The sequence below is a fragment of the Halosimplex yunnanense genome (genome assembly GCF_054504345.1).
In genome coordinates this window covers 169,888-270,712 of the sequence record NZ_JBTJEL010000030.1, presented here as the reverse complement: position 1 = coordinate 270,712, position 100,825 = coordinate 169,888, and the positions used below count along the sequence as shown (strand labels likewise).

The 100,825-nt window shown below is 68.3% G+C and carries 93 protein-coding genes, 2 tRNA genes and 1 pseudogene (1 of these 96 cut by a window edge); 43 read left to right on the top strand and 53 right to left on the bottom strand.

Annotated features, from left to right (window positions below):
- Positions 1-912, top strand: a 912-nt coding sequence (locus AB2U09_RS05710) for a PKD domain-containing protein (RefSeq protein ID WP_459191730.1), incomplete at its 5' end; no start/stop codon positions are given.
- Between the two features lie 81 nt (positions 913-993).
- Here the strand turns inward: AB2U09_RS05710 and AB2U09_RS05705 are convergent.
- Together AB2U09_RS05705 and AB2U09_RS05700 are read right to left on the bottom strand one after the other, a co-directional pair.
- Positions 994-2,307, bottom strand: a complete 1,314-nt coding sequence (locus AB2U09_RS05705; RefSeq protein WP_459191729.1) for an MFS transporter — start codon at positions 2,305-2,307, stop codon at positions 994-996.
- A gap of 209 nt (positions 2,308-2,516) precedes the next feature.
- Positions 2,517-4,388, bottom strand: coding sequence for a glycoside hydrolase family 15 protein (locus AB2U09_RS05700; protein WP_459191728.1), 1,872 nt, complete (start codon positions 4,386-4,388; stop codon positions 2,517-2,519).
- A 213-nt stretch (positions 4,389-4,601) separates the two neighbouring features.
- Here AB2U09_RS05700 and AB2U09_RS05695 point away from each other — a divergent pair, with 213 nt between their 5' ends.
- Positions 4,602-4,781, top strand: a complete 180-nt coding sequence (locus tag AB2U09_RS05695; RefSeq protein ID WP_459191727.1) for a hypothetical protein — start codon at positions 4,602-4,604, stop codon at positions 4,779-4,781.
- Between the two features lie 103 nt (positions 4,782-4,884).
- The gene (locus tag AB2U09_RS05690; protein WP_459191726.1) at positions 4,885-5,421 is read left to right on the top strand and encodes a DUF2243 domain-containing protein; all 537 of its coding nucleotides are present in this window, start codon (positions 4,885-4,887) and stop codon (positions 5,419-5,421) included.
- Between the two features lie 264 nt (positions 5,422-5,685).
- On the opposite strand, the gene AB2U09_RS05685 is transcribed toward AB2U09_RS05690, so the two are convergent.
- Positions 5,686-7,299, bottom strand: coding sequence for a cobyric acid synthase (locus AB2U09_RS05685; protein ID WP_459191725.1), 1,614 nt, complete (start codon positions 7,297-7,299; stop codon positions 5,686-5,688).
- Between the two features lie 661 nt (positions 7,300-7,960).
- Here AB2U09_RS05685 and AB2U09_RS05680 point away from each other — a divergent pair.
- From AB2U09_RS05680 to AB2U09_RS05655, 6 genes are all read left to right on the top strand, one after another.
- Complete coding sequence (locus AB2U09_RS05680) at positions 7,961-8,449, top strand: universal stress protein (RefSeq protein ID WP_459191724.1); 489 nt, start codon at positions 7,961-7,963, stop codon at positions 8,447-8,449.
- A 107-nt stretch (positions 8,450-8,556) separates the two neighbouring features.
- Complete coding sequence (locus AB2U09_RS05675; protein WP_459191723.1) at positions 8,557-9,936, top strand: sugar porter family MFS transporter; 1,380 nt, start codon at positions 8,557-8,559, stop codon at positions 9,934-9,936.
- A gap of 117 nt (positions 9,937-10,053) precedes the next feature.
- The gene (locus AB2U09_RS05670) at positions 10,054-10,851 is read left to right on the top strand and encodes a class I SAM-dependent methyltransferase (RefSeq protein WP_459191722.1); all 798 of its coding nucleotides are present in this window, start codon (positions 10,054-10,056) and stop codon (positions 10,849-10,851) included.
- A gap of 47 nt (positions 10,852-10,898) precedes the next feature.
- Complete coding sequence (locus tag AB2U09_RS05665; RefSeq protein ID WP_459191721.1) at positions 10,899-11,750, top strand: ABC transporter ATP-binding protein; 852 nt, start codon at positions 10,899-10,901, stop codon at positions 11,748-11,750.
- Positions 11,747-13,459 (top strand): hypothetical protein, encoded by a 1,713-nt coding sequence (locus AB2U09_RS05660; protein ID WP_459191720.1) that lies wholly within the window; start codon positions 11,747-11,749, stop codon positions 13,457-13,459. The genes AB2U09_RS05665 and AB2U09_RS05660 overlap by 4 nt, the downstream gene beginning before the upstream one ends.
- A gap of 63 nt (positions 13,460-13,522) precedes the next feature.
- A complete protein-coding gene (locus AB2U09_RS05655; protein WP_459191719.1) occupies positions 13,523-14,287 on the top strand; it encodes a proteasome assembly chaperone family protein in 765 nt (254 codons plus the stop codon).
- A 7-nt stretch (positions 14,288-14,294) separates the two neighbouring features.
- On the opposite strand, the gene AB2U09_RS05650 is transcribed toward AB2U09_RS05655, so the two are convergent.
- From AB2U09_RS05650 to AB2U09_RS05605, 10 genes are all read right to left on the bottom strand, one after another.
- Entirely contained in the window at positions 14,295-14,969 is a 675-nt protein-coding gene (locus tag AB2U09_RS05650) for a cob(I)yrinic acid a,c-diamide adenosyltransferase (RefSeq protein WP_459191718.1), read from the bottom strand.
- 78 nt (positions 14,970-15,047) lie between these two features.
- A complete protein-coding gene (locus AB2U09_RS05645; RefSeq protein ID WP_459191717.1) occupies positions 15,048-15,779 on the bottom strand; it encodes an adenosylcobinamide amidohydrolase in 732 nt (243 codons plus the stop codon).
- On the bottom strand, positions 15,766-16,815 hold the full coding sequence (locus tag AB2U09_RS05640) for a threonine-phosphate decarboxylase (protein WP_459191716.1): 1,050 nt from the start codon (positions 16,813-16,815) through the stop codon (positions 15,766-15,768). The genes AB2U09_RS05645 and AB2U09_RS05640 overlap by 14 nt, the downstream gene beginning before the upstream one ends.
- A 99-nt stretch (positions 16,816-16,914) precedes the next feature.
- The gene (locus AB2U09_RS05635) at positions 16,915-17,367 is read right to left on the bottom strand and encodes a DUF7992 family protein (protein ID WP_459191715.1); all 453 of its coding nucleotides are present in this window, start codon (positions 17,365-17,367) and stop codon (positions 16,915-16,917) included.
- A gap of 57 nt (positions 17,368-17,424) precedes the next feature.
- The gene (locus AB2U09_RS05630; protein ID WP_459191734.1) at positions 17,425-17,967 is read right to left on the bottom strand and encodes an NTP transferase domain-containing protein; all 543 of its coding nucleotides are present in this window, start codon (positions 17,965-17,967) and stop codon (positions 17,425-17,427) included.
- Positions 17,967-18,785: an adenosylcobinamide-GDP ribazoletransferase gene (cobS, locus tag AB2U09_RS05625; protein WP_459191714.1), complete on the bottom strand. Its 819-nt coding sequence runs from the start codon at positions 18,783-18,785 to the stop codon at positions 17,967-17,969. The genes AB2U09_RS05630 and cobS overlap by 1 nt, the downstream gene beginning before the upstream one ends.
- Complete coding sequence (cbiB, locus tag AB2U09_RS05620; RefSeq protein ID WP_459191713.1) at positions 18,776-19,720, bottom strand: adenosylcobinamide-phosphate synthase CbiB; 945 nt, start codon at positions 19,718-19,720, stop codon at positions 18,776-18,778. The genes cobS and cbiB overlap by 10 nt, the downstream gene beginning before the upstream one ends.
- Positions 19,717-20,346, bottom strand: coding sequence for an HAD family hydrolase (locus AB2U09_RS05615; RefSeq protein ID WP_459191712.1), 630 nt, complete (start codon positions 20,344-20,346; stop codon positions 19,717-19,719). Before AB2U09_RS05615 ends, cbiB begins: the two co-directional genes overlap by 4 nt.
- 563 nt (positions 20,347-20,909) lie before the next feature.
- Entirely contained in the window at positions 20,910-21,347 is a 438-nt protein-coding gene (locus AB2U09_RS05610) for a hypothetical protein (protein ID WP_459191711.1), read from the bottom strand.
- 84 nt (positions 21,348-21,431) lie between these two features.
- Positions 21,432-21,719: a hypothetical protein gene (locus tag AB2U09_RS05605; protein ID WP_459191710.1), complete on the bottom strand. Its 288-nt coding sequence runs from the start codon at positions 21,717-21,719 to the stop codon at positions 21,432-21,434.
- Between the two features lie 153 nt (positions 21,720-21,872).
- On the opposite strand from AB2U09_RS05605, the gene AB2U09_RS05600 reads away from it, so the two are divergent.
- A complete protein-coding gene (locus AB2U09_RS05600; RefSeq protein WP_459191709.1) occupies positions 21,873-22,655 on the top strand; it encodes a formate/nitrite transporter family protein in 783 nt (260 codons plus the stop codon).
- 243 nt (positions 22,656-22,898) lie between these two features.
- Here AB2U09_RS05600 and AB2U09_RS05595 read toward each other — a convergent pair.
- Positions 22,899-22,972, bottom strand: a tRNA-Tyr gene (locus AB2U09_RS05595).
- Between the two features lie 157 nt (positions 22,973-23,129).
- Between AB2U09_RS05595 and AB2U09_RS05590 the strand changes: the two genes are divergently transcribed.
- From AB2U09_RS05590 to ftsZ, 3 genes are all read left to right on the top strand, one after another.
- The gene (locus AB2U09_RS05590) at positions 23,130-23,726 is read left to right on the top strand and encodes a double zinc ribbon domain-containing protein (protein WP_459191708.1); all 597 of its coding nucleotides are present in this window, start codon (positions 23,130-23,132) and stop codon (positions 23,724-23,726) included.
- A gap of 253 nt (positions 23,727-23,979) precedes the next feature.
- Complete coding sequence (gene cdrS / locus AB2U09_RS05585) at positions 23,980-24,171, top strand: transcriptional regulator CdrS (protein ID WP_459191707.1); 192 nt, start codon at positions 23,980-23,982, stop codon at positions 24,169-24,171.
- Positions 24,172-24,174: 3 nt separating this feature from the next.
- Entirely contained in the window at positions 24,175-25,419 is a 1,245-nt protein-coding gene (gene ftsZ / locus AB2U09_RS05580) for a cell division protein FtsZ (protein WP_459191706.1), read from the top strand.
- A 347-nt stretch (positions 25,420-25,766) separates the two neighbouring features.
- On the opposite strand, the gene ncsA is transcribed toward ftsZ, so the two are convergent.
- The gene (ncsA, locus tag AB2U09_RS05575; RefSeq protein ID WP_459191705.1) at positions 25,767-26,786 is read right to left on the bottom strand and encodes a tRNA 2-thiolation protein NcsA; all 1,020 of its coding nucleotides are present in this window, start codon (positions 26,784-26,786) and stop codon (positions 25,767-25,769) included.
- A gap of 60 nt (positions 26,787-26,846) precedes the next feature.
- Positions 26,847-28,493: a sensor histidine kinase gene (locus AB2U09_RS05570; protein WP_459191704.1), complete on the bottom strand. Its 1,647-nt coding sequence runs from the start codon at positions 28,491-28,493 to the stop codon at positions 26,847-26,849.
- 181 nt (positions 28,494-28,674) lie between these two features.
- Here AB2U09_RS05570 and AB2U09_RS05565 point away from each other — a divergent pair, with 181 nt between their 5' ends.
- Both AB2U09_RS05565 and AB2U09_RS05560 read left to right on the top strand, forming a co-directional pair.
- Positions 28,675-29,328: a DUF7095 family protein gene (locus tag AB2U09_RS05565; protein WP_459191703.1), complete on the top strand. Its 654-nt coding sequence runs from the start codon at positions 28,675-28,677 to the stop codon at positions 29,326-29,328.
- A gap of 148 nt (positions 29,329-29,476) precedes the next feature.
- Complete coding sequence (locus tag AB2U09_RS05560; RefSeq protein WP_459191702.1) at positions 29,477-29,785, top strand: HalOD1 output domain-containing protein; 309 nt, start codon at positions 29,477-29,479, stop codon at positions 29,783-29,785.
- A 247-nt stretch (positions 29,786-30,032) separates the two neighbouring features.
- On the opposite strand, the gene AB2U09_RS05555 is transcribed toward AB2U09_RS05560, so the two are convergent.
- Positions 30,033-31,136 (bottom strand): aminopeptidase, encoded by a 1,104-nt coding sequence (locus AB2U09_RS05555; protein WP_459191701.1) that lies wholly within the window; start codon positions 31,134-31,136, stop codon positions 30,033-30,035.
- Between the two features lie 141 nt (positions 31,137-31,277).
- On the opposite strand from AB2U09_RS05555, the gene cysK reads away from it, so the two are divergent.
- Entirely contained in the window at positions 31,278-32,231 is a 954-nt protein-coding gene (cysK, locus tag AB2U09_RS05550; RefSeq protein ID WP_459191700.1) for a cysteine synthase A, read from the top strand.
- Between the two features lie 497 nt (positions 32,232-32,728).
- Here the strand turns inward: cysK and AB2U09_RS05545 are convergent, their stop codons facing one another.
- On the bottom strand, positions 32,729-33,523 hold the full coding sequence (locus AB2U09_RS05545; protein ID WP_459191699.1) for a class I SAM-dependent methyltransferase: 795 nt from the start codon (positions 33,521-33,523) through the stop codon (positions 32,729-32,731).
- A gap of 395 nt (positions 33,524-33,918) precedes the next feature.
- Complete coding sequence (locus AB2U09_RS05540) at positions 33,919-35,193, bottom strand: DUF6498-containing protein (protein WP_459191698.1); 1,275 nt, start codon at positions 35,191-35,193, stop codon at positions 33,919-33,921.
- A gap of 103 nt (positions 35,194-35,296) precedes the next feature.
- On the opposite strand from AB2U09_RS05540, the gene AB2U09_RS05535 reads away from it, so the two are divergent.
- Both AB2U09_RS05535 and AB2U09_RS05530 read left to right on the top strand, forming a co-directional pair.
- Positions 35,297-36,724, top strand: coding sequence for a hypothetical protein (locus AB2U09_RS05535; RefSeq protein ID WP_459191697.1), 1,428 nt, complete (start codon positions 35,297-35,299; stop codon positions 36,722-36,724).
- Between the two features lie 121 nt (positions 36,725-36,845).
- Entirely contained in the window at positions 36,846-38,264 is a 1,419-nt protein-coding gene (locus AB2U09_RS05530; RefSeq protein ID WP_459191696.1) for a right-handed parallel beta-helix repeat-containing protein, read from the top strand.
- 156 nt (positions 38,265-38,420) lie between these two features.
- On the opposite strand, the gene AB2U09_RS05525 is transcribed toward AB2U09_RS05530, so the two are convergent.
- The 4 genes from AB2U09_RS05525 to AB2U09_RS05510 all read right to left on the bottom strand — a co-directional run bounded on the left by AB2U09_RS05525 (position 38,421) and on the right by AB2U09_RS05510 (position 42,524).
- The gene (locus tag AB2U09_RS05525; RefSeq protein WP_459191695.1) at positions 38,421-39,257 is read right to left on the bottom strand and encodes a deoxyribonuclease IV; all 837 of its coding nucleotides are present in this window, start codon (positions 39,255-39,257) and stop codon (positions 38,421-38,423) included.
- Between the two features lie 908 nt (positions 39,258-40,165).
- Positions 40,166-40,978 carry a lipoate--protein ligase family protein gene (locus AB2U09_RS05520; protein ID WP_459191694.1) on the bottom strand — a complete coding sequence of 271 codons (813 nt, stop codon included), beginning with the start codon at positions 40,976-40,978 and terminating at the stop codon, positions 40,166-40,168.
- A 40-nt stretch (positions 40,979-41,018) separates the two neighbouring features.
- Positions 41,019-41,339: a hypothetical protein gene (locus tag AB2U09_RS05515; protein ID WP_459191693.1), complete on the bottom strand. Its 321-nt coding sequence runs from the start codon at positions 41,337-41,339 to the stop codon at positions 41,019-41,021.
- Positions 41,340-41,858: 519 nt separating this feature from the next.
- Entirely contained in the window at positions 41,859-42,524 is a 666-nt protein-coding gene (locus AB2U09_RS05510; protein ID WP_459191692.1) for a helix-turn-helix domain-containing protein, read from the bottom strand.
- Between the two features lie 86 nt (positions 42,525-42,610).
- Here AB2U09_RS05510 and AB2U09_RS05505 point away from each other — a divergent pair, with 86 nt between their 5' ends.
- Positions 42,611-44,278: an NADH-quinone oxidoreductase subunit D gene (locus AB2U09_RS05505; protein WP_459191691.1), complete on the top strand. Its 1,668-nt coding sequence runs from the start codon at positions 42,611-42,613 to the stop codon at positions 44,276-44,278.
- A 9-nt stretch (positions 44,279-44,287) separates the two neighbouring features.
- Here the strand turns inward: AB2U09_RS05505 and AB2U09_RS05500 are convergent, their stop codons facing one another.
- Positions 44,288-44,707, bottom strand: a complete 420-nt coding sequence (locus AB2U09_RS05500) for a DoxX family protein (protein ID WP_459191690.1) — start codon at positions 44,705-44,707, stop codon at positions 44,288-44,290.
- A 295-nt stretch (positions 44,708-45,002) separates the two neighbouring features.
- Between AB2U09_RS05500 and AB2U09_RS05495 the strand changes: the two genes are divergently transcribed.
- Both AB2U09_RS05495 and AB2U09_RS05490 read left to right on the top strand, forming a co-directional pair.
- Positions 45,003-45,386, top strand: a complete 384-nt coding sequence (locus AB2U09_RS05495; protein ID WP_459191689.1) for a winged helix-turn-helix transcriptional regulator — start codon at positions 45,003-45,005, stop codon at positions 45,384-45,386.
- A gap of 227 nt (positions 45,387-45,613) precedes the next feature.
- Positions 45,614-46,522 carry an RIO1 family regulatory kinase/ATPase domain-containing protein gene (locus AB2U09_RS05490; RefSeq protein WP_459191688.1) on the top strand — a complete coding sequence of 303 codons (909 nt, stop codon included), beginning with the start codon at positions 45,614-45,616 and terminating at the stop codon, positions 46,520-46,522.
- Positions 46,523-46,947: 425 nt separating this feature from the next.
- On the opposite strand, the gene nikR is transcribed toward AB2U09_RS05490, so the two are convergent.
- Positions 46,948-47,376, bottom strand: a complete 429-nt coding sequence (nikR, locus tag AB2U09_RS05485; RefSeq protein WP_459191687.1) for a nickel-responsive transcriptional regulator NikR — start codon at positions 47,374-47,376, stop codon at positions 46,948-46,950.
- Between the two features lie 217 nt (positions 47,377-47,593).
- Between nikR and AB2U09_RS05480 the strand changes: the two genes are divergently transcribed.
- From AB2U09_RS05480 to AB2U09_RS05445, 8 genes are all read left to right on the top strand, one after another.
- Positions 47,594-48,598 carry a HEAT repeat domain-containing protein gene (locus AB2U09_RS05480; RefSeq protein ID WP_459191686.1) on the top strand — a complete coding sequence of 335 codons (1,005 nt, stop codon included), beginning with the start codon at positions 47,594-47,596 and terminating at the stop codon, positions 48,596-48,598.
- A gap of 102 nt (positions 48,599-48,700) precedes the next feature.
- Positions 48,701-49,951, top strand: coding sequence for an ABC transporter substrate-binding protein (locus AB2U09_RS05475; RefSeq protein ID WP_459191685.1), 1,251 nt, complete (start codon positions 48,701-48,703; stop codon positions 49,949-49,951).
- 111 nt (positions 49,952-50,062) lie between these two features.
- Positions 50,063-51,412: an ABC transporter substrate-binding protein gene (locus tag AB2U09_RS05470; RefSeq protein WP_459191684.1), complete on the top strand. Its 1,350-nt coding sequence runs from the start codon at positions 50,063-50,065 to the stop codon at positions 51,410-51,412.
- Positions 51,413-51,529: 117 nt separating this feature from the next.
- A complete protein-coding gene (locus AB2U09_RS05465; protein WP_459191683.1) occupies positions 51,530-52,450 on the top strand; it encodes a DUF7551 domain-containing protein in 921 nt (306 codons plus the stop codon).
- Position 52,451: 1 nt separating this feature from the next.
- Positions 52,452-53,240 carry a DUF7260 family protein gene (locus tag AB2U09_RS05460; protein ID WP_459191682.1) on the top strand — a complete coding sequence of 263 codons (789 nt, stop codon included), beginning with the start codon at positions 52,452-52,454 and terminating at the stop codon, positions 53,238-53,240.
- A gap of 92 nt (positions 53,241-53,332) precedes the next feature.
- Positions 53,333-53,731: a metal-dependent transcriptional regulator gene (locus AB2U09_RS05455; RefSeq protein WP_459191681.1), complete on the top strand. Its 399-nt coding sequence runs from the start codon at positions 53,333-53,335 to the stop codon at positions 53,729-53,731.
- 94 nt (positions 53,732-53,825) lie between these two features.
- Positions 53,826-53,993 (top strand): hypothetical protein, encoded by a 168-nt coding sequence (locus AB2U09_RS05450; RefSeq protein WP_459191680.1) that lies wholly within the window; start codon positions 53,826-53,828, stop codon positions 53,991-53,993.
- Positions 53,990-54,277 carry an amphi-Trp domain-containing protein gene (locus tag AB2U09_RS05445; protein ID WP_459191679.1) on the top strand — a complete coding sequence of 96 codons (288 nt, stop codon included), beginning with the start codon at positions 53,990-53,992 and terminating at the stop codon, positions 54,275-54,277. Before AB2U09_RS05450 ends, AB2U09_RS05445 begins: the two co-directional genes overlap by 4 nt.
- Before the next feature lie 35 nt (positions 54,278-54,312).
- Here the strand turns inward: AB2U09_RS05445 and AB2U09_RS05440 are convergent, their stop codons facing one another.
- A complete protein-coding gene (locus AB2U09_RS05440; protein WP_459191678.1) occupies positions 54,313-54,885 on the bottom strand; it encodes a DoxX family membrane protein in 573 nt (190 codons plus the stop codon).
- A 369-nt stretch (positions 54,886-55,254) separates the two neighbouring features.
- On the opposite strand from AB2U09_RS05440, the gene AB2U09_RS05435 reads away from it, so the two are divergent.
- Both AB2U09_RS05435 and AB2U09_RS05430 read left to right on the top strand, forming a co-directional pair.
- The gene (locus tag AB2U09_RS05435; RefSeq protein WP_459191677.1) at positions 55,255-55,545 is read left to right on the top strand and encodes a DUF211 domain-containing protein; all 291 of its coding nucleotides are present in this window, start codon (positions 55,255-55,257) and stop codon (positions 55,543-55,545) included.
- 6 nt (positions 55,546-55,551) lie between these two features.
- Positions 55,552-56,133 (top strand): VIT1/CCC1 transporter family protein, encoded by a 582-nt coding sequence (locus AB2U09_RS05430; RefSeq protein WP_459191676.1) that lies wholly within the window; start codon positions 55,552-55,554, stop codon positions 56,131-56,133.
- 167 nt (positions 56,134-56,300) lie between these two features.
- Here the strand turns inward: AB2U09_RS05430 and AB2U09_RS05425 are convergent, their stop codons facing one another.
- The 10 genes from AB2U09_RS05425 to AB2U09_RS05380 form a co-directional block, all read right to left on the bottom strand.
- The gene (locus tag AB2U09_RS05425; protein ID WP_459191675.1) at positions 56,301-58,112 is read right to left on the bottom strand and encodes a hypothetical protein; all 1,812 of its coding nucleotides are present in this window, start codon (positions 58,110-58,112) and stop codon (positions 56,301-56,303) included.
- 164 nt (positions 58,113-58,276) lie between these two features.
- On the bottom strand, positions 58,277-59,857 hold the full coding sequence (locus AB2U09_RS05420; RefSeq protein ID WP_459191674.1) for a cellulase family glycosylhydrolase: 1,581 nt from the start codon (positions 59,855-59,857) through the stop codon (positions 58,277-58,279).
- Positions 59,858-59,925: 68 nt separating this feature from the next.
- Positions 59,926-62,307, bottom strand: coding sequence for an endo-1,4-beta-xylanase (locus AB2U09_RS05415; protein ID WP_459191673.1), 2,382 nt, complete (start codon positions 62,305-62,307; stop codon positions 59,926-59,928).
- 47 nt (positions 62,308-62,354) lie between these two features.
- Positions 62,355-63,848, bottom strand: a complete 1,494-nt coding sequence (locus AB2U09_RS05410; RefSeq protein WP_459191672.1) for a sialate O-acetylesterase — start codon at positions 63,846-63,848, stop codon at positions 62,355-62,357.
- Between the two features lie 77 nt (positions 63,849-63,925).
- Positions 63,926-66,910 (bottom strand): fibronectin type III domain-containing protein, encoded by a 2,985-nt coding sequence (locus AB2U09_RS05405; protein ID WP_459191671.1) that lies wholly within the window; start codon positions 66,908-66,910, stop codon positions 63,926-63,928.
- Between the two features lie 53 nt (positions 66,911-66,963).
- A complete protein-coding gene (locus tag AB2U09_RS05400) occupies positions 66,964-68,436 on the bottom strand; it encodes a GH12 family glycosyl hydrolase domain-containing protein (RefSeq protein WP_459191670.1) in 1,473 nt (490 codons plus the stop codon).
- A complete protein-coding gene (locus AB2U09_RS05395; RefSeq protein WP_459191669.1) occupies positions 68,433-68,648 on the bottom strand; it encodes a hypothetical protein in 216 nt (71 codons plus the stop codon). Before AB2U09_RS05395 ends, AB2U09_RS05400 begins: the two co-directional genes overlap by 4 nt.
- A 195-nt stretch (positions 68,649-68,843) precedes the next feature.
- Positions 68,844-70,847 carry a glycoside hydrolase family 5 protein gene (locus tag AB2U09_RS05390; RefSeq protein WP_459191668.1) on the bottom strand — a complete coding sequence of 668 codons (2,004 nt, stop codon included), beginning with the start codon at positions 70,845-70,847 and terminating at the stop codon, positions 68,844-68,846.
- Positions 70,848-70,877: 30 nt separating this feature from the next.
- Entirely contained in the window at positions 70,878-72,767 is a 1,890-nt protein-coding gene (locus tag AB2U09_RS05385; protein ID WP_459191667.1) for a cellulase family glycosylhydrolase, read from the bottom strand.
- Positions 72,768-73,196: 429 nt separating this feature from the next.
- Positions 73,197-74,270, bottom strand: coding sequence for a TrmB family transcriptional regulator (locus AB2U09_RS05380; protein WP_459191666.1), 1,074 nt, complete (start codon positions 74,268-74,270; stop codon positions 73,197-73,199).
- A gap of 235 nt (positions 74,271-74,505) precedes the next feature.
- Here AB2U09_RS05380 and AB2U09_RS05375 point away from each other — a divergent pair, with 235 nt between their 5' ends.
- On the top strand, positions 74,506-75,096 hold the full coding sequence (locus tag AB2U09_RS05375; protein WP_459191665.1) for a 50S ribosomal protein L15e: 591 nt from the start codon (positions 74,506-74,508) through the stop codon (positions 75,094-75,096).
- Between the two features lie 149 nt (positions 75,097-75,245).
- Here the strand turns inward: AB2U09_RS05375 and AB2U09_RS05370 are convergent, their stop codons facing one another.
- The 4 genes from AB2U09_RS05370 to AB2U09_RS05355 all read right to left on the bottom strand — a co-directional run bounded on the left by AB2U09_RS05370 (position 75,246) and on the right by AB2U09_RS05355 (position 78,754).
- Positions 75,246-76,226 (bottom strand): phytoene/squalene synthase family protein, encoded by a 981-nt coding sequence (locus tag AB2U09_RS05370; RefSeq protein ID WP_459191664.1) that lies wholly within the window; start codon positions 76,224-76,226, stop codon positions 75,246-75,248.
- 239 nt (positions 76,227-76,465) lie between these two features.
- Positions 76,466-76,702: a DUF8015 family protein gene (locus AB2U09_RS05365; protein WP_459191663.1), complete on the bottom strand. Its 237-nt coding sequence runs from the start codon at positions 76,700-76,702 to the stop codon at positions 76,466-76,468.
- A 353-nt stretch (positions 76,703-77,055) separates the two neighbouring features.
- On the bottom strand, positions 77,056-78,372 hold the full coding sequence (locus AB2U09_RS05360; RefSeq protein ID WP_459191662.1) for an RNB domain-containing ribonuclease: 1,317 nt from the start codon (positions 78,370-78,372) through the stop codon (positions 77,056-77,058).
- Positions 78,373-78,460: 88 nt separating this feature from the next.
- Positions 78,461-78,754, bottom strand: a complete 294-nt coding sequence (locus tag AB2U09_RS05355; protein ID WP_459191661.1) for a DUF7562 family protein — start codon at positions 78,752-78,754, stop codon at positions 78,461-78,463.
- A 765-nt stretch (positions 78,755-79,519) separates the two neighbouring features.
- Between AB2U09_RS05355 and AB2U09_RS05350 the strand changes: the two genes are divergently transcribed.
- From AB2U09_RS05350 to AB2U09_RS05335, 4 genes are all read left to right on the top strand, one after another.
- On the top strand, positions 79,520-79,975 hold the full coding sequence (locus tag AB2U09_RS05350) for a pyridoxamine 5'-phosphate oxidase family protein (RefSeq protein WP_459191660.1): 456 nt from the start codon (positions 79,520-79,522) through the stop codon (positions 79,973-79,975).
- Between the two features lie 50 nt (positions 79,976-80,025).
- Positions 80,026-80,739 (top strand): ferredoxin--NADP reductase, encoded by a 714-nt coding sequence (locus tag AB2U09_RS05345; RefSeq protein WP_459191659.1) that lies wholly within the window; start codon positions 80,026-80,028, stop codon positions 80,737-80,739.
- A 179-nt stretch (positions 80,740-80,918) separates the two neighbouring features.
- Positions 80,919-82,202, top strand: a complete 1,284-nt coding sequence (locus tag AB2U09_RS05340) for a glycosyltransferase family 2 protein (RefSeq protein ID WP_459191658.1) — start codon at positions 80,919-80,921, stop codon at positions 82,200-82,202.
- Between the two features lie 57 nt (positions 82,203-82,259).
- Positions 82,260-84,449, top strand: a complete 2,190-nt coding sequence (locus AB2U09_RS05335) for a beta-glucosidase (RefSeq protein ID WP_459191657.1) — start codon at positions 82,260-82,262, stop codon at positions 84,447-84,449.
- A 60-nt stretch (positions 84,450-84,509) separates the two neighbouring features.
- On the opposite strand, the gene AB2U09_RS05330 is transcribed toward AB2U09_RS05335, so the two are convergent.
- The 3 genes from AB2U09_RS05330 to AB2U09_RS05320 all read right to left on the bottom strand — a co-directional run bounded on the left by AB2U09_RS05330 (position 84,510) and on the right by AB2U09_RS05320 (position 86,245).
- Positions 84,510-84,582 (bottom strand) — tRNA-Arg (locus tag AB2U09_RS05330).
- A 68-nt stretch (positions 84,583-84,650) separates the two neighbouring features.
- Positions 84,651-85,235: a 2Fe-2S iron-sulfur cluster-binding protein gene (locus AB2U09_RS05325; protein WP_459191656.1), complete on the bottom strand. Its 585-nt coding sequence runs from the start codon at positions 85,233-85,235 to the stop codon at positions 84,651-84,653.
- Positions 85,236-85,330: 95 nt separating this feature from the next.
- On the bottom strand, positions 85,331-86,245 hold the full coding sequence (locus tag AB2U09_RS05320) for an NADP-dependent phosphogluconate dehydrogenase (protein ID WP_459191655.1): 915 nt from the start codon (positions 86,243-86,245) through the stop codon (positions 85,331-85,333).
- Positions 86,246-86,584: 339 nt separating this feature from the next.
- Between AB2U09_RS05320 and AB2U09_RS05315 the strand changes: the two genes are divergently transcribed.
- On the top strand, positions 86,585-87,343 hold the full coding sequence (locus AB2U09_RS05315) for a creatininase family protein (protein ID WP_459191654.1): 759 nt from the start codon (positions 86,585-86,587) through the stop codon (positions 87,341-87,343).
- 174 nt (positions 87,344-87,517) lie between these two features.
- Here AB2U09_RS05315 and AB2U09_RS05310 read toward each other — a convergent pair whose 3' ends face one another.
- From AB2U09_RS05310 to AB2U09_RS05295, 4 genes are all read right to left on the bottom strand, one after another.
- Positions 87,518-88,459, bottom strand: a complete 942-nt coding sequence (locus AB2U09_RS05310) for an ABC transporter ATP-binding protein (protein WP_459191653.1) — start codon at positions 88,457-88,459, stop codon at positions 87,518-87,520.
- Positions 88,456-89,619, bottom strand: a complete 1,164-nt coding sequence (locus AB2U09_RS05305; protein WP_459191652.1) for a FecCD family ABC transporter permease — start codon at positions 89,617-89,619, stop codon at positions 88,456-88,458. The genes AB2U09_RS05310 and AB2U09_RS05305 overlap by 4 nt, the downstream gene beginning before the upstream one ends.
- Before the next feature lie 70 nt (positions 89,620-89,689).
- Positions 89,690-90,649 carry an FAD-dependent oxidoreductase gene (locus AB2U09_RS05300; protein WP_459191651.1) on the bottom strand — a complete coding sequence of 320 codons (960 nt, stop codon included), beginning with the start codon at positions 90,647-90,649 and terminating at the stop codon, positions 89,690-89,692.
- On the bottom strand, positions 90,650-91,858 hold the full coding sequence (locus AB2U09_RS05295) for an ABC transporter substrate-binding protein (protein ID WP_459191650.1): 1,209 nt from the start codon (positions 91,856-91,858) through the stop codon (positions 90,650-90,652). It abuts the gene before it with no gap.
- A 157-nt stretch (positions 91,859-92,015) separates the two neighbouring features.
- Here AB2U09_RS05295 and AB2U09_RS05290 point away from each other — a divergent pair, with 157 nt between their 5' ends.
- Both AB2U09_RS05290 and AB2U09_RS05285 read left to right on the top strand, forming a co-directional pair.
- Complete coding sequence (locus AB2U09_RS05290) at positions 92,016-93,113, top strand: aminopeptidase (RefSeq protein WP_459191649.1); 1,098 nt, start codon at positions 92,016-92,018, stop codon at positions 93,111-93,113.
- 54 nt (positions 93,114-93,167) lie between these two features.
- On the top strand, positions 93,168-93,599 hold the full coding sequence (locus AB2U09_RS05285; protein ID WP_459191648.1) for a dCTP deaminase/dUTPase family protein: 432 nt from the start codon (positions 93,168-93,170) through the stop codon (positions 93,597-93,599).
- Positions 93,600-93,608: 9 nt separating this feature from the next.
- Here the strand turns inward: AB2U09_RS05285 and AB2U09_RS05280 are convergent, their stop codons facing one another.
- Positions 93,609-93,836, bottom strand: a complete 228-nt coding sequence (locus AB2U09_RS05280) for a DUF8066 domain-containing protein (protein ID WP_459191647.1) — start codon at positions 93,834-93,836, stop codon at positions 93,609-93,611.
- 72 nt (positions 93,837-93,908) lie between these two features.
- On the opposite strand from AB2U09_RS05280, the pseudogene AB2U09_RS05275 reads away from it, so the two are divergent.
- From AB2U09_RS05275 to AB2U09_RS05265, 3 genes and pseudogenes are all read left to right on the top strand, one after another.
- A pseudogene (locus AB2U09_RS05275) lies at positions 93,909-94,367 on the top strand (GNAT family N-acetyltransferase); the annotation flags it as partial.
- A 104-nt stretch (positions 94,368-94,471) separates the two neighbouring features.
- Positions 94,472-94,858: a 30S ribosomal protein S6e gene (locus AB2U09_RS05270; RefSeq protein WP_459191646.1), complete on the top strand. Its 387-nt coding sequence runs from the start codon at positions 94,472-94,474 to the stop codon at positions 94,856-94,858.
- 124 nt (positions 94,859-94,982) lie between these two features.
- Complete coding sequence (locus tag AB2U09_RS05265; RefSeq protein ID WP_459191645.1) at positions 94,983-95,459, top strand: hypothetical protein; 477 nt, start codon at positions 94,983-94,985, stop codon at positions 95,457-95,459.
- Positions 95,460-95,514: 55 nt separating this feature from the next.
- Here the strand turns inward: AB2U09_RS05265 and AB2U09_RS05260 are convergent, their stop codons facing one another.
- Positions 95,515-96,687 carry an inorganic phosphate transporter gene (locus AB2U09_RS05260; RefSeq protein ID WP_459191644.1) on the bottom strand — a complete coding sequence of 391 codons (1,173 nt, stop codon included), beginning with the start codon at positions 96,685-96,687 and terminating at the stop codon, positions 95,515-95,517.
- A gap of 142 nt (positions 96,688-96,829) precedes the next feature.
- Between AB2U09_RS05260 and AB2U09_RS05255 the strand changes: the two genes are divergently transcribed.
- Positions 96,830-97,921 (top strand): hypothetical protein, encoded by a 1,092-nt coding sequence (locus AB2U09_RS05255; protein WP_459191643.1) that lies wholly within the window; start codon positions 96,830-96,832, stop codon positions 97,919-97,921.
- A 3-nt stretch (positions 97,922-97,924) separates the two neighbouring features.
- Here the strand turns inward: AB2U09_RS05255 and AB2U09_RS05250 are convergent, their stop codons facing one another.
- The 4 genes from AB2U09_RS05250 to AB2U09_RS05235 form a co-directional block, all read right to left on the bottom strand.
- Positions 97,925-98,626, bottom strand: a complete 702-nt coding sequence (locus AB2U09_RS05250) for a DUF5828 family protein (protein WP_459191642.1) — start codon at positions 98,624-98,626, stop codon at positions 97,925-97,927.
- On the bottom strand, positions 98,626-98,841 hold the full coding sequence (locus tag AB2U09_RS05245; RefSeq protein WP_510172074.1) for a DUF8007 family protein: 216 nt from the start codon (positions 98,839-98,841) through the stop codon (positions 98,626-98,628). The genes AB2U09_RS05250 and AB2U09_RS05245 overlap by 1 nt, the downstream gene beginning before the upstream one ends.
- Positions 98,842-99,463: 622 nt before the next feature.
- Positions 99,464-100,120, bottom strand: a complete 657-nt coding sequence (locus AB2U09_RS05240) for a helix-turn-helix domain-containing protein (protein ID WP_459191640.1) — start codon at positions 100,118-100,120, stop codon at positions 99,464-99,466.
- 206 nt (positions 100,121-100,326) lie between these two features.
- A protein-coding gene (locus tag AB2U09_RS05235; protein ID WP_459191639.1) for an MFS transporter crosses the window boundary here: on the bottom strand, positions 100,327-100,825 show its 3' portion. Its footprint extends 278 nt past the window's final position; the window shows 499 of its 777 coding nt (coding positions 279-777); its start codon lies beyond the right edge, outside the window; it ends in the stop codon at positions 100,327-100,329.

Here is a 100,825-nt window from a genome sequence, read left to right as displayed (position 1 = left end):
TTCGAGGGCGAGAACCTGGTCTACGCGGCGCACATCTACCCGGACAACGGCACGCCCGAGGAGTTCGACGACACCTACGGCGCGCCCGCCGAGGACGTCCCCGTCTTCGTCACCGAGTTCGGCTGGGACCCCTACAGCGACTCCGAGGACGAAGGGACGACCACCGACTGGGGCGAGCCGTTCCGCGACTGGGTGGAGTCCTACGAGAACGTCAGCTGGTCGGCGTGGTGTTTCGACGACACCTGGGCGCCGACGTTCTTCGACTCGCCCGGTCAGGGAACGGGCGACGACTGGTCGCTCCGCGCCGGCGCCGAGGAGGAGGGCGACTACATCCGCCAGTGGCTCGCCGAGACATCCGACAGCACGATCGCTCGCCAGAAGCCGAGCAAGACCGTCGCCACGGAGGGCGACACCGTCCAATTCGAGGGCCACGACACGTCCGGCGACGACGGCTGGGTCACGGGGCTGAAGTGGGACTTCGACGACGGCACGACCGCGGAGGGCTGGTGGGTCTCGCACACGTTCGACGAGCCCGGCCAGTACGACGTCTCGCTCACCGCGACCGACAACGAGGGCGAGACGACGACGCACGCCGTCGTGATCACCGTCAACGAAGTGACGGACAAGATCGCGAAGGCCGACCCCGGCACGGACGAGCCGGCCGTCGACGAGTCCGTCCAGTTCGAAGCCCGCGACTACACCGGCGAGGACCGCTGGATCACGGGTCTCGAATGGGACTTCGGCGACGGCGAGACCGCAGAGGGCTGGTGGGCCTCCCACAGCTACGGCTCGACCGGCACCTACACCGTCGCGCTCACCGCGACCGACAACACCGACCACTCGACCACCCACGAGGTCGAGGTCACCGTCGAAGAAGCCGCTGAAGACGACAGCGACGAGTCCGCTAACTAACTGACCGCCGCTCGCGCGGTCGCGCACTCGGTTCGCTCGCGTTCATTTTTTCGAGACGGTTGCCGCACGAGGAGAGACCGCTCAGTCGCCCGCCGGCGTCGCGTCGGGCGCGACCGAGGGACGGAGCCGGTAGAGCCGTTCGGCGAGCGCGACGGACCCGAGCGCGAGTGCGACGAAGACGACGAAGCCGGTCGCGTACCCCGACGGGCCGTAGACGTCGACGAAGACGCCGAGCACCGGCGGGACGACGAACCCGCCGAACGCGCCGAGGCCGCCGACGAGTCCGGAGGCGCCGCCGACGGCCTCCGGAACGTAGGCGGGGACCAGCTGGAACACCGCGGCGTTGGCGACGCCCACGCCGACCGCGAGCAGGAGCGTCGCCCCGACCGCGACGCCGTAGGTGCGCGTTCCGACGAGCCCGATCGAGGCGGCACCGACGGCGACGAAGCTCGCGACCGCCGTGACCTCGCCGCCGATCCGGTCGCTCAGGTAGCCACCGGGCACCCGGATCAGCGCCGCGGGGAGCGTGAACGCGACGGCCGTCAGCGCGCCGGCCGACTGCACCCCCACGTCGTGGACCGCGGTCCAGTAGGAGGGCAGCCACACCGTCAGCGCGAGGAACCCTCCGAACGAGGTGAAAAACAGCGCCACCAGCGCCCACGTCCGCGGGATGGCCGCCGCGTCGCGGATCGACTCGACGGCGTCCCCGCCCGGGAACAGTTCCTGCCCGTGGTCGGCCGCCCGCTCACGAGCGGTCTCGGCGTCCAGTCCGCGCTCGCGCAACTGGAACGACGGCGGATCGACGGCCAGTAGCGCGTAGGCGACCGTCCCGACGACGAGGAAGGCGAACCACGCGAGGTAGGCGGTCGTGAGTCCGAGCGCCGCCAGCGCCATCGGGAGCACGAGCGTGAACAGCCCCGGCGAGCTGTTGCCCAGTCCGGCGTACACCGCCAGCACCGTCCCCTGTCTGTCCGTCGGGTACCAGTAGGAAGTCTGGGTCGTCCCGACGGAGAAGACGGCGATGCCGCAGCCGCTCAGCGCCCCGCACAGGAATATCAGCGGGTAGAGTTCCATCGTCAGCCCGTCCGGATAGGCGGTCACCAGCAGCGCCGACAGGCCGGCCATCCCGAGGATGGACAGCCCGAGCAGCACCAGGAACGGTTTCTTCGCGCCCACGTCGTCGACCCACGCGCCGAAGGGGATCCGGAGGAGCGACCCGGTCAATTGCGGCGCGCCGACGAGCAGCCCGAGCGCCAGCCCGGACAGCCCCATCGCCGACTCGAACTCCGTGGCGACCGGTCCGTACAGCACGACGCCGGCGAAGCCGACGAAAAATCCCAGCGTCGCCGACGCCAGCCCGCGGCGTGGACTGCCGCGTATCCGACTTTCGTCCATGTCGCCCGAATATCGAAGTCGCGTAAACTTTGTTCCGATCACGTTCGCAATATTCGCTACTGGTAGTGAATTATCGCTACACCCGATCAGATTTAGAACCAATAGGGCGATTATTTAATACTCGCTCCCCGCACGGGACAGGTCACCCGCTTCGTGGTGGCCACAGAGCGCGTCCAGAGGGCCCGCGGACGGGCTGCGGCGTCCGACGGTCACTGAGTCCGCGGAACGGGTCCATCGGCGGCGTTCTCGGCGCCGAGCGGCTCCGGGCCGATCTGTCGGTCGCGCTTGGCGCGGTCGAGGTAGATGGCGCTGTTGATGAGGCCGATGTGGCTGAACGCCTGCGGGAAGTTCCCCAGCAGGGCGCCCGTCTCCGCGGCGATCTCCTCGGCGAGCAGCCCCAGCGGGCTGACGTGTCCGAGCACGCTGTCGAACAGCGCCTCCGCTTCGGCGATCCGGCCGGAGAGGGCGAGCGCGTCGACCAGCCAGAACGAGCAGAGGACGAACGTCCCCTCACCGCCCGGCAGGCCGTCGTCGCTGTGGTAGCGATAGACCAGCCCCTGGTCAGTCGTCAGTTGGTCCCTGATGGCGTCGATAGTCCGCTGGACGCGCGGGTCCTCGGCCGGGAGGAAGCCGACGACGGGGAGGAGCAGCCCCGTCGCGTCGAGGGCCTCGTCGGTCTCGAACGTCTGGACGAAGGTCCCGGTTGCCGCGCTGTACCCGCGGTCGAGGATGGCAGCGCGGACGTCCTCGCGCGTCCGGCGCCACCGGTCGAGCGGACCGTCGAATCCCGTGCGCTCGATGATCTTCACGCCGCGGTCGAGCGCCGCCCAGCACATCACCTTCGAGTGGACGAAGTGGCGGGGCTCGGTCCGGACCTCCCAGATGCCCGAATCGGGCTGGTCCCAGACGGCGGCGACGTGCTCGATGATCTCCCGCAGGGCCGCCCAGTTCGACTCGGTGATGGTCGCGCCGAAGCGGGCGGTCTCGTAGAGCGCGAGGACGAGTTCGCCGTAGACGTCGAGCTGGCGCTGGGCGCCGGCGGCGTTGCCGACGCGGACCGGCGCCGAGCCGCGGTAGCCTTCGAGATGCGAGAGGGTCCGCTCGTCGGCGTCGACGCCGCCGTGGAGCCCGTACAGCGGGCGGATCGACTCGGGGTCGTCGTACACTTTCGAGAGCAGCCACGAGAAGTAGGCCTTCGCCTCGCGGACGTGGCCGAGCTTGTACAGCGCCTGGACGGTGAACGCCGCGTCGCGGATCCAGCTGTAGCGGTAGTCCCAGTTGCGCGTCCCGCCGATCGACTCCGGGAGCGAGGTGGTCGGCGCCGCGGCGATGGCGTCGGTCGGCCGGTGGATCAACAGCTTGAGCGCGAGCGCCGAGCGGTCGACCAGCGCCTGCCAGCGGCCGTCGTCGATCACCGCCGCCTGCTCGCCTCCCTCGCGGAGCCACCGGCGCCACGCATCCACCGTCCGGTCGAGGTGGCGCTCGAAGCGCGGTCGCTCGTGCGGCCCGTCGCGCCCGTACCGAAGCGCGAACCACGCCGTCTCGCCCGCGGTGAGTGTGACGGTCGCCGTCGCGCGCCCGCTCTCGACGGCGAACTCCGTCGGCCCGGAGAGGAACAGTTCGTCCGTCGCGCCGCGGGCGACGACGCCGTGGCCGGTCTGGGCGAACTCAGGGACCTCGCGGGCGTAGTCGAAACGCGGTTCGAACCCGACGGACAGCCGGATCGACCCGTCGGTACACGTCGCCTTCCGGTAGATGACGTCGGGCATCGACCCCTCGTGGCCCGGGCCGAGATAGGGCATGAAATCGACCAGTTGCGCGTCGCCGGTCGCGGTGTGGAAGACGGTCCGCAGGACGTTCGTCCCGTCGACGTAGGTCTGTGCGGCCTGGGAGGAGTCGGTCGGACTCACGGAGAAGTGACCGCCGCGCTCGTGGTCGAGCATCGCGGCGAAGACGCTCGGCGACTCCATGTGGGGAACGCAACACCAGTCGATCGATCCCGACCGGTCGACGAGCGCGCACGTCTCCATGTTGCCGACGACGCCGTACTCGCTCAGCGGTTGATACTGTGGGTCCTGCATCGTGGATCTGGAACTCCGCCGGAACCCGCGTCCGGCCTCGGGCGAGCGCTCACCGGTCGATCCGGCGGCCGGAATCGACGGCCCTCGGAACGGGATCGCTAGGGGACGGAGACGTTTAGCCCCTCGGCCACAGTGGGTCTCGAGTCAGTTCCTGCCACCGAGGCGAATCGGTTCGGCCGAACCCCCATTGCGAACGGGACCGGCAGTGCGACCATGCGAACGCTCCGGACCCTCGCGACCCGTCCAGGCATCGTGTTCGGGGTGATCTGTGGCGCGGTCGGACTCGGCCTGCAAGGCCCGGAAGGCGCCGTGATCTGGCTGCTCGTCGGATTCTTCGTCGGCAAATCGCTCCAGAGTACGCTCTGGACACTCAGCGGCGAGACGACCTCCTGAGACCGAACGGCGGCCCGCTCCGCATCTGCCTCGACGGGGCGAAACGGACCGGCGAATTTTCCGGCCGCGGACGTTTCCGTGCCGCGGCCGAACGCTCAGTGAGATGAACGATCCATCGGTCAGCGAGGACGACCGTCCGCGCTCCGTCCTGCCCCGCCGCGCGCTCCTCGCGGCGGGCGTGTTCGGGTTCGGATTCAGCGGGCTGATCGACGTCCTCGTCCTCCACCACGTCCTCCAGTTGCATCACCTCCTGTCGGGAGTGTACCCGATGGACACGGTGGCGGGCCTGCGCACCAACGTCTTCGCGGACGGCGTGTTCTCGATCGCGATGGTGATCGTGGCGGGCGTCGGCGCCGGCCTCCTCTGGCAGTCCGAGCGGCGAACGCCTCGACCGCTCGCCGTCCGGCCGCTGGCCGGCGCCGCGCTCGTCGGCCTCGGCGCGTTCGACGTCTTCGACGCGGTCGTGGACCACGCGCTCCTCGGACTCCATCAGCCGGTAGGACAGGGCGGCGAACCGCTCTCGCTCGGCGGGCCGTACAACCTCCACTGGATCGCTGTCAGCCTCCTGTTCGTCGCCGCGGGGTACTACGTCTACGCCTCGTCGCCGGCGCGCGCCGAATCGGAACGCCGCACACGATAACCCGTGATCCCTCTCAGTCTCGACGCCATGCATCTCTGCCGCCGGAACGCGTCTCCGTCGCTGCTTCCGCTTTCAGTCGTCGGACCGCTCCACGCCGGGGCGCCATCGATCCCGATTCCACACTGGGTAGTACTGCTCGCCGCCGTCCCCGCGCTCTGGCTGGTCATCGGCGCTGGCGTCCTGGCGGCCGACCGCCTGCTACAGCGCTTGGGCGCCTGAAGAAGCGATCCACCGTCCGCAAGGCTCCGAACTGGCGCTTCGATATCAGCCATCAGTTTCCGTGCCTACGAAGGAATCAATCCCCAGCGCCGCCGCGAACTCGTCGTCGCAGACGCCCGCGACGAGGTCAGCCGCTCGGTCGCAGGGAGACCCGTTCGAGTCGTCAGTCTCCGGTCTTTCGACTCCAGCGCTCGCGAACGTCGCCGCGACGAAGGCCTCCCGTGCGACTTCGTTCTCGAACAGCCCGTGCAGGTACGTCCCCAGCACCCGATCGGTCGCCGCGCCCGCGTCGGCGTCAGGGAACGGTGGTGTGACCTCGGTCGAGTCGTCCGAATCGCCGTCGGGCCCCCTGACGACGGACGTCTCGCCCATGTGGATCTCGTAGCCCGAAGCGTCCCCCTCGGCGCCAGCGAGTGGCCCGGAGCCCTCCAGCCGCCGGGTCACTCGCTCGACTCGCTTGTCCGGGGAGAAGCGCGTCTCGACCGGCAACAGCCCGATACCTTCGAGGGTATCGATATCGTCGGTACTCTCGACGCCGGCGTTGGTGATCCGCTGGCCGAGTAGCTGGTAGCCGCCGCAGAGGCCGACGACCGGGCCGTCGAACGCCCGCAGCCGTTCGCCGAACCCCGCTTCGCGGAGCGCTCGCAGGTCGTCCACCGTGTTTTTCGTTCCCGGGAGGACGACGGCATCCGCGCCGCGGCCGGTGTCCGTTCCCACCGCGTCCGGATCTTCGAGGTCTGCGTCGAGCGGGAGATAGACCACCCGGACGCCCGGTTCGCGCGCCAGCGGTTCGAGGTCGGTGAAGTTGGAGATGCGCGGCAGCCGCGGGACGGCGACTGTCACCGCTCGCTCAGAGGGGACGCCGTCGTCGGCGCCGCGGACCGCGCGCTCGTCCTCCGCGGGGAGGGCGACGCTGTCCTCGGCCGGGAGTCCCGGGTCGTCGTACGGGACGACGCCGAGAATCGGTACGCCGGTGCGCTCCTCGACCTCCTCGATGGCCGGGTCGAGCAGCGACTCGTCGCCACGGAACTTCGTAACGAGCGCGCCCGCGACCCGCTCGCGCACGTCGTCGGGCAAGAGTTCGATCGTTCCGACGAGGCTGGCGAACGCGCCCCCGCGCTCGATGTCGACCACGAGCAGGACGTCGGCGTCGGCGAAGCGGGCGGTCTCGACGTTCGCGAGGTCGCGCTCCCGCAGGTTCGGCTCGGCGATCGAGCCCGCCCCTTCCGCGACGATCACGTCGTGGTCCGCGGCGAGTCGCTCGTGAGCCCGCCGGGCCGTCTCGCGGGCGCGCTCCCAGTGCTCGTCGTAGTACTCGCCGGCGCTGTAGTGGGCGACCGCCTCCCCGTCGAGAACCAGCTGGGACTCGGCGTCGCCGCGGGGCTTGAGCAGGACCGGATTGTGGTCGGTCGTCGGCGCCACGCGCGCCGCTCGCGCCTGGACGTACTGCGACACCCCGATCTCGCCGAACGCCGCGTCCCCCACCTCGTCGCTCACGGCCGCGGCCTTCGGCACCGCGCGGGCGTTGTTGCTCATGTTCTGGCCCTTGAACGGCGCCACGTCGACACCTCGATCCGCCAGCAGGCGACAGAGCCCGGCGGCGACAGTACTCTTGCCGACGTGGCTGGCCGTGCCCGCGACGAGTATCGTCTGCGCCATCGACTGCCCGTACTTCGGCGGCCCACCCGTTCAGTCCTTTCCATCTTTTTCCCGCCCGGGTTTCCTCGCGAGCCGAAGGCTCGCTGCGGGGAACCCGGGCGGCAAAAACATGGGTGAAAAAGGCCGCTCGCGCTTCGCGCGAGCGGTGAACCGGCGCCTGCGGCGCCGGATGCTTACCGCAAGAGAATAACTGCAGTGGCGCGCGCTGTCGCGCGTCTCGTCGCGCGACGTAGCCGTGCGAGGGATGAGCGACCGTAGGGAGTGAATCGGCTGGGGAGGCGTGTGGCTGTCTGCTGTGCGGTCGCCGTCCCTGGCGGACTGAAAGGGCGAGGCGGGCTCGCGTCCACTTCAGTCGCCTGAGCGACCCCTACCCGAGTGTAACGAGGGTATGTCGCTCAGCGACCGCGAGCCCGCCGAGGGCTTTCAATTCTCAGTGTACTCTGCAGTGGCGGTTCCAAGTACTCCTAGCGAGCGTGCCGAGGGATTTCGACGCACAACGGTTCCTGCGGTCGCTGGTACCCGACTCCTGACCACCTCGCTCGGAAGTCCACAGGCGAGCGGCGTACAGATCGGTTAGTGGCGATTACCCAAAAATACAACTACGATAAGAGTAAAAACTTAGCCAGATTTTTGCCGGGGTAGCCGAGATATTCGATCTGGGATGAGTACCGAACAGACAGCGAACGAAGCACCGATCCTTGAGACCGTCGTGCTCGCGGTCGGCAACCGGGACGACGCTCGGGTGGACGCGCTCGTCCGGACCGTCGCACAGGTCGCGACGCCCGGGGCGTCGACGGTGGTGATCGCCCACGTCTTCGACGCCGACTCGTACCGGGAAGCCGTCGAGCGGATACTCGACGCGCCGACCGAGGACATCGAACCCGACGAACTCGCGGCGCGGATGGAGGTCACCGAGGAGGTCGTCGACCGGCTCGAAGCCGAATCGATCGACTGTGTACCGCGGGCCACGACCGGGACACGCGGCGACGGGATCGTCTCGATCGCGGAAGACGTCGGCGCCGACCGCGTGGTCATCGGCGGCCGCGATCGCTCCCCGGCCGGGAAGGCCATCTTCGGCAGCACGGCACAGGAAGTAATGTTGAACGCGCCGTGTCCGGTCACGTTCGTCCGCGACCGGGGTGAAGAATGACCGCCGTCGCACCCGCCACCGGGCGGCGGTCGGTCCGCCGAAACACGGCGTCGAAGCGCCGCGACAGCCGGTCGCGCGAACCAACGGCTCTGAGTCTCCTCCAATAGATGTCCACAGCAACACTTCGGGACGTACTCGGCGGTGACGGTGATCGATTCATCTACGTCGTCTCGGCGATGGCCGCGCTGAACGGGCTCCTGTTCGGCTTCGACACCGGGATCATCTCGGGCGCGTTCCTGTTCATTCAGGACTCGTTCACCATGTCGCCGTTCATCGAGGGGGTCATCGTGAGCGGCGCGATGGCCGGCGCGGCGGCCGGCGCGGCCGTCGGCGGCCAGCTCGCCGACCGACTCGGCCGACGGCGCCTGATCCTCATCGCCGCCGCCGTGTTCTTCCTCGGGTCGTTCACGATGGCGGTCGCGCCGACCGTTCCCGTGCTCGTGGCGGGGCGGCTGATCGACGGCGTCGCGATCGGCTTCGCCTCGATCGTCGGCCCGCTGTACATCTCCGAGATCGCGCCGCCGCGGATCCGCGGCGCGCTCACGTCGCTCAACCAGCTGATGGTGACCACCGGCATCCTGCTCTCGTACTTCGTCAACTTCGCGTTCGCCGACGCGGGCGCGTGGCGCTGGATGCTCGGCGCCGGGATGGTGCCGGCCGTCGTGCTCGCCGTCGGCATCCTGAAGATGCCCGAGAGCCCGCGCTGGCTCCTCGAACGCGGCCGAACCGACGAGGCGCGGGCCGTCCTCCGGCGGACCCGATCGAACGACGTGGACGAGGAAGTCGCGGCCATCGAGGAGACGGTCGAGAAGCAGTCCGACACCGGACTTCGCGACCTGCTCGCGCCGTGGCTCCGCCCGGCGCTGGTCGTCGGGCTGGGACTGGCCGTCTTCCAGCAGATCACCGGTATCAACGCGGTCATCTACTACGCGCCGACGATCCTCGAATCGACCGGCTTCGGCGGCGTCACGTCGATCCTCGCCACCGTCGGCATCGGGACGATCAACGTCGTGATGACCGTCGTCGCCATCGCCCTCGTCGACCGCGTCGGGCGCCGGAAGCTCCTGCTCGTCGGCGTCGGCGGGATGGTCGCCACGCTCGCGGTGCTGGGGACGGTGTTCTACCTTCCCGGGTTCGGGGGCGCGCTCGGGATCGTCGCGACGATCAGCCTGATGCTGTTCGTCTCCTTCTTCGCCATCGGGCTCGGCCCCGTCTTCTGGCTGCTCATCTCGGAGATCTACCCGCTGTCGGTCCGCGGGTCCGCGATGGGCGTCGTCACGGTCGCCAACTGGCTCGCGAACCTCCTCGTGTCGCTGCTGTTCCCCGTGCTGACCGACAACATCGGGACGCCGACGACGTTCTGGCTGTTCGGACTCTGCAGCCTCGTCGGGCTGGTGTTCGTCCACCGCTTCGTCCCCGAGACGAAGGGCCGGACCCTCGAAGCCATCGAGACCGACCTCCGACAGAACGTCTCGCTCACCGACTGATCCGGTCACGTCGGCGGCTTTTTCGTTCGCGAGGGCGCGAATTTCGACGTTCGATCGACTTGCGATCCCGGTAAACGGTCGATTCACTGAAGAGAGTGGGTGAGGTATCCGACGAGAATGTCGGAGGACTACTACGACTCCCTGGCCGACGACTGGAGCGAGTACGCGCAGGTCCCCTGGCGTGAACAGGTGCTCTGGCCCGTGCTCGAATCGCTGCTGCCCGCCCTCGACGGCGTTCGCGTCCTCGACGCGGGCTGCGGCGACGGCCACTACGCCGCGCGACTGGCCGACCGCGGCGCGGACGTCCTCGGCGTCGACGCGAGCGAGGCGATGGTCGAGACGGCGCGAGAGCGACACGGCGACTGTGCGGCGTTCCGCCACGGCGACCTCACCGACGGACTCGACTCCGTCGCCGACGACAGCGTCGACCTCGTGGTCTGCCAGCACGTCCTCTCGCACGTCCCCGACCTCGATGCTGCGGCGGCCGCGTTCGCCCGCGTCCTCCGACCGGGCGGCTCGCTCGTCTGCTCGACGCACCATCCCTTCCACGAGTACCTCGTCGTCCGCGACGAGGAGTACCCCGACACGCGGACCATCGACGACCTCGACGCCCGCCCGGCCGTCCGCGCCGGGTCGCAACCGCCGACCTACGACGAGACCGAACGCTACGAACTCTACTGGAGCGGGGCCGTTCCTGAAGGCGAGGACGACGCCGGAGACCCGGCGACCTTCTACCGGCGGCCGCTCGACGCGCTGACCGATCCGCTGTTCGACGCGGACTTCGCGCTCCGGGGCCTGCGGGAGCCGTCGCTCACCGACCGGCTGGACGACGATCTGATCGACGCGGACTCGCCGCTCGCACGGCGGCCGCCGCGGTCGCTCTGTCTGCGTGCGGATCTGGTCGACAGCCCATGACGGTCCACTTCCCGATCAACTAAGCGTTAGTCGCGTGAACTGTCAATATGGTTCCCGACGACCGTCTCGACGGGCCGGCCATCGAGACGACCGACCTGACGAAGCGCTTCGGCGACGTGCTCGCCGTCGACGGTCTCGACCTGTCGATCGCACAGGGCGAGGTCTACGGCTTCCTCGGCCCGAACGGCTCCGGGAAGACGACGACGATGCGGATGCTGACGACGCTGACCCGGCCGACGAGCGGCGCCGCGCGGGTGATGGGAGTCGACGTGACCGACCGGCGCGAACTCATCTCCGTGGTGGGCTATCTCCCCGAGGAGCCGCCGCTGTTCGACGAGCTGACCGCCCGCGAGCAGTTGCGCCACGTCGCCGCGCTTCACGACCTGCCGCGCGAGCGGAGCAACGAGCGCATCGAGCGCTACCTCGAACGCTTCTCGCTCGCGAACGAAGCCGACCGCCGGCTCGAAGGCTTCTCGACCGGGATGCGCAAGAAGGTGGGCCTGATCGCGACCGTGCTCCACGACCCGCCCGTGCTCTTCCTCGACGAACCGACGAGCGGGCTCGACCCGCGAGCGGCCCGCACCGTCAAGGACCTTATCGCCGAGCTGTCGGGCGGCGAGACGACCGTCTTCCTCTCGACGCACATCCTCCCGGTCGTCGACGAACTCGCCGACACCGTCGGCGTGCTCCACCGCGGCGACCTCGTCGCCGAGGGGGCGCCCGACCGCCTCAAACAGCGCGCCGAGCGCGGCGAGGCGGGCTCGCTGGAGGACGTCTTCCTCGAAGTGACGACCGACCACGCGGCCGAGGACGCCGGGAGCGCGACGGCCGCGAGCGCGACGCCGGGCGAGGACGGCGCCGCTGGAACCGACCCCACCGGGGCTGACTCCCAGCGATGAATCTGGCGCACAGCCTCCGGCTCACCCGGATCGACGTCCGGCGGATGGTCCGCAAGCGCACCGACCCCGACAACCGGCTGTCCTCGATCGTCTCGGTCGGACTGTACGCGCTGCTGACGCTGGCGCTGACCGCCGGTGGCGTCTGGGGCGGGCGCACCGTCGGTCGGGCGCTCGTTACGGGGTCGATCGAGTTCCTCCCGTCGGCGACCGCCGTCGCGGTGCGGGGCTTCGTCGGCGTCGTCTGGGTCATCCTCGCCGTCGTGTTCGCCGTCCGCGCGGTCGGCCAGCGCGGCACCCTCACCAACGCCGAGGGGATCTTGACGACCGTCCCCACCGACGAGGCGTACCTCGGACTCGTCACCAGCGAGGTCGTCTACCTGCTGCTGTGGACGCTGCTGCCCGCGGTCGGCACCGGCGCCGGACTGGCGATCGGTTCGGGCGTCGTCTGGCCCGTGGTCGGCGTCCCGCTCGCGGTCGCGCTCGCCGGCGTCACCGCGGTCACGACCGCCTTCGCGGTCGGACTGGGCGTCCGTCACGTCGTCACGCGCTTCCCCTTCGTCGCCCGGCACAAGACCGGCCTGATCGCGCTCGTCTTCGTCGTCTACATGGCCGCCGTCGTCTCGGGCTCGTTCAACCAGATCGTCGGCGCGCTGTTCGAGCCGATGGCCGCCTCCCCCGTCGGCTGGTACGCCGACCTCGCGCTGTACGGGCTCCCCGGCGTCGCCTTCGAGTCGACCAACGCGCTCGTCGTCGTCGCCGGCTCCGTCGTCTTCGCGGGGGCGGCCGTCGCCGCCGGGACGTGGGTGGCGAATCGCCACTGGTTCGCCGACCCCGCCCTCGCCGGCGAAGCGGACGACGAATCCGCGCCGACGGGGGCCGCAACTGGGGCGAACGCCAGCACGGGGACCGGCGCGGCGGTGGCCGCCGACGACAGGCTCGCCCGCTGGCTCGAAGCCGTCGTCGACCGACCGACCGCGGCGCTGATCACGCTCGCGTGGCGCCGGGCCGCCCGCGCCCCGCTGAAGCTCATGTACGCCGCCTACCCGCTGTTCTTCGGGACCGCCGCGTTCGTCGAGATCTTCCAGACCGGACAGATCCCGGTCTATCTCCCGTACGGGCTGCTCGTGTTCGTCGCGTGGGCCGGCGGTGTCGTCTTCACGCTCAATCCGCTCGGCGACCAGGGGTCGGTGCTCGCGACGACGCTGTTGAGCGAGGTGACCGGCCAGCGCTTCGTCGGCGCGCACGTCCTCGCCGGCCTGCTCGTCGTCGTCCCGGTGGGGACCGTCCTCGTCGCGGCGACGGCCGTCCTGAGCCCGCTCGAACTCCGATCGGCCGCGATACTGGCCGCCCTCGCGCCGGTGTCGATGGTCGTCGCCGCGGCCCTCTCGGTCGGCATCGGGGTGGCCTTCCCCCGCTTCGAGGCCACGAACGTCACCCGCTCGATGGAAGCGGTCGTCCCGAGCCCGTGGGCGTTCCTCCTCTTCAGCGTCCACGTCGTCGCGACGACCCTCTCGGCCCTGTTCGTCGGGCTGGAAGTCGCGCGCGAGGTCGGCGCGCAGTTGCTCTCGATCGTGGCCCCGTTCGGCCTCTCGGTGTCGCCCGGTGCGCTTTACACCGCGAGCGCCGTCGCGCTCGTGGCGCTGGTGCTCCTCCCCGCGCTGTCGTACCGCTACGCCGTCCGCTCGTTCGACGAGTACACCATCGCGTGACGCCGGGGCGACCCGGCCGTTGCGCGCGGAGCCATCTTGGCCCCGGAGTTCGTCTGTGATCGTATGGCACACAGAGTCGAAGCCGCGACCTTCGAGGGGCCCGACGACCTCGACACCGAGGGCACGACGGTGCTGGTCGGGTTGCCCGGACTCGGGCTGGCCGGCGTCATCGCCGTCGAACACGTCACCGACGAACTCGGGCTGGAGTCCCGCGGCCACCTCGCCTCCGAGGAGTTCCCGCACGTCGCGACCTACGCCGAGGGACGGCTCCGCGAGTCCGTCCGGGTGTACGGCGACGGGGACGTGACCGCACTGCTCGCGGACCTGGTTTTCCCGCCGCGCTCGCACGGGGCGCTGGCCGAGGGCGTCGTCGAACACCTGACCGACGGCTGCGAGCAGGTCGTCGTCCCCATCGGCGCGCCGGCGGAGTGGGTCGACGAACACGGTCGGGTCACCGCCGTCACCACGACCGACTCGCTCGACCGGACGCTCCGCGAGGCGGACGTCCCACCGGCACCGGGCGTCGGCGCTATCGGCGGGCCGACGGGTGCCATCGTCAACGCGTGCGCTCGGGAAGGCATTCCGACGGTCGCGCTCGTCGTCCGCGTCGAGCCGTACCGCCCCGACCCCGCGGCAGCGAGCGCGCTCCTCCGGCACGGGGTCGAGTCGGTCGTCGACGCGGCGTTCGACACCACTGCGCTGGAAGCGAGAGAGGACGCGCTCATCGCCGAGATGGACGAGATGGCGCGGCAGATGCAGCGCATCGACGCTCAAGAAGGGTTCGAGCGGCCACCGCCCGAGGACGACGAGCCGAGTATGTTCCAGTAGCGCCGCCTCAGAATTCGGTGCCCTTCCGGGCGCTGTGGCCGGTCTCGATGGGGTGGGCCTCCTTGCCGACTTCCGTCACCAGGTCCGCGAGGTCGGTGACGAACTCCGGTCGCTCGTGGCCGCCGGTCAGGACGAGTTCCAGGTCGTCTGGCTTCGATTCCACGAGTTCGCGCACTTCGTCGGGGTCGACGAGGCCGCGGTTGCCGGCGTAGCCGATCTCGTCGAGGATCAGCATGTGGACGCCCTCGTCGGCGGACGCGTCGGCGTCGAACGGTGTCGACAGATCCGCCTCGCCCGCGGCGTCGACCAGCTCGCGTGCGCGTTCGAGGCCGCCCTTGGCTCGGGCGGCGTGCTCGTCGTCGTCGGTGCCGTCGTGGAAGCGGTGCCAGCCGTAGTGGCCGCTGTTCTCGTAGGAGAATCCCGGCAGGGCGTGGATGGCGTTGTACTCGCCGCGAACGTCTTCGACGGTGGCAGTCCCGCCCTTCATGAACTGGAGCATGTGGACGCGGTAGCCGTGGCCCGCGGCGCGCATGCCCATCCCCATCGCGGCGGTCGTCTTGCCCTTGCCGTCGCCCCACCACACCTGCACGAGGCCGAACTCCTCCGGAGCGGCCGGTTCGATAGCCTGCGGTTCGAGCGGGTCGTCGCCGGACTGGGTCGCGTCGTCGCCGTCGTCGGTCATGCGCGGAGTGTCGGCCCCCGGGACCGTAGCCGCTTCGACACGCCGACGTTCGATGACGGGGGACTCGCCGACTGCCTGCTACTCGCCGATCCGCGAGATGGTCGCCTCGCCCTCGGTGAGGACGCCGTAGTCGGCCGCCGACACGGAGTCGGGGATCTCGTCGTCCGTGTCGGCGTGTTCGTATCGCGCCGCGAGGCTCGCGCGGACGGCGTCGCGGACGCAGACCCGCGCGGCCCGTCCCACGGGCGTCGCGCTGCCGACGAACGCCGCGGGGTCGCCCGAGGGGTCGCACCCGACGATCACCGCGTCCGAAGTCGTCCCGGTGAACCCCGTCCCGGCTAGCACGGTCGCGGTCTTCGCCTCGACGGCCGTCCCGAGCAGCATCGCGAGCGCGCCGTCGTCCAGTGCCCGCGTCGTCCCGACGACGACGTTGACCGTCCCCGGTCGCGGCGGTCCGTCGCCGGAGTCGGCGACCGCTGCCTGCGGCGCCGAATCGTCGTCGTCCATCGGGAGCGCTGCGGGGTTGGAGACGCCCGCAGTGGCGACGGCCTCGACGCCGTCAAGGCGGGCGCGGCGAGCGTGTCGCTGTTCGACGCCGGTCAGCATCGCCGGTCCCGGCGTCTCGAAGCCCGCACGCTCGCAGCGCTCGGCGACGTATTCGGCTAGGTCGGTCCGGTCGAACCCCTCGGGGACGGTGACGTTGTAGGCGGCGTCGGCCGTCTCGTACCCGCCCGAAAACCCCGTCGCGAGCCAGCGCGTACCCGGTCGATGGACGCGCAGCACGTCCGTCGAAATCTCACTCTCGAACATCCAGCGCCTCCAGCAGCCGGTCGTGTTCCCGGGGAAGCCTGACCGCGACGCGGACGTGCGAGTCCAGCCCGCGGAACGAGCGGGCGTCTCGGAGCGCGATGTCCTCCTCGCGCGCGGTCGCCAGCACCTCGTCCACGCGCTCCGGCGACCCGCAGTCGAGCAGAACGAAGGGCGCGGTCGACTCCTCCAGCGGGGCGTGCGGGCGATACACCGCGAAGCGGTCGTCCGCGTCGAAGGCTGACCGCAGTCGCTCCCGCTCGCTCGCCACCCGCTCGCGGGTCGCCGCGACGAACTCGTCGCGGGCGAGACAGTGAGTCCCCACCGCGGCGGCGGGCCAGCCGAGGCCCCACGTGAGCGCGGCCGTCTCGATCCGGTCGCGCAACTCGCCCGTCGCGACGGCGAAGCCCGCGCGCAGCCCCGGCAACCCGAACAGTTTGGTCAGCGAGCGCGCGACGACGACGCCCGGCTCCCCGGCCAGCGACTCGCGGTCGGTGAACCCGAGGAACGCCTCGTCGACGAGCAGAGGCGTCACCGCAGCGCGGCAACGCTCGGCGTACTCCCGGAGCGGCCCCTCCGCGTAGGCGTCGCCGGTCGGGTTGTTCGGGTTGCAGACGATCGCGAGCGCGAACTCCGCGGGGTCGCGGTCGAGAATCTCGTCGTGGTCGACAGCCACGGGTTCGCCGCCCTGGAGTTCGACCTCGCGGGCGTACTCGCCGAAGCTCGGCGCCGGGACGAGCACTCGATCGCCCGGGTCGACGGTGACAGCAACGGCGAGCCGGATGGCGGCGAGACCACCGGGCGTCGGGACCACATCGCTGGTCCCACAGCCCACGTACTCGGCGGCCGCCGCGCGGAACGCCGGGTAGTCCTCGGGCGGGTACGACCGCGCGCCGTCGAGCGCGTCGGCGTAGACCTCGCCGGTCCCTTCGGGAACCTCCGGGTTCACGTTCGCGCTGAAGTCCAGCACGTCGGGGTCGTCGCTGCTCCCGTGAACCACGTCGTTCCCGGCGAGCCGCGCGACGGCCTCCCTGTCCATGCCTCGTGGTCGGCCAGCGCCGGCAAGAATCTGTCTCTCCGGGCCTCGCGTCGGGGCCGCCGACGGCGCCTATCCGCGATCAACGTCCGGTTCGCCGCGCTACTCCCAGGTGTAGCCGAACGCCTCGGACCCGCGGTCGATGTAGCGGTTCTCCAGTACTTCGCTCGTGGTCCGACCGAGTTCGTCCAGTTCCTCGGCGATGTCCTCGGCGTCGGACGCCGAGAGCCGGTCGTTCCACGGGTCCGGCAACTCGTCGGGGACCGGCGGCGCTCGATACCCGACGTCGCCCGCCGACTCGTTCCAGTAGAAGTCCAGATCGGCGATCAATCCCAGCTCGCGGGCCGCCTCGAACTGCTCCTCCGAGAGGTAGGTGTGGTCGGTCCACTCGACGAAGGCGTCCTCCCAGGCGCCCTCGGCGAGGAACTCGGCCAGCGCTTCCCGGCGGCCGTCCTCGCCGCCTCTGTCGACGGGCTCGTCGACGGCGTCGTAGTCGCCCGGGTTCTCCGGCGTGTCGAGCGTCGGCGGGTCGGGTACCTCGGCGTCGAGTGCCATGCCCGACCATTCGGCCGAGAGCGCATTGAGGGTTTTCCCGCCCGAGCACAGACGGCCTCACCGCGAGAGCCGTTCGGCCACCGCGGCGTCCTCGCGGCGGTTGACGTTGACCGCGAGGCGAGCGTCGTCGCGGACGACCGTCGCGTCGGGACCCTCGCCGACGACGTTGACCCCCGCTGGCGCGACTTCCTCACCCTCGTGGCCGAACCGCGTATCGATGCTCACGCCGAGCGCGCTCTTGAGGAACGTCGGCACCGCGACGGTCAACGAACCGCCCTCGTGGGCGTCGAGGACGTCGTCGACGACGGCGCCCTCCAGCAGCGGCAGGTCCGCGGCGACCGTCAACACCGGTCGGTCGACCCGCTTGTCGTCGAGCGCCGCCTGCAGGTCCGCGACGTACCCCTCGCCGGGCGTCTCGATCGTCGGACAGTCGACGTGGGCGGCCGTCTCCGGCGCGTGCGGGGAGACGACGGCGTAGACGCGGTCGACCCGGCTCTCGTCGAGCGCCGCGATCACCTGATCGACCATCGGCTCGCCGTCGACCCGAAACAGGGGCTTCTCGCGGTCGGCGTCGAGCCGCGTGCCCCGCCCGCCGCACATCACCAGGGCGTCCACGGGAACACCTCCGCGAGTCCGACCGGCGCCTCCGCGCCCGCGTGCCAGACGACGAGTCCGGCGTGGAGCGCGACGACGCGTGCGAGTTCGTTCGCGGCGCCGATCACGTCGCCGGTCAGCCCGTCGAGTCGCCGGTCGGCCCACCACAGCAGTCCGAGAGCCATCGCGAGCGCGCTCGCGAGTGCGCCCGTGGCCGCGAACGACGGGAGCGTCAGGGCCGCGGCCGGAACTGCGAGCGCGAGTGGGACGACGAGGCCGCGCGGCGGCGTCTCGTCGGCGACCGCCGCGCCGAAGCCGTCGTGGGCCGCCGAGCCGAGCGCGGCCAGCGTCGCCATCGCGAGCTTCGCGGCGACCTCCGCGGCGACGACGAGACCCGCGGCCGCGGCCAGCGGGAGCGCTGTCAGTCCCGCGCCGGCCAGCGCCAGCCCCGCAACGACGACGGCGAGCGCGAGCGTCCCGCCGACGCCGAGGACCGTGTCGCCCATCACCTCGCGCCGCCGCTCGGCGTCGCCGTGGACGACCGCCGCGTCGCCGAGGTCGGCGACCCCGTCGAAGTGGTTGATCCCCGTCAGCGTGACGACGGCGAGGAGGTACGTCAGCGCGACCGTCACCGCCGGTGCCGGGAGCGCGAGCGCGACGACGACTGGGACGGCGACCAGCGCACCGAGGAGATAGCCGGCGACCGGGAGCGTCCACGGCGCGGTCCGGAACGCTTCCCACGCGCGCTCGTCGCGGCCGACCGGGAGCCGCGAGAGGAAGCCCAGCGCGCCGCGCAGCGCCGTCGGCGCGTCCTTCAGACCCACGCGACCACCCCCACCGCGAGGTACGCCAGGGCGCCGGCGACGCCCGTTCGACGGATCGCCCGCTCGGCGTCGGCGACCGTCGGTAGGGCAGGGCCGCCCGGGAGCTCGTAGACGCCCGGCTTTTCGAGGCGCACGCCCAGCGCGGCGGCGACCGTCCCCATCGGCCACCCCGAGTTCGGGGAGGGGACCGCGTCGAGCCACCGACGCGCGCTCGCCAGCGACCCCGGCGCGAGGAAGGCCGCGGCGAGCAGGAGGGCGCTCGCCCGCGCGGGTAGCCACATCACCGCGTCGTCAAGCCGCGCCGGCGCCCAGCCGACCGGCTTCGATCGGTAGCCCAGCATCGAGTCCATCGTGTTGACCGCCTTTACCCACGCCGCGCCGGTGGCGCCCAGGGCCAGTCCCACGACCGCGGGCTCGATAGCCGGGACGACAGTCGGCCCCAGCCGGGAACCGATGGCGGCGAGGACGGCGAACGCCCCCAGCGGCGCGACCAGCCCGTCGGCGAGGTTCTCGGCGACGCTCTCGACGGCGGCGCTGCGCACCTGGTCCGCCGAGAGCGACGCCGCGTCCCGTCCCGCGAGCGCCCGCAGTCGCTCCCGGGCGGCGTCGAGGTCCGCCTCGCTCGCGGCGGTCACCTCTCGGGCCGCACCGAGCAGCCGCCGGAGGCTCGTCGTGACGAACAGCGCGACGCCGCCGGCGACGGCGCCCGCGAGCGGTCGCTGGAGGCCCGCGACGGCGACGAGCCCGCCGACGGCCAGCGACGCTCCGACGGGGAGCACCGCGGCTGCAAGCGCGCCGACCAGCCGCGGACGTGACCACGAGCGATCGAGCGGCGCGACCAGGCGACCGAACCAGGCGACCGGGTGCAGCCGCGTCGGCGGTTCGCCGACGGCGGCGTCGAGCGCCGCGGCGAGGCCGACGGCGGCCGCCGTCACCGGGATCGTATCCCCTCCAGCTCGGCCGGGAGGTTCCGGAGCGGGACGTCCGCGAGGAGGATCCCTCTCGCACCGACCTCGTTCGCGGCGCCGTCGGTCGCGGGATCGTCGCCGACGTGGACGAGTCGCTCGATCGGCGTATCCAGCGCCTCGGCGACCGCCTCGAACGCCCGCGGGTCCGGCTTGCGCCAGCCCGAATCCACGCTGGCGACGACGGCGTCGAGCCGCTCCGGGTCGATCGTCGACTGGTCGAGAACCCGCTCGACCAGCCCTGTGACACTACAGTTCGATAGCACACCCACCGTTCCGTATCGAGCGGCCGCTTCCACGGCCGCCTCGGCACCCTCGCGCGTCGCCACCGGTCGGTCGAACGCGGCGAGGACCGCGGCTTCGACCGTGGCGTCGTCGGCGTCGACGTCCCGACTCGCCAGCGCCGCGGAGACGTGCTCGGACAGCGGCGTCTCCTGGCCGGGGTCGACGGCGACCTGGGGTTCCCGGTAGGCTCGCGCCCAGTCGCCCGGGATCGTGACCCCGCGCTCACGGAGTTCGTGAGCGACCGCCTCCGCTGGGTCGTCGGGCCGCTCGACGGTGACGAGCGTGCCGAACAGATCAAACGATACCACCACGACCCTCTCATCATCATCAGTCCCCTTCAACGATACGGACTGTTCATCCGAGTTAGGGACTGCTATCCGAGCGGTCGTTACGGATCCCCGTCTCGTCGGGTAGATTCGGCGATAAATGTGAACGCGGGCCGGGTGGCCCCGGTCACATGGGGACGGGCCGAGCGCTCGGCTTCGGGCAGGCCCGGGTCGTCGGGAGGCACGGGGGACGGCCGTCGTCAGCAGTCCGATCCGTCCGTGTCCATCCACTTGGCCCGCCGGATGTCGTATTTCCCACAGGCCGGACAGGTGTGATACTGCACGTCGAACTGCGACTCGCAGTCGACGCAGATGTACGGGTGCGCCTCCGAACGCGACAACCCTGAAGCGCGTTTGGCCCGTTCCAAGACGCCCATCGTGACCAACTGATCACAAGACCGCACCCACTAAAAAGAGCGAGGATAGTTTACATCCGCTGAAAACGCCCGCATCACCCGCTGTCGCCTCGCTCGGCCGGTTCCTCGTCCGATCCACCTCGGAGGCTCACTAGCGGTCCGACCGACGCGCGATGGTCCCCCGATCCGCGCTCACTCCTCGCCGCGATCACGTTGGTCGTCGTGGGCAGACTGACCGCCGCGGTCCTGCCGGTCGCCGTCGTTCTGCTGGTCCCCGCTCCCCTCGGTGACCGGGACGCGGGTCGGTCCGTCGTCGCCACCACGCGGGCGTCGCCGCTCGCCGTCACCACCGACGGGGATCCGGTCGCGCACCTCGCTGGCCAGCGACTCGACGCGGTGGCGCACCGTCGAGGCCTCCTCCTCGAAGCGCTCGACGGTCCGGTCGACGCGGTAGACGCGGTCGCGTGGGATCTGTTTCATCAGATCGTTGCCGTCGTCGTCGGATCCCGAACGGAGCATCCAGTGGTCCCGCGCGTAGACGACCTCCTCGTTGTTAACGGTGACCTCGGTCGTCCCCTCCTCGGGGTCCTCGTAGACGATCGTCGCCTTGCCGAGTTCGATCTCGTCCATGCCACCGTTTCGGGCCCCAGCGGTTTACACTCGGTGGCGGGAAAACGTGCGACCCACCGCGAGAGAATACTGTCGACCCGTGAGCTACGACCCGGCCGGGGGCGTCTCGTCGGTCGAGCCGTCGCCGCCGTCGGCGTCCCCATCGGTCGGTGAGCCGGTGCCTGCGGACGTCGTCCCCACGCCCGGATTCAGGGGTTCGGCGCCCGCGTCGTTCTCGGCGGTCGTCTGCGTTCCGAGACCGGCATCGTCGGTCGTCGGCGTCTCTTCGTCCTGAATCTCGGTCGCGCTCGGGCCGGGCGCGCCACAGCCCGCCGCGACCGCCAGCGTAACGAGCACTGCCGCGCCGAGGACGGCGCGTAGTCGGTGACTCATCGCTCGCCCTACGGCACTCCCCTGAATGGGGAACCGGCGCGCACTCGCAAGCGCGCTTCGGACGAGAGGGGTTCCAGCGTTCCTCCGTTCCGGACAAACACACCGCTCAAACGCCGGCCCGTGGCTTTTCCGCCCGGCAATCCAACGTCCGACGTGTCTCCTCGAACGCCGGACGACATCTTCGATCGCGCGACCGAGGAAGGCGCGCGCCGCCTCGACCAGTCGCTGCTCGAACTCGTGTCGACGAGCTTCATCGCCGGGTTCACCATCGTCTTCGGCGTCGTCGCCCTCGGTATCGTCGAGGGGTACGTCGAACCCGAGTTCGGTCACCTCGGCACGCTCGCCGGCGCGCTCGCGTTCGGGCTCGGCATCGCCTTCCTGGTCGCCGGCCGGACCGAACTGTTCAACGAGAACTTCGCCGACCCGGTCGCGGCCGCCGTCGAACGCGGCGTCTCCGCAGTTCCCGCGCTCGGTCGCCTCTGGGTCGTCACGTTCGCCGTCAACGTCGCTGGCGGCTGCCTCTTCGCGCTGGTCTTCGCCGTTGAAGGCGCGATCCCACCCGAATCGACGGAGGTGTTGCGTACCATCGCCGAGGATATCGCGGCTCGCTCGTCGATAGCCTGGTTCGCCCGCGGCATCGCCGGTGGCACCCTCGTGAGCCTGCTCTCCTTTCTCCTCGTTGCGGTGCGCGGCGACGGGAGCAAACTCGTGCTGGCGTACGCCATCGGCTTCATGCTCGCGCTCGGCCCGTTCGACCACGTCATCGTCTCCGTGATCCACGTCGTCCTCGGGATCTACCTCGGCGCGGCGGTCGGCCTCGGGGAGCTGGGCACGATGACCGCCGTCGTCACCGCCGGTAACCTCGTCGGCGGTATCGGCCTCGTCACCGTCACGCACGTCACGCAGGCGATGGGAACTGACGAGTCCGACGGGTGAGAATCCGCGACCCCGGGCACGGGGGTACGAGCGTCTGCGGACTGTCGCTGTGGAGGGGCGGCCGCAACGCCCATCGCTGCCCGGGACGGATGGACTGGGCGAGACCAGCCTCCGGGCGCTCAGGACTGGTCCGTGAAAACGGTTCTGACCACGCACCGCGCGGGTCCCGGGGACAGGTTCCAAATCAGACGGCTAGTCGAAACGATGCAGCCGCTCTCTGTCGTAGTTCAACGGGAAAGCAAGTCCGCCCTCCCCGATTTGAACGGGGGACAAGTCGATCTACAGTCGACTGCTCTACCAGTCTGAGCTAAGGGCGGGCGCGTCTACAGGTAGCCGCCGTACTGGACTTAACCGTTTTGACTTCTCCCCGGGGTGGGAGAGTCACACAGGCGCAGTTCCCCGACGAACGGCAGACGGGCGTCAGACGCTCGGGAAGATTGAAATACCAGGGGGACAACCACTATCACGAGCCGAATGAGCAAGATCACCTTCCGCGCGGACGACGATCTCATCGAGCAACTCGAGGAGTTCGACGCCTCGAAGAGCGAGATCATGCGGGAGGCCCTGCGGGAGTTCCTCGACGGCGCGTCCGACGCCGGGCCGACGGCGGCGACGGAGTCGGGCCAGCCCGAAGACGCGACCGAGGAGGCCGGATCCATCGACGACCTCATCGCCGAGCGTGTCGACGCCATCGTCGGCGAGCGGCTCGACGCCGCGTTTACACCGGCCCAGCCGCAGGACATCAACGTAAACATCGCTCTCGACGGCGAACACGCCGCCTCGGCGGGCGCGTCGGACGCGTCCGAAAGCGCGGCGACCGACGCGTCTAACGCCGATCGAACTCGTAAGACGAGCGGCGAGACGGACGAAAACGCCATCGAGGCCGAGGACCGCCCGTGTACCCAATGTGGCGAAACCATCGCCTCTGGGCACGTTTACTGCCCGAACTGCGGAGAGAAGGCATCCCACCGGGTCTTCTGTGACTGCGGCGACGAGCTCCGATCGGACTGGGCCTTCTGTCCCGGCTGCGGTCGGCGCACCCCTGCGGCCGACGTGCTCGACCAGACGTGATACGCCGTAAACGCAGACTAAACCCGGTGAAACGGCGTAAACGTTCGAGTGTATGACGCTCGCCGCAACCTTTATATTACCGCAGACAGATGTTCTGTTTGCGTAAGACGGTCGTCTTACACGGGCCGAAGCGCGGACGTGTGACCCGCGCCTTCGGGCGATTACGTCGGATCGAACGCCGATGTCGCCGTGTAAGACGAACGGGCGAGCGCGTCCGCGAGCGCCGTCTTACCCAAGGGGAACGATCAAAAACATGGAGCGTGTGACACTACGGATTCCGAAGCAGCAGATCGAAGAGGTCGAGCGAATGGTCGAAACGGGGGAATACCCCAACCGGAGCGAGGCGATCCGGGCGGCTGTCCGCGAGAAACTAAACGAGCAGGACGGGGGCAAGGAGCGCCCGTCGGAGAAGCGAAAGCGCCGTAACTGGCAGCAGAGGGCCTGATCGATGCAGGATATCGTCAAGGAAGCCCTCGAGCGAGACGAGCAGGAGCAGCAGCAGATGGACGAGACCGAGGCCGACGGATTCGGTGACCCTCGGATCGTCATCGTCGGCTGCGGTGGCGCCGGTAACAACACCGTCAACCGCCTGTACAACATCGGCGTCGACGGGGCCGACACGGTCGCCATCAACACCGACAAGCAGCACCTGCAGATGATCGAGGCCGACACGAAGATCCTCGTCGGCAAGTCGCTGACGAGTGGCCTCGGCGCCGGTGGCGACCCCGAGATGGGCAAGCGCGCCACCGAGATGGCTCAGGGAACCATCGAGGAAGTCCTGGGCGACGCCGACCTGGTCTTCGTCACGGCCGGCATGGGTGGCGGAACCGGTACCGGTGCCGCCCCCGTCGTCTCGAACATCGCCAAAGACCAGGGCGCTATCGTCGTCGGGATGGTCTCGACGCCGTTCAACGTCGAGCGTGCCCGCACGGTCAAGGCCGAGAAGGGTCTCGAGACCCTCCGCAGCGAGGCCGACTCCATCATCGTGCTGGACAACAACCGACTGCTGGACTACGTCCCGAACCTGCCCATCGGCAAGGCGTTCTCGGTGATGGACCAGATCATCGCCGAGACCGTCAAGGGCATCTCCGAGACGATCACCCAGCCCTCGCTCATCAACCTGGACTACGCCGACATGACCGCCATCATGAACCAAGGTGGCGTCGCCGTGATGCTCGTCGGCGAGACTCAGGACAAGAACAAGACCGAGGAGGTCGTCAAAGACGCGATGAACCACCCGCTGCTCGACGTGGACTACCGCGGTGCGACCGGCGGTCTCGTCCACATCACCGGCGGTCCCGACCTCGCACTGAAGGAGGCCGAGGGCATCGCGCAGAACATCACCGAGCGCCTCGACGCGAGCGCGAACGTCATCTGGGGCGCGCGCATCGAAGAGGAGTACAAGGGCAAGGTGCGGGTCATGGCCATCATGACCGGCGTCAAGTCCGCCCAGGTCCTCGGTCCGACGACGCAGAAGCAGGCCGACAAGTCGCGGCAGGCGCTCGACGACGTGGACGAGTCCACGTTCGACGCCAGCCAGAACGTCGATACGGAGTTCGGCAACGAAGCCGGCGGTAGCGATCGCGGCGGTGCGGGCGGCAGCTCCGGCGGCGAACCCGGCTACGGCCACACGGACGGCGGCCGGGACAGCCTCGAGAAGAACAACGGTCTGGACGTCATCCGTCCGGACTGACGGCTCCCGGGTCGACCGACCCCACTGGAGACCCCTCCACCGTTTCCAGGGAGTACACGAACCCGTCCGGGACGGCCCCGGGGGGATCGCTCGACCCATCTTCTCTCTCGTTTTCACCCGCCGAGTGACGACGCCGTCTGACTCGTCGGACGACCCACTCGATGGGCCGCTGTCACGGCGCCACCACCGGCTCGCCAGACGGTGTCTGACGGGTCGACTCTGCCGTCAGCTGGCGTCTGACCTGGTGATCCTGCCGTCGACCGGCGGCTGATCGAGCGACGCCGCTGTCAGTCGCGTCTCACAGACCCGTCGTATCACTCAGCAGAAGATTCCGGTTCGTACACCGGTCAGGCCGCTTCGAGCGCGTCGAGCAGGTCGCACTTCCGGCAGACGTCCCGGCCGGTCGGCGCGCCGCAGATCTCGCACTCGCCGTACTCGTCGGGCTCGGCCGCGCCGAAGGCGCTGGCGGCGAGCGCGGCGAGCTTCTCGTAGCCGGCGATGATCGAGTGGCGTGTACCCGGATGGTGCTCTTCCATCCCGAGGAGTAACTCCTGGATCTCGCCGCGGTAGGCCTCCTCGGCGTGGGGGCACTCGGTGATATGGGCGGGCAGGTCCCGCAGGTGCGCGTAGAGCGCGACCTCCTTCTCGGGGACGTCCCGGAGCGGCTTCGCCCGCGGGACGTGGTGGTCCTGCGGGTGGCGCGGTCGTTCAGTCGGATCGACGGGCGGGTCGACCGGATTTCCGTCGCGGTCTTCCTCCGGAAACGGTCCGAGCGAGGCGTCGTAGTGGCTGGCCATCTGCTGGACGTCGCCCTCGAAGAAGTTCATGAGCGCCGTCTGGGCCTCGTCGTCGAGGTTGTGGCCCGTGAAGAGCTTGTCCGCGCCGAGCTCCTCGGCGTAGCGTTCGAGGGCGTCGCGGCGGAACACGCCGCAGTAGGCGCAGGCGGCCATCCCCTCGGGGTCGTCCGCGACGACGTCGTCCATCTGCACGCCGTACTCCTCGGCGTAGGAGACGACCTCGTGGCGCAGGTCGAGGTCGGCCGTCAACTGCTCGCAGGCGTCGAGCGACTCGTCGCGGTACCCCTCGATGCCCTCGTGGATCGAGAGGGCGACGAGTTCGATGCGGGGGTCCTCGGCGAAGGTGTCGTGGAGCACCTGCGTGAGGACGACCGAGTCCTTCCCGCCGGACAGCCCGATCACCCACGTCTCGGGGTCGTCGGGGGTCGCCGAGCGGGGGATCAGGTTGTCCTCGCGGACGCGCCGGCGGACGCGGGTCTCCACGGTCCGACGGAAGTGCTCCTCGCAGAGGTGCAGGCCCGAGTAGGCGGCGTGCATGACCGCCTCGTCGCCGCACTTGTCGCAGTCCATCGGGCGGACGTACCGGAGCGAACGGGGAGAGCGTTTCGTTCCCGGCCGAGCGCGGGCGAGTTATTCCCCGGCAGCGGCTGCGTCCTCGTCGGACGGCTCGCAGGGGACCGTCACGGTCACGGTCGTCCCGTCGTCGACGGTGACCGCGACCTCGCCGTCGGCCCAGTGGACGAGCCAGTTGACCAGCCACAGGCCCAGGCCGGCGCCGTGGCGGGTCGGCGTCTCGACGAACCGCTCGGTCAGTACGCGCCGCTCGACGGCCGGCATTCCCGGTCCGTCGTCGGAGACGGTGAACCGCACCGACTCGCCCGTGAGCGTTGCGTCGATCCGGACGGTCGGCGCCGCGGCGTCGTTGTGTGCGATGGCGTTGCGCGCGAGTTCGTCGAGGACGACCAGTACGACGTCTCCGTTGGGCAGAACCGCAGACTCCTCGGGCCGGTCGGTCTCGATGAGCGCCTCGGGGAACTCCTCGGCGAGCGTCGTCGCGACTTCCTCGACCACGGCGTCGAGCGAGCGGCGCACCGTCTCCTCGGGCCTGGAGCCGAGCGACCCCTCGATGGCCCGTGCGTGGTCCGCCAGATCGAGTAGCGACTCGCCGCGGCGGCGGATGCGGTCGGCCTCGACCGCCGTCGTCTCGTCGTCGGTCCGTTCGGCGATGCGGTCGGCGTTGCCGACGACGACCGTCATCGCGTTGCGGAGGTTGTGCCTGAGCACCCGGTTGAGGACGATCACCTCCGTCCGACGCTGGGCGAGCGTCTCGCTCAGGTCGTTGAACTGCCCCTCGAGTTCGGACCACTCGGTCGCGCCGGTGAGCACGACGGTCGAACCGTAGTCGCCGTCGACGAGCGCGCCGACGCCGCGGTGCAGCCGTTCGATGTTCCCGACGAACTCGCGGTAGAGCCACGCGCCGAAGACGGCGATCGAGAGCAAGACCAGCCCGAACGCGCCCGCCTGCGCCAGCGTCACCCTCCATAGCTGGGACTCGAAGGCCGCCTGTGTCGTCGTCGCCGAGACGACCCAGCCGGTCTCGGCGACGGTCTCGTTGACGCCGATCACGCCCGTGTCCCCGTCAGCGGTCGGCCCCGCCGCGTAGACGGTCGACCCGTTGGCGACGATGCGGACCCCCTGATCCGGCCCGGCGTTCGCTCGGACGATCCCCGCCAGGTCTCCCGCTTCGAGGTGGAACGCGGCGTTGAACGTCCCGACGACCACCTCGCCCTCGTACACCGGCGTGCTCACCGTGATGACGAGGTTCCCCGTGTCGGCCCTGACGGGGTCGCTGACGTACGTCTCCCCCGCCATCGCCCGCCTGAAGTACGTCCGGTCCCCGAAGTAGTTGCCGACGATGCGGTCCCGGTCCACCGGGGAGAGCCCGTCCGAGTACAGGGCCATCATCGTCCCGTTGGCCGCGATAACCGACGCTCCGTTGAAGTCGGTCATCTGGGCGAACGACTCGACCTGGGCCTGCTGGCGGACCGACCCGTGGTCCGCAACCCCCGGTGATTCGACCCACAGCCGGACCTGCCGCTGCTTCTCGACGAGCACGGCGTCCAGCTGCGACGCGACCGACTCCGAGGATTGGGCCAGTTCGTCGCGCTCGTGATTGGCGACTGCGTCGCGGTAGAGGACGAACCCCGCCAGGGTCGTCGCCGACAGGACCAGCGCGAGCACGCCGAGCGCGACCGCGAACCGAGTCCGGAGTCGCATCGCGCATAATTGACCGAGCGCTGCCTTAAACCTCCGTGCCCGTTCTCGATCGATGAATCGTCCGCTCGCTCGTTTCGCTCTCGGGGACCACACCGTCTCGTACTCGCGGGCCCACCGCCTCGCTCTCGTCGAGCGCCCCGTCGAGAAACCGTTTTCCCCCTCCGAGGGCTACCGTTCCCCGATGACTGACCTCCCTCGCGACGAGGCCGTCGCTCGCGTCGAAGATCTCGTCGCCACCGTCGAGGACGACCGCATGCCCGTCCCCGTCCGCGAGATCTGGGTCTTCGGTGACGTGGCGCTCGGTCTCGACCCCGTCGAACGGCTCGACGTCTACCTCACCAAGGACATCCTGATCGGCGGCGACGACAGCGAGACCGACCCCGACGACCTCGCGCTCGGCGTCGACGGTATCGGCGAGACCGTCCGCGCCGACTGGGCCGCCGAATACACCGAGCACGTCCGGACCAACTCGAACGGCTACGCCGCGCCGGAGAAGTGCCTCGCCGCCCACCTCGTCGACGACAACGAACCGGTCCACCTCGAAGTGTGCAACGCCTCTTTCGACGACAACGTCACCCAGCGGCTGGAGGGCGCGCTCGCCCGCGAGAACTACGAGAACATCCTCGACCCGCGCGGGGCCTGCCTCTGGGTCGACGGTCGCCGGAGCGAAGACGCCTTCCAGAAGCTCCGCGACGGGGAGTTCGTCCTCCCGACGCTCTCGGGCGCGCTGGAGATGCTCGGCGCAGACCCCGACGTCGCCGAGGAAGCCGCCGAAGCGGTCCGCCGCTACCGCGAGCGACAGGACGGTGCCACCGTCCGCGGCGACGTGGTCTGACGGGCCTTCTGGTCGAACGGTTTGCCCCATTTTATGTAATGGTCGAAAATGAACGTTCGGCGTATCGGACGGCTTGAGACCGGTTTGACGACCTTCAGGCAGTGAATAACAACGTAGTATCCCAGTAATTGGCAAGTAGGTCGAACGTATGAGTCAAGCAACTCGACGTACGGACGCGACAGAACAGGGGTACGTGACGAGGGAGATTCCGAACGATCGCCAGCCGAGTCAGGTCGTCGTGGAGACGGTAGCGTCGGTCGAGGAAGTCGAACCGATCGACCTCTCGACGCAGCTGTACGACAGCGTCGATCCGGAAGCGTTGAACTCCCTGTCGGCCGGAGCGAACGACGGGAACGAGTCGCTGCGGATCACGTTCAACTTCGACGGCTACGAGGTCGCCGTCGTCGACGGAAACAGGGTCGTCGTCCGCGGGGGAGCCGACGACCGACCCCGCTGAACGTCGCACCTGGTGACCGGTCCTAATCGAGCGTCGCGAACGAATCGTCCCGGCCGAACCGGCCGGGTGAACAGTCCTCATCCGTCCGCTTTTGACGAACCGATCCGGTTAGATCCACTCTCTCCGGTCAGTTCTGGATCCCTCGGTCAGTTTCGGATCGCGCCGACCGGAGCGGCGTCGAATCGAACCGACCCGACCCGGCCGTCGCGCGGTCGACTCGAACCGGCGGGAACCCCCGACTGCCGTCTTACTCCTCGAAGCCGTCTTCGAACCGGAAAGTCCCGTCGCGCTGGACGACCTCGCCGTCGACCTCGATCCGCGAGTCCTCGCTCATGTCGACGATCATGTCCATGTGCATCGCCGAGTCGTTGCCCTCGCGATCGTCGCGGTCCTCGGGGACGTTCTCCTCGATGGTCCGCCCCAGCGCCATGTGGACGGTGTCGCCCATCTTCTCGTCGAACAGCATGTTGTAGGTGAACCGGTCGATGTCGCGGTTCATCCCGATACCGAGTTCGCCCAGCCGCTTCGCACCGGGGTCGGTCTCAAGGACCGCCGCGAGGACGTCCTCGTTCTTCGCTGCCGCGAACTCCACGACCTCGCCCTCCTCGAAGACGAGTCGGACGTCCTCGACTTCCCGGCCCTGTGCCATCAGGGGCATGTCGAACAGGACCTCGCCCTCGACGGAGTCGGGGACGGGCGCGGTGAACACCTCGCCGCCGGGGAGGTTCTTCTCGGCGTAGTCGTTCGCCGGCACCATCCCCTCGACGGACATGGTCACGTCGGTCGTGTCGCCGGAGACGATCCGGACCTCCTCGGCGCCGTCCAAGATTTCGACCATGTTAGCCTGGAACTCCCGCTGGGCGTCCCAGTCCTTGGTGACGGCGTCGTAGACGAAGTCGGCGTAGGCCTCCGTGCTCATCTCGGCGTCCTGGGCGTTGCCCGGCGCCGGGTACTGCGTGCCGACCCAGCGCTTGCCCATGATCTCGTCCTGGATCGGCTTCATGATCTTCCCGTAGGCTGCGTTCTTCTCGGGCGGTACGTCCCCGGTCTCGTGGGTGTTGCTCGACGCACGGATCGTGATGGCGACGTCGATCGCCTCGGCCATGGCCTGGAGCGCGGCCGGCGGCTCGTCGTAGTCCTCGGGGTCCATCGCTCGCATGAACGACCGCTGGGCGCGACTGCTCGTGATGCGCGTGAAGCTGTTGGCACCGATCTCGCCGATCCGCTGCTCCAGCGCGACGACCAGGTCCTCGGCCTCGGACGACGCCGTGATCAGTACCTCGTCGCTGGCCTCGATCCCGACCGAGTGGTCGACGATGACGTCCGCGTGGTCCTCGACTCGTGGGTCCATATCCCGCGAGTCGGTCGGCGGACCATTAACGGTTCCCCGAACGGTCGTTCTGTAACTGACTCGTCAGTTCCGACAGCGGGTGTCAACACCCCCGATGTTGAGGGGGGGCACCCATTCCTCGCGAGCGCCTACACCGGCACGATGGACATTGCAGACGACATCGCTGCGGAGATCGGCGACACACCGCTCGTGCGGCTGGACTCGTTCGCCGACAACCTCGCGGGCAAGGTCGAGTCGTTCAACCCCGCGGGCTCGGTGAAAGACCGCATCGGCGCCGCGATGCTCGACCGCGCCGAGCGCATGGGCCACCTCGACGACGACCCCGTGGTCGTCGAGGCGACCAGCGGCAACACCGGCATCGGTCTCGCGACGGCCTGCGCCGCCCGCGGGTACGACCTCGTGCTCACGATGCCCGAGTCGATGAGCGAGGAACGGCGTGCCCTGCTGTCGGCGCTGGGCGCCGAGATCGTCCTCACACCCGCCGACGGCGGGATGGACGGCGCCATCCAGGCCGCCGAGACCATCGCCGATGAGCGCGACGGCGTCCTCGCCCGCCAGTTCGAGAACATCGCCAACCCCGAGGCCCACCGCTCGACGACCGGCCCCGAGATCTACCGCGACACCGACGGCGAGGTCGACGCCTTCGTCGCCGGCGTCGGCACCGGCGGCACGATCACCGGCGTCTCCGAGTACTTCGCGGAAGAGCAGGGCGCTGACGTGGACTCGATCGCCGTCGAACCCGCCGAATCGCCGGTCCTCTCGGGCGGCGACGCCGGATCGCACTCGATCCAGGGCATCGGCGCGGGGTTCATCCCCGAGATCCTCCGGACCGACCTCGTCGACGAGGTCCGCACCGTCGAGCACGAAACAGCCGTCCAGACCACCCGGAAGCTCGCCCGCGAGGAGGGCATCCTCGCCGGCGTCTCCGCCGGGGCCGCCCTCGCCGCCGCGACCGAAGTCGCCCGCGAACGCCCCGACGACCTCGTGGTCGTCGTCCTCCCCGACACCGGCGAGCGCTACCTCTCGACCGACCTCTTCGAACCCGCGAACGTCACCTACTGGGAGTCGAACGAACCCGCCCCCGCCGACGACTGAGACTCGGAAAATCTCTTTTTGGCGCGCGCTGTCGAGCGTGTCCGAGCATTGCGAGGACCGCTCGACGACATCGTGCGAGGTCTTCGGGAGCTTCGCTCTCTCGTCATGCCAAAAATCTACGATTTTGAGCAGCTTGTCAGCGCGTGCTTTGACAATGGATGAGTAACACAGGAGCGGAGCGAGTGAATCGGCTGGGGAGGTGTGTGGCTGTCTGCGGCGCTGTGCGGTGCAGTGCGGTGCGGTTCCTGGCGTCCTCGTGAGTGCAGCGAACGAGGGCTCAAGAGAGCGTGCTCTCCTGGTGGACTGAACGGGCGAGGCGGGCCTCGCGTTTATCCAGTCGCCTGAGCGACCCCGACCCGAAGCGGCCGCAGGCCGCGAGGGTATGTCGCGCAGCGACCGCGAGCGCGCCGAGGGCGTTCAACCCCCAGCGGTCCCTGCGGTCGAAGTCACTTCGATCGAATCGAAAACGACCACCCGGAGCGCTCAGAGAGCCACACCTACACCCGACCGACAGTGACGAAGAACGGCACCGTCTCCCTGCGCACGTACGCTTTCTCGCCCATCTGGTCGACCACGTCGCGGCCCATCGAACGCCACGCCGAGCGCAGGTCGTCGTACTCGCCCGCGGACGTCTCTCCCGAGAGGATGGTCTCGCGGTCGTCGGCCAGCCCCTCGCCGGTGAGCTTCCGGCGGGCCGCCTCGACGGCCGCCTCCGAGTAGGGCGGCGAGACGACCCGCTCGTGGTCGTACTGCCGCGTCGAGACGACGTCGAGGCCGGCCTCCTCGAATACGTCCCGGGCCCCGGCGCCCAGCGTCACGTCCGTCTCGACGCCGTCGAGAAATCGCTCGCGCGCCCGGCGGGCCAGCGGCGGCTCCGCGTCGACGGTCGAATCCACCGTCACGGCGCCGTTGTCCGGCTCGACGGCCGCGACCAGCTCCGAGGACGCTCGCGCGAACTCCCGGACCGCCCCGACGGGGTCGGGCAGGTTGATCAGCAGCGCCTGACAGACCACCAGGTCGAAGGCGTCCTCGACGAACGGCAGTCGCGTCGCGTCGGCGCGCACGACCGGCGCGAACTCGCTCGCGACCGACAGCAACTCGGGGTCCACGTCGGCGCCGACGACGTCCGCGCCGCTCTCATCGGCGAGGACGCGAGTTAGTTCGCCGGTGCCGCAACCCACGTCGAGGACGCGCTCGCGGCCGTCGAGTTCGAGGTCGGCGAGCGCCTCGCGGGAGTCGGCCCACATCCCCTCGCGCGTGGTCTCCAGGTAGTCGGCGCTGAACTGTCGCACTGAGGCGTGTGTGCGTCCTCCGGCGGCAAATGCCCGTCGGTCCTCCGGAGTGGACTGATTTCGATGATCGGTAGCAGGGGAGACTACCGCAGGGAACACTGGGAGTTGAACGCCCTCGGCACGCTCGCGGTCGCTGAGCGACATACCCTCACGGCCTGCGGCCGCTTCGGGTAGGGGTCGCTCAGGCGACTGAATAAACGCGAGCGCGTCTCGCCCGTTCAGTCCACCAGGAACCGCGCCCGCCCCGCACAGCACCGCGGACAGCCACACGCCTCCCCAACCGATTCGATCTATCGCTGCGCTCCCTCGCTCATCCCTCGCGCGGCTTCGTCGCGGCACGGAGGCCGCGACAGCGCGCGCCACCGTACTTCGAGAAGCCCACTACGAGCGGCGAGTCAGTCGTCCGGACTCGCCGACTCTACGTCACGTTCGTAGATCCAGCCGGCACCGAGCGGGTCGGCGAAGGCTCTCGGATCGTCGACGTGGGCGGCCACCAGCGGTCCGCGTGCGTCGTTGTGCTCGACGTCCTCCGGATCGGGGACCGTGAACTGCACCGTCGGATCGTCGTCATCGCGGTCGAACTCGATAGTAGCGGTCTCGAACGCACGGTCGACGAGGTCGGTCTCGACGGAGACCCCGGACACGTCCGCCCGTTCGATCCGCTCCTGCGGTTCGTCGAGCAGGGTGTCGTAGGCGACGAGGACGCCGTCGTAACAGCGGTACTCCAGCGTGCCGTACCGGAGATAGCGAGTGATCGCCCGGACTGTCCCGAACGCGAGCGCGACGGCGAGCGGAACGACCACCAGCGGCGGTTCGAAGACGACGAACGCCGCGACGACGACGTAGCAGAACGCGATGGGGCTCGTCAGCGTGTAGCGGACGCCGCGGTACAGCGCGTCGGCGACGGCGACCGACCGCGGGGGACGGGCGCGGACGACCGGCTCGCCGTCGGGTTCGGCGACCGGTTCCGGCTCGATCTCGGTCTCCTTGCTGCCGTACAGCCGGTAAAAGATGCCCCGTTTGTCCGGGTCGCGCTCGACCTGTATCGTCCGGAGGTCGTAGCCGAGCTTCCCGGCGAGGACCAGCGCGAGTACCGCACCGCTGTCGAGGCCGACCGATCCGACGGCGAGCATGAGCGTCCCCACACCGAAGACGTACTTGAACGGGACCAGCACCACGGACCGCGGAGAGTGGGTGCGGTATCCTCCGCGCTGGAAGTAGTCGGTCGCGGTTTCGACACCCCGGGCGGCGAACACGCCGACGCCCCCCAGTAACAGCTGACCGGTGGTTTCGGTAGTGATGGTCGGGTCCGAGAGTCCGAAGACGAAGAACGCGGCACCGAGCTCTATCGGGGCCAGAATGGTAACGAGGACGGCGAGCGTCGGGAGATTCCGCAGGTAGACGGGTGGAAGGGGCCCCCGGAGGTCGATCGCGCCGCGCTTGGCCTGGAGCGGGCCCACCAGCCGCTGGTCGCTCATCAGGTTGTTCGGGCGTTTGGTCGCGAAGGGAACCTTCACCGCCGACCACCACAGCACGGCCGCGAGTTCGAGGACGAACACGCCGAGGAGGACGGTCGTCGACCACCCGAGCGCCAGGACGCCCACGGGGGCGACCGCGTTCGCCGCGACCACCGCGAGCGGTCCCGGGCGGCCGACTGCGGGAACTCGCATATCCGAGTGTCGACGGTCGCTCAGTTGAGAGCCACGGTTCTCCGATTGACGCCGCTTCTGGGGGTAGGCATATGAACCCCGGGCGAATAGCGGGGACAAACCGATGCCAGCGGACGAGCCGGAGTTCGACACCGGGGTGGCGCTGTACGAGCGGATCCGCGAGCGCCTGGGGTGGTACCCGACCGCCGACGTGGACGTACTCGTCGTCGGCGGGGGGATCCAGAGCCTGCTGCTCCTGGACAGACTCACCGAGCGCGGATACGCGACCGCGCTCGTCTCGAACTCGCCGCTGGGTGCCGGGCAGTCGTTCGACTGGCCGGGGACGCTCCCGAAGGGCTACCTCGACCCCGACCCCGAGCAGCGGCGGGCGGTCGACGACCGGTGGCTTCCGTTCGCCGAGGAGCGGCAAGTCCCCGTCGCCGGCGGCGAGTGGTACGTCTGCTCGACGGACCACCCCTACCGGTACCTCCCCGACCAGTGGGACGAGGGCGGCTACGAGTACGACGAACGAGGGATCGAGGGCCTGCCGGAGATCTACCGCGACGGCACCATCTTCGCCAAGGGGAGCGGCGAGCACGTCACTGCCGTCGACGAGTACACGGTCGACCGCGAGGCGCTCGTCCGCACGCTCGCCGACGACCACGGGGAACGCATCGTCGTCGGCGACGTCACCGAGTTCGCGTTCGACGAGGGCAGACAGGGTAGTGGCGACGCCGGAGGTGCTCCCGCGCTGGACGCCCTCACTGTCGAGACCCATCAGGACCTGACCGTCACGTTCGACCCGGAGTACGTCGTCGCCGCGACGGGAACGGGAACCCACGGGTTCGTCGAATCGCTGGTCGGCGCCAAGGCGTTCGAGGCTACCGGCGGCGACCCCGAACGCGTCCGCAAGTCGATCGCGCCGGTCACCTACCGGAACGTCCTCGTGCTCGCGGTGCGCGGCCCCGCGACCGAACTCCCGGCGGTCAGCGCCTACCTGCCCCACCGCGGGATGTCGGTCGTCGCCCGCCGCCACCGCTATCGCGACGAGAACTACGTCACGTGGTACGTGACGAACGACACCGCGACTGCCGAGGTCGAGCCCGCCGACGCCACCGACGACGCGACGGGAACGCTCGACCCCGAACAGGTCGAGGTCGGCTACAACAAGCTGTTCGAACTCGCGCCGCCGATCAAGGACCGCGCCGCGAACGGTGCCAATATCGAGTTCTACGCCTACGCTACGCTCGAACAGCGAGTCGACGGCGAGTCGACCCGGCACCTCGCGACGCCGCTCGACGGCCTCGCCAACGTCGGCGTCGCGCTCCCCTCGGGCGCCCCGGGCGTCTGGGCGACGACCGACGAGACAGTGGAGTACGTCTCCGACGCCGTCGACCCCAACGGCCCCCCCGACGGGGTCCCGACCGGGGGCACTCCTCCCGTCGGCAAACTCGCCGACGACCGCCCCGGCGCCCGGTGGCTCGACTGGAAAGCGCTGGGCGTACGCTACCCCCGCGTGCAGAATCGGCCCGACGCGGTCGAACGGAGCTGAACTGGTGGCCGCGCCGACTCGGACCGAACTCGATCTTTCGTTCGCTCCACCAGCTGTCGACTCAACGCCGAATTTTAGCTTTCGGTAGCGCCTTTCGCCGGGGGGCCGTCGCACCGATCGAATGACAGTTCGACTCGCCACGCGATGGGGCGCCGTCTGTGCAGTCGTAGTGCTCACGCTCGCCGCGACGGCGGCCGGCGTCGATGCCGGCCCCACCGCCGAAGCGGACCAGAATTCACTGGACGACCCTGCGGCAGCAAGCGAAGTGCTGATCGTCGACGCCGACGGGAGCGCCGACTACGCCGCCGTTCAAGCCGCGGTCGACGCCGCCGAACCCGGTGACACGGTCCGGGTCCGGCCAGGGACCTACCGCGAGAGCGTCACCGTCGACAAGAACCTGACGCTCGTCGCACCGCGGGGCGCTACCCTCGACGGATCGGACCAGAAAGAAGACTCGGAAGGGATCGTCATCGGCGACACTGCCGCGCCTGTCATCGACGGATTCGACGTCGTCGGATACCACATCGGCGTCTACGCGAAGAGTACGGACGGCGACTGGACCCTTCGGAACGCGACCGTCCGAGACGCGCAGTTCCTCTCCATCGTCGCGTCGGGTGCGACCGGTGACTGGCACCTCCGGAACGTGACGGTCCGAGATCTGCGCCTGGGCAAGGGGATCTCGGCCTCCGATACCTCCGGCGACTGGCGGTTGACGGACGTCACCGTCCGGAACGTCACCCTGAGTCAGGGCATCGAAGCGTCGGGGGCGACCGGCGACTGGACGGCCGTGAACGTCACCGTCGCGAACGTCGACACCGTCGCCATCGACGTGTCGTACTCCAGCGGCGACTGGCGGATCGCGAACAGCACCGTCCGCGACACTACCCTCGGAATCGGCGCTATCGAAGCGAACGGCGACTGGACGGTCTGGCGGTCGACCTTCGCGAACATCTCAGTGTCCGAGCGGATCGACTTCCAACGGCCGGCCTTCGAAGAGGGCATGGCCATCCACACCGCCCGAACGAACGGCACCTGGACGGTCCGCGGGAACCGGTTCGTCGACACCGAGGCCGGCGGCGTCCTCGCCCCGGACGCCGACCCGGCCGGTGACGCCGCGCAAAACTGGTGGGACGACGGTGGCCCCGCCACCGACGACTGCTCCGGGAACGTCGACTGCAGCGACCCGCTCGCGACCTGGCCGCCCGAGTCGCCCCTCGCGCCGCCGTCGACGCCCACGCCCACTGTCTCCCCCTCGACGGACGCCGCCGACACGACCACGGCGAACGCCGAAACCTCGGTCAGCGATGGCAACGCCGCGACGGAGAACGACGGAGCCACGACGACGGATGGATCGCGGACGAGCGCGACAGAAACAGGCGTCTCGAAGACGCCGGAAGTCGATTCCGAGAGCGGCGCAATCGATCCCGGCACCGCGGTCGAGACAACCGCGAGCAACGGCCCACTTTCGACCGTTCTCACCGTCGTCGGAGTCGCGCTCGCCGGTCTTCTCGCCGGCCGTCGGACCCGCTCCCGCCGGTGACTGACCGGCTGATCGAACCCCTGGGGACCCCTTCGATTTCGAGGAGTCGAGCGGTCACAGAGAGAAAGGGAACGACCGTCGCCGATACCGGCGACTCGCAGGCTCACGGGTCACTTGTTCCCCGCTCACATTCCCGAGACGCTCCGTTCCTTTCGGTCACTCCGCGTCTCGCAGCTCGCGCACGCGCTCGACGTTCCACGCGAAACTCTTGCCGTCCTCGGTCGGCGTCTCCAGCACGAGCGGCACGTCGAGCAGGTCCTCGTGGTTGAGCAGGGTGTGCATGCCGTTCTCGCCGATGAGGCCCTCACCGACGTGGGCGTGTTCGTCCTTGTTCGTCCCGCACTCGTGTTTCGAGTCGTTGAGGTGGATGCACTCCAGGTGCTCCAGCCCGACGACCTCGTCGAACTCCGCGACCGTCTCCTCGACGCCCTCCGGCGTCGAGAGGTCGTAGCCCGCCGCGAACATGTGGGCGGTGTCGAGACAGACGTCCAGGTCCTGCGCGGAGCGGTCGAGCACTTCCGCGAGGTGCTCGAAGTCGCCACCGAGTTTCGTTCCCGAGCCCGCGTCGGACTCCACGAGGACGGTCACGCCCTCGGGGATGTCCAGTTCGTCCAGCGCGCTCGCGGCGTTGTCGAGGCCGCCGTCGACGCCCGCGCCCGTGTGCGCGCCGAGGTGGACGTTGACGTACTCGACGCCGAGCTTGTCGGCGGCGTCGACTTCCTTCTGCATGGAGTCGATCGACTTCTCGCGCAGGTCCTCTTTCGGCGTGCAGAGGTTCACGAGGTACGACGAGTGGATGACCCACGGCCCCAGATCGTGCTCCTCGACGAGGTCGCGGAACTCCGCGGCCTCCTCGTCGTCGATGTTCGGGTCCTGCCAGACCTGCGGCGAGTGGGTGAAGATCTGCCCGCAGTTGCCGCCGATGTCCAGCTGTTCGTCGACGGCGTTCGGGACGCCGCCCGCGATCGATGTGTGTGCGCCGATCCGGATCATGGCAGACCCCTAGATACGGATCGGGAAAGTCGTATCGAAGCGATCCGCGAACGTCCGGTATCCGTCTGGAGACTGACTCGGAAGTGCGGTGGCGCGCGCTGTCGCGCGTCTCGTCGCGCGACGGCATCGTGCGAGGTATTCGCGAACCTGTGAGCGAAGTGGTTCGAGAGAGCTTCGCTCTCTCGTCATGCCAAAAATCTCCGATTTTTGAGCAGCTTGTCAGAGCGTGCTCTGACAGTGGATGAGCGAGTGAGCGCTGCGAACAGGTGAATCGGCTGGAGGGTCGTGGCTATCTGCAGTGCTGTGCGGTGTGGTCGGAGTGCGGTCCTGGTGGACTGAACGGGCGAGGCGGGCTCGCGTGCAGTTCAGTCGTCTGAGCGGGCCCTATCCGCGCGGGCGGTGCCGAGAGCGCGGATATCCCGCCTCAGCGACCGCGAGCCCGCCGAGGGCTTTCGACGCCTGTTGTCCGCTACGATACTGTTTCCAACTAGCGAGCGCGTCGAGGGCTTTCAACGCTCAGTATTTCCTGCGGTAGCGTTCACTACAACTGCCAGCGCGCCGAGGACTTTCGATGCCTACTGTCGATAGCGGTTCGAACAGTTTCCGTCGAACGAAAAATACCAACTCGGTCACTCACCACGATCGCTAGCGAACTCGCGCCAGTGATGGAGCCCCCAGACGGTGATGCCGGTGCAGATCAGCGCTACGGCCGCAAAATACACGATGAGCTGCGAGGCAACTAGCTCGCTGGGATTCCGGACCGCGCAGGTCGGAATCGGTGCGGAGACGGGCTGTCCCGCGACGACGAACCGCGCCGCCTGGAGACCGACGAGACAGAGTACGGCGTTGGCGGCGTAGCGCCACGGATTCGGACGCCAGTCGCTCGCGGTCCGCGCCCGAGGCCGAGGTCAGTCTGTTGGGTCGTCGCCGTCGCGCGTCCACTCCTTTCGTTGGTACTTCGCGCGTGCGCGCTCGCGAGCCCGCGAGAGCTCCGAATCGGTCCACGTTCCCTCGTGGGAATCGGCCCACTCACGCAGCGACTCGGTGAGTTCGGCGACGGCGTCCCCGCGGTCGATGCCGGACTGCTCGCGGACGCTCGTCACGCGCTCGTCGAAGTCGGTCGGCGACGCGTCCGGGTCGGCGAAACAGGCGAGGTGGCGGTCGGTCGTCCGCTCGAAGGTGATCGAACCGTGCTGGACGACGGCGTCCCGCTGTCGGTACTGTGCGTTGCCCGATATCTTTCGCCCGTCGCTCGCCACCACGTCGTGGGCCGGGTGCAGCGCCCGCAGGTAACACGCCGGCGAGTAGATCGCGGGCCGCTCCTCCGCGGCGAACCCCGCGTCGACGCCCATCCCCTCGAAGGCATCCAGCAGCGGCTGGCAGAGCAGTTCGTATGAGTCCATGAGGTCGCCGGGAAGTTCCTCGGCGGGCGCGATGATCGAATAGGAGACGTCGCCGCGTTCGTCGTGGTAGATGGCGCCGCCTCCGGTGGGACGGCGGGTGACCGTGATCCCCTCGCGCTCGCAGAACTCCCAGTCGATGGTCGCCGGGTCCTGATGATAGCCGAGCGAGAGCGTGCTGGGCTCCCACCGGTAGACCCGCAGCGTCCGGATCCCCTCCTCGGCCGCGGACTCGGCGGCGACTTCGTCCAGCGCCATGTTCATCGGCCCCGGTCGCGACTCCTCGGTGATCAGCCGCCACTCCCGGTCGGCCAGGTCCATGGACGGGCTTGGTGCAGTGTCAGGAAAGGGATTGCGTTCGTTACTCCGAGCGGCGGCGGGCGACCACGACGAGCGCGACGATTCCGGCGACGAGGAACGGGCCACCGACCAGCGGGCTCGCCAGTCGGGAGACGGCGAACGCGACGAACTGGCCGGCGTACGGCTGGACCACCTCGAACCCGAACAGCCGAGCCCACTTGGCGGCTCCCGGCCGGACGACCGGGAATAGCTCACGTGCGACCGGCAGGTACAGCAGGAAGGTGACGACCAGCGCTGCGAATAGTCTCCCGAGTGCCCGCGCGTACGCGCGAACGACCCAATCTCGACCGCCGTGAACCGCGCTCGGCGTCGCTCGGTCCATCGATCGAGAGTTGTCACCCGGAGTTGATAAATTCCGGTCCGCCGAGAAGCCGTAGTTCGGTAGCAACCAGACAGGGAGCGATGCGGTGGCGCGCGCTGTCGCGGGTTTCATCCCGCGACAGCACCGTGCGAGGGATGAGCACCGCACGCCGCAGGCGAGCGGAGCGCAATCGGCTGGGGAAGGTGTGGTTGTCTGCGGTGCCGTGCGGGGTGGTGCTGTGTAGTTGCGGTTGCTGTCCCTGGCGTCCTCGTGAGCGAAGCGAACGAGGGCTCAGGAGAGCAAGCTCTCCTGGTGGACTGAAAGGGCGAGGCGCGCTCGCGTACGGTGTAGTCGTCTGAGCGACCCCTACCCGAGTGTAACGAGGGTATGTCGCTCAGCGACCGCGAGCGCGCCGAGGGCTTTCAACGCTTGCTGTCGGTAACAACCGAGTCGATTGCTAGCGAGCGCGCCGAGGGCTTTCAACGCTTGCGGTGCTCCGCAATAGCGACTCAAACAGCTTTCCACTCCCGGTTACTCGATTCAGAACGGTCCGGTCGAGACGACGTTCTGCATGACCGACCGCTCGGCGCGGCGCAGCAGTTCGGCCGCAGTCCCCGGCGCGCAGTCGAGTCGCTCCCCGACCTCCTCGACGCTCCCTTCGCGGGGCGTCTCGTAGTAACCACACTCGACTGCGGCGACGACGGCCTCGAACTGCCGGTCGGTCAGGTCGCTCCCCGCGTCGAGTCGGCGGGCATCGTACTCGCCGATCTCCAGCACTTCGACCTCCATGCCCTCGGGCGTCTCCTCGACGGCGGCCTGGATCGTCTCCGCCGGCCCGACCGCGGTCAGCCGGACCGTCCCGTCGGCGCGGTACTCGATGGGCATCACCCCGACCAGGCCCGGCTGGGTGAACGCGCCGACGAACTCCTGGCTGTGCTCGGGGATGTCCTCGCGCACGTAGAGGTAGAACGTATCGTCGGGACACCGTGATATTTCGTACTCGTTCACGCTCTCGACGGACTGCAATACCGGTTCGTAAGGGTCGGGATCGCCGTCGACGTGGAACAGAAACGCCGATCCGCCCTCTTCGACCGGGGTGAACTGGAGCAGTCGCGAGACCGAGTACCCCTCCTGTTCGACGACGTACTGATGCATCGGATGGCGTACCGACGGTTCCTGGTGGACCGCGGCCCGCAGATAACGCATGGACCGACGGGTTCCGACCGACGAAACATAAATCCAGCCCACTGGTGAGGCCCAACGGCGAATGTGTGACCGGGCCAACTCCGCGTATGGCCCAGCAGGAACAAGTGGTGGCGGAGACAGACGAACCGGCTGGAGCGTCACTGCTCGACGCCGCTCTCGCCGTCGTTCCCGACGACGCAGTGACCGACACCGAAGAACACCTGAACGCTCCCGCGCTGGTCGTCCGGGCCGACCGCGTGCAGGCCGTCCTCACCCCGCTGCGCAACGAGCTGGGGTTCGACCACTGCGCCTGCGTCACCGGCCAGGCCTACGGCGACCGCTACGAGTCGATCTATCACCTGCGCTCGTACGACGACCCGACGCACGAACTCTCGGTGGTCGTCCCCGTCCCCGCGGACCGGCCGGTCAGCGAGAGCGCTGCGCCGGTCTATCCGACCGCCGACTGGCACGAGCGGGAAGCCTACGACCTGGTCGGCATCGAGTACGACGACCACCCGGACCTGCGGCGGATCCTCTTGCCCGAGACGTGGCAGGGCCACCCGCTCGGTACGGACTTCAGCGGCGAGGAGCCGCAGATCGTCACCTTCCGCGAGCACGAGAACCCGCTCGCCGACGACGAACGCACCGGCGACACGATGTTCGTCAACCTCGGTCCCCACCACCCCGCGACCCACGGCGTCCTCCACCTCGGCGTCACCCTCGACGGTGAGCACGTCGCCGACGTGACCCCCGATCTCGGCTACATCCACCGCTGCGAGGAGCAGATGTGCCAGCAGAGCACTTACCGCCACCAGATCATGCCCTACCCCGACCGGTGGGACTGGAGCGGTGCCGGCCTCTGCAACGAGTGGGCCTACGCCCGCGTCGCCGAGGACCTGGCGGACGTCGACGTGCCGGAGTACGCACAGGTCATCCGGACGATGAGCGCCGAACTCTCTCGGATGCTCGGACACTTCCTCGCCGTCGCTACCTACGCGCTGGACGTGATCGGTGAGTTCACCGCCGCGTTCATGTACGGCATCCGCGACCGCGAGATCGTCCAGGGCATCCTCGAAGACCTCACGGGCCAGCGCCTGATGTTCAACTACTTCCGGGTCGGCGGCGTCGCGTGGGACCTGCCCGATCCGCGCGAAGCGTTCTTCGAGACGATCCGGGAGTTCGTCGACGGCCTCCCCGCCAAACTCGCCGAGTACCACGACCTGCTGACCGGCAACGAGATCTTCCAGCTCCGGACCGTCGATACGGGGGAGCTGTCCCCCGAGACCGCGAAGGAGTACGGGTGTACCGGGCCGGTCGCCCGGGGGTCAGGTGTCGACTACGACCTGCGCAGGGACGACCCCTACGGGTACTACCCCGAACTCGACTGGGAGGTCGTCACCGAAGACGGCTGCGACAACTACGCGCGCGTGCTCGTGCGCCTGCGCGAGATAGAACAGTCGGCCCGCATCATCGAGCAGTGCGTCGACCTCCTGGAGAACTGGCCCGAGGACGAACGGACGGTGCAGGCGAACGTCCCGCGGACGCTCCGCCCGGACCCCGACACCGAGATCTACCGGGCCGTCGAGTCCGCCAAAGGGGAACTCGGGATCTACATCCGCTCGGACGGGACGGACACGCCGGCCCGGTTCAAGATCCGCGGCCCCTCCTTTTCGCACCTCGCCGTCCTGCCGGAGATCGCTCGCGGGGAGTTCGTCCCCGATCTCATCGCCACCGTCGGCAGCCTCGACCCCATCATGGGCGACGTGGACCGGTGATCCGTCCCTTCAGAAGAGACCGACGCCGATCGCGTAGGGCCACTCCTGCCCACCGAGGGCCAGGAACGCGAGTGTCCCGCCGGCCAGCGCGACGTTCTTGAGGAACTGCGTCATCTCGGTCTGGGCCTGCTCTTCGGGGACCGCCCAGAAGTCGTGGAAGATCAGCGCCGACGCCAGCAGGAAGACCGCCGCTGCCCCCGCCGCGACGACGGGGACGACCCCCAGGACGATCCCCAGCCCGCTGAAGACGAGCAGGACGCCGGAGGCGACCACCGAAAGCGTCGGTGCGGGGAGTCCCTTCGCCCCGGCGTAGCCGGCCATCCCCTCGACGTCCGTGAAGTGGTTGAGCCCCGTGAACGCGAGCACGCCCCCGAACAGCACGCGCGCGAGCAGGAAGATGACCTCCCCGGCGGCCGTCTCGACGACCATCAGGCCGCCACCTCCGTTCTGGACCGGCCGTTCAGTCGGTCGATCGTAGCGATACCGTTCGAACCGCGTCTCACTGTCATCGATATCCCGTACAGGCCCGCCACAATTATACTTTATCTGACATTGGTGTAACCGGGAGGCGTGGGTGTTACCACCGGCGGTCGGTATCACCAGACAGAGCGACGGCGGGGCGACGAACGATCGAGTACGGCAGGTGAGCGGGACAATCAGGTTCCGTCGTGATACCGGGTTCGTATTCGAACTACCTAAGTAGCTCCTCGGAGTAGGAAGGTCCATGGCAACCAACGCGGACGCGGAAGCGGCGAACCCCGAGGCCTGCCCGGTGGTCGACTCGCTCGAACAGATCGGCTCGCAGTGGCGGCTGGTCGTCCTCTACGACCTCCAGAACGACGAGAAGCGGTTCAACGAGCTGAAGCGGTCGACGGGCGCGAGTTCGCGCACGCTCTCGCGGGTGCTCGACGACCTGCAGGAACTCGACCTCGTCGACCGCCGCCTCGAAGAGGACGCCCCCGTCGCAACGTTTTACTCGCTGACGGCGAAGGGCGAGTCGCTGTGCCCGGTCTTCGACGCCATCGAGTCGTGGGCCGACGAGTGGCTGGGCGAAGACGCCGACGAGACCGACGCCATGGCCGCAGTCGAAGCCGTCGCCAACGAGTGACCCGCTCGCCGCCGTAGGTTTCGGGACCCCGTCGAACCCGACTACAGTCGCTGCTCCTACTACTCGCCGAAAGTCCCACACATACCGGCTAGGTCGTCCGGTCTCGACCGATCAGCACAGCCTGTGTTCGCCTCAGCCCGCCCAATTCTATATCGCGCTATCTGGTTTATCGTCGACTGACACCCGACGCGTCGGGCTTTTCCCTATCGACGGAGTACGAGCGAGTAATGGTCCAGAACGTCGCATCTGTGATAGCCGACCTCGAACCCGAGGATTTCTATCTCCTCTCGGGGGTCGAACAGGGGATGCGCTTCTCGGAGTACGTCAATCGCGAGAAGCTCCCCGAGTACACGCGCCTCTCGGCCGAGGACGTCGACTACCGGCTGGACCGCTGCGAAGACCGGGAGCTGGTGGAACGGAAGACCATCCAGTACGAGGGGTTCAAACTCACCTTCGAGGGCTACGATGCGCTCGCCCTCCACACCTTCGCCGAACGGGAGACCTTCGACGGCGTCGGCGCCCCGCTCGGCGTCGGCAAGGAGAGCGACGTGTACGAGGTGCGGTCGTACCGACCGCTCGCGCTGAAGTACCACCGCGAGGGGTACACTAACTTCCGGGAAGTGATGAAAGAACGGGACTACACCGCCGACCGCGACCACGTCTCCTGGCAGTACACCGCGCGCAAGGCCGCCGAGCGCGAGTTCGAAGCGCTCGAAACCCTGTACCCCGACGTGTCGGTTCCCCAGCCGATCGACCACAATCGCCACGCGCTCGTCATGGAGAAGATCGACGGGGTCGAACTCTCCCGGACGAAACTCACCGATCGGCAGGTCGTCCCCGTACTCGAACTCGTCCTCGACGAGATGGCGACGGCCTACGCCGAGGGGTACGTCCACGCCGACATGAGCGAGTACAACGTCTTCGTCACCGAGCAGGGTGTCGTCGTCTTCGACTGGCCCCAGGCCGTCCCGACCGACCACGACAACGCGCGCGAACTCCTCGAACGTGACGTGGAAAACGTGGTCGGTTACTTCGGCCGGAAGTACCCCAGCCACGTCGACGACATCGACATCTCCGGTCTCGCGGAGTCACTCGCCGACGATTCGTTCGACTCAGTCGCCGAATTCGCCGAGTAGCGGGCCGTTTTCCAGATCTCCCGACATTCTGACCAACTAGCAACAACAGATCTAGCCGCCATTTTCGTGCTTGTAAATCATATTCCGCTATATCAAATCGAGGGGCGCTGGAATACCACAGGCTTCGGAAGGCCGGAAAAACCGGCCGTATCGCCGTTACGGAAGTAATGTCGGCTCGGGCCGAAATCTCGGCATTCGCTCGGAAACCCCCGCAGTCGAGCGCGCCGCCTGCGAAACCGAATGAATGACTCGAGCGGTACCGCGGGTGTCGGCGCATGCGAGTGAGTTTCGGGAAGCACGGGATCTCCAGCGCCAGCGACAGGATCGACAGGTGACTGTCCGGCGGAGAATAGACGAGTGCTATCAGTCGTTGGCATCGCTACCGTCAGGTGTGGTCGAATTCGGTCCAGAAGGGAGAACGACGATCAGTCCATGTCTGCGAGCGGACCGAAGTCGTCGACGGGGAGCACCGAGTAGTCGATCGTGAGCGTGTCCTTCGTCGCCCGGATCTTCCCGACGAAACTCGAAATGTCTTCGAGCGAGCCTTCCAGGACGAACAGCTCCATGCAGTGGTGTCCGCCGACGTGACTGTGGAAGTTCGACGCGACGATGTCCTCGTGTTCGTGGCGGAGGTGCATCATCTTCTCCTCGACGCTGGTCGTCTCGTAGTCGAAGACCACGGTGACGACGCCCATCAGCTCGCGGTCTTCGAGTTTCTTGTCCTCGAACTCGCCGAGGAGGTTCCGACTCGCCTCGCGGACCACTTCGCTCCGACCGGTGTAGCCGTGGTCGTCCGCGAACTGGTCGATCCGTTCGAGCAGTTCCTCCGGCATCGAGACGCTTACGACGCTCATATAGTAACACAAGCCGCTCGAATTATTGAATATTGTTATTATTTGCCGGCTCACGCCGCCCGACGTAATATAGCGGCGACAGCGGGCGATACCATTCCGGAGATCGATGGGCTGTCGGCGCCGGATCGGCCGGTTTTCGCCCGACTCCGGAGTACCGTCGATCGATCCGAGCGCAAACGATTTACCGATTCGCTGAGAGGTGTCGTCAAGACTGCAGATGGGAGATCATCCGCCCGTCCCCGAGCGCGTCGTCGAACTCGTCGAAGCGGCCTCGCCGGAGGAGGCACGGGCCGCACTCGATCGACTAGCGGACGCCCCGGATTCCGATCGGAGCGAGGCGCTCCGGTCGCTGCGCGCGCTCGTTGCCGAGCGCGCCGAAGCAGTGAGCGAGTTGCTCCCAGCGGTCGTCCCGTTCCTGACGGACGACGAGCGGTCGGTTCGACTCGCCACCGCGAAGCTGTTCGTCGCCGTCGCGGAGGCGGATCCCGACAGCGCCGTCCCGACCGTCGAAGCGTTGGCCGCCCGCCTCGCCGACCCTGACGAATTCTACTTCGTGCGCGCTCGCGCGGCCGAGGCGCTCGGGTACGTCGCGCTCGAACACCCCGACGCGGTCGCCTCGCCGGACCTCCTCGCCGACCTCCGCGTCGGACTGGAGTTCGACGAACCGGAGGTCAGGGAGAAACTCGCCAAGGCGATCGAATGCGTCGCGGTCGGCGATCCGGACCGCCTCCGTCACCAGGTGCCGCGACTGGCCGAGCGGCTGGACGACGACAACGAGCGCGCCCGCTATCACCTCACGACGGCGCTGGTCGCCGTCGGCTGTGCGTATCCGGACCGGCTGGCCGACATCGCGACCGAACTCACCTCGCGGCTGGACGACGAGAACCCGTACGTCCAGGGGCGAACTGCCGAAGCACTGGGCTTGCTCGTCCGGAGCGACGCGGAGGTGTCCGTGCCGACCGGCCGGCTCGCGGACCTCGCGGCCAGCGAGGACGAATTCCTCGCCGACCGGGCCGCGTTCGCCGCGTCCGATCGGGATTTCGACGAGGGCAACGTCGAGAACTCGGAGTCTATCGGGGTGCTCGACGGCGTGCGCGAGTCGACCGAGGTGGCCATCGAAGCGCTGACCACGCCCGACGCCGACGGCGAGTGCCCCCACTGCGGCCTCGAACTCCCGGAGGGTGGGCCGCCCATGTGTCCTCGCTGTGGCGCACCACGATAATCTCCGCTGGAGCGACGAACGCAGACATCACCGCCCGCGAACCCATTTTTGGCACGCCTAAAAACCAGAACCTCTTTGTGTGTTTTAGGCTAGCCGAAACCCATGGAACGTGACAGCGAGGCGGAGAGGGAACCGACGCGCAGGGACTACGTGAAGTACGGCGGAGCGCTCGTGGGTGGCGGGATACTGGCCGGCTGCACCGGCGACGAGTCCACCGAGACGCCCGCTGGCGACGGCGGGGACACCACCGCCGCCGAATCCAGGACGGAGACGCCAACGCCGACGGTGGCAGGCAGCGACTCGTCGACGGAGACTGGGGGCGCCTCGGGCTCGTACTCGGTGACGATGGAACCGGTCGGAACAGTCGAGTTCGACGCCGTCCCGGAGTCGATCGCGCCCTTCACCGCCGACTACATCGACATGCTGGTCGCGCTCGGCCACGCCGACGCGGTCGAGTCGATCTGGTATCGCGGCCGCTACAAGACGATCCACTACGAGGAACTCGACGGCGTCTCGATCGACCTCGACGGGCTGACCCAGCTGTGGGCCGACGGCGTCCCCAAGGAGCCGTTCTACGAGATGGACGCCGACCTGCACCTGATCGACCCCCACGCGCCGACCGAGTGGTTCCAGGCGTGGAGCCAGTCCGACCTCGATGAGATCCGCGACAACGTCGCGCCGTTCCTCGGGAACGTCATCTTCCGGCGGACCGACGACTGGCACGACTACCGCTACTACTCGCTGTACGAGGCCTTCGAGACGGTCGCGGCGATCGTCCAGGAGCGCGAACGGTTCGAAGCGATCCGGACGATGCACGACGACCTGGTCGCGACGGTCCAGTCGCGGTTGCCGGCGCCCGACGACCGGCCGAACGCCGCGCTCGTGTTCGCCGGCGAGGAACCCGAGGAGTTCACGCCCTACCGACTGTCGGGCAACGGCGCCAACAAGGAGCACTTCCGCACGCTGGGCATCGCCGACGCGTTCGCCGGCACCGGCGTCGACGGGCTCTCGACGAGCGAGCGGGGCACCATCGACTACGAGACCATGCTCGAAGTCGACCCCGACTCGCTACTGTTGCGGTACCACGAGGAAGGGAAGACCCGCGAGGAGTTCGAGAACTCCGTCCTCGGCTACATGCGCGACCACGAGATCGGGAGCCAGTTGACGGCCGTCCAGGAGGGCCGGGTGTTCCGCGGCGGGCCGATCTACGCCGGGCCGCTGCACAACCTCTTCATGATCGAACGGTACGCGAAGGCCTATTTCCCCGAGGAGTTCACCGAGGAGGTACTGTTCGACCGCGACGAACTCGCCCGGATCGTCACCGAGGGCACCGACAGCGCGACCGACGACTGAGTCGCCGGACTGCGATCGGGACCCGGAAACCGGCCGACGCGACGCCCCCGCATACTTTTGGTGTGCCTAAAAATCGGTAGCTATTTACGCATTTTAGGCTAGCCTAAAACCATGGAGCGAGAGTCCGGTTCACGCGGGGAGTCGACGCGCAGGGAGTACCTCGGACGGGCCGGTGTGCTCGTCGCCGGCGGGCTGCTGGCCGGCTGTACCGAAGGGGAGGACACGGGGACGACGGCCGACGGGGCGGCCGGTGGGTCGAGTCCGTCGGCCACATCCAGGGAGACAGCCACGCTGACTCCCTCGGCCACGCCGACGCAGACGGCCACGGAGGCGGAAACGGAACCGCCGACGACCGAACCGCCCGGGCCGTACACCGCGTCGATCGAGCCGGTCGGCGAGATCACCTTCGAGGAGCCGCCCGAGACGGTCGTGAGCGGGTGGGGGTTCGTCGGCGACGTGCTGATGGCGCTGGGCCACGGCGACAGCGTCGTCGGGATGTCGCGACCGGGGTTCTGGTATCAGGGGTTCTACGAGCTGCTCCCGGACGTCTCGATGCGTGATACGACCGAGATCCCGGCCGTCGTCTCGAAGAACTACAGCGTCGACCGCGAGCTGCTCCACGAGCTCGACCCGGACCTGCTGGCGACCGATCCCAACAGGTACGTCGGGTGGTACGGAGTCGAAGAGTCGGCTGTCGAGTCCCTCACCGAAAGGATCGCGCCCTTCTTCGGCAACGAGAGCCGGTCGAAGCGCTCGTCGGACTGGCCGAACTGGCCCGACGGCGAGCCCTACGACTACTACGGCGTCGCCGAGTTCGTCGAGCGCTACGGCCGAGTGTTCCGCGAGGAAGAGCGCGCGGAGGCGATGATCGACCTCTACGAGTCGACCATCGACGACGTCACTTCGCGAGTGCCCCCCGAGGACGAGCGGCCGACCGTCGCGGTGTTGAACGCCTTCGCCAACCCCGAGAACCGCGGATTCTTCGCGGTCAACGACCCGAACCCGGCACTCGACAAGACCCACGAGCGCAAGCAGTACCGCGACCTCGGCGTCGTCGACGCCTTCGCGGGGAAGTACCCCGAAGCCGGCGGTCACTACGACCTGAAGACGGACATGGAAGGGATGGCGGAAGCCGACCCCGACGTGATCGTGTTCAAGGAGGCCGTCAACGCCCTCGGCGGGCAGACCGTCTACGGCAACAACGAGGCCTACGAGGGGACCCTCGACGCGCTCCGGACGAGCGAGGTCGGCAAGCAGCTTACGGCGGTCCAGAACGACCGGCTCTACCCCGGCGGCACGGGCTCGCAGGGGCCGATCATCAACCTGTTCCAGACGGAGATGCTCGCCAAGCAGCTCTACCCCGACGAGTTCGGCGAGTGGCCCGGATTCGGCGAGATCCCCGAAGACGAGCGGCTGTTCGACCGTCAGCGCGTCGCCGACATCGTCAACGGCGAGTTGTGACATGCAGGGGGTCGCCAGCGCGAGGAGAGCACGATCGAGAGAGTACCCCGTCGATGGCCGTGAGCGCACCGCGCGCCCGGGTCGGCGGAGCGGTTCCGGAGGAGAAACCGAGACACCATGATAGGAACGACACTCACCGACATCCGAGCACGGATCGAGTCGCTCGCCAGCGAGAACGGGTCGTACTACGTGGTCTGCGGGCGCACCGGCGACCGGCCGGTACCCGCGGCCGGACTGCGGTTCGAGACCCGCTCGGAGGCCCGTGCCGCCGTTCGCGCGACCGAGCAGTACCGGCGCGCGCTCAGGCGGTACGACCCACGAACGCCGCAGTACGACCTGATCGTCTGTGAGGAGAGCGACCCGCCCGGACGCCCCGGGAACTCGGCCGAGGGCGGTCCCGGCACGGAGGGGGCGACGACCCCGAATCCGATCCCGGATCGGGGAGCGCAGTCGCCGCCGCAGCACGAGCGGATCGAGTTCTGCCATCGCGTCGCCGCCGCGACGTTCGAGACGCTCTCGGAGGGGGACTACGAGGGCGTCGAGACCGCCATCATGGACACGTACTTCGAGCGCGCCGAGACCGTCGAGGACCCCGACGACCTCTGTCTGTGCCTGCTGGAGAGCGCGGCGACCGAGATCGACGAGCGGCTCCCGCCGCGCCGACAGGCCGAGGTGCTGTCGACGACCGCGTCACAACTCGTCCCGGGCGACACCGCGGACGAGCCGGTGGCCGCGGCACTGCGGGCGCTGCGCCGGCGTGGGCTGATCGGCGAGTTCACCTGCGCGCCGGCGGCCATCGACCGGGCGAGTGGCTCTCGGTCGGTCCGGACGATCCTCTCGGAGTACGCGCTCTCGCCGCGGGACGGGCGGCTGCCCGTCCTGCCGGTGGCCGTGGAACTGTACCGACACCGCCCCGCCCACGGGCCGGCGGCGCTCCGCGTCGCCGCCGTCGACGAGGGGTGGCGAGTCACCGTCGAACTCGGGGCGGACGGCGAGCCGAACGGCCTCTCGACGGCCCCGATCGGACCGGGTGAGTAGCGTGTCGGTCGAGACGCACGTCCACGGCGCGCTCGAACGTGCCCGGAGCGAACGCGACGCCCTCGAAGCGAAGATCGACGCCTACGAGCGGTTCGAGCAGCGGGTCCGCGACGTCTCCACGGAGACCGCGCGAGCGCCAGCGGCGGACGCCGCGACGATCGGCGGCGCCCAGCGGTTCGTCGGCCAGTCCAGCGCGGACCACTGTCGGACCGTCCGCGCGGCCTTCGCGGAGACGGTCCGCCCGCACAGCGTCGCAGACGTCGACGACTCCGAGCCGCTGGTGGCGACGATCCACGCCGAACTCGGCGAGTCGGTGGCGGTCGCGCTCGCCCCGACGACCGAGACGACGTTCACCGCCGAGGTGAAACGCGTCGTCCTCTCGGAAGCGGCCGCTCGCGGGGCGGAAACGGCGGTCGCCCGTCACGCGGTCGAGCGAGAGATCGACAGCCTCCGTACGGCGGCGTCGCTGGCAGACGACGTCCTCGCGTGGATCGAGCGGGCCGAGGAGACGCCCGCGGGGGCGCTGGAGTTCGACGGCCTGCGCGAGCGCCACGCGGAACTGGAAACGTTCAGCGAGCGCTGCGACGAGGTCGTCCGCGACCGGCAGTCGCACCTGCGGGGGACGACCGGCCGTGACACCGATGCCGCGGTTGATCACGAGTTCCTCGCCGAGTTCCTCTACGGGGACTTTCCGGTCGACTACCCCGTCCTGTCGACGATCGCCAGCGTCGACGAGACCTGCCGGGAGCGCCAGCGCACGGTCCGCGACCATCTCACCGGGAGGGCGTGAGTCGGCGTGGTCCGAGTGCCGCGAGCGGACCGGCGTCGTGCCCGACGAATCGACTCGCCAGCGACAGCCGAACCACCCGGGAGCGAGGGGCCGTGACCGGGGACGCCGAGTACCTGATCGCGCTCTACGAGGCCGAGCAGGAGGTGTCCCCGCCGATCCCGCCCGGTCGTATCGCCGACGCGCTGGAGCGGTCGCCAGCGGCGACGACGGAGATGTTGCAACGCCTCGAAACGCGCGGGCTCGTCTCGTACGAACCGTACGAGGGAGCGACGCTGACCGAGGAAGGCCAGGCCGTGGCAGCCGACCACTACGACACCTACCGGACGCTCGTGCGCTTCTGCCGCGACGTACTCGAAATCGACGACTACGAGGCGGAAGCCCGGAAACTGACCGGTCAGGTCAGCCCCACTGTCGCCGAGCGGCTGACCGCGATGCTCCTCGACGAAAGCGACGGTCGTGAGAGCGCGCCACAGTCGCTGTGGTCGGAGTGAGCGCACGGAGTGACTTCCTCCGGAACCCCGGTCCCAGCGCGCACCCCGACCGGAACCGGGCACTTTTTATTTTAGGTGTGCCTAAATAGATCCGATGGCCGTTGGTACCCAGTCGCACGCGGAACAGGAGTCCGGGCGGGGCGCGGACGACCGACCCGAGATAGCCGTCCGGGAGAGTTCCCCGGAGCGGTACGTCTTCGTCGAATCGGGGAACACCGAGGGGTGGATCGCCACCGACGCGACTCGCGAGGTGCCCCGATGACCGAGGAGGACACCGACGAGCGCACGACTATCAGGCAGGGGCGGGATTTCGAGCAGGAGTATCGGCTCGACGCGAGCGAGGCCGGCGAGTTCCTGATCCGGCTCGGCGAACAACTCCGGGACGACAACGAGCTCACGATCACCGACGAGGAGTGGGAACTGCCGTTCGCCTTCGGCGAGCCCGTCGAACTCGAGATCGACTACGAGGGCGTCGGTGAACCGGAACTGGAGATCGAACTGGAGCTTCCGGGTCGGACCGACGAGAGCGCACCCGGTGTCGAATAACGAGAGCGCTACGGGAGAAGGGGGCGCCCTCGGCGTCAGCCGAGGACGTATTCGAGGGCGGGGTAGCGCTCGACGAGCGCCTGGCCGCCGATTTCGTACCGTTCGATGATCGCGTCGAGCCCGAGGATGCGGCCGGCGCCGAAGGCGGCGACCGCGAGGAACACGAGCATGTACGCGAAGTCCCCGTTGATGACGCCGTGGGCGATGTCCCAGTTCCCGAAGTAGAACATCAGCATCATCAGGGCGCCGAAGAACGCGGCGAGGCGAACCAGCGCGCCGACGAGCAGCCCGAGGCCGATGAGCAACTCACCGTACGGGACCGCGACGTTGGCGAACTCGACGAACCACGGCGTCGACCCCATCCACGCGAACATACCCGCCAGCGGGTTGCCGTTCGTCGCCGCCGAGTGGGCGAGGTAGCCGCCCGCGCTGAACGGTTCGGCCGCGGTGATCTTCGAGTACCCCGAGTAGGCGAACGCGTAACCCATCATCAGTCGCAGCGCCAGCACGAACCACGCGCTCAGGCTGTGTGCGCGACCCGAAACGGTCAGGTCGCCGATCTTGCTCTCGAATACGTTCGAGCCGCCGGTGTCTTGTCTGGTAGCCATTTTGCTCACATCTATAGAGACGCTGCCTCCGACGATATACCCCGCAGGGGATTCTTCAAACCCGAGAATTCCCGCACGTTTGGCCGCAGCGACCACGAAATCGATCGTGGGAGCTCTCAGACTGGACCGCCGGCGCCTGTCGACTCGCCCGGCCGTGTTCGACTACCAGACCGGTCGATCTGTCGCTGTTGTCGGATACTACTCCGTGACGAGCCGAATCCGGACCGGTGCCCCGGGAGTTCCCAGTCACGTCGACAGGATCGCCCCCCGGTTCGCCGACTGCTCCACGGCCGTACCGCCGGACGTGATCGGGCGGCGGGAACGGACCATCCTGCACGCTTAACAGTGGCGCTGCCGATAGGTTCGCCAATGAGCACCCTTCGCCGCGTCACGCTCGACGTCCTGAAACCCCACGATCCCCCGCTGCTCGAGTTCACCGAGCACGTCGCGGATATCGAGGGCGTCGACGGCGTTTCGTCGTCGCTGATCGAACTCGATCAGGAGGTACAGAACGTCAAGCTCACGATCGAAGGGGACGCCCTCGACTACGCGACCATCGAGGAGGCCGTCGGCGGGCTCGGCGGAACCGTCCACTCCGTCGATCAGGCCGCGTACGGGGAGTACGTGGTCGAAGAGCGGCGGACCCCGCAGGACGGCTGAGTCGACGTGTCCTCGAGAATCCGTCTCCTGCGGTCGCTCCTCGGACGGGAGGACGTTCGATCGATCTCCCGCCGATACTTCGTCTCGAACGGGTTCGACGGTACGTTGACGAGCGTCGGTGTCATCATCGGTGCGGTCCTGTCGGGCGTCCCCGATGGGCTCGCGGTCATCAAGATCGGCCTCGGCGCCGCCGTCGGGCTCGGGACGTCGGCGGTCTGGAGCGTCTGGGAGATCGAGCGCGCCGAGACGAAAGCCGAGATCCTCCGGATGGAACGTGCGATGCTCACCGATCTCGACGACACGCGCGTCGAACGCGAGCAGCGGGGAGCGCGCGTGATCCACGCGATAGCCAGCGGGCTCGGGCCGCTCATCGGCATCCTCATCCCGCTCGTCCCCTTCCTGTTCGAGGGTTCCGTCTTCACGCTGACCGAGGCGGGAATCGTCGGGGTCGCGCTCGGGATCGGTGTGCTCGGCGTCTTCGGGGCGTACATGGGTTCTATCTCCGGCCAGCGGTGGTACGTGTCCGCGATCCGGATGGGGCTGGCCGGGCTCGTCGTCGCCCTGATCAGCCTCTTTCTGCCCGGGTAGCCGCCGGTCTCGTCGACGCGGAGGCGTACCGTTCCTCTCTAGAGGCGCCGCGAGGAATCGAACTCGAACGGCCGCGAGACGAACAGAGAACAGGAAACCGACAGAAGTGGCGGTTCAGTCCCGCCGGACAGGAAACGGCGGGGCACCGCCGGTCGGTCCGCACCGAGTCAGTTGGGGACCCGGTAGGTCAAATCGACCGCGTCGAGCAGGTCGTCGTTCCGGTCGAGGTCCGTCTCGAGTTCGACGTGCAGCGAGTTCAGCATCGTGTCGACGAGGGTCTGGCGCTCCTCGCTGGTCGACCAGTCGTCCGCCGAGACGGGAGTCCCGATCTCCATCGCGACGCTCTGGTTCGGGTAGAGCGTCCGCATGTGGTACGGTTCGTCGTGGTTGGCCAGCCGGACCGCGTACGCCGAGAGGTTCTCGTAGTCGGGGTGGAGCACCTCGATGACGTCGCGCTGGGGGTGACCCAGCGACGAACTCGGCCGATGCGGATTGTTCCAGTGGCCGTCGGCGAGGTTCGCGCCGTCGCCCGACGGGCCGAGCCACCAGATGACGGCGCCGTCCTGGAAGTACGGCACCTCGCTGGTGTTCGTGAGCCGGATGTACTGGTTGAGGTACGCCCCGCCGGTCTCGTGGATGCGGACCTCCGCCTCCATCGGCGCGTTGGCGGTGAAGCCGTCGCCCATCGACTCGCCCGTCACGGGATGAATCTTCTCGGCCGCGGCGTCGAGCACCGGGTTGTCCTCGTTAGTGAGAACCGAGTCGGGCAGCGGCGCCGAACTGCCCCACTCACGGCTGTCGTCGTACTGTGGCTGGTCGTGGATCCGGTCGCGCACGCGGACCTCGTCGGGCTGGTAGGTCCGCGCGTCCGTCGGCCAGCGGTCCTGAATGAGCTGGTCGGGATCGTTCGTCGCGGCCGTCGGGCCCGCGGTCTCCGCCCAGACAGTATCAGGCTCGTCGTGGACCCCCGGGTCCTCCGTCTCGTCCGGGAGCAGCGCCAGCCGCGGGAGGAGCTTGACCGCCGCGTGCGCGGGGAAGTCGTTCTCGGCGAGTTGCTGCACCATCGGCAGCGCCCGGGACCCCAGGTCACCGAGCGTGAGCGAGCCGTCCTGGACGTTGTTCTGGACGGCCTCGACGTCGTAGCCGAACTCCTCGGCCTTCTCGGCGTCGGTCCAGCCGTCCCCGGAGTCCTGCTCGCCGGGCAGGTAGTCGAGGAAGTCCCGCGGCACGTAGTACGGGTCGTCGAAGTGCTCGCACAGCTCCGCGACGGTCGTCTCCGCGGTGATATCGGCCGGGAGCGTGTCTGGCTCGGGCGGCCGGTCCGGGAACGGCGCGTCCCAGCCCGCTCCCGGATCGGTCGGGGTGTCCGTCCCGTCGTCGGGCGTGTCGGTGCCGTCGTCCGGCGTGTCCGTCGGCGTCGGGCTCGCGGTCGGCGTGGCGGTCCCTCCCCCGCCGGCGCCGTCCGAATCCGTCGAGAACGCGATCCGGTCGATCTCGATCGCGCCCGACGACCCCTCCCAGAAGTTCATGCGGACCGCCTGCGGGCTCGACAGGTCGGCGCCGGCCGCCGCGAGGTCGACCGAGACGGTCGACCACTCGGTCCCGATGGCGTCGTCGGTGAGGTTCGCGAGCAGGTCCTCGGCGCCGCCGACCTTCAGCCGGAACTGGGACTCCTCGCCGCCCGCGTCCCCCCGAACGCGGAGCGCGAGGTACTGGTAATCCGAGACGTCCCGCGTGACGTTGCTCGCGAACCAGCCGGCGTTGTCGTACTCCAGCCGGAGCGCGCCGTCGGTGACCTCGCCGTCGTCGTTCTCGAAGCTCCCCGCGCCGGCCCAGTACCCCAGGTCGTTCGACCCGGGATAGGTGCCGCCGTCGAACTCGTGGACGACCAGCGCCTCCTCTTGGGCCAGGACCGTCGACGCCAGCCCCAGGCTGCCGAATGCGATTCCCCCTTTCAGTACGGTTCGTCTATCCACCATTGCAAGTTACATGTTCGTCCGATGCCTATTAATGTTAACGAATAGCAAAAATAAGTTAGTTAAAATTAAACCTATCCGGACCCAAGGGGGAATCCGGCGCCGCGAACTGGGCGCGTTCACTCGACGCGCCCGGTGGGGTACGGGAGTCGTCGCAGGGACCTCGCTTACTCCAGTCGCACCTCCTCGATCTCTAGCGTGCTGGCTCCCCCTTGCCAGAAGTTCAGCCGGAGCGACAGCGACGACGCCGAGCGGTCGACGCCCGCCGATTCGAGGTCGACGGTCACGTCCGACGCGCTCGTGCCGATAGAGTCGTCGGTGACGTTCGACAGGAGCGTCCGCACCCCGCCCATGTCGAACAGCACCTCGGACTCCTCGCCGCCGCTGGCGCCGCTGACGCGCAGCACCAGCGTCGAGTAGTCGGTGACGGACTGGTTGATCTGCTCCTGGAACCAGCCGCCGTTGTCGTACTCCAGTACGAGCGCGCCGTCGACTTCCTCGCCACCGCCGTTCTCGAACGACCCGGCGCCGCACCACTGGCCCAGATCGTTGCGGTTCGAGGACCAGCCGGGGTCGCCGTCGTAGTTATCCACGACCAGTCCCGCTTCCGGCGTGTCGGTGGGCGTCTCCGGTGTCTCCGTCGGCGTGTCGGTGTCGGTCGGCGTGTCCGGGGTATCGGTGTCCGTCGGGGTGCCCGGCGTGTCCGTGGCGGTCCCACCGCTATCGCCGAGCTTGTCGTAGACGACGTCGAAGTAGTCGCTCGTCGCGTACTCGTCGGCGCTGCAGTCGTCGCCCCAGTAGGGGTCGGCCATGTTCATGCTGGTGCCGTCGCCGTTCCAGGACCAGCCGATCACCGGCCAGCCCAGCTCGTTGGCGTGGTCGACGATGGCCGACCAGTCGGCCTGGCCGTCGCTGTTCTCGGGCATGCTTCCGAACTCCCCGACCATGCAGGGGTAGTCCGTCTCGTCCAGGACGTCTAGGTCCTCGGCGGCGAGGTACTCCCCCGTCGTCGCGTTCCAGCCGACAGGGTAGACGTGCGCCGAGAGGATCAGGTTGTCGTCGTCGATAGACTCGACGGCGTCGGCCAGCCGGTAGGTCCCCTGCCCCCAGCCCGGCGCGTCGCAGACGATCGGTCCCGAGTAGTCCGTCCCGTCGCGGACGGTCGAGAGCGCGTCGTTGTACGCCGAGGCGTACTCGTCGGCGGTCACCTGATGGTTGCCCCACTCGTTCATCAGGTTGATCGTGAACTCGGCGTCCTGCGAGAGGTAGTCGTACTGCTCGACCCACCAGTCGGCCGCGTTCTGGAGGTGGGACGGGTCCGCCGAGCCGTTGTGCGGGTGGTGGTGGTACGTCGCCAGGACGTCGTACCCGTGCTGGTAGGCCTCGTCGATCCAGCGCTTGGCGTCGTCCATCGTGGACTGGCTCTCGCCCATCGACGGGGGTTCGATCTCGATGCGGACCGTCTCGATGTCGGGGTACTCGCCCATCAGGTCCCAGCCGAGGTCCTGGTCGCCGCTGCAGTAGTACGGCGGCATCAGGTTCACGCCGTCGCCGAAGTCCGCGCCCGCCGCGCTCGACGGCGTCGTCGCGAGCGCCCCGACTGCGCCGAGGGCGACGCCCCCGCCGATCGCCTGCAGGACCGTCCGCCGGCCGGACGAGAACCGGGCGCCCGCTCCGTCGTCGCCGCCCGCCGTCTCGCCGTGCTGTTCGCCGTCCTGTGCGTTCGAAGTCGTGTCGTCGTGGCTCATCTGTGTCGTGGTGGTGTGGTCGGTCTGTCGTCCGAGTCGATGCGTCTCGCGAGGGTCGATGCCGTCGTTCAGGAAGGCGTGTCGCTCACCCCGCCGGAAGAGTCAGCCCCCTCGGCCCCGCCGGCCGATTCGCTGCTCGCAGCGCCGGACTCGCTCGCCGCTGCAAAGGCGATCCGGTCTATCTCGACCGCGCCGGCGTGACCCTCCCAGAAGTTGAACCGCACCGAGTTAGGCTGGGCGAGGTCGGCGCCGGCCGCCGCGAGGTCGACCGAGACGGTCGACCACTCGGTGCCGATGGCGTCGTCGGTGAGGTTCGCGAGCAGGTCCTCGGTGCCGCCGACCTTCAGCCGGAACTGGGACTCCTCGCCGCCCACGTCGCCGCGGACGCGGAGGTGCAGGATCGGACGGTCGGCGACCGACTGGCCGACGTTGCTCGCGAACCAGCCGGCGTTGTCGTACTCCAGCCGGAGCGCGCCGTCGGCGACCGTCCCCGAGCCGTCGCCGTTCGCGAAGCTCCCGGCACCGGCCCAGTTCCCCAGGTCGTTCGACCCGGGGTAGGCGCCGCCGTCGAACTCGTGGACGACCAGCGCGTCGCCGGTCTCGCCGCCGTCGTCGGCCGCGTCTGTCGTCGCCTCGACGGTCGCCGCGTCGGACTCGTTGCCGGCGCCGTCGACCGCAGAGACGCCGATCTGGTAGGACGTGTCGGCCGACAGGCCGTCGACCGTCGCGGTCGTCATGCCGGCGCCGACGGTCTGGTCCTGCGAGCCGTCGACCGAGACGGCGTAGTGGTCGAGTCCCGCGGTGCCGTTGTCGGTCGAGGCGTCCCACGAGACGGTGACCGTCGAGTCGGTCGTCGACGTGACCGAGAGGTTCGCCGGCGTCGTCGGGGGCTGGGTGTCCTCTCGGCCCTCGCCGTCGCCCTCGACGGTCACCGTGACCGTCGTCGTCCCCGCGGCGTCCGTCACGCTGATCGTCTCGGTCGTCGACGTGCTGTCGGTGCTGACGGTGATCTCGTGCTCGCCGAGGAAGGCCGTCGTCGCGTAGGTGCCCGAACCGTCCGTGGTCCCGCTGTCGCTGGTCCACCACTCGTCGTAGACCAGCCCGGTCCACACGTCGTAGGCGGGTTTCCGCGACCAGTCGTCGTAGAACAGCGGCGCCTCGTCCTGCCAGTGTCGACCGTCCCAGAAGCCCCACATCACGAAGTCGTCGACGCCGGGATGGCTGAACGCCCCCCGCAGGTAGTTCTCCAGCACGTCGGCGCGCTCCTGGTCTCCGTTCCAGTCGTCGCCGCCGTAGGTGTCGAACTCCGTGATCTTCACGCGCGCGCCGTGGTCGGCCCACTTGTTGATCTCTGCGACGACCTGACTCGCGTCGATCCGGCCGTCCGGGTCGCTGTTGGTGTTGAACTCGCCCTGCCAGGCGGCCACGTGCGTCTGCAGCCCGACCGAGTCAAGTTGCGCGGCGTTCGAGTTGAGGTGGTCGATCTCCGACTCGTACCGGCCGTCCGCGTACGAGTAGGGGAACAGGTTGAAGTCGTTGACCGCGATGCCCACGTCCAGATCGTTCTCCTCGATGACCGACGCGGCCTTGCTGTACCAGTCGGCCAGCAGCTCAGAGGTCCACGGGACGACCTCGCCGTTCCAGGGCTCCTCGGTGTCGATCTGGTCGCCGTAGACACCGATCTGGAGCTGGTAGGCGTGCATTGCCTCGTTGACGACGTCCCACTCGGTCAGGTCGTCGCCGTAGTGGGTGATGACGTCCTCGATGTGCTGCATCGAGCGGTCGCGGATCGTCTGGGCGTCCCGTTCGTCGATCGCCGTCTGCACGTCCGACGGGATGGCAGCGACCCCCTCGCGTCCCCAGATGCAGGTGTGGCCGCGCACGTCCAGTCCCTGGTCGAGCAGCCAGTCCGTCGCGTCGTCGGACAGCTGCCCGTCGTTCTCCCAGAAGCGCCACTTGTGGTAGTTCCCCAGGACGGCCTTGTTGAACAGTTCGGGGATGTACTGGCGGTAGTTGTCGCCCTCGCCGAACTCGTTGATCAGCGCGTCGGCGCTGACGGCCGTCCCGAAGCCGAACTCGTGTTCGACCATCTCGACGGAGACCTCGGCGTCGGCGACGGCGGTCCCGTCGGGGTTCTCGACGACGACGTCCAGGTCGCCCGTCCGGTGCTCCTGGATGCGCTCGTCGACGGTTTTGGACGTGTCGGCCGTCTCCGCGGACGCGGTCCCGGTCGCCGCGCTCCCGATCCCGGCCGCTGCCGCCGCGGCCAGCGACGCCTTGAGGTAGCCACGCCGGTCCATCGTTGCCAGTGCGCCGGCCGCCTCGTCGGACGTGTTGGCTGCCTCGTCGGGCGCGTCCCCTGCCTCGGCGGCGTCGGTTGCATCCCTCGCCGCCTCGTTCTCGGTCGATCCCCCTGTTCGTGTCTCGCTGCGGTGTTCGTCCCTTGCCATGACTCAGTTGTCCGCTGTTCGGTCGTGTGCCTGTGCCGGTCGCGTGCCTATTCGAGCCGTATCTCCGCGATTTCGAGCGTACTGGATCCCCCCTGCCAGAAGTTCAGCCGGACCGACGGCGACGACCGGTCGACCCCCGCCGCCTCCAGGTCGACGGCCACCTCCGAGGCGCTGGTGCCGACGCTGTCACCGGTGACGGTCGACAGGAGCGTCCGGACGCCGCCCATATCGAACAGCACCTCCGACTCTTCGCCGCCGTTGGCGCCGCTGACCTCGAACACCAGCGTGTCGTACTCGGAGACGTCGCGGTTGATCTGCTCCTGGAACCAGCCGCCGTTGTCGTACTCGAGGACGAGCGCGCCGTCGGAGACTTCGCCGCCGCCGTTCTCGAACGAGCCGGCACCGCACCACTGGCTCAGGTCGTTGCGGTGGGAACTCCACGCCGGGTCGCCGTCGTAGTCGTTCACCACCAGCGCGTCCCCAGCCGGGGTGTCGGTCGGCGGTTCCGGCGTGGCAGTGTCCGTCGGCGTGTCGGTGGGTGTGTCCGTCGGCGTGTCGGTATCGGTCGGTGTGTCCGGCGTCTCGGTCCCCGTCGCTGTCCCGGAGCCGTCCCCGGGATCGACGTGTTCGAGCATCTCCTCGGCGTAGCGCTCCCCGAGTTCCCGGTACGCTTCGGTCGTGAAGTGGGCCTCGTCCTGGCCCTCCAGCCCCTCGGCCGAGACGACGTGCGCGTTCGTGATCACGTCGGGGAGTTCGTTGACCTCGGAGTTGTGCAAGGCACAACAGCCGCCTTGCTCCTCGTAGAGCATCTCGCCCGCCAGGAACGGGACGTCGCCGATCTCGAGATCCGAGCGCAGGTTCTCGACGATCCCCTTGACGTCGGCGGTCCATTCCTGATCACCGGTGTCGGTCTCGCCCTGGTGGAACAGGATGCCCTTGATGGTGCCGACCTCCTGGGCCGTCTCGGCGAGGTCGACCAGCCACTGGTAGGCTCCGTCGAACTGCGAGGGGATGTCCCGGCCGTTGCGACCGATGGGCGCGCCCTTCTGGAAGAGCTTGATGTCCGCCCCGCTGACGGCCGCCGGGACGAGGCCGACGCCGCGATCCTCGGGCACCTCGTCGATCATCGTCTTCGCGAAGTAATCGCCGGGGCCGAGCCGCCCGTAACACCGGTTGAGCGGCGGTTCCGCGAGGTACCACTCGCCGTACTCCCGCTCGAGGTTCGGACAGTCCTTGTCCGCGAGGACGTGGATCCGGTCGTTGGTCTCCCGGTCCTGCTCCTCGATCGGCCCCTGTCCCTCCATGTTCGACTGGCCGAACAGGAGGTAGAGGTCGAGATCGGACGGGTCGGTCGCCGTCGTCGCGGACGCCCGGGAGCCCAGGCCGACCGCGACCGCGCCCGCCCCGATCGCCGTCCCCGCCTTCAGGACCCGCCGCCGGGACAGCGGGGCCGATCGTCCCCCCTCACCGTCGTCTGCCGGTCGAGCGTCGCCGGTCGTTTCGTCGTCGTGCGGTTCGTGCGTGTGGTCTTCAGGTGTCATGAATCTCGGTGGATCCCCACCGGCCGACGCCCGCCGAAACGGGACGGCCGACCGGTGAGAGCAGGTCGGTCGCGTGTCTATTCGAGGCGGACCTCGTCTATCTCCAGCGTGCTACTGCCGCCCTGCCAGAAGTTCAGCCGGAGCGACAGCGACGACGACGAGCGATCGACCCCGGCTGATTCGAGGTCGACGGTCACCTCGGAGGTGCTGGTGCCGATCGAATCGCTGGTGACGTTGGCGAGCAGCGTCCGCACGCCGCCCATGTCGAACAGCACTTCGGACTCCTCGCCGCCCGATGCGCCGCTGACGCTGAAGACGAGCGTCGAGTAGTCGGTGACAGACTGGTTGATCTGCTCCTGGAACCAGCCGCCGTTGTCGTACTCCAGCACCAGCGCGCCGCCGGAGACCTCACCGCTGCCGTTCTCGAACGACCCGGCGCCACACCACTCGCCCAGGTCGTTCTGGTTGCTCGACCACGCGGGGTCGCCGTCGTAGTCGTTGACGACCAGCGCGTCGTCCGATCCGCCGTCGTCGGACTGGTCGGTGGTCGCCTCGACGGTCGCCGTGGCGGACTGGTTGCCGGCGCCGTCCACCGCCGAGACGGCGATCGAGTAGGTGGTCCCGGCCGAGAGGCCGCTGACGGTCGCCTCCGTGGTCCCCGCAGCGACCGTCTGGTCCTGCGAGCCGTCGACCGAGACGGCGTAGTGGTCGAGACCGCTGCCGCCCGAGTCGCTGGAGGCGTCCCACGAGACCGTCACCGAGTCCGTCGCGGTCCCGGCCACCGAGAGGTTCGTGGGCGCGGTGGGCGCCTGCTGGTCGCCGTCGCCGGAGCCACCGGTCGTCGCGCTGACCGCCGCCGTCGGGGACTCGTTGCCGGCGCCGTCGACCGCCGTGACGCCGATCGAGTAGGAGGTCCCCGCGTCGAGGCCCTCCACGGTCGCACTCGTCGTGCCAGCAGCGACGGTCTGGTCCTGCGAGCCGTCGACGGAGACGACATAGTGGTCGAGGCCGCTGCCACCGGAATCGCTGGCGGCGTCCCACGACACCGACACCGACGACTCGGTCGTGCCGGTCACGGAGAGGTTCGCGGGCGTCGTCGGGGCCTGCTGGTCGCCGCTCCCGCTGGACTCGCCGAACTCGATCCAGTCGAGGTTCCAGCCGCCAGATTCGGCGGTGATCCGGACGATGTGTTCGCCTTCGGGGAGGTCGAGGTCCCCGACGCGGACCGCCTGCCAGTTCGACCAGCCGCCGGTCTGCCAGACGTCCTGCGTCGCGACCGTCTCGCCGTCGACGTCGATCCGGAGCGTCCCGCCGCCGCCGTTGCCGGCCGCGACGTTGACGTGCGTCTCGTGGGTGCCACCGGACTCGATCTGGACGGTGTACTCCAGCCACTCGCCGGCCGCGATGTTGCCGACGTTGTACCCCGAGTTCGCCGCCGTGCCGACGTCGACGGCCGTATCGCGGTAGGACGCGCCCCCCTTGTTCGACGGGGTCGTGTCGTAGTACGAGATCCCCTGTCCGCCCTCGTCGAAGTCCTCGGCCTCGACTCGACCGGGGATCTCGTGGGGTCCGTCGTAGGCGGACTGCTGGGCGTCGGTCGCGATGGTCTCGGCGGTGACCGTCGCGGGGGTCGACTCGTTGTCGGCGTCGTCCTCGGCGGTGACGGCGATCTCGTAGCTCGTCGCCGGCTCCAGCCCGGACACCGTCGCGGACGTGGTACCCGGAAGCGTCTCGGTCGTCTCGGTCCCGTCGACGGAGAGGTTGTAGTGGGAGAGGCCGGCCTCGCCCTCGTCGGTGACGGCGTCCCACGACACGTCGACGCTGATCTCCGTCGCCCCGGTCGCGGTCAGGTTTCCGGGCGCCGGCGGCGCCGTGGAGTCGTCGATCTGACTCGCCGGGACGCTATCGGCTTTCGTCTCCTCCAGCCAGGTCTTGATGTAGCCGCCCATCTGCTCGTCGCCGTCTTTCAGCGTCCAGTCGTCGGCCGCTCCCATGCCCGGCGAGTCGAAGAACGTCGGCGCCCACGAGTCGTCGAAACACCACGAGATCCAGCCCATGTTCTCGTAGCCCTCGGCCCACTGCCGGAACGGCTCGCCCCACCCGGAGGTGGTCCCCTGGTCGACGCTGCCGCCCTCGGGGTCCCAGCCGAACTCCGTGACGACGACCGGCACGTCGTTTGCAGGTTCGCCGTAGTACTGGTCGAACTCCGAGGGCGCGCCGTTGTCGGGGTAGATGTGCGCCGCGTAGATCAGGTTGTCACCCTCGAAGGGATACTCCGGGGCCATGTGGGTCACCGAGGTCCACCGCGGCGACCCGATGATGATCGGGGTGTCGGGGGCGTGCTCGCGGACGAGGTCGACCCACGGCTGGGCGGCGTCGCGCCACGTCTGCCAGGCGCCCGCGTCGTCCCCGTACATCGTCGGCTGGGTCGGCTCGTTGAACAGCTCGTAGATGACGTGCTCGTCGTCGGCGAACTCGGGGGCGACGGCCTCCCAGAAGGTCGTCATCACGTCGTCGATGGGCGCGAGCGTGTCGTCGTTGTTCGAGTTGTACGTCTCGGTCGCCTCCTGCGTGTACGGCCGGATGAGGTGGAAGTCCACCAGCGCGTACACGTCCCGGGAGGCGAGGATGTCGACCGACGGGCGGATGAACTCCTCGACGAGCGTGTCGATCCCGAAGTGGTCGACGCTGTCCTGCGTGAACGGCAGGCGGACTACGTTCGGGTTCCACCCCTCCGTCGTGTCGGTCGCCCGCCGCAGCACCTCCTCGAAGGACTTCGGGTGGTACTGCCGGTAGAACCCGGGGTCGGCCGTGGCCATCCCGCGGAGCTGGACCTCGTTGCCCTCGGGGTCGCGGATCCAGCGGCCGTCGGTGTGGAGCCGCGGCGTCGGCACGCCGGCGCTGGCCTGCCCGGCGAAGAGCGCGCTCGCCGCCGCGGCCGCGCCGATGCTCTTCAGCGCCGTCCGCCGCGTCGTCGTCCCGATGGTCGCCCCGTTTCGCCCGTCTGTCGGTGTCGATTCCCCGTTCTCCTGTCCGTCGGATGTCACGTCGTCGGATGTCATGTGTGTCCGTTGGTCTGTCGTCGTTCGTCGCGCTGTTCGCGTCCCCTGCCGCGCTATTCGAGCCGTATCTCCTCGATTTCGAGCGTGCTACTGCCGCCCTGCCAGAAGTTCAGTCGCAGCGACAGCGACGACGCCGAGCGGTCGACGCCCGCCGCCTCCAGGTCGACGGCGACCTCGGAGGTGCTCGTCCCGACGGAGTCGTCGGTCACCGCGGCGAGCAACGCGGACGTTCCGCCCATGCTGAACCGGATCTCCGACTCCTCGCCGCCGCTCGCGCCGCTGACCTCGAACACGAGCGTCGAGTAGTCGGTGACGCTCTGGTTGATCTGCTCCTGGAACCAGCCGCCGTCGTCGTACTCGAGGACGAGCGCGCCGTCCTGCACGTCGCCGCCGCCGTTCTCGAAGGAGCCTGCGCCGCACCACTCGCCCAGGTCGTTCTGATTGCTCGACCACGCCGGGTCGCCGTCGTAGTCGTTGACCACCAGCGCGTCGCCGGGTCCGTCCCCGGGCGTGTCCGTCGCCGTGGGCGTGTCCTCCGGCGTGTCGGTGGGTGCGTCGGTCTGGTCGTCCGTCTGGGTGGGAGAGGGACTCGCGGTGGGCGTCGCGGTCTGCCGTCCGTCGCTGCCGCTAGTGTAGGTCGTCCCGTTGATCGTGACGTCGAAAGTCTCGTAGGTCGTCTCGCCGACGCAGCCGCCCCAGTACTCGTTGCCGAGTTCGACCCCCGAGAGCCACAGGTCCTCGTCGACGTCGTGTTCGGCGGTGAGGTAGTCGACGATCTCGGTCATGTCGACCTTCCCGCCGTCGTGGCCCCCCTGTATCCGGAAGATGTAGAACGTCGCGTCCGTCCCCCCGGAGCCGTAGGTCGTCCAGTGGTCGACGGTGTTGCCGTACTGGTCCGTCCACGCGCCCTCGACGGTGACCCCTCCGTGGTCGTGCTGGTCGTTCCAGTCGAACAGCAGCATGACCTCGTACTGGTGGGTCTCCGTCTCCTGGCTCGGCGGCTGGTCCATCAGCCACCACTCCTCGGCCCAGTCCCACTCGCCGCCGGACTGGCTGTACTCCGCCTCGACGTCGAGGACCAGCTCGTCGACGTTCCGGCGCCGGATCGGGAACTCGTCGACCCCGGTGTCCGTGCCCCACGGCTTGGTGCCGACGAGCACCTCGGGGTAGTTGATCCCGCCGCCGGTGTCCGAGGCGTCGAAGTCGTAACCGTAGCTGCCGTCCTCGTTCAGCCGGATGCACTGGTCGGCCCCGGCGTTGCCCCACTGGTTGTCCAGCAGTGCGAAGCCGTCGGCGACGTCGATCCGCCCGTAGTCCTCGGTGTTGCACTTCTCCTCGACGGGCGCAGTCGCCGCGGACCCCCCGCCGAGCGCGAGGCCCCCGACGCCGAGCGCGGCACTGGCCGCGAGGAACCGCCGCCGCGACTGCGGGGTCCCGATGGGACTCTCGTAGCGCGCCTCCGCGTCCGAGAGCCGGTCGTCGCGCTGTTCGTCGTCCGCTGTCCGTGAATCGTCCTGATGTGTCATAGCTCGCGTCGTCTGGCCCGCCTGCCGGGACCGCCGGTCGGCGGGTCGAATCGGTCGAGTCGCTGTGCGATGTGGCTGCAGTACTCGTCACGACCGACCTGCGGCCACCGCGGCGACGCCGGACGGCGTCTCCCCTCCTCGGGGCGGTTGCAGTCCCCCGGGCCGGTCGTCCCCCCGTCGGACCGGCCCGTCTGTCCGGGTGCGTCCTCCACTGCCCGGTCGCGTCCTCCCGGCTGCATCCCCCGCCGCCCGGCTGTGCCACCGCGTGGCCGCATTCCCCTCTCGTTCGCCCGTCGTGTGACGTGGAGCGTGTGATCCCCCCACGGTCGGAAGCTTCGAAGCCGACCGGTCGACCGCGGATCACCGGACATCCGGGTCCCCGGTCGCCGCCGGCGTCCGTACCGTCGCTACTCCAGCCGTACCTCGTGGATCTCCAGCGTGCTACTGCCGCCCTGCCAGAAGTTCAGCCGGAGCGAGAGCGACGACGACGAGCGGTCGACCCCCGCCGATTCGAGGTCGACGGTCACGTCCGACGCGCTCGTGCCGACGCTGTCGTCGGTGACGTTGGCGAGCAGCGTCCGCGCCCCGCCCATGTCGAACAGCACTTCGGACTCCTCGCCGCCCGATGCGCCGCTGAGCCGCAGGACGAGCGACTGACGGTCGCTCACGCTCTGGTTGATCTGCTCCTGGAACCAGCCGCCGTTGTCGTACTCCAGCACCAGCGCGCCGCCGGAGACCTCGCCGCCGCCGTTCTCGAAGGAACCGGCGCCGCACCACTGGCCCAGATCGTTGCGGTTGCTCGACCACGCCGGGTCGCCGTCGTAGTCGTTGACGACCAGCGCGTCCCCAGCCGGGGTGTCAGTCGGCGTGTCCGGCGTGTCGGTCGGGGTGTTCGGCGTGGCCGTCGGCGTCGCCGTGCCGGGTGTCGTGGTCGCCGTCGCGGTGTCGGTCGGGTCGTCGGCCTGAGGCAGGTCGTCGTTGCGGTGCTCGTAGAGGAACTCCTGCCACCACTGGCCGGGCCGCGATTGGTAGTCGTGGATCTCCCAGCTGCCGTCCTGGCTCGTCTCGTGGACGAAGAAAGAGGGCTCCCAGGTGTGGTCGAAGTTCCAGCAGATCGGGTGGACCGGGTAGTTCTCGATGAAGTTCGCGAAGTCGTCGGCGTACTCGTCGGCCGTCCCCTCGAGGAAGTTGAAGCCGTCGCGGCCGCCGCCCTCGGCCCAGCCGAACTCGCTGAAGAACACCGGCACCTGCTCGGCGGGCGTGCCGAACGAGTCCGAGAGCGGGCGCATCCCGTCGTGGGTGTAGACGTGCCCCGTGTAACAGATGTCCTCGCCGCTGAACTCGTTGCCCGGCGCCCAGTAGGTCAGCTGGCTCCACCGCGGGGAGCCGATGGTGAGCAGGTTGTCGGCGTGCTCGCGGACCGTGTCGATCCACGGCTGGGCCCGGTCGACCCACATGTCCCAGTACTGCTCGTTCTCGGGCGCGTCGTAGGACGGGTTGCCCTCGCCTTCCTCGCCGGTCGAAGGCATCGACGTCGGCGAGCCCCAGTCGCCGGCGTACGGCCCCGTCGGCTCGTTGTACACGTCGTAGATGACGTGCGAGCGGTCGCTGTAGCGCGGGGCGACGAAGTTCCAGTACATGTGGAGTTCGTCGTCGAGTTCGGCCGCGTACTCCTCGGTGTAGCCGTCGAGCTCGGAGGCCTGGTCGTCGGAGTGCCAGAGGACGCCGCGCTCACCGCAGAAGCCCAGGTCGTCATCGAAGGACTCGCTGCCACATTGATAGTCGCCGATGTCCTCCTCGTGCTGGGGCTGGTGGAAGATCGGGAAGTGGCGGTGGTAGTCGATCATCACGTACAGCCCGCGCTCCTCGGCGGCGTCGACCAGCGGGTCGACGTACGACGAGAAGTACGTCTCCAGGTCGGACTCGCTGAGCTGGCCGGGGAGCAGCGGCCCCCAGTCGTCGTTGTGGGGCATGCTGCCGACGCTACCGGTGCCCGCATCGGCGATGTCCTGGGGCTGGGTCGGGATGCGGACGATCCGGTTGTACCAGCCGCCGTCGTTCGAGTCGTCGGTGTTGGTCGCCTTGTCGAAGACGCCCATGGCGTCCTTGCCGCGCCAGCTGCGCGCACAGCGGGCCGGGTCGGCGATGTTGACACCCCGGAGGATCACCTGGTTACCGCTCGGGTCGCGCAGGAGGTTGCCGTCGCGGTGGAGCGGCGGGGTGTCGATCCCGACCGCCGCGGCCGAGCCCATGAGCGTGCTGGCGAACCCGGCCGAAACGGCCGCTGCCCCCGTGGCCTTCAGGACGCTCCGCCTGGAGAATCCGCTCGACCCCGAGCCGTTCGTCGCCCGCGTGTTGTCTGGTGAATCGTTCGTCGATCGTCCGCTATCGTGTGAATCGTGGTCTGTCATCGGTGTGGTAGGGTGTGGGTAGTTGTCGCGCTATTCGAGTCGGATCTCGTCGATCTCCAGCGTGCTGGCTCCCCCTTGCCAGAAGTTCAGCCGGAGCGACAGCGACGACGACGAGCGATCGACCCCGGCTGATTCGAGGTCGACGGTCACCTCCGAGGTGCTCGTCCCGATGGAATCGTCGGTGACGTTCGACAGGAGCGTCCGCACCCCGCCCATGTCGAACAGCACCTCTGATTCCTCACCGCCGTTGGCGCCGCTGACGCTGAAGACGAGCGTCGAGTAGTCGGTGACAGACTGGTTGATCTGCTCCTGGAACCAGCCGCCGTTGTCGTACTCCAGCACCAGCGCGCCGCCGGAGACCTCGCCGCCGCCGTTCTCGAACGAGCCGGCACCGCACCACTGACCGAGGTCGTTGCGGTGGGAACTCCAGGCCGGGTCGCCGTCGTAGTCGTTGACGACAAGTGCGTCCGCTGCCGGCGTGTCCGTCGGCGTGTCCGGCGTGTCGGTGTCTGTCGGGGTGTCGGTATCCGTGTCCGTCGGCGTATCGGTGTCCGTGTCGGTCGGTGTGTCGGTGTCCGTATCGGTCCCCGGCGGCGTCGCGGTGACCGTGCCCTCGCCGGGGACCCCGTCGTTGCGGTACTGTTCGAGCCAGCTCTTGACGTCGTCGCCCATGGCGCCGCTGCCGGTGGTGAGCGACCACTCGCAGGGCAGGTCCGAGCAGACCTCTGGAACGGTTCCGTTGTACGGGTCGCCGACGGAGTCGTCGGCGTTCTCGGCGAACGGGCGATCGAACATGACCGGGCGCCAGACGGGGTCGGCGGTCCACGCCGTCCAGTGGATGGCCGGGCTCTTCTCGAGGAAGTCGTGGAAGGCGTTCCCGAACTCGTCGGTCCCCCCGATGTACTGGCCGCCGTTCTCCTCCCAGCCGAACTCGGTGACGAACAGCGGCGCCTGTTCGTAGACGCCGGCGACCCCCTCGCCGTTGCGGGAGGCGTCCTCCCAGTCCTGAGCGCGACTGGAGTTGTGCCCGGGGTAGATGTGGTACGTGTAGGCGATGTCCTCGCCGTCGAACTCCTCGACGAGCGCCCCTTCCGGACTCTGGGACCAGCTTGGCGACCCCATCAGGATCAGGTTGTCGGCGTGGCTCCGGATGGTATCGACCCACGGCTGGGCCATCTCGAGCCAGAGGTCCCAGACGTCGGCTACCCACTGCGTGGTGGTCGGGTCCTCCCACATCCCCGGCTCGGTGGGTTCGTTGTACACCTCGTAGAGGACGTGAGTGTCCTCGGCGTACCGCGGCGCGACGGTGTCCCAGAACATGTCGACCTCGTCCTGGAGGTCCGCGTTGACCGGGCCGCTCTGGCCCTCTGCCCACTGGACGTCGCGGTGGCGGTGGTAGTCGATGATGCAGTAGACGCCGCGTTCCTTGCACCGCTGGACCACCTCGTCGAGGTGGTTCGTCAGGTAGCTCTCCAGTTGCGTCTGATCGAACGCCGGGACGGGCGGACCCGAACCGGGCTCGTACTCGCCGATGTCGACGGGCTGGACCGGCACGCGGATCATCCGCGGGTACCAGCCGTTGCTCGCGTCGGTGAGCATGTCGATCACCTGCACGGCGGTCTTCCCCCTCGCCTGCGCGGTGACGTTGATCCGCTTGGGGTCGGCGATGTTGACTCCCCGGAGGGTCACCGTGTTGCCGTCCGGGTCCTTGATCAGGTTGCCGTCGCGGTGGAGCCGCGGCGTCGGGATCCCCGCCGACGCCGACCCGATGGCCCCCGCGCCGACGCCGAGCGCGATGGCGCCGGCCGCTGCGCTGCCCTTCAGGAAGTCGCGTCGGGACGGTCCCCCGCCGCCCCCACTCGACTCCGTGGATAGCGATTCCTCTCGTCCCCCCTTGTGGGGTTGCTGTTCGTTTGTCATTTCGACCTCCGTTACACACCGAGTGGTGTGTGTCACCTACATCGAGTTACCGGTATAAAATATTTTCCTAGTCCGAGAAGTAAGAACAACGTAGTTTAGAGGATCGGGCTACAACTAAGCACTCAGGCCCTCTAACCCACCATACTCGATTCGAGAAAACTATGAACTAATTCCGATAAGTCATGGTACAAATTCCGATATATCAAAGTGCCGTCTAGATAGTGCGATGACGGATTTCCCGTGGACACCGGACAGCACTCCGCGTCGTCCGCGGGGGTCGCACATTTTTACTCAAGTTAATACAATTAGTTTATACTTCCACAAGATATTATAGGTTGACATTATTGGGCGATGCTGTGAGAACGGAAGCGCCGTGGACGGGGCAGGGTCGGCTTCACTCCGACCCGGCCACGGCGGGCGGGAGCGGTGCTACGGCGTCGACCACTCGATCGCGTCGACGGTGACGCGCCGGGCTTCGAGGTCTTCGAGGAGCGCGCCCCAGCTCCCGACCGTACAGGTCCCCTTCGGTGTCCAGAGCGTGACCGTGGCCTGGCCGGCGAGTTCGAGCAGGGTCGGATGCTCCGGCGTCCGTGCGGACTCGGCGGAGTAGCTGACGTCCACGAGGACGCCGGAGACCTCCCGCTCGCGCCCCGAATCGGTCTCGGTGCCGCTGACGGTCACCGAGACGACGGCGTCGTCCCACCAGAGGGGGTAGACGTCCCGGATGAACGCTTCGAGGCAGACGTAGACCGGTTGGTCCTGGGATCGGCGGGAGACCGTCTCCCAGACCTCCCAGAGGCACGTCTGGAAGTACCACCGGAAGATGAACGGGACGATGTCGTCGTCGACGACGACGCCGTAGGGCTCGGGCATCCGCGTCGTGGGCGCGAGACACGCCCGGGTCCGGTCCGCCAGCGCGCAGAACGGACCGGGCAATGGCCGTTCGCGGATCTCGGTCACCAGGTCTGCGACCGGGTGGTTCGCGAGGTCGATGCCCTGGGTTGGGACGACCGACGCTCGGACGACCACGTCGTTGTCCATCGCGTCCGCGAGGGCGCGCTCGTAGGCCACCAGCTGTTCGTCGGTGAGCGCGAGGTCGACCGTCGAGTCGGCCTCGCGGATCAGGTCCTCGGCGTGGTCGACGACCGTCTCCACCCGCTTGGTGACGTTCATCTTGTTGTCCCCCAGCGGCGACGCCTCCCAGCGCTCCTCGATCTCCTCGGCGACCTCCGAGATCCGGTCGCTGCGCTCGTGGAGGTCCTGCACGAACTCGGCCGGCTCGCGAGCCCGCGCGTGGAGCGTCTCCCTGTCGAGCGTCTCCGCGTAGCCCATCTGCTCCAGTTCGTTCAGGACGTCGTAGATCCGCGGCACCGGTATCGAGCAGTTCCGGGCCACGTCGACGGCCGGCGACACCCCCATGTCGAGCAGCGTCAGGTACGCGTCCGCCTGGTACGACGTCAGCCCCGCGTCTTCGAGTCCCCCCAAAAGATCGTCGCGGTCCATCGTGTCTTTCTGGGTAAAATACAAACATATAATAATGTACGTATGACATACGTTGGGCCGTAGACACGTTCTCCGCCGGGCGAGTTCGGATCCCTTAAGGGCGCGAACGCGGAACTCGGAAGCAACTCGCTGGGCGGTCGGGCACCAGCGGGCACCTGCCTGTGCAGGTCGGGATGTGAGGCGTGCGGCCCTCGGGCCCGCCCTTGAACCACGCAACGCCCGGCGGTGAACACCCATGGCAAAGAGCTTCTACACCTACATCCGGGACGCCTGGAAGGACCCGGACGACGGCAAGCTAGCGGAACTGCAGTGGCAACGAAAACAGGACTGGCGCGAGGAAGGCGCCATCGAGCGCATCGAGCGACCGACGCGCCTCGACCGCGCCCGCTCGCTCGGCTACAAGGCCAAGCAGGGCATCGTGGTCGTCCGCGCGAGCATCCGCAAGGGCGGCGCCCGCAAGCAGCGCTTCACGGCCGGTCGCCGCTCGAAGCGGCAGGGCGTCACACGGATCACCCGCCGGAAGAACCTCCAGCGCGTCGCCGAGGAGCGTTCGACCCGCGTCTACCCGAACCTGCGCGTGCTCAACTCCTACCCCGTCGGACAGGACGGCAGCCAGAAGTGGTTCGAAGTGATCCTCGTCGACCCCGAGCACCCCGCGATCGAGAACGACGACGACCTCAACTGGATCTGCGAGGACCAGCACACCGACCGCGCGCTGCGCGGCCTCACCAGCGCCGGCCGCCGCAACCGCGGCCTCAACAAGCGCGGGAAAGGCTCCGAGCGAACGCGCCCGAGCCTCTCCAGCAACGAGAACCGCGGCCGGTAGACTCGCGACGCAGCCTTTTCGCAGTCGAGTCACAGTCCGACAGAGCCGGTGGCACGGCTAGCCAGCAGTATCCTCGCGGTGTCGCTCGGCGGGCAGTAAGCCCGTGAGACAGCCGAGTCGAAAATATCTGTCCGCGAATCGTCCAGTGGTCAGACAGAGTGGCTCGCGATACCGTCGGCCTCGACGCCGTCGCCGTCGCCGCCCCGGGAGATCCCACTGACGGCGTAGAAGACCGCCTCGGGGTCGCGGTGGCGCCGCCAGTGAACCCACGTCCGGACGAGCAGGTAACCCCGGCGTAGCCGGCCGAGTTCGGGCGTCTCGCTGAGTACGTCGTACCCGCGGGAGCGGATGAGCCGGTGGTGTTCGGCGTAGAAGACCGCCGCGAGCAGGACGCCGAACTGGCAGTCCTCGGGGAGCAACCGGATCCCCGCGACGCCTTCCCGGTAGCGCCGTTCGGTGCGCTGGAGTTCGTGACGCATTGCCGCGACGAAGCCGTCGCTGACCCGCGCCTCGGCGAGGTCCGATTCGCTGACGCCGTAGCGCTCCAGCGTCTCCTGTGGCACGTAGACGCGACCGTAGTCGTGGATGTCCTCGCGGACGTCGCGCAGGAAGTTGGTGAGCTGGAACGCCTCGGCGAGCGCTCTCGCGTGTGGGAGCGCACGCTCGCGCTCGGCCTCCGGCATCTCCATCGCGGCCATCATCATGTTCGCGACCGCGACGGAGGAGCCGCGCATGTAGGCCTCAAGGTCCTCGTACGTCTCGTATCGGGCCGTCTCGACGTCCTGCAACATCGCGTCGACGAAGACCTCGATCTCCTCGTCGGCGATCCCCTTCTCGGCGGCCAGCGTCCGAAACGCTTCCAGCACTGCCCGCTCGTCCTCCGGTAGTTCGGCGTGGTCGGGGGACTCGCCGAGGGCGATCGCCCGCATCGCTTCGAGACGGCGGCGCTGTGCGTCCGGGTCCGGGTCGTCGGGTCTGTCGACGACTTCGTCGGCGACCCGGAAGAAGGCATAGAGGACGTACGTCGCCTCGCGCACCCGCTCGGGGAGCAACTTCGTCGCGACGTAGAACGTCCGCCCCGTTTGCCTGTGGATCCGTTTGCTCGTGTCGACGTGGTCGCTCTCTGTCATGGATGGTGCTGTCTCAGCGGTGCGTCCCGTCCGCGAGGACTCCCGGCGGGGCCGTTGCGGAGCGCGGCAGCGACGACCGTCCGTATGGTACGGTTCGTGAGATATTTAATAAACAGCCCACCAAACGTGTACGGTTCGGCCGTCGCGTGACGTAGTGGCGACTTACCGGGGATCGACGAAACGACGGGAAAACGTGTCTTTCAGGTGTTATCTAGGCGCTACCGCGTGGAAACGGTCGGTTATCGGCCGCGTCCCGGTTCGGGCGGGTTCACGAACAGGCCGTCGGCGACGGCGAGTGCGCCGACGAGCGACGCGGCCGCCACGAACGCGGACGTTGGAAGCGACGTGACGATCGATCCCGCGAACGCCAGCAGGAACGCCGCGGGGATCACCAGTAACAGGAGGTCGTACCGGGAGAGTCGTCGATCGGCAGTGCTGTGCTCCCGCGCAGTGCGAGTCCTGTCGCTGGTTGCCATCTGTTCGTCACCTCTCGGTTGATCGTACAACTGAGCACCACTAAAATTTTATGCCAGTTTAGTTCTCCGAACACACTTCGAACTCCCAGTAACCAGCTATCGATTATTCTCATATTATTTTGCTGAATTACGAGAATTAGAGGGCGGACGGAGTGCCTCGAAGCGCGGTGCTTCGAGGGAGAACATCGGTAAGCGAAACCATACTCGAGACAGGACCGTCGTAGCGTGGGACGCACTGCTCAAAATGGGGCAGATCGGCGTGAGGGCAGTCAGGTCGGTCGACGCAGACGGAACAGCAGTGGAATCGATCCGGTCGAGCCGGCGGGGAAAGAGCGAATCAGTCGCCGCCGCGGTCAATCGTCGTCGTCGATCACTTCGAGACCGCGGTTGTTGACGGCGTGGGGGTCGAGGCCGACCTCCTGCAGGAACTGCTTGTACTCGCGTTCGCACTGCTCGGCGTCCTTCTGCTTGTCTGAGGCGTGCTGACAGAGCGCGGCGAGGTCTTCGGGGACGTCGTTGGTGGCGACGATCCAGTGGTTGATGAGATCCGACAGCCGGCGGATCGGCGAGGTGAAGTGGCCGTAGATCTCGAAGTTCAGCGCGTGGTGGCCGCCGAAGGGGTCGCTCATGTACTTCGCGCGGGGCATCACGAACATCACGGCGCGCTGGATCTTCGAGAGCTGGCGCCCGGGCGCCTGTTCGAGCGTCGCGTTGACCGCCTTCCGGGGGTCCTCCCACTTGTCACCGGGGATCGAGACGCCCTCCAGGTCCTGGATCTCCCGCAGCGCCTCGTCCCACTCCTCGGGAGAGGGCTGGGGGTGGACGCGGTACATCGCCTCGACGCCGCGGTCCCACATCAGTTCGTGCGTGACGGCCTTGTTGGCCTTGAGCATGCACTCCTCGATGATCGTGTGGGCGCGGTCGCGGGCGGGGTTGAGGACGAGCGAGCCGTCTTCCTTGCGCTGCTGGTGCATCCGGTCGGCCAGCTCCCAGACGAGTTCGGTCTTCTCGGCCAGGTCCACGTCGGTGTCTTCGAGCAGGTCGTCGGCGCTCTCGGGGTCGTCGAGGATCTCCTCGCACTCGGAGTAGGTGAGCCGCGCGTCCGACTCGATGACCGACTTGTAGATGTCTATCTCCTCGTAGGAGAGCGTCTCGGGGTCGAGGTGCATCTCGACGGTGTGGGCCAGCCGGTCCTCGTTGGGGACCAGCGAGCAGACCGTCTCGGCGAGGATCGGCGGCAGCATGTGCATCGTGTACGCGGGGAGATAGACGGTGTTCGCCCGCTCGACGGCCTCTTCCCACATCGCGGTCCCGGGCGTGACGTAGTGGGTCACGTCGGCGATGTGGACCCAGAGGACGTACTCGTCGTCGCGCTTCTCGACGGAGATAGCGTCGTCGAAGTCCTGCGCGTCGATCGGGTCGGTCGTCCACGTCGTCATATCCCGCAGATCGCGGCGCTCGTCGACCTCGTCGGCGATCTCCTGCTGGACGTCCTCGGTCCGCGCCTTGGCTTCCTGCATCACCTCGTCGGGGAACTCGTCGCGGATCTCGAACTTCTCGAACAGCTGCTCGCGTTTGTTCGCCAGGTGGCGGGCCATCTCCTCGTCGATTTCGACGGGGCCCTGCCCCTCGACGGTGCCTGCCTGGGCCTGGGCGTCCTGGTCACTCATGCCCGGGCCTTTGACGGTGGTACTGATAGTCTTTCTGTGCTCTGGGCACCAGCGGCGGTCAGCGGGCGGCGAACGACGGAAGACGCTGTCAGTCGCCGACGGAGTCGCGCCGCTCGGCGTGTTCGAGATAGGCTGCGAGAAACGCTTCCTGTCCCGTTTCGACTGTACTGGACTCGACGTCTTCGAGGATGGCTTCGAGGTCACCGCGAGGCTGGTGGCAGCGGTTGCGGTCGCAAGGCTTGCAGAGGTACTCGAAGTCCTTTCCCTGCCGGTCCCAGCGGTCGCCGAACTTGTCGTACTCCCGTGCGTCGGACCGGGGGACATCCTCGCCGCAGGCGATACACGTCACCTGGCTCTGCCCCCGTTTCGAGGAGCGCCACATGTCACCCGCTTCGAACGTCGCCCACTTATCCCTTCCCGCTGAACACGAAGGCCAGACGGATGGCAAATGCCGCTACCGCCGTCCGCGATCTCTCAGCCGATCCATCGCCGGTCGCCTGCGACCCGCCGACCGACTCGAAGCGGCCGCCCCAGCCCTCGTCGACGGGAACCTGTCCCGCAACCCCTCGATCTGCCCGTCAGGCGACGCATCCGCGACGACGGCGGAGACCGTCCGCGCGTGGTGGGCCAGGTCTCGCGGTCGTCGGGCGCGGTCCGGGTCTCGCGGTCGACGACACGGTCGCGGAACTCGTTCCGTTGGCGTACTCCGGAGAGCCTGAAAAGCGGCCGACCGGCATACGCTGGCTGGACAGCCGACGCTGACGGCCGCTGGTGGCGATCGGCGCAGCCACCGCTCGATCCCGCTATCGCCGATTCAGTCTGACCTACTCTCGACCCGAGAGGCCGGAATTCGTCGGGTCCTGCCGTCGAATCGCTGGACTGGGGCTTTATACTCGATTCCGGCCCGACCTGCCGATAGCCGTTCATACACTTCATAGCGCTATATTAAATTCGGGATCGGTAGCCCAACCGGTCCCAGAGTCAGGCCCGGCGAGCGGCGACCGTTCGGCGGTCTTCGTGGAATCCGGATCGCGCTCGCTGAGTCAGACTGGGAAAATCAGCCCCAGAGAGGCCAAAACGACTGATTCGTCGGGAGGCCGCGACATCCGGGCGCGCGCTTATTATGCCGACGGACGTATCGTCAGGCATGACTGACGCCAGCCACATCGAGATGGACGAGGGGGAGGTCGACGAGTTCCTCGGGAGCGGCGGGACCGGGGTGCTCGCGCTGTCGACGCTGGGTGACGAACCGCCCGACGCCGTCCCGGTGTCGTACGGCTACGACTCGAGCGACAGCGTGTTCTACTTCCGTATCTCGATCGGTCACGAGGACGACCCCCTAGAGCTGGCCGACAGACCGGTCACGTTCGTCGTCTACGGGGCCGGGAGCGAGGACGACCGCTGGCGTAGCGTCGTCGCCCGCGGCCGACTCGAAGACACCGACGAGCAGGGCGTGGGCACGGACGTGCTCGCCGAGATGGAACGGGTCGACATCCCGCTGGTCGACGTCTTCGAGGAGCCGTTGCGGATGGTGGCGTTCGACTTCTTCCGACTCGACCCCGCGGAGCTGACCGGACGCACGGAGTCGCTGATCAACGACTGAGTCGACGGGCGACAGCACGTCTTTCCGTCACGAACCCCTACGAAGCACCGATGACGCTGTCCGTCACGGTCGCAGACGTCCATCGGATGACGCCCAACGTGAAGCAGTTCCGGCTGGTCGCCGACGACCACGAGTTCAGGTACGAACCCGGCCAGCACACCGCGGTCCACTTCGAACTCGACGGCGAGGACGAAACCCGGCCATACACCGCGGCGAACCTCCCCGGAACCAACCAGCTCGTGCTCGCGATCAAGCGCTACGACGACGGCAACGGCTCCGTCTACATGCACGAGCGGACGCCGGGCGACGAGATCGAGATCGACCCCGTCGACGGCAACCTCTCCGTCCGCCGCTTCGACCGCGACGCCGTCTTCGTCGCGACCGGCACCGGGATCACGCCGCTGTACCCCATGCTCAAGCAGTACGCTCGCGTCGGCGTCGGCGACGCCCACTTCGTGTTCGGCGAGCGCGACGAGGAACACCTCATCTTCCGCGAGAGCCTCGACCAACTCAACGCCGAGCACGAGAGTCTCTCGGTCGACTACGTCCTCTCGGACCCCGACGACGAGTGGGAGGGACGGACTGGCCACGTCCAGGATCACCTGCTCGAGATTCTCGGCGTCGACCTCGAGGACGCGGACTGCTACCTCTGCGGCGTTCCAGAGATGGTCGTCGAGACGCAGGACCTGCTCGAATCCGCGGGCGTCGACGGGGAGTCCATCTTCACCGAAGGCTGGGAGGCCGACGAGGCGGACTCGGAGTAAATTCCGGGCCGAGCCGGCCCGGTTCGCGGAGCAACGTCAATTCCCCCGTCTCTCACTGGCGTAACACTTACCAGACGACCGAGTGTATCGACGTGGACGGACGCCGACAGCCGAGGCAATCCCGCTTCCCCGCGACCGCACAGTGGACCGCCATCGACTCCCCGACGTCCCCGCTCCGTATGCGAACGCTCCGCCGATGGACAGCAAGCGGCTGTTTCGCTCTCGCGACGCTCGCCGTCGTCACCCTCGGGTTCGTCCAGGGCCGGATCACCGTTACGCTCCCGCTGTTCGTCGGCCTCGGCGACGTCGCGGTCCCGAACGCGGCGATCGCGGCGCTGAGTTTCACCGCGACGCTGCTCGTCTCCGGCGGCATCTTCTTCACCGAAGTGCTCCGCGAGCACGGGCGCGGACCGTATCCGACGACCGGGCCACGGATCGCCGCAATCGTCCCCTCGTACGGGGACGCAGGCGCGCTCCACCGGAGCGTCGAGAGCCTGCTCGACGCCGACTACGAGGACGTGCACGTCTACGTGGTCTGCGAACCGGGAGACGACGCGACGATCGCCCGTGCCCGCTCGCTGGCCGAACGCGGCCGGGTCACCTGTCTCGTCAACGACCGCGACCCCGGGTCGAAGGCCGCCGCCGTCACATACGCCGTCGAGCGGACCGACGCTCCCTATCTCGGCGTGTTCGACGCCGACGAGCGCGTCCATCCGACCTTCCTCCCGGCCGCAGTCGCCGGCCTCGACGACCACGAGGTCGTACAGGGCCGGACCTTCCCCCGCCCGGACGGCCTGCTCGAGAGCATCACGTACTACGAGTCGGTCGTCCTGGGGTATCTCAGCCACCGGCTCGTCTCGTACCTCACGGACTTCGACATGGTGGCGAGCAACGCCCTCGCGATGCGCCGGGGAGCCTACGACCGCGTCGGCGGCTACGACCCCCGGATGCTCACCGAGGACTTCGACTTCGCCTTCCGGTGCTACGAGGACGGCGTCTCCGTTCAGTCGTCGTTCGCCTATCCCTCGGAGATCGAGGGCGCCCACGCCCTCGGCGACTGGTGGGGCCAGCGCAAGCGCTGGATGACCGGCTACGCACAGGTGTTCCACCGTCGACTCGGTCGCCTTCACCCGTTCTCCAAACCCCGGAGCGCCGCGTCGCTGGTCTTCTGCGCCGGCGCGATCCTCGGGAACTTCGTCATCCTGTCGCTGATCCCGCAACTGGCCGTCCTCGCGGCCATCGGCGCGTCGGCCGTGCTCGCGGCGACCGTGGGCACCCTGTGGGGTATCTGCCTCGGTGCACGCCTGCTCGACGCCCACATCGGCGTCGTCGACGGCGTCGGCCTGACGTGGCTGCTCATGCCGTTCGCGCTCCCGTTTTTCAGTCTCGCGGCCATCAAAGGGATCGTCGAGTATCCCATCTCCTGGGAGGGCGAGTGGTTCCGCGTCGAGAAGGAGGGATGACGGCCGTCACGTTCCCGGCATAACCGATATCCGGCCGCCGCTCGTCACTGCGGGCAGATGACCGACGCCGGCCGAGTCGACGCGCTCCTCGCCGAACTGACGCTCGACGAGAAGCTCACGCTGGTCCGCGGGCAGTCAGACCCGACTGGCCACGCCACCGGCTACCTCCCGGGCATCGAGCGGCTGGATATCCCGCCGCTGCGGGTCGTCGACGGACCGCTCGGCGTCCGAGACCGCGAGGCGACGGCGTTCCCGGCACCGCTGGCGCTCGGGGCGTCCTGGGACCCCGAGCTCGCACGCCGAGCCGGGCGTGCGCTGGCGGCCGAGACCCGCGCGCGCGGTCACGACGTCGTCCTCGCGCCCGGGCTGAACCTCGTCCGCGTGCCGACCTGCGGCCGGAACTTCGAGTACCTGAGCGAGGACCCCCGACTCACCGCCGCGATCGGCGCGGCCCACGTCGAGGGAGTCGAACGCGCGGGCGTCGCCGCGACGGCCAAGCACTTCGTCGCGAACAACCAGGAGCACCGCCGGGACAAGATCGACGTCGTCGTCGACGAGCGCACCCTCCGTGAGATCTATCTGCCGGGGTTCCGCGCGGCGGTCGACGCCGGCGCGTCCGCGGTGATGGCCGCCTACAACCGAGTCAACGGACCGTACATGAGCGAACACCGGGACCTGCTGGAGGGCGTCCTCCGCGACGAGTGGGGCTTCGAGGGCGCGGTCATGTCCGACTGGTGGGGGACTCACGACGCGGTCGCGTCTGCGGAGGCCGGTCTCGATCTGGAGATGCCGGGCGCCTCGCCCATCGAGCGGCTGGCCCCGCACAGTCGAGCGCTCCGCGCGATGCTCCGACTGCGCCTCTCGGACCGCCTCGGCATCGACCCGCCGCTGTCGTGGCACGCGTTCGACCTCCTTGCGGCCGACGACGGCCAGCCCGAGCCGTACCCTTACGACTTCTTCGGCGAGCGACTTCGGCGGGCCGTCGTCGACGGCGCTGTCCCCCGTTCCACCCTCGACCGGATGGTCCGGAACGTACTCGGACTCTACGGGCGACTCGGGATGCTCGACGGAGGCGGCCGGCTCGATTCGCCCACCGTCGACTGGGCGGCCAATCACGACCTCGCCCGCTCGATCGCTCGAAGCGGAACGGTGATCCTCGAAAACGACGGCGTCCTGCCGCTCGGCGGCGACGAATCGGTGGCGGTCGTCGGCCCGAACGCCGACGAAGCGAAAGTCGGCGGCGGCGGTAGCTCGGAGGTGACGCCCACCCGGACCGTGAGTCCACTCGCCGGACTCCGCGACCGAGCACCGCAGGCGGTCTTCGAACGCGGCGTCAGGCGAATTTCGAGCCCGTCGATGTACGACCTGTCGGGGTCGGGACTGTTCCGGCGACTCGGGCCGAAGCCGGACTTCGAGGCCGCGGCCGACGCGGCCGCCGCGGCGGACGCCGCCGTCGTCGTGGTGCAGGACGGCGCGACGGAGAGCGAGGACCGCGACTCGATGCGCCTGCCCGGCGAGCAGGATCGCCTCGTCGCCGCCGTGGCCGAGGCGAACCCGCGAACGGCCGTCGTCTGTCGGACGAGCGGTCCCGTCGAGATGCCGTGGGTCGACGACGTCGCGGCCGTCCTCCAGACGTGGTACCCCGGACAGGCCGACGGCGCGGCGCTCGCGGACGTGCTCTACGGGGACGACCCCGGCGGCCGCCTCCCGGTGACGTTCGGGCACCGCTTCGTGGACTACCCGGTCGCGGGCGACGAGCGCCGCTACCCCGGCGTCCACGAGCACGCTCACTACGACGAGGGCGTCTTCGTCGGTTACCGCGGGTTCGACCGCGACGACGTCGAACCGCTGTTCCCCTTCGGCCACGGCCGTTCGTACGCCGAATTCGCTTACGAGGACCTGACCGTCGAGCGGGCGGAGGCGAGCGATGCCACCGGAGACGGATCCGGACTCGACGTGGCCGTCACCGTCGAGAATCGCGCCGACCGGCCCGGCAGGGAGGTCGTTCAGGCGTACGTCGAGCCGCCCGCCGCACCGGTCGCTCGGCCGAACCGCGAACTCGGCGGTTTCGCCGCGGTCGAGCTCGACGGCGGCGAGCGCCGGCGCGTCTCGATGTCGATCCCCCGCCGTGCGCTCGCCCGGTTCGACCGACGTGACGGCTGGACGGTCGATCCGGGCGAGTACGCGGTGGTAGTTGGGCGTTCCTCGCGCGACGAGCGGTTTCGAGCGCACATTGACATCGAGTGACCCGGCCGAGTTTCGGAAGGAGCCGGAGATGGAACTCCGCGTCGAGCGAAATCGGAGAAGCGAGCCCGCGGGGATTTGAACCCCGGACAACTTGGTCCGGAACCAAGCACTCTGTCCACTGAGCTACGGGCCCTCGTACCACCGTACCGCAGTGCGGGCCTTAACGGTTGTGAGACGCGACGAAAACGGTCGCGCCGACGGTCAGGGCTGCTCGCCCGTCTCGATCGTGAAGTCGTCGGTCGGGTACGCGACGCAGGTCAGGCAGTAGCCGTCTTCCATGTCGTCCTCAAACAGCGACTCGTTCTGGCTGTGGCGGATGTAGTCGCCGGCCGGGCCGTCCTGGATCTGTCCGGCGCAGGAGACGCACTGGCCCTGTCGACAGGCGTAGGGGAGGTCCCAGCCCTCCTCTTCGCCCACGTCGAGGATGTTCTCGTTGTTGGCGATCTCGATGGTCTCGCCTTCCTTGGCGAACTCGATCTCGTAGTATTCGACCTCGTCGTCCGAGATGGCGTCGGGGTCGAAGCCTTCGTCTTCCTCGCCGCCTTCCTCGCCCTCTTCGAGCTCGGCACCGCCCTCGCCGGCGGGGATGGCGCCCGCGGCGCCGCCGCCGATGGAACGGTTCATGGGTTCGGGGAAGTCGGTCTCGGGCACCGCCGCCGCTCGCCGTTCGAGGACCTCCTGGGAGATGTCCGCCGGCGGCTCCCAGCCGGTCCCTCGCGCGTAGTGGATCGCGACGACGATGAGCGTCAACCCGGCCCCGAGTACGACACTCGTTAGGGTGTCCATGTGTCCGGATTTGGAGCGCCCGTATAATTAGGTGACGCTTCATTCCCGGACAGCGACCGGGAACGGCGCCGAACGTGTTCAGTCGCCGAGAAAACTCACTCGTCTCTGCGCGGCACGTCGTGGCGACCGAACCCGTACCGGAGACGGTTGGCCAGCCGCCGCGAGAACCGCCCGGGACCGTCCCCGCCCGAGGAGCGCGAGTCGAACCGCTCGGCCAGCGCCTGATAGATGAGCGGTACCGGAACCTCCTGTTCGAGCGCTTCCTGGACGGTCCACGTCCCGGTCGAGCCGCCCTCGACGCGGTCGGCGACGGTCCCGAGGTGGTTGCCCTCCTCGCGGAACGCCTCCTCGCACAGCTCCAGCAGCCACGAGCGGATGACCGCACCGTTGTTCCACGTGCGCGCGACCGATTCGAGGTCCAGGTCGTAGCGGCCGTTCGCGAGCAGCTCGAACCCCTCGCCGTAGGTCTGCATCAGCGCGTACTCGACGCCGTTGTGGACCATCTTGACGTAGTGACCGGAGCCCGCGGCGCCCATGCGGTCGTGACCGGCCGGCCCGGTCGCGACCGCGTCGAACACCGGGACGAGTTCCTCGTAGGCCCACTCTGGGCCGCCGACCATCAGCGAGAAGCCTTCTTCGGCGCTGGCCGGGCCGCCCGAGGTGCCGCAGTCGAGGTACGCGGCGGGCGTCGACTCCGCGCGGCGGACCGAGTCCTCGAAGTAGGAGTTCCCGCCGTCGACGACGACGTCGTCGCCGTCGAGGTGCGGTTCGAGGTCGTCGAGGGCCGCGTCGACGGCTTCTCCGGCGGGGACCATCAGCCAGATACGCTTGTCCTCGCCGAGGCGCTCGGCGAGGTCGACGACGGACTCGGCCGGCGTCGCGCCCGCGTCAGCGGCCGTCGCGACCGCTTCTTCGTCGAGGTCGAAGGCCACCACGTCGTGACCTGCCTCCAGCGAGCGGTCGACGACGATCTGCCCCATCCGTCCGAGTCCGATGACGCCCAGTTGCATACCTGCTCGCTCGCCGGGCGCGCAAGTAGGGGTTGTGGTTCGACGTGACCTCTCGCAGGCGGCCGCTCGTTAACGCCCATTCGCAGGCCCACCCGGACCGAGTCACGCGGATTCAATATATCGTTATGCCATTGACAGCGTCAGACGCTGCCCGAGATCCGACGACCGACCCAGACCCGAAATCGTGGGACAGAGAGACGGAATCAACCATTCCACGGCGATCGAGGACGACGAGAAAGCGATTTGGACGCAGCAATGCTAGACGCACCGGATCGTGTGTGGTAACAAGCCTCAATCAGCCACAAGGACTTCGCGCTGGACGCCTGTAGCCGCGGCCGAATGTCTTCTTGTGACTCGGTACGCCTCGCGGAGCTATCGTGGACGGGGGTAGAATCGGCGCTCGACCGCGGGACCGACACGGCGATCGTTCCGGTCGGGTCCATCGAGCAACACGGACCGCACCTCCCGCTGAACATGGACACGCTCGACGGCACGGAACTCGCCCGGCGGATCGCCGAGGAGCTCGGGGACGCACTCGCCGCGCCCCCGATCCGCCCGGGTTGCTCCGGTCACCACATGGAGTTCCCCGGAACGATCACCGTCCCGCCCGAGACGCTGATGGAGGTGATCCGCTCGTACTGTCGTTCGCTGGACGAACACGGCTTCGAGCACGTGGTTCTCGTGCCCACCCACGGCGGGAACTTCGGCCCGGTCACCACGGTCGCGCCGGATGTCGGTCGCGAGATCGACGCGAACGTGATCGCGCTCGCGGATCTCGACGAGCACATGCGACTGTTGAACGAGGGGCTCGACGAAGCGGGCGTCGACTACGACCAGGACGTCATCCACGCCGGTGCGGCCGAGACCGCGATCGTGCTGGCGATCGACGACGGACTGGTCCGGACCGACGAACTCGAACCCGGCCATGAGGGGGAGATTTCGACCGCACGATTGCTGAGCGAAGGGTTCCGGGCGATCACCGACAACGGGGTCCTCGGTGACCCGACCGAAGCGACCGCGGAGGCCGGCGAGACCATCCTCAAGCGAGTGACGGAGTGCTACGTCGAGCGGATCGAAGCCGAGCGCGACGTGATCTGATCGAAAGAACACCGAGCGGTCCAGTCGGCGGCGTTCCTCGTCGACCCGTTCATCGTCGCGACCGGGATTCGATAAACCGGCATTGCCTTGACAGCGTCAGACGTGGATCGGCCGGTAGGGAATCGGACGTCGACAGAAAGGAGCGGCTCGGATGCGCAGGAGCGAGAAACCGGCTCAGAGGTGCAGGTCGGTGCCGGCGTCGTCGTGGAGGGGACGCAGCGGCGTGACCTGCGGGCCCATGTCGGTCTGCGTGACGCTGGCCTCGATGCCGAACACGTCGGCGAGCATCTCCTCGGTGACGACTTCCTCGGGAGTACCGCGGGCCTGGATGGCGCCGTCCTTGAGCGCGAGCATGTGGTCCGCGATCCGAGCGGCCTGCTGGAGGTCGTGGAGGACGACGACGACGGTCTTCTCGCTCTCCGACCGCAGCGTCTCGATGATCTCCATCACCTCGAGCTGGTGGTGCATGTCGAGGAACGTCGTCGGCTCGTCGAGCAGGAGCACGTCCGTCTCCTGGGCGAGGATCATAGCGATCCAGACGAGCTGTTTCTGCCCGCCGCTGAGGCTGCCCACCTGGCGCTCGCGCATGTGGTCGACGCCGGCGAGGTCGATAGCGCGGTCGATGGCCTCCCGGTCTTCTGCGGAGAGCCGGTCGAAAAAGCCCCGGTGGGGATAGCGGCCGTGGGAGACCAGATCCTCGACGGTGATGCTCTCGGGCGAGACGTTCTCCTGGGAGAGCAGGCCGAGTCGACGCGCCAGATCCTTCGAGTCCATCGACTCGACTTCGTCGCCGTCGATGCGGACCGACCCCGCGTCAGGGGCGAGCTGGTCGGCCATCCCCTTCAGGAGGGTGCTCTTCCCGCTGCCGTTCGGGCCGACGAGCGCGGTGACCTTGCCGGGGGCGGCGACGAACGACTCGCCGTCGACGACCGGCTCCTCGGAGGTCGGGTACCCGACGACCAGGTCTTCCGCGGAGAACGGCGTCCCCTCGTTCTCGTCGGCGACGGCGACCGCCGGGCTGGAGAGGCTGGTCTGGGCGTCGGGCGCCTCGTCGCACTCGCTGTGTAGCTGTTCGTCGGGACGGTGCTCCGCCGGGGTGGTGTCGCTCTTGCTCATATCTCTCCGAGTTGCTCCTGTTTGCGCATCAGGTAGAGGAAGTACGGGCCGCCGATCAGCCCGGTGACGATACCGACCGGCATCTGTCCGCTCCCGCCCGTGACGACGGGGATGGCGAGCCGCGCGCCCACGTCGGCGGCGACCAGCAGCGCCGGGCCCGCGAACAGGCAGCCGACGACCAGTCGCTTGTAGTCGCTCCCGACGACGTTACGGACCATGTGCGGGACGATGAGGCCGACGAAGCCGACGATGCCGGCGACGGCGATGCTCGCAGCCGCGGCCAGCACGCCCACGACGGAGAGGGCGAACCGCATCCGCTCGACGTTCATGCCGAGCGACGACGCGGTCCGCTCACCGAGCAGGAGGACGTTCAGCTGGCGGGAACCGACGAGGGCGAGGAACATCGCGATGATCGTCCACGGGAGCGCGGTGCGGACCTCTTCCCAGTCGGTTCCCGTGAGCGACCCGGTCGTCCACGCGATGGCCGACTGGACGACGCCGATGTCGTCCGCGAAGAAGAAGAGGCCGGTCTGCATGCTCTGGAAGACGGTGCCGACGATAACCCCCGCGAGGACGAGCCGTACCGGCGACGTGCCGCCCTTCCACGCGATGGCGTAGACGAGCACGAACGCGCCCGTCCCGCCCAGCGCCGCGATTATCGGGAGTACCGCGCTGAGCGCCGGAAAGACGACGAGCGTCAGGAGGATCAGCAGGCCCGCCCCCGAGGAGACCCCGAGGATGAACGGGCTCGCGAGTTCGTTCCGGGTGACCGCCTGAAAGATCGCCCCCGAGACCGCGAGATTCATCCCGACGAGCATCGCGACGAACACCCGCGGCAGGCGGATGTTCCAGACGATGAGCGTCGTCTGCGGAAGGTCTGGGAGTTCGCCCTGGAACCCGAGGACGGTCCGCATTAGCTCCTCGCCGATGAAGAAGTTCAGCAGCCAGCGCGGGTCGAACAGGACCGCCGTGTCGACGACTGACTTCCACGCTTCCGCGACGGACATGGAGTACGAGCCGAAGCTCACCTGGACGAGCCCGGCGGCGATCGTTATCGCGAGACTCGCGATACACAGCGATACCAGCTGCTTGTCGATCCAGGCCAGGCGAGCGCTCCCGCCGACCTCCTCCCCAGCGTTCGACGCGACATCCTCCACCATTCGATCGTTTTAGGTTTACCTAAACAAAGACTTAGTAATTCCGGTTCGAGAACGGTCGGGCGGTCGGGGACTACCCGTTAGAACCGCCGCGTTCGGCCTCTATCTCGGCGGCGCGTTCGAGCACGAGGTCGTCGTCGAGGTGGTCGAGCAGGCGGCGATGGGCCTGTTCGGTCAGTTCGGCGACTTCCTCCGGGCTTCGGTGAGTCCCGAAGGCGTGGTCGACGTACTCCTCGCGCAACTCGGCGAGTCGCTCGTCGTCGATGTCGTGGTCCTCGGGGAAGCGCTCGTCGAACGACGCCTCCCAGCGCTCGCGGTCGCTCCACTCGCCCTCGAACTCGCTGTCGGGGCGGAGCCAGTCGTAGTGACGCGCGAGTTCGCGGGGGTATCCCCGTTCCATCTTGCGGTCCTCGATGAGCGACCGGGCGATGTGAGCCCCGCGACCGGCGGCGACGACCGCCTGCACGTCGCGCTGACCGGACGGCGAGGCGACGTATAGCCCCTCGACGTCCGTCCGGCCGTCGGTGTCGGCGTAGTCACGGTCGAAGTGCTCGTGTTCCTCGCCGCCGTGCTCGTGGGTCACGAACATCTCGTCGCCGCCGAGCGGACGGAGATACTCCCCGTCGTACCGCGTCGCGGCGACGACGCGATCGGTGAGCACCTGTCGGCCGTCCTGCGTCTCGACGACGAAGCGGGCGTCGTCCGTCTCGCTCGGCGGGACGCGGTCCGCATCTCCGGCGTCTCCTTCGACATCGTCCGCTCGCCTGACCGACTCCACGAGGTCCGCGACGTACGTACAGCCCGCTTCACGCGCGTGCTCGCGGAGCAGGGTCTGGAACGTCTCGATGTCGATGCCGGCCGGGAACCCGGGGTAGTTCCCCAGGAACGCACAGCGGTCGAGCGAGGCCGATCCGCGATCGAAGACGGCGATATCGAGGCCGTACCGGGCGAGGAAGACGCCGGCAGCGGCTCCCGCCGGTCCGCAGCCGACGACGACGGCGTCGTATCGGCTCGGATCGGCGGTGGGAGCCATCTACAGGTCCCCGTTCACGATGCTGCCGACGCGCTCGCGGTCGAACAGGGACTGGTCGACGCCGTACAGCTCGTCCGCGAGGCGCTCGGTGACCACGAGGTTCGTGATCGGGCCCTGGTAGAGGCTCCCCGCGCGGTAGATGTCGCCGTTCTGGACGGCGGTCAATGCGCTCGCGGTGTCGTGGTCTTCGAGGAACGAGACGACGGTGTCCTGGAACTCCGAACGGGACTTCGCTTCCTGACCGCGGAGCAGGATGACCGGCGGGTCGACCTCCAGCAGCGTCTCGAAGTCGATGGCCGCGCGCTCGCTGTGGAAGTCCTTGACGTCGGAGTTGGCGAGCGCATCCCGCACTTTCAGGTCCCGAAGGTGCTTGAAGCTCGTCCCCGAACCGATCGTGTACGGGTAGAACTTCTTCGGCTGGTCGCCGCCGCCCCAGATGACCGCCGCCTCGGGGCGCTCGCTCCGGCCGGGGACGACCGGGGCGAGGTTGGTCTGGAACTCCTCGTGGACGGCCTCGAAGGCCTCGTAGCGGTCCTGTTGCTGGAAGACCTGTGCGAGCTTCTCGAAGGCCTCCATCATCGAGTAGTAGCGGTAGTCCCGGTGCCACGGGTACCCGGTCGAGAAGATGCTGTTGCCGAAGAAGGGACCGACCTGTTCGCTGATCTCGTCGATGTCCCCCTGTTCCCAGCCCTTGTACCGGTTCATCAGGAAGTTCGGGTCGATGACGTGTACGTCGGCGTCGAACTCGAAGAACTGCTCCTTGCCGACGGTCCCGCTCTTGGAGAGCGAGACCATGTCGCTCTTGTCGACGCTGACGCCCGGGATCTCGTCGTAATACTGGGTGTGATAGCGACTCGTCAGCCAGACGCCCTTCGGCGGCTCCTGTCCGAGCGCGATCCCCATGTCTGCCCACGAGCCGTTGTTCGCCACCCACGTCTCGGGGACGGACTCGAACTCGACGCTGCCCATCGGTTCGATCGAGACGGAGTACGGCGTCTCGGCGCCCGTGTCCGTCGCGGTCGACGACTGGGTAGTCGTGTCAGTCGCTGTCGGGGTCGATGTCGGTTCGTCCGTCGCCGTGTCGGCGGGCGTGTCGGTGTCGCCCGAAGCGGCGTCGTCGCTACAGCCGGCCACTGCACCGCCCGCGACGATTCCAGCACCCAGCGTCAGGAACTTCCGTCGGGACCGCTCGTGATTGTCGTCGTCCATGGTGTTTAGGCTAGCCTAATCACTTAAGACCGTTTCGAACTTTAGGCAGTCCTAAACGGCGGGAGAGAGGGGTTCTATCCCGAACGAAGGGGAAGGACCGGCCCGATACGGAGTCCGAGCACGCCATCGTTTAGGCGGTGGCGACCGACCAGCGGACATGGACGAGCGCGTACGCGAACACGCCGAGATACTGGTCGACTGGAGCGCACAGATCGAGGACGGCGACAACGTGGTCGTGAGCGTCGACGAGGGCGCCCACGAGCTGGCGGTCGCCGTCGCCGAAGCGCTGGGCGAGCGCGGCGCGAACCTGACGACCGTCTACAGCTCCGAGGAAGTCCAGCGCGCGTATCTCCGCGCACACGACGACGAGTTCGACGAGGACCCGATACACGAGTTATCGCTATACGAAAACGCCGACAGTGTGCTCTCGCTGGGCGGCGGGCGAAACACCGCGGCGACTGCCGACGTGCCCGGCGAGCGCACCCAGCGCCACGGACGCGCGCGACAGGAGATCAGGGAAGCACGCCTCGCGACGGACTGGGTGTCGACGGTCCACCCGACGCGGGCGCTCGCCCAGCAGGCGGGCATGGCCTACGAGGAGTACGCCGACTTCGTCTACGACGCCACGCTGCGGGACTGGGAGCGCCTCGCCGAGGAGATGGGGCAGTTGAAGGAGATTCTCGACGACGGCGAGGAGGTTCGCATCGTCAACGAGGGGACCGACCTGACCCTGTCCATCGGTGGCCGAACCGCGGTCAACTCCGCCGCGAGCGTCGCCTACGACTCGCACAACCTGCCCTCCGGCGAGGTCTTCACCGCACCGTCCGACGCAACCGGCGTCGTCACCTTCGACGTGCCGATGACGATCCGGGGCCACGACGTGCGCGACGTGAAACTCACCTTCGACGACGGCGTCGTCACCGACTGGGAAGCCGCGCAGGGCGAAGCCGTCGTCAAGGAGATCATCGAGACCGACGAGGGCTCGAAGCGGCTGGGCGAACTCGGGGTCGGGATGAACCGAGGCATCGACCGCCCGACCGGACGGATCCTCTTCGACGAGAAGATGGCCGGGACCGTCCACCTCGCGCTCGGCCGCGCCTACGACGCGAACCTGCCCGACGGCGAGAGCGGCAACGACTCCGCGGTCCACGTCGACCTCATCACCGACATGACCGGCGACTCCCGGCTGGAAGTCGACGGCGACGTCGTCCAGCGCGACGGCACTTTCCGATGGGAAGACGGTTTCGAGGCGTAGCGCCAGCGCCGGTCTGCCCCACGCTTTTGACGCGAGCGGCCGTGACGCCAGAGTATGACAGACCTGACGGCGTTCGTCGACGGGATCGTCCACGAACCGACTCAGACCGAAGGGCGAGGACTGGATCTGACCGTGTCCGAGATCTACGAGGTGGCCTCCCCGGGCCGCGTCGACTTCGGGGGTGGAGAACTGGAGGCCGCCGAACTGGACGCCCACGACCGACAGTACCGCAACGAGGACGACGATTACCAGTGGTGGCACCTCGATGCCGGGCAGTACCTGATCGAGTACAACGAGTCGCTGGCGTTGTCCGAGGACCTCGTCGCGACGGTCCAGACCCGCGACGAACTGCTGGCGCGGGGCGCTTCCCATCCGACGCTCCGACTGCGTGAACTCGACCGCGTGCCGCTGTCGGTGGGCGGTGCGGGGATCCGACTGAAGGAGAACGCGCGCGTCTCGACGGTGATCGGCGTCGATCGGGCGTAGACAGCCGAACTAGCGCTCCTCACGGCCGTCTGCGATCCGGTGAACGCCGTCGGCGACGGCTTCGACGGCGATCAGCAGCCGCCACAGGTAGTACCCGGCGACGAAGACGATTCCCGGGACGAGCCCGAGCAATAGCGAGCCCTGTATGAAGAGCGCGTATGCCAAGATGACGACGTAGGCGAGGGTGATTCCGGCGAGCAACTCTCGCGGCGGTGACGGCGGGGACCAACCCGACATACTATCGACCCACACGCGAACGACAAATCAGTTTCGTCGGTCCCACCCGTTTAGTACGAGCGCCGTGCAGGGCAGACCGAGACCGATATGGCCACGGCCAGATCCGTACGGGTCGACGAACTGGACGAACTGCTGGAGCTCTACCGGATGCTCAACCCCGACGATCCGGAACTCGACCTCGAGGAGGTCCAGGGGCTGTGGGACGAGATGATCGCCGACGACGCCCTCGACGTCGTGGTCGTCGAGCACGATGGCCGGCTCGTCGCCACCTGCGTCCTCTCGGTGACGAAGAACCTGACCCGCGGTGCTCGCCCGTTCGCGGTGATCGAGAACGTCGTGACCCACGAGGACTATCGAGACGAGGGGTTCGCCACTCAATGCGTCGAGGCCGCGATCGACCGGGCGAAAGCCCGCGAGTGCTACAAGGTGATGCTGTTGACCGGTTCCGACCAGCCGTGGAAACACCAGTTCTACGAGGACTGCGGATTCGACGGGGACGCCAAGACGGGGTTCACGCTTGATTTGCGATAGCACCCGGGGGACGCTGACGCGAAGCCGTGGGACGGCCGGACGGCGATCGGGATCTGACGAGGCGTTCCGACGGGCTTTTGAACGCGCGATGATTGCGAGCGTATATGGCAGATTTCACCGTCGCCGTCTCCGACCCGGAGGACGGCCACACGTACCAGATCGAGATCGACGGACAGGACGCGAACCGATTCATCGGCCGAGAGATCGGCGAGGAAGTCGACGGCGGCGCCGTCGGCCTCTCGGGCTACCAGCTCGAGATCACCGGCGGCTCCGACGAGACGGGCCGACCGATGCGCGACGACGTGCGCGGCACCGAGCTCAAGCAGATCATGCTCGAAGGCGGTACCGGCTACGAGCCGAACCGCGACGGCGAGCGCAAGCGCGTGACCGTCCGCGGCCGCGAGGTCGGCGAGGCGACGCGCCAGATCAACGCGCGGATCTCCGAGCGCGGCGGGCAGGACCCGGCCGAACTGCTCGGCGACGAGGAGTAAGTTCGCGCTCCCTCCGGTCGAAGGCACGGCTGTGTCCCCTTTTCAGTTCACGTGTGGTACGCGTTGATCACCGCCACGTGACGCCTCCCCAACGGCTATCACGTTCGCGTCGGTCAGTTTGACCATGGACTCCGTGGCGGATCGAGAGCGGTGGGCGCTCGCAGTCGGGGATCCGCGGTCGCGACGGCGGCTGATCGTGGCGGTCGGCGGACTGTTGGGAGCGGGATCGGTCGCGTTCCTGTTCGGACTTCACGAGGGGTTCGTCTTCTGGATCGCAGGGTCGTTCGCCGTCGCAACCGTCGCCGGGGCGCTCCACACGGGAGTCGTGCCGGGCGTCGCGGCGACGTGGTCGGTCTCGCTCTGGAGCTACACGTTCCCGCCGCTCGTGGGGTACGTCACCGGCGCCTGGGGGCCAGCGTCGCGGTACAGCTATCCACGGATGGCCGCGTTCGCCTATGTCTCCGCCCGCGCGGAGCTACGGGGCGGACTCGAAGCCAGCGTCACCAGCGGACTCCGACTGGCGGTCGTCCTCGGCGTTGTCGGCTACGTCCTCGGGTACGGCGTCCGTCGAGCGGTGGATCGAGCCGCTGCGAACGGATAGCTCGTCCGCGACTCCCCATTCTCCGGCCCGACGGACGCGACTGGCACTGCGGACCTCACAGCACGGCGTCGACGGCGGCGAACGCCCCGTAGCTCACGCCGAGCGCGAGGACGAGCGATCCGACCCACGCGGCGACAGTCTTGAGCATCTTCTCGCGGCTGACCGCGCTGTTGCCGGCGGCGTAGCCGCTGCCGACGATGGCCGAGACGATGATCTCGTTGAACGAGACGGGGATCCCGAAGAAGACGGCCGTCTGGGCGATGGCGAACGAGGGGATGAGCGCGGCGATCGAGCGGCGGGGACCGAGCGAGGAGTAGTCCTGCGAGATCGCCTTGATCATCCGCGGGGCGCCGGTCCACGACCCGATGAGGAGGCCGAGTCCGCCGCCGACGAGGACCGCGACGATCGGCAGGTCGAACGGACCGAGCAGCGGGACGAGCGGACCGATCGCCAGCCCGACCTGACTGCCACCGGCTGAGAAGGCGACGAGCCCGCCGAGGACGAGCAGGAAGTGTCGCTGGCCCCGCGCCTCGTCCGAGCGGATGTCGAACCAGAGCGCTGCGGCGGCCGCGACCGCGGCCGCGAGCGAGACGACGATACGGACGACGAGTGGCGGGCCGCCGGTAGCAGTCACGACCGCTGTGCCGAGCGAGGCCTGTTCGCCGGGCGGGCCGAGGAAGACGAACTCGACGTTGGCGAGGATGATGCCGACGAGTCCCGCCAGCGCCGGGACAGTGAATCGTTCGGGGATGCCCTCGCTGCGGAGGGTTCGGGCGGTCCCGTAGGCGACGCCACCGCCGACGAACGGGACGAGCAGCCACAGGGTCGCGATCTGGCGGTACTTGGCCCACGCGGGGTCGCCGCCGAGTGCGAGCCCGACGCCGACGACTGCGCCGGTGACGGTGAACGCGGTCGCGATCGGGTACCCGGCGAAGACGCCGATCGCGACGAGAATCGCGGCGGTCGTGAGGCCGACCACGGCCGCGACCGGCGAGAGCGTGACCCCGCGGATCAGCTCCTGCCCGACCGCTTCCGTGACGCTGGCCCCCTGGAAGACCGCTCCCGCGAGACCGAGAATGCCGACCACGAAGCCGGCGCGCATCACCGAGATCGCGTTGGCGCCGACGGCCGGTGCGAACGGCGTCGACCCCGAGGACCCGGCGCCGATCGCCCACGCCATGAACAGACTCGCCGCGGCAGCAACGACCAGTATCGCCAGCGATGCCATCTGGGCACCGATACCGGACGTGCCCACAAGTGCCTGCCGGTCACGGCGTGGGGCCAAGCGCCGTGAATCGGTCGCACGGGAAGCCAGCGGAAGAGTAATCGACTGGAAAACCTTTTACGCAGACACGAATTCACACCATCCCATGCAACGACAGTGGGGGCGGCGGGCGTTCCTCGCGGCGACGGCCGCGGGTCTCGGATCGGGAGTGGCGGGGTGTCAGACGGTGTTCGGAACGTCGGAGTCCGACTTCGACCCGTCGACCCTCTCGTTCGGTTTCGCGTACGAGACATCGTCAGGCGGACCTGCCGTCCGGATCGAACACACCGGCAGCGGGGGCGTCCGTGCCGCCGACCTCGTGGTGCGAACGAGCGACGGCGACGAGGCCCTCTGGAGTGAACTCGGCTCGACTACCGAGCAGGCCGACGAGCAGGTAACGAGCGGCAGCACCGCACGGATCGGACCTGGTGTCGTCAACTGGCCAGACGCCGTCCCGCCGAGCGAGACGGTGAAAGTCCTGTACGAACCGGAGGAGAAATCGGTGACCGAGCTCGGGCGGTACTCCCCGCCGACGCCGACACCGACGGCAACGCCTACCCCAACCCCGACGGCGACCCCGACAGCGACGCCGGTTCCCGGACTCGTCACGGCGTTCGAGGACGGTGATCGCTCGGAGTGGACGACAGCCGAACGCGGCGCCAGCGGGAGTGCGACCTGGTCGGTGACGAGTGACCACCCGGTTACGGGTGAGTACGCCGCCGTCTACCGAGGTGACCGGAAGCTCGTCATTGCGTCCGAGTCCGGGCTCCAGAACTACCCGTCCCGGGGTGACACCGTCGAATTCCGCTTCTACAAGGAAAACACCGACGCGGTGGCGTGGTTCGGCTTCGGCGTGCAGTCGGCCACCTACAGCCGAGGGTACCGAGTCAGGGTCCACAATCACAACTGGGAAAACGACGCGAACACGGCTATGCTCCGTAGGCTCGACGGTCCGGACGAGAAAGAAACGCTCGATCAGGCGGCCTACGAGCCGGCCAGGTACGCCGGGGAACGCCTCCGATGGACGGTACAGTGGACGGATCCGACGATCCGGGTCAAAGCGTTCGACAGCGAGGGCACAGAACTGGTGTCACTGCGCGGCGACGATCGGACGTACGACAGTGGTGGGGTAGCTATCGCAGCCAACTCCTCGGACCCGGGCACCGTATACGCTGACCGGATCCGGATCGTCGACTGAGACTCAGGTCGTCTCCGAGTCGGCCTGATCGCCCAGGTCGGGCGCCTCGACGCCCTCGGCCGCCTCGGCCGCGTCGGTGACCTTCTCGGTATCGACGTGCCAGCGGTCGACCGTCGACTCGTAGTCGGCCAGCTTGTTCGAGACCTTGATCTTCAGGTCGTCGTCGTTGACGTTGATCTCGAAGACGTACTCCGGGCGGTCGTCGCCGTTGACCCGCTGGAGGTTCGCACTGACGAGTTCGTTGTCGAAGTAGTACGGCGCGATCTGGGTCATCACGTTGCGGTAGACCGCGTCCTCGACCTTCCGGACGGCCTTCCGACCGGCCGAGTCGGCCGCGCGCGCGACGTAGTCCAGCGACTCGCCCCACTTGTCGACGGCCTCGTCGGTGTCCTCGGCCTCGAGGCTCTCGTAGGACTCGGTGAGCTTCTCGCCGGCCGTCTGGAGGTCCTCGTCCGGTCGCTTGCCGGCCTTCTCGCCCTCGCCTTCCTCGACGCTCGCCTGATCGGCGGTCTTCTCGTTGACGTCTTCGTCCAGTCGCTCGTGGCTCTTGGGCCGCCAGTCGTCGAACTCCTCGAGGGCGTCGAGCGAGACGTCGTCCTCGCCGTCGGCGCGAAGGTCCTTGAGCGCGCGGACGATGCGCTCGCCGTGTTCGACGGCGTCGACCCATCCACCGCGGGTCTTGAACCCTGAGACGCTCTCTTCCATTATCGTCCGTAGGCCAGTCGAGTCGCGACTTCGTCGAGCCGACGCTTTGCGCGACCGATCAGGATCTGCGGTTTCGCGACGGCTCGCATCTCGTCTTCCGGGACCTCGATGCGCGCGCCGCCGAACGGGTCACGGTCGTCGCCCGCGTCGTCGGTCGCCTCGACGACGCTGGTCATACTGCAACGACCGCACGTCTCTGTGTCTCTCTGGACCATCGATTCGTCCGGACGTTCGCCCTCGGCGCGGTTAAAGCTTGCCAGCCCATCTTTTTCCGGCGGGGGTGTCCTCGCGCCCGGAGGGCGCTGCGGGCATCCCGACGCAAAAACATGGGTGAAAAAGGCCGCTCACGCTCCGCGCGAGCGGTGAACCGGCGCCGAAGGCGCCGGATGCTAACAGCACAGTGACTGAACAAACCACGGTGGCGCACGCTGTCGTGAGTCTCGTCTCGCGACGGAGTCGTGCGAGGTCTTCGCGAGCCTGCGAGCGAAGTGGTTCGAGAGAGCAAAGCTCTCTCGTCATGCCAAAGATCTATGATTTTTGAGCAGCTTGTCAGAGCAAGCTCTGACAGTGGATGAGCGAGCGGAGCGAGTGAATCGGTTGGGGAGGTACGTTGCTGTCTGCGGTGCTGTGCGGCTGCTGTTCCTGGCGGACTGAACGGGCGAGGCGGGCTTGCGTACAGTTCAGTCGCCTGAGCGACCCCTACCCGAGTGCAACGAGGGTATGTCGCTCAGCGACCGCGAGCGCGCCGAGGGCTTTCACCTCCTACTGTTTCCGGCGGTGACAATCACTCCTAGCGAGCGCGCCAGGGGCATTCACTGTCCACGGTGTCCGGCACGCTCACTCCCCGGCGACGAACCCCGAGAAGACGCGCGATTCGATCTTCCGGAGGTGTTCGCCGACGGTGGCGGGTGACACCTCGAGTTCGGCGGCCAGATCGCCGTGGGTGACTCGACGCGGGTCGTCGTAGTAGCCCGCTCGCACGGCCGTCTCCAGCACCTCGCGCTGGCGGGCGGTCAGCCGGTCGAACAGTTGCCTGACGCCGGGGTCGTACTCCCCGGTCTCGACCACTTCGATGCTCACCTCCTCGGGAACGTCGTCGAACGCCCCCGAGAACGCCGAGGAGTCGCCGACGAGCGTCACGACCGCCTCTCCGTCCGGGCCGGCCTCGATCGGCATCTCGACGATGAGCTCGGAACTGCGGCGGTACCGGAGGAGTCGGCGCGTCAGGTCGTCTAGCTCGAAGTGCGTGTACACGAACCCCCGGTCGGATCCCGTCGTCGTGTACTCGATGACGTACGGGGACTCGGCGAGGATCTCGCTGTACCGGTCGATCCCCTCGCGGATCTCCGACAGCGAGACGCCCGTGTCCCCGTCGATCAGTTCGAGCTGGTGGATCGGTCCGGTGGTGATCGCCGACTCGTCGGCGACAGCCGCGCCCAGCGGGTGGAACGCATCGCCTTCTGCGGGTGTCACCTGGACCGTCACGTAGCGCATGCCGGATATACTAACGCCCCCGTGAAAAGCCCCACGTATAAACCCACCTCGCATAACAGGCAACAAAGATACGCAGCTAGCGTCCTAATCGACAGGTGCTGGACGGGCACGGTCTGAACGGACCCGGGCGCTCGTCCCACGTCCGCCCTGAATCACTGCCCCCTCCCCCGGATCCGTTCGCCCCTCGCTGGCGCTCCCGAAGCCGCCTAGTCCGTCGTTTCGCGCTCCCGCTCCCGCTCGGACCCCTTCTGATGCTCCCGTTCCCCACCGCGCTGCTGTTCCCGTTCTCCCCGGCCTGAGGGACGTCCCCCATCGGACGACCCACTTTCGACCGTCGACCAATCGTCGTTCCCTTCGTCGCCGCGCTCCAGTTCGAGCGTGATCGGACGCGCGATGCGGGCCGCGAGTTTTCCGAGTCGCCCGCTGTCATCCGGCTCGGTCGCCCGGATCGAACTTCCCTCTCGAACGACGACGCCCCGTGATTCGAGTCGCTCGACGGCAGCGTCGACGGCTTCGTCGTCGGCCTCCAGCGTCTCGTACAGTTCCCGCCGGGTATACGAGCGCTCCTCGACCGCTTCGTGGACCTGCCGGGCGACGTAGTCGTGGTAGACCTCGCGGCCCGTCGGCTCTTCCTCGGTCGCACCCTCGTGGCGGACCGTCTGGACGGCGTCGGCGACGAACCAGAGCCCGACGAGGACGAACGCG

What these genes read in the sequence shown, in the direction of transcription:
- AB2U09_RS05705 (WP_459191729.1), bottom strand. Translation starts at nt 2,307, where the DNA reads ATGGACGAAAGTCGGATACGCGGCAGTCCACGCCGCGGGCTGGCGTCG.
- AB2U09_RS05700 (WP_459191728.1), bottom strand. Translation starts at nt 4,388, where the DNA reads ATGCAGGACCCACAGTATCAACCGCTGAGCGAGTACGGCGTCGTCGGC.
- AB2U09_RS05695 (WP_459191727.1), top strand. Translation starts at nt 4,602, where the DNA reads ATGCGAACGCTCCGGACCCTCGCGACCCGTCCAGGCATCGTGTTCGGG.
- AB2U09_RS05690 (WP_459191726.1), top strand. Translation starts at nt 4,885, where the DNA reads ATGAACGATCCATCGGTCAGCGAGGACGACCGTCCGCGCTCCGTCCTG.
- AB2U09_RS05685 (WP_459191725.1), bottom strand. Translation starts at nt 7,299, where the DNA reads ATGGCGCAGACGATACTCGTCGCGGGCACGGCCAGCCACGTCGGCAAG.
- AB2U09_RS05680 (WP_459191724.1), top strand. Translation starts at nt 7,961, where the DNA reads ATGAGTACCGAACAGACAGCGAACGAAGCACCGATCCTTGAGACCGTC.
- AB2U09_RS05675 (WP_459191723.1), top strand. Translation starts at nt 8,557, where the DNA reads ATGTCCACAGCAACACTTCGGGACGTACTCGGCGGTGACGGTGATCGA.
- AB2U09_RS05670 (WP_459191722.1), top strand. Translation starts at nt 10,054, where the DNA reads ATGTCGGAGGACTACTACGACTCCCTGGCCGACGACTGGAGCGAGTAC.
- AB2U09_RS05665 (WP_459191721.1), top strand. Translation starts at nt 10,899, where the DNA reads ATGGTTCCCGACGACCGTCTCGACGGGCCGGCCATCGAGACGACCGAC.
- AB2U09_RS05660 (WP_459191720.1), top strand. Translation starts at nt 11,747, where the DNA reads ATGAATCTGGCGCACAGCCTCCGGCTCACCCGGATCGACGTCCGGCGG.
- AB2U09_RS05655 (WP_459191719.1), top strand. Translation starts at nt 13,523, where the DNA reads ATGGCACACAGAGTCGAAGCCGCGACCTTCGAGGGGCCCGACGACCTC.
- AB2U09_RS05650 (WP_459191718.1), bottom strand. Translation starts at nt 14,969, where the DNA reads ATGACCGACGACGGCGACGACGCGACCCAGTCCGGCGACGACCCGCTC.
- AB2U09_RS05645 (WP_459191717.1), bottom strand. Translation starts at nt 15,779, where the DNA reads ATGTTCGAGAGTGAGATTTCGACGGACGTGCTGCGCGTCCATCGACCG.
- AB2U09_RS05640 (WP_459191716.1), bottom strand. Translation starts at nt 16,815, where the DNA reads ATGGACAGGGAGGCCGTCGCGCGGCTCGCCGGGAACGACGTGGTTCAC.
- AB2U09_RS05635 (WP_459191715.1), bottom strand. Translation starts at nt 17,367, where the DNA reads ATGGCACTCGACGCCGAGGTACCCGACCCGCCGACGCTCGACACGCCG.
- AB2U09_RS05630 (WP_459191734.1), bottom strand. Translation starts at nt 17,967, where the DNA reads ATGTGCGGCGGGCGGGGCACGCGGCTCGACGCCGACCGCGAGAAGCCC.
- AB2U09_RS05610 (WP_459191711.1), bottom strand. Translation starts at nt 21,347, where the DNA reads ATGGACGAGATCGAACTCGGCAAGGCGACGATCGTCTACGAGGACCCC.
- AB2U09_RS05605 (WP_459191710.1), bottom strand. Translation starts at nt 21,719, where the DNA reads ATGAGTCACCGACTACGCGCCGTCCTCGGCGCGGCAGTGCTCGTTACG.
- AB2U09_RS05590 (WP_459191708.1), top strand. Translation starts at nt 23,130, where the DNA reads ATGAGCAAGATCACCTTCCGCGCGGACGACGATCTCATCGAGCAACTC.
- cdrS (WP_459191707.1), top strand. Translation starts at nt 23,980, where the DNA reads ATGGAGCGTGTGACACTACGGATTCCGAAGCAGCAGATCGAAGAGGTC.
- ftsZ (WP_459191706.1), top strand. Translation starts at nt 24,175, where the DNA reads ATGCAGGATATCGTCAAGGAAGCCCTCGAGCGAGACGAGCAGGAGCAG.
- ncsA (WP_459191705.1), bottom strand. Translation starts at nt 26,786, where the DNA reads ATGGACTGCGACAAGTGCGGCGACGAGGCGGTCATGCACGCCGCCTAC.
- AB2U09_RS05570 (WP_459191704.1), bottom strand. Translation starts at nt 28,493, where the DNA reads ATGCGACTCCGGACTCGGTTCGCGGTCGCGCTCGGCGTGCTCGCGCTG.
- AB2U09_RS05565 (WP_459191703.1), top strand. Translation starts at nt 28,675, where the DNA reads ATGACTGACCTCCCTCGCGACGAGGCCGTCGCTCGCGTCGAAGATCTC.
- AB2U09_RS05560 (WP_459191702.1), top strand. Translation starts at nt 29,477, where the DNA reads ATGAGTCAAGCAACTCGACGTACGGACGCGACAGAACAGGGGTACGTG.
- AB2U09_RS05555 (WP_459191701.1), bottom strand. Translation starts at nt 31,136, where the DNA reads ATGGACCCACGAGTCGAGGACCACGCGGACGTCATCGTCGACCACTCG.
- cysK (WP_459191700.1), top strand. Translation starts at nt 31,278, where the DNA reads ATGGACATTGCAGACGACATCGCTGCGGAGATCGGCGACACACCGCTC.
- AB2U09_RS05540 (WP_459191698.1), bottom strand. Translation starts at nt 35,193, where the DNA reads ATGCGAGTTCCCGCAGTCGGCCGCCCGGGACCGCTCGCGGTGGTCGCG.
- AB2U09_RS05535 (WP_459191697.1), top strand. Translation starts at nt 35,297, where the DNA reads ATGCCAGCGGACGAGCCGGAGTTCGACACCGGGGTGGCGCTGTACGAG.
- AB2U09_RS05530 (WP_459191696.1), top strand. Translation starts at nt 36,846, where the DNA reads ATGACAGTTCGACTCGCCACGCGATGGGGCGCCGTCTGTGCAGTCGTA.
- AB2U09_RS05525 (WP_459191695.1), bottom strand. Translation starts at nt 39,257, where the DNA reads ATGATCCGGATCGGCGCACACACATCGATCGCGGGCGGCGTCCCGAAC.
- AB2U09_RS05520 (WP_459191694.1), bottom strand. Translation starts at nt 40,978, where the DNA reads ATGGACCTGGCCGACCGGGAGTGGCGGCTGATCACCGAGGAGTCGCGA.
- AB2U09_RS05515 (WP_459191693.1), bottom strand. Translation starts at nt 41,339, where the DNA reads ATGGACCGAGCGACGCCGAGCGCGGTTCACGGCGGTCGAGATTGGGTC.
- AB2U09_RS05510 (WP_459191692.1), bottom strand. Translation starts at nt 42,524, where the DNA reads ATGCGTTATCTGCGGGCCGCGGTCCACCAGGAACCGTCGGTACGCCAT.
- AB2U09_RS05505 (WP_459191691.1), top strand. Translation starts at nt 42,611, where the DNA reads ATGGCCCAGCAGGAACAAGTGGTGGCGGAGACAGACGAACCGGCTGGA.
- AB2U09_RS05500 (WP_459191690.1), bottom strand. Translation starts at nt 44,707, where the DNA reads ATGGTCGTCGAGACGGCCGCCGGGGAGGTCATCTTCCTGCTCGCGCGC.
- AB2U09_RS05495 (WP_459191689.1), top strand. Translation starts at nt 45,003, where the DNA reads ATGGCAACCAACGCGGACGCGGAAGCGGCGAACCCCGAGGCCTGCCCG.
- AB2U09_RS05490 (WP_459191688.1), top strand. Translation starts at nt 45,614, where the DNA reads ATGGTCCAGAACGTCGCATCTGTGATAGCCGACCTCGAACCCGAGGAT.
- nikR (WP_459191687.1), bottom strand. Translation starts at nt 47,376, where the DNA reads ATGAGCGTCGTAAGCGTCTCGATGCCGGAGGAACTGCTCGAACGGATC.
- AB2U09_RS05480 (WP_459191686.1), top strand. Translation starts at nt 47,594, where the DNA reads ATGGGAGATCATCCGCCCGTCCCCGAGCGCGTCGTCGAACTCGTCGAA.
- AB2U09_RS05475 (WP_459191685.1), top strand. Translation starts at nt 48,701, where the DNA reads ATGGAACGTGACAGCGAGGCGGAGAGGGAACCGACGCGCAGGGACTAC.
- AB2U09_RS05470 (WP_459191684.1), top strand. Translation starts at nt 50,063, where the DNA reads ATGGAGCGAGAGTCCGGTTCACGCGGGGAGTCGACGCGCAGGGAGTAC.
- AB2U09_RS05465 (WP_459191683.1), top strand. Translation starts at nt 51,530, where the DNA reads ATGATAGGAACGACACTCACCGACATCCGAGCACGGATCGAGTCGCTC.
- AB2U09_RS05450 (WP_459191680.1), top strand. Translation starts at nt 53,826, where the DNA reads ATGGCCGTTGGTACCCAGTCGCACGCGGAACAGGAGTCCGGGCGGGGC.
- AB2U09_RS05445 (WP_459191679.1), top strand. Translation starts at nt 53,990, where the DNA reads ATGACCGAGGAGGACACCGACGAGCGCACGACTATCAGGCAGGGGCGG.
- AB2U09_RS05440 (WP_459191678.1), bottom strand. Translation starts at nt 54,885, where the DNA reads ATGGCTACCAGACAAGACACCGGCGGCTCGAACGTATTCGAGAGCAAG.
- AB2U09_RS05435 (WP_459191677.1), top strand. Translation starts at nt 55,255, where the DNA reads ATGAGCACCCTTCGCCGCGTCACGCTCGACGTCCTGAAACCCCACGAT.
- AB2U09_RS05425 (WP_459191675.1), bottom strand. Translation starts at nt 58,112, where the DNA reads ATGGTGGATAGACGAACCGTACTGAAAGGGGGAATCGCATTCGGCAGC.
- AB2U09_RS05420 (WP_459191674.1), bottom strand. Translation starts at nt 59,857, where the DNA reads ATGAGCCACGACGACACGACTTCGAACGCACAGGACGGCGAACAGCAC.
- AB2U09_RS05415 (WP_459191673.1), bottom strand. Translation starts at nt 62,307, where the DNA reads ATGGCAAGGGACGAACACCGCAGCGAGACACGAACAGGGGGATCGACC.
- AB2U09_RS05410 (WP_459191672.1), bottom strand. Translation starts at nt 63,848, where the DNA reads ATGACACCTGAAGACCACACGCACGAACCGCACGACGACGAAACGACC.
- AB2U09_RS05405 (WP_459191671.1), bottom strand. Translation starts at nt 66,910, where the DNA reads ATGACATCCGACGACGTGACATCCGACGGACAGGAGAACGGGGAATCG.
- AB2U09_RS05400 (WP_459191670.1), bottom strand. Translation starts at nt 68,436, where the DNA reads ATGACACATCAGGACGATTCACGGACAGCGGACGACGAACAGCGCGAC.
- AB2U09_RS05390 (WP_459191668.1), bottom strand. Translation starts at nt 70,847, where the DNA reads ATGACAGACCACGATTCACACGATAGCGGACGATCGACGAACGATTCA.
- AB2U09_RS05385 (WP_459191667.1), bottom strand. Translation starts at nt 72,767, where the DNA reads ATGACAAACGAACAGCAACCCCACAAGGGGGGACGAGAGGAATCGCTA.
- AB2U09_RS05380 (WP_459191666.1), bottom strand. Translation starts at nt 74,270, where the DNA reads ATGGACCGCGACGATCTTTTGGGGGGACTCGAAGACGCGGGGCTGACG.
- AB2U09_RS05375 (WP_459191665.1), top strand. Translation starts at nt 74,506, where the DNA reads ATGGCAAAGAGCTTCTACACCTACATCCGGGACGCCTGGAAGGACCCG.
- AB2U09_RS05370 (WP_459191664.1), bottom strand. Translation starts at nt 76,226, where the DNA reads ATGACAGAGAGCGACCACGTCGACACGAGCAAACGGATCCACAGGCAA.
- AB2U09_RS05365 (WP_459191663.1), bottom strand. Translation starts at nt 76,702, where the DNA reads ATGGCAACCAGCGACAGGACTCGCACTGCGCGGGAGCACAGCACTGCC.
- AB2U09_RS05360 (WP_459191662.1), bottom strand. Translation starts at nt 78,372, where the DNA reads ATGAGTGACCAGGACGCCCAGGCCCAGGCAGGCACCGTCGAGGGGCAG.
- AB2U09_RS05355 (WP_459191661.1), bottom strand. Translation starts at nt 78,754, where the DNA reads ATGTGGCGCTCCTCGAAACGGGGGCAGAGCCAGGTGACGTGTATCGCC.
- AB2U09_RS05350 (WP_459191660.1), top strand. Translation starts at nt 79,520, where the DNA reads ATGACTGACGCCAGCCACATCGAGATGGACGAGGGGGAGGTCGACGAG.
- AB2U09_RS05345 (WP_459191659.1), top strand. Translation starts at nt 80,026, where the DNA reads ATGACGCTGTCCGTCACGGTCGCAGACGTCCATCGGATGACGCCCAAC.
- AB2U09_RS05340 (WP_459191658.1), top strand. Translation starts at nt 80,919, where the DNA reads ATGCGAACGCTCCGCCGATGGACAGCAAGCGGCTGTTTCGCTCTCGCG.
- AB2U09_RS05335 (WP_459191657.1), top strand. Translation starts at nt 82,260, where the DNA reads ATGACCGACGCCGGCCGAGTCGACGCGCTCCTCGCCGAACTGACGCTC.
- AB2U09_RS05325 (WP_459191656.1), bottom strand. Translation starts at nt 85,235, where the DNA reads ATGGACACCCTAACGAGTGTCGTACTCGGGGCCGGGTTGACGCTCATC.
- AB2U09_RS05320 (WP_459191655.1), bottom strand. Translation starts at nt 86,245, where the DNA reads ATGCAACTGGGCGTCATCGGACTCGGACGGATGGGGCAGATCGTCGTC.
- AB2U09_RS05315 (WP_459191654.1), top strand. Translation starts at nt 86,585, where the DNA reads ATGTCTTCTTGTGACTCGGTACGCCTCGCGGAGCTATCGTGGACGGGG.
- AB2U09_RS05310 (WP_459191653.1), bottom strand. Translation starts at nt 88,459, where the DNA reads ATGAGCAAGAGCGACACCACCCCGGCGGAGCACCGTCCCGACGAACAG.
- AB2U09_RS05305 (WP_459191652.1), bottom strand. Translation starts at nt 89,619, where the DNA reads ATGGTGGAGGATGTCGCGTCGAACGCTGGGGAGGAGGTCGGCGGGAGC.
- AB2U09_RS05300 (WP_459191651.1), bottom strand. Translation starts at nt 90,649, where the DNA reads ATGGCTCCCACCGCCGATCCGAGCCGATACGACGCCGTCGTCGTCGGC.
- AB2U09_RS05295 (WP_459191650.1), bottom strand. Translation starts at nt 91,858, where the DNA reads ATGGACGACGACAATCACGAGCGGTCCCGACGGAAGTTCCTGACGCTG.
- AB2U09_RS05290 (WP_459191649.1), top strand. Translation starts at nt 92,016, where the DNA reads ATGGACGAGCGCGTACGCGAACACGCCGAGATACTGGTCGACTGGAGC.
- AB2U09_RS05285 (WP_459191648.1), top strand. Translation starts at nt 93,168, where the DNA reads ATGACAGACCTGACGGCGTTCGTCGACGGGATCGTCCACGAACCGACT.
- AB2U09_RS05280 (WP_459191647.1), bottom strand. Translation starts at nt 93,836, where the DNA reads ATGTCGGGTTGGTCCCCGCCGTCACCGCCGCGAGAGTTGCTCGCCGGA.
- AB2U09_RS05270 (WP_459191646.1), top strand. Translation starts at nt 94,472, where the DNA reads ATGGCAGATTTCACCGTCGCCGTCTCCGACCCGGAGGACGGCCACACG.
- AB2U09_RS05265 (WP_459191645.1), top strand. Translation starts at nt 94,983, where the DNA reads ATGGACTCCGTGGCGGATCGAGAGCGGTGGGCGCTCGCAGTCGGGGAT.
- AB2U09_RS05260 (WP_459191644.1), bottom strand. Translation starts at nt 96,687, where the DNA reads ATGGCATCGCTGGCGATACTGGTCGTTGCTGCCGCGGCGAGTCTGTTC.
- AB2U09_RS05255 (WP_459191643.1), top strand. Translation starts at nt 96,830, where the DNA reads ATGCAACGACAGTGGGGGCGGCGGGCGTTCCTCGCGGCGACGGCCGCG.
- AB2U09_RS05250 (WP_459191642.1), bottom strand. Translation starts at nt 98,626, where the DNA reads ATGGAAGAGAGCGTCTCAGGGTTCAAGACCCGCGGTGGATGGGTCGAC.
- AB2U09_RS05245 (WP_510172074.1), bottom strand. Translation starts at nt 98,841, where the DNA reads ATGGTCCAGAGAGACACAGAGACGTGCGGTCGTTGCAGTATGACCAGC.
- AB2U09_RS05240 (WP_459191640.1), bottom strand. Translation starts at nt 100,120, where the DNA reads ATGCGCTACGTGACGGTCCAGGTGACACCCGCAGAAGGCGATGCGTTC.